The organism is Pseudomonas sp. JC1203 (assembly GCF_056175065.1).
In genome coordinates, this window is the sequence record NZ_JBWCAM010000001.1 from 477,956 (window position 1) to 589,180 (window position 111,225).

The 111,225-nt window shown below is 64.3% G+C and carries 103 protein-coding genes and 1 pseudogene (1 of these 104 running past the window's edge); 51 read left to right on the forward strand and 53 right to left on the reverse strand.

All coding sequences use genetic code 11. The features are described from left to right. The first annotated feature begins 153 nt into the window (after positions 1–153). From epd to AC0SZ7_RS02360, 6 genes are all read left to right on the forward strand, one after another. Positions 154–1,221, forward strand: a complete 1,068-nt coding sequence (gene epd, locus AC0SZ7_RS02335) for an erythrose-4-phosphate dehydrogenase (RefSeq protein ID WP_475502806.1) — start codon at positions 154–156, stop codon at positions 1,219–1,221. A 4-nt stretch (positions 1,222–1,225) separates the two neighbouring features. Beyond that, entirely contained in the window at positions 1,226–2,389 is a 1,164-nt protein-coding gene (locus AC0SZ7_RS02340) for a phosphoglycerate kinase (RefSeq protein WP_475502807.1), read from the forward strand. 33 nt (positions 2,390–2,422) lie between these two features. Next, positions 2,423–2,647: a hypothetical protein gene (locus tag AC0SZ7_RS02345; protein WP_475502808.1), complete on the forward strand. Its 225-nt coding sequence runs from the start codon at positions 2,423–2,425 to the stop codon at positions 2,645–2,647. A gap of 99 nt (positions 2,648–2,746) precedes the next feature. Beyond that, complete coding sequence (locus tag AC0SZ7_RS02350; protein WP_416427292.1) at positions 2,747–3,070, forward strand: MliC family protein; 324 nt, start codon at positions 2,747–2,749, stop codon at positions 3,068–3,070. Positions 3,071–3,173: 103 nt separating this feature from the next. Continuing rightward, positions 3,174–4,238 (forward strand): class II fructose-bisphosphate aldolase, encoded by a 1,065-nt coding sequence (gene fba / locus AC0SZ7_RS02355; protein ID WP_475502809.1) that lies wholly within the window; start codon positions 3,174–3,176, stop codon positions 4,236–4,238. 161 nt (positions 4,239–4,399) lie between these two features. Further along, on the forward strand, positions 4,400–5,389 hold the full coding sequence (locus AC0SZ7_RS02360; RefSeq protein ID WP_475502810.1) for a PI-PLC domain-containing protein: 990 nt from the start codon (positions 4,400–4,402) through the stop codon (positions 5,387–5,389). An 80-nt stretch (positions 5,390–5,469) separates the two neighbouring features. Here the strand turns inward: AC0SZ7_RS02360 and AC0SZ7_RS02365 are convergent, their stop codons facing one another. Further along, positions 5,470–6,141, reverse strand: coding sequence for a polysaccharide lyase family 7 protein (locus tag AC0SZ7_RS02365; RefSeq protein WP_475502811.1), 672 nt, complete (start codon positions 6,139–6,141; stop codon positions 5,470–5,472). 335 nt (positions 6,142–6,476) lie between these two features. On the opposite strand from AC0SZ7_RS02365, the gene AC0SZ7_RS02370 reads away from it, so the two are divergent. From AC0SZ7_RS02370 to AC0SZ7_RS02380, 3 genes are read left to right on the forward strand one after another with little or no spacing between them, the layout of a single operon-like run. After that, entirely contained in the window at positions 6,477–8,597 is a 2,121-nt protein-coding gene (locus AC0SZ7_RS02370) for a putative bifunctional diguanylate cyclase/phosphodiesterase (protein ID WP_475502812.1), read from the forward strand. Between the two features lie 48 nt (positions 8,598–8,645). Beyond that, entirely contained in the window at positions 8,646–9,143 is a 498-nt protein-coding gene (locus AC0SZ7_RS02375; RefSeq protein WP_475502813.1) for a YgjP-like metallopeptidase domain-containing protein, read from the forward strand. Between the two features lie 17 nt (positions 9,144–9,160). Next, positions 9,161–9,457, forward strand: a complete 297-nt coding sequence (locus tag AC0SZ7_RS02380; protein WP_475502814.1) for a winged helix-turn-helix domain-containing protein — start codon at positions 9,161–9,163, stop codon at positions 9,455–9,457. An 82-nt stretch (positions 9,458–9,539) separates the two neighbouring features. Here AC0SZ7_RS02380 and AC0SZ7_RS02385 read toward each other — a convergent pair whose 3' ends face one another. Beyond that, positions 9,540–9,995 (reverse strand): GNAT family N-acetyltransferase, encoded by a 456-nt coding sequence (locus AC0SZ7_RS02385; protein WP_475502815.1) that lies wholly within the window; start codon positions 9,993–9,995, stop codon positions 9,540–9,542. Between the two features lie 155 nt (positions 9,996–10,150). On the opposite strand from AC0SZ7_RS02385, the gene AC0SZ7_RS02390 reads away from it, so the two are divergent. After that, positions 10,151–10,891 carry a substrate-binding periplasmic protein gene (locus AC0SZ7_RS02390; protein ID WP_475502816.1) on the forward strand — a complete coding sequence of 247 codons (741 nt, stop codon included), beginning with the start codon at positions 10,151–10,153 and terminating at the stop codon, positions 10,889–10,891. On the opposite strand, the gene yccS is transcribed toward AC0SZ7_RS02390, so the two are convergent. The 7 genes from yccS to betI all read right to left on the reverse strand — a co-directional run bounded on the left by yccS (position 10,892) and on the right by betI (position 21,493). Then, positions 10,892–13,090: a YccS family putative transporter gene (gene yccS, locus AC0SZ7_RS02395; RefSeq protein WP_475502817.1), complete on the reverse strand. Its 2,199-nt coding sequence runs from the start codon at positions 13,088–13,090 to the stop codon at positions 10,892–10,894. It abuts the gene before it with no gap. A gap of 117 nt (positions 13,091–13,207) precedes the next feature. After that, complete coding sequence (locus AC0SZ7_RS02400) at positions 13,208–14,386, reverse strand: BaiN/RdsA family NAD(P)/FAD-dependent oxidoreductase (protein ID WP_475502818.1); 1,179 nt, start codon at positions 14,384–14,386, stop codon at positions 13,208–13,210. 115 nt (positions 14,387–14,501) lie between these two features. Continuing rightward, positions 14,502–15,839, reverse strand: a complete 1,338-nt coding sequence (dbpA, locus tag AC0SZ7_RS02405; RefSeq protein WP_475502979.1) for an ATP-dependent RNA helicase DbpA — start codon at positions 15,837–15,839, stop codon at positions 14,502–14,504. Between the two features lie 105 nt (positions 15,840–15,944). Continuing rightward, positions 15,945–17,366, reverse strand: coding sequence for a multidrug transporter subunit MdtD (gene mdtD, locus AC0SZ7_RS02410; RefSeq protein WP_475502819.1), 1,422 nt, complete (start codon positions 17,364–17,366; stop codon positions 15,945–15,947). Positions 17,367–17,523: 157 nt separating this feature from the next. Then, positions 17,524–19,218, reverse strand: a complete 1,695-nt coding sequence (gene betA, locus AC0SZ7_RS02415; protein ID WP_475502820.1) for a choline dehydrogenase — start codon at positions 19,216–19,218, stop codon at positions 17,524–17,526. A 154-nt stretch (positions 19,219–19,372) separates the two neighbouring features. Next, positions 19,373–20,845 carry a betaine-aldehyde dehydrogenase gene (gene betB, locus AC0SZ7_RS02420; protein WP_475502821.1) on the reverse strand — a complete coding sequence of 491 codons (1,473 nt, stop codon included), beginning with the start codon at positions 20,843–20,845 and terminating at the stop codon, positions 19,373–19,375. Positions 20,846–20,899: 54 nt separating this feature from the next. Then, positions 20,900–21,493: a transcriptional regulator BetI gene (gene betI, locus AC0SZ7_RS02425; protein WP_475502822.1), complete on the reverse strand. Its 594-nt coding sequence runs from the start codon at positions 21,491–21,493 to the stop codon at positions 20,900–20,902. 334 nt (positions 21,494–21,827) lie between these two features. On the opposite strand from betI, the gene AC0SZ7_RS02430 reads away from it, so the two are divergent. Beyond that, positions 21,828–23,387, forward strand: coding sequence for a BCCT family transporter (locus AC0SZ7_RS02430; protein ID WP_475502980.1), 1,560 nt, complete (start codon positions 21,828–21,830; stop codon positions 23,385–23,387). 76 nt (positions 23,388–23,463) lie between these two features. Here AC0SZ7_RS02430 and choV read toward each other — a convergent pair whose 3' ends face one another. From choV to AC0SZ7_RS02445, 3 genes are all read right to left on the reverse strand, one after another. Continuing rightward, positions 23,464–24,642, reverse strand: a complete 1,179-nt coding sequence (choV, locus tag AC0SZ7_RS02435) for a choline ABC transporter ATP-binding protein (RefSeq protein WP_475502823.1) — start codon at positions 24,640–24,642, stop codon at positions 23,464–23,466. Beyond that, complete coding sequence (choW, locus tag AC0SZ7_RS02440; RefSeq protein WP_475502824.1) at positions 24,639–25,484, reverse strand: choline ABC transporter permease subunit; 846 nt, start codon at positions 25,482–25,484, stop codon at positions 24,639–24,641. The genes choV and choW overlap by 4 nt, the downstream gene beginning before the upstream one ends. A 69-nt stretch (positions 25,485–25,553) precedes the next feature. Next, positions 25,554–26,501 (reverse strand): choline ABC transporter substrate-binding protein, encoded by a 948-nt coding sequence (locus tag AC0SZ7_RS02445; protein WP_475502825.1) that lies wholly within the window; start codon positions 26,499–26,501, stop codon positions 25,554–25,556. 446 nt (positions 26,502–26,947) lie between these two features. Between AC0SZ7_RS02445 and AC0SZ7_RS02450 the strand changes: the two genes are divergently transcribed. Next, positions 26,948–28,324, forward strand: a complete 1,377-nt coding sequence (locus AC0SZ7_RS02450) for an L-serine ammonia-lyase (protein ID WP_475502826.1) — start codon at positions 26,948–26,950, stop codon at positions 28,322–28,324. A 376-nt stretch (positions 28,325–28,700) separates the two neighbouring features. Beyond that, a complete protein-coding gene (gbdR, locus tag AC0SZ7_RS02455) occupies positions 28,701–29,804 on the forward strand; it encodes a choline metabolism transcriptional regulator GbdR (RefSeq protein WP_475502827.1) in 1,104 nt (367 codons plus the stop codon). Between the two features lie 64 nt (positions 29,805–29,868). Here the strand turns inward: gbdR and AC0SZ7_RS02460 are convergent, their stop codons facing one another. The 9 genes from AC0SZ7_RS02460 to AC0SZ7_RS02500 form a co-directional block, all read right to left on the reverse strand. Next, a complete protein-coding gene (locus AC0SZ7_RS02460; protein WP_475502828.1) occupies positions 29,869–30,699 on the reverse strand; it encodes an amidohydrolase family protein in 831 nt (276 codons plus the stop codon). Positions 30,700–30,706: 7 nt separating this feature from the next. Next, positions 30,707–32,074 (reverse strand): MFS transporter, encoded by a 1,368-nt coding sequence (locus AC0SZ7_RS02465; RefSeq protein WP_475502829.1) that lies wholly within the window; start codon positions 32,072–32,074, stop codon positions 30,707–30,709. A 166-nt stretch (positions 32,075–32,240) separates the two neighbouring features. After that, positions 32,241–32,501, reverse strand: coding sequence for a hypothetical protein (locus AC0SZ7_RS02470; RefSeq protein ID WP_475502830.1), 261 nt, complete (start codon positions 32,499–32,501; stop codon positions 32,241–32,243). A gap of 251 nt (positions 32,502–32,752) precedes the next feature. Further along, entirely contained in the window at positions 32,753–33,379 is a 627-nt protein-coding gene (locus AC0SZ7_RS02475; RefSeq protein WP_475502831.1) for a hypothetical protein, read from the reverse strand. A gap of 29 nt (positions 33,380–33,408) precedes the next feature. Then, positions 33,409–34,227, reverse strand: coding sequence for a hypothetical protein (locus AC0SZ7_RS02480; RefSeq protein WP_475502832.1), 819 nt, complete (start codon positions 34,225–34,227; stop codon positions 33,409–33,411). Positions 34,228–34,338: 111 nt separating this feature from the next. Then, positions 34,339–34,797, reverse strand: a complete 459-nt coding sequence (locus tag AC0SZ7_RS02485) for a thioesterase family protein (protein ID WP_475502833.1) — start codon at positions 34,795–34,797, stop codon at positions 34,339–34,341. Beyond that, positions 34,794–35,759 carry an L-carnitine dehydrogenase gene (locus AC0SZ7_RS02490; RefSeq protein WP_475502834.1) on the reverse strand — a complete coding sequence of 322 codons (966 nt, stop codon included), beginning with the start codon at positions 35,757–35,759 and terminating at the stop codon, positions 34,794–34,796. The genes AC0SZ7_RS02485 and AC0SZ7_RS02490 overlap by 4 nt, the downstream gene beginning before the upstream one ends. A 9-nt stretch (positions 35,760–35,768) precedes the next feature. Beyond that, positions 35,769–36,656, reverse strand: a complete 888-nt coding sequence (gene cdhC / locus AC0SZ7_RS02495) for a 3-dehydrocarnitine:acetyl-CoA trimethylamine transferase CdhC (protein WP_475502835.1) — start codon at positions 36,654–36,656, stop codon at positions 35,769–35,771. A gap of 133 nt (positions 36,657–36,789) precedes the next feature. Then, complete coding sequence (locus AC0SZ7_RS02500) at positions 36,790–37,734, reverse strand: choline ABC transporter substrate-binding protein (protein WP_475502836.1); 945 nt, start codon at positions 37,732–37,734, stop codon at positions 36,790–36,792. A 166-nt stretch (positions 37,735–37,900) separates the two neighbouring features. Here AC0SZ7_RS02500 and AC0SZ7_RS02505 point away from each other — a divergent pair, with 166 nt between their 5' ends. Then, positions 37,901–38,860: a GlxA family transcriptional regulator gene (locus AC0SZ7_RS02505; protein ID WP_475502837.1), complete on the forward strand. Its 960-nt coding sequence runs from the start codon at positions 37,901–37,903 to the stop codon at positions 38,858–38,860. A gap of 143 nt (positions 38,861–39,003) precedes the next feature. On the opposite strand, the gene AC0SZ7_RS02510 is transcribed toward AC0SZ7_RS02505, so the two are convergent. The 5 genes from AC0SZ7_RS02510 to AC0SZ7_RS02530 form a co-directional block, all read right to left on the reverse strand. Continuing rightward, a complete protein-coding gene (locus tag AC0SZ7_RS02510; RefSeq protein WP_475502838.1) occupies positions 39,004–39,270 on the reverse strand; it encodes a hypothetical protein in 267 nt (88 codons plus the stop codon). Positions 39,271–39,612: 342 nt separating this feature from the next. Then, a complete protein-coding gene (locus AC0SZ7_RS02515; protein ID WP_475502839.1) occupies positions 39,613–40,353 on the reverse strand; it encodes a hypothetical protein in 741 nt (246 codons plus the stop codon). A gap of 114 nt (positions 40,354–40,467) precedes the next feature. After that, positions 40,468–40,887: a DUF3010 family protein gene (locus tag AC0SZ7_RS02520; protein WP_475502840.1), complete on the reverse strand. Its 420-nt coding sequence runs from the start codon at positions 40,885–40,887 to the stop codon at positions 40,468–40,470. A 24-nt stretch (positions 40,888–40,911) separates the two neighbouring features. Beyond that, the gene (locus AC0SZ7_RS02525) at positions 40,912–41,337 is read right to left on the reverse strand and encodes a lysozyme inhibitor LprI family protein (protein WP_475502841.1); all 426 of its coding nucleotides are present in this window, start codon (positions 41,335–41,337) and stop codon (positions 40,912–40,914) included. Positions 41,338–41,438: 101 nt separating this feature from the next. Beyond that, on the reverse strand, positions 41,439–42,203 hold the full coding sequence (locus AC0SZ7_RS02530) for a hypothetical protein (protein ID WP_475502842.1): 765 nt from the start codon (positions 42,201–42,203) through the stop codon (positions 41,439–41,441). Between the two features lie 279 nt (positions 42,204–42,482). On the opposite strand from AC0SZ7_RS02530, the gene AC0SZ7_RS02535 reads away from it, so the two are divergent. The 6 genes from AC0SZ7_RS02535 (at position 42,483) to etfB (ending at position 50,222) form a co-directional block, all read left to right on the forward strand. Then, positions 42,483–43,460 carry a dipeptidase gene (locus AC0SZ7_RS02535; RefSeq protein WP_475502843.1) on the forward strand — a complete coding sequence of 326 codons (978 nt, stop codon included), beginning with the start codon at positions 42,483–42,485 and terminating at the stop codon, positions 43,458–43,460. Positions 43,461–43,511: 51 nt separating this feature from the next. After that, on the forward strand, positions 43,512–44,042 hold the full coding sequence (locus AC0SZ7_RS02540; protein ID WP_027980258.1) for a DUF5943 domain-containing protein: 531 nt from the start codon (positions 43,512–43,514) through the stop codon (positions 44,040–44,042). 15 nt (positions 44,043–44,057) lie between these two features. Beyond that, complete coding sequence (dgcA, locus tag AC0SZ7_RS02545) at positions 44,058–46,118, forward strand: dimethylglycine demethylation protein DgcA (RefSeq protein WP_457358362.1); 2,061 nt, start codon at positions 44,058–44,060, stop codon at positions 46,116–46,118. A gap of 159 nt (positions 46,119–46,277) precedes the next feature. Then, positions 46,278–48,224 (forward strand): dimethylglycine demethylation protein DgcB, encoded by a 1,947-nt coding sequence (dgcB, locus tag AC0SZ7_RS02550; protein WP_475502844.1) that lies wholly within the window; start codon positions 46,278–46,280, stop codon positions 48,222–48,224. Next, complete coding sequence (gene etfA, locus AC0SZ7_RS02555; protein ID WP_475502845.1) at positions 48,224–49,444, forward strand: electron transfer flavoprotein subunit alpha; 1,221 nt, start codon at positions 48,224–48,226, stop codon at positions 49,442–49,444. Before dgcB ends, etfA begins: the two co-directional genes overlap by 1 nt. A gap of 7 nt (positions 49,445–49,451) precedes the next feature. After that, positions 49,452–50,222 (forward strand): electron transfer flavoprotein subunit beta, encoded by a 771-nt coding sequence (gene etfB / locus AC0SZ7_RS02560; RefSeq protein WP_475502846.1) that lies wholly within the window; start codon positions 49,452–49,454, stop codon positions 50,220–50,222. A 103-nt stretch (positions 50,223–50,325) separates the two neighbouring features. On the opposite strand, the gene AC0SZ7_RS02565 is transcribed toward etfB, so the two are convergent. Together AC0SZ7_RS02565 and gbcA are read right to left on the reverse strand one after the other, a co-directional pair. Then, complete coding sequence (locus tag AC0SZ7_RS02565; protein WP_475502847.1) at positions 50,326–50,580, reverse strand: hypothetical protein; 255 nt, start codon at positions 50,578–50,580, stop codon at positions 50,326–50,328. 796 nt (positions 50,581–51,376) lie between these two features. Then, positions 51,377–52,672, reverse strand: a complete 1,296-nt coding sequence (gene gbcA, locus AC0SZ7_RS02570) for a glycine-betaine demethylase subunit GbcA (protein ID WP_475502848.1) — start codon at positions 52,670–52,672, stop codon at positions 51,377–51,379. Positions 52,673–52,955: 283 nt separating this feature from the next. Here gbcA and gbcB point away from each other — a divergent pair, with 283 nt between their 5' ends. Then, entirely contained in the window at positions 52,956–54,056 is a 1,101-nt protein-coding gene (gene gbcB, locus AC0SZ7_RS02575; protein WP_416427247.1) for a glycine-betaine demethylase subunit GbcB, read from the forward strand. A gap of 78 nt (positions 54,057–54,134) precedes the next feature. On the opposite strand, the gene AC0SZ7_RS02580 is transcribed toward gbcB, so the two are convergent. Beyond that, on the reverse strand, positions 54,135–55,760 hold the full coding sequence (locus AC0SZ7_RS02580) for a methyl-accepting chemotaxis protein (protein WP_475502849.1): 1,626 nt from the start codon (positions 55,758–55,760) through the stop codon (positions 54,135–54,137). 286 nt (positions 55,761–56,046) lie between these two features. Here AC0SZ7_RS02580 and AC0SZ7_RS02585 point away from each other — a divergent pair, with 286 nt between their 5' ends. The 4 genes and pseudogenes from AC0SZ7_RS02585 to AC0SZ7_RS02600 all read left to right on the forward strand — a co-directional run bounded on the left by AC0SZ7_RS02585 (position 56,047) and on the right by AC0SZ7_RS02600 (position 58,636). Further along, positions 56,047–56,277: a hypothetical protein gene (locus AC0SZ7_RS02585; RefSeq protein WP_475502850.1), complete on the forward strand. Its 231-nt coding sequence runs from the start codon at positions 56,047–56,049 to the stop codon at positions 56,275–56,277. Next, positions 56,274–56,576, forward strand: a complete 303-nt coding sequence (locus AC0SZ7_RS02590) for a cell division protein ZapA (protein ID WP_416427245.1) — start codon at positions 56,274–56,276, stop codon at positions 56,574–56,576. Before AC0SZ7_RS02585 ends, AC0SZ7_RS02590 begins: the two co-directional genes overlap by 4 nt. Positions 56,577–56,863: 287 nt before the next feature. Then, positions 56,864–57,772, forward strand: a pseudogene (locus AC0SZ7_RS02595) (HAMP domain-containing protein); the annotation flags it as partial. A 135-nt stretch (positions 57,773–57,907) separates the two neighbouring features. Beyond that, a complete protein-coding gene (locus AC0SZ7_RS02600) occupies positions 57,908–58,636 on the forward strand; it encodes a methyl-accepting chemotaxis protein (protein ID WP_475502981.1) in 729 nt (242 codons plus the stop codon). A gap of 3 nt (positions 58,637–58,639) precedes the next feature. Here AC0SZ7_RS02600 and AC0SZ7_RS02605 read toward each other — a convergent pair whose 3' ends face one another. Beyond that, on the reverse strand, positions 58,640–59,677 hold the full coding sequence (locus tag AC0SZ7_RS02605) for a threonine aldolase family protein (protein ID WP_475502851.1): 1,038 nt from the start codon (positions 59,675–59,677) through the stop codon (positions 58,640–58,642). A gap of 299 nt (positions 59,678–59,976) precedes the next feature. Between AC0SZ7_RS02605 and glyA the strand changes: the two genes are divergently transcribed. The 7 genes from glyA (at position 59,977) to fdhA (ending at position 68,760) form a co-directional block, all read left to right on the forward strand. Then, positions 59,977–61,230, forward strand: coding sequence for a serine hydroxymethyltransferase (gene glyA / locus AC0SZ7_RS02610; RefSeq protein ID WP_475502852.1), 1,254 nt, complete (start codon positions 59,977–59,979; stop codon positions 61,228–61,230). A gap of 16 nt (positions 61,231–61,246) precedes the next feature. Then, positions 61,247–62,497 (forward strand): sarcosine oxidase subunit beta family protein, encoded by a 1,251-nt coding sequence (locus AC0SZ7_RS02615; RefSeq protein ID WP_475502853.1) that lies wholly within the window; start codon positions 61,247–61,249, stop codon positions 62,495–62,497. 18 nt (positions 62,498–62,515) lie between these two features. Beyond that, positions 62,516–62,812: a sarcosine oxidase subunit delta gene (locus AC0SZ7_RS02620; protein ID WP_475502854.1), complete on the forward strand. Its 297-nt coding sequence runs from the start codon at positions 62,516–62,518 to the stop codon at positions 62,810–62,812. Then, on the forward strand, positions 62,809–65,826 hold the full coding sequence (locus AC0SZ7_RS02625; protein WP_475502855.1) for a sarcosine oxidase subunit alpha: 3,018 nt from the start codon (positions 62,809–62,811) through the stop codon (positions 65,824–65,826). The genes AC0SZ7_RS02620 and AC0SZ7_RS02625 overlap by 4 nt, the downstream gene beginning before the upstream one ends. Positions 65,827–65,891: 65 nt before the next feature. Continuing rightward, positions 65,892–66,524 (forward strand): sarcosine oxidase subunit gamma, encoded by a 633-nt coding sequence (locus tag AC0SZ7_RS02630; RefSeq protein WP_475502856.1) that lies wholly within the window; start codon positions 65,892–65,894, stop codon positions 66,522–66,524. A gap of 85 nt (positions 66,525–66,609) precedes the next feature. Continuing rightward, complete coding sequence (gene purU / locus AC0SZ7_RS02635; RefSeq protein ID WP_475502857.1) at positions 66,610–67,467, forward strand: formyltetrahydrofolate deformylase; 858 nt, start codon at positions 66,610–66,612, stop codon at positions 67,465–67,467. Positions 67,468–67,560: 93 nt separating this feature from the next. Beyond that, on the forward strand, positions 67,561–68,760 hold the full coding sequence (gene fdhA, locus AC0SZ7_RS02640) for a formaldehyde dehydrogenase, glutathione-independent (RefSeq protein ID WP_027980277.1): 1,200 nt from the start codon (positions 67,561–67,563) through the stop codon (positions 68,758–68,760). A gap of 90 nt (positions 68,761–68,850) precedes the next feature. Here fdhA and AC0SZ7_RS02645 read toward each other — a convergent pair whose 3' ends face one another. Both AC0SZ7_RS02645 and AC0SZ7_RS02650 read right to left on the reverse strand, forming a co-directional pair. After that, entirely contained in the window at positions 68,851–69,525 is a 675-nt protein-coding gene (locus AC0SZ7_RS02645) for an anti-sigma factor (protein WP_475502858.1), read from the reverse strand. After that, the gene (locus AC0SZ7_RS02650) at positions 69,522–70,121 is read right to left on the reverse strand and encodes a sigma-70 family RNA polymerase sigma factor (protein WP_475502982.1); all 600 of its coding nucleotides are present in this window, start codon (positions 70,119–70,121) and stop codon (positions 69,522–69,524) included. The genes AC0SZ7_RS02645 and AC0SZ7_RS02650 overlap by 4 nt, the downstream gene beginning before the upstream one ends. A 137-nt stretch (positions 70,122–70,258) precedes the next feature. Here AC0SZ7_RS02650 and AC0SZ7_RS02655 point away from each other — a divergent pair, with 137 nt between their 5' ends. Continuing rightward, complete coding sequence (locus AC0SZ7_RS02655; protein WP_475502859.1) at positions 70,259–70,801, forward strand: DUF2780 domain-containing protein; 543 nt, start codon at positions 70,259–70,261, stop codon at positions 70,799–70,801. Here the strand turns inward: AC0SZ7_RS02655 and AC0SZ7_RS02660 are convergent. Then, positions 70,798–71,685 carry an acyltransferase gene (locus AC0SZ7_RS02660; protein ID WP_475502860.1) on the reverse strand — a complete coding sequence of 296 codons (888 nt, stop codon included), beginning with the start codon at positions 71,683–71,685 and terminating at the stop codon, positions 70,798–70,800. The two genes, AC0SZ7_RS02655 and AC0SZ7_RS02660, sit on opposite strands and share 4 nt — an antisense overlap. A gap of 148 nt (positions 71,686–71,833) precedes the next feature. On the opposite strand from AC0SZ7_RS02660, the gene rloA2 reads away from it, so the two are divergent. The 4 genes from rloA2 (at position 71,834) to creD (ending at position 75,863) form a co-directional block, all read left to right on the forward strand. After that, on the forward strand, positions 71,834–72,337 hold the full coding sequence (gene rloA2, locus AC0SZ7_RS02665) for a retropepsin-like aspartic peptidase RloA2 (protein WP_475502861.1): 504 nt from the start codon (positions 71,834–71,836) through the stop codon (positions 72,335–72,337). Positions 72,338–72,341: 4 nt separating this feature from the next. After that, positions 72,342–73,010 carry a two-component system response regulator CreB gene (gene creB / locus AC0SZ7_RS02670; RefSeq protein WP_475502862.1) on the forward strand — a complete coding sequence of 223 codons (669 nt, stop codon included), beginning with the start codon at positions 72,342–72,344 and terminating at the stop codon, positions 73,008–73,010. Then, positions 73,010–74,434: a two-component system sensor histidine kinase CreC gene (gene creC, locus AC0SZ7_RS02675; protein ID WP_475502863.1), complete on the forward strand. Its 1,425-nt coding sequence runs from the start codon at positions 73,010–73,012 to the stop codon at positions 74,432–74,434. The genes creB and creC overlap by 1 nt, the downstream gene beginning before the upstream one ends. Before the next feature lie 73 nt (positions 74,435–74,507). Beyond that, a complete protein-coding gene (gene creD, locus AC0SZ7_RS02680) occupies positions 74,508–75,863 on the forward strand; it encodes a cell envelope integrity protein CreD (protein ID WP_475502864.1) in 1,356 nt (451 codons plus the stop codon). A 110-nt stretch (positions 75,864–75,973) separates the two neighbouring features. Here creD and AC0SZ7_RS02685 read toward each other — a convergent pair whose 3' ends face one another. The 7 genes from AC0SZ7_RS02685 to AC0SZ7_RS02715 all read right to left on the reverse strand — a co-directional run bounded on the left by AC0SZ7_RS02685 (position 75,974) and on the right by AC0SZ7_RS02715 (position 84,145). After that, positions 75,974–76,147, reverse strand: coding sequence for a hypothetical protein (locus AC0SZ7_RS02685; RefSeq protein ID WP_475502865.1), 174 nt, complete (start codon positions 76,145–76,147; stop codon positions 75,974–75,976). Continuing rightward, positions 76,144–77,244, reverse strand: coding sequence for a PepSY-associated TM helix domain-containing protein (locus AC0SZ7_RS02690; RefSeq protein WP_475502866.1), 1,101 nt, complete (start codon positions 77,242–77,244; stop codon positions 76,144–76,146). Before AC0SZ7_RS02690 ends, AC0SZ7_RS02685 begins: the two co-directional genes overlap by 4 nt. Positions 77,245–77,306: 62 nt before the next feature. After that, on the reverse strand, positions 77,307–79,745 hold the full coding sequence (locus tag AC0SZ7_RS02695) for a TonB-dependent siderophore receptor (protein WP_475502867.1): 2,439 nt from the start codon (positions 79,743–79,745) through the stop codon (positions 77,307–77,309). 89 nt (positions 79,746–79,834) lie between these two features. Then, positions 79,835–80,815, reverse strand: coding sequence for a FecR domain-containing protein (locus tag AC0SZ7_RS02700; protein WP_475502868.1), 981 nt, complete (start codon positions 80,813–80,815; stop codon positions 79,835–79,837). Continuing rightward, a complete protein-coding gene (locus tag AC0SZ7_RS02705; protein WP_475502869.1) occupies positions 80,812–81,330 on the reverse strand; it encodes an RNA polymerase sigma factor in 519 nt (172 codons plus the stop codon). The genes AC0SZ7_RS02700 and AC0SZ7_RS02705 overlap by 4 nt, the downstream gene beginning before the upstream one ends. A gap of 173 nt (positions 81,331–81,503) precedes the next feature. After that, on the reverse strand, positions 81,504–82,211 hold the full coding sequence (locus AC0SZ7_RS02710) for a 3'-5' exonuclease (protein ID WP_475502870.1): 708 nt from the start codon (positions 82,209–82,211) through the stop codon (positions 81,504–81,506). Further along, on the reverse strand, positions 82,208–84,145 hold the full coding sequence (locus tag AC0SZ7_RS02715) for a putative nucleotidyltransferase substrate binding domain-containing protein (RefSeq protein WP_475502983.1): 1,938 nt from the start codon (positions 84,143–84,145) through the stop codon (positions 82,208–82,210). Before AC0SZ7_RS02715 ends, AC0SZ7_RS02710 begins: the two co-directional genes overlap by 4 nt. A 217-nt stretch (positions 84,146–84,362) precedes the next feature. Between AC0SZ7_RS02715 and AC0SZ7_RS02720 the strand changes: the two genes are divergently transcribed. Next, positions 84,363–84,806 (forward strand): response regulator, encoded by a 444-nt coding sequence (locus AC0SZ7_RS02720; RefSeq protein WP_475502871.1) that lies wholly within the window; start codon positions 84,363–84,365, stop codon positions 84,804–84,806. Between the two features lie 61 nt (positions 84,807–84,867). Here the strand turns inward: AC0SZ7_RS02720 and AC0SZ7_RS02725 are convergent, their stop codons facing one another. Further along, positions 84,868–87,045 carry a malate synthase G gene (locus AC0SZ7_RS02725; RefSeq protein WP_475502872.1) on the reverse strand — a complete coding sequence of 726 codons (2,178 nt, stop codon included), beginning with the start codon at positions 87,043–87,045 and terminating at the stop codon, positions 84,868–84,870. Positions 87,046–87,453: 408 nt separating this feature from the next. Between AC0SZ7_RS02725 and AC0SZ7_RS02730 the strand changes: the two genes are divergently transcribed. Beyond that, positions 87,454–87,972 carry a glycine cleavage system transcriptional repressor gene (locus AC0SZ7_RS02730; protein ID WP_475502873.1) on the forward strand — a complete coding sequence of 173 codons (519 nt, stop codon included), beginning with the start codon at positions 87,454–87,456 and terminating at the stop codon, positions 87,970–87,972. 213 nt (positions 87,973–88,185) lie between these two features. Here the strand turns inward: AC0SZ7_RS02730 and rarD are convergent, their stop codons facing one another. From rarD to AC0SZ7_RS02755, 5 genes are all read right to left on the reverse strand, one after another. Continuing rightward, positions 88,186–89,073 (reverse strand): EamA family transporter RarD, encoded by an 888-nt coding sequence (rarD, locus tag AC0SZ7_RS02735; RefSeq protein WP_475502874.1) that lies wholly within the window; start codon positions 89,071–89,073, stop codon positions 88,186–88,188. 52 nt (positions 89,074–89,125) lie between these two features. After that, complete coding sequence (locus AC0SZ7_RS02740) at positions 89,126–90,100, reverse strand: serine/threonine protein kinase (protein ID WP_475502875.1); 975 nt, start codon at positions 90,098–90,100, stop codon at positions 89,126–89,128. Between the two features lie 64 nt (positions 90,101–90,164). Next, on the reverse strand, positions 90,165–92,033 hold the full coding sequence (locus AC0SZ7_RS02745) for a PhoX family protein (protein ID WP_475502876.1): 1,869 nt from the start codon (positions 92,031–92,033) through the stop codon (positions 90,165–90,167). Positions 92,034–92,180: 147 nt separating this feature from the next. Further along, a complete protein-coding gene (locus AC0SZ7_RS02750; protein ID WP_475502877.1) occupies positions 92,181–92,945 on the reverse strand; it encodes a TOBE domain-containing protein in 765 nt (254 codons plus the stop codon). Between the two features lie 63 nt (positions 92,946–93,008). After that, on the reverse strand, positions 93,009–93,746 hold the full coding sequence (locus AC0SZ7_RS02755; protein WP_475502878.1) for a double zinc ribbon domain-containing protein: 738 nt from the start codon (positions 93,744–93,746) through the stop codon (positions 93,009–93,011). Positions 93,747–93,838: 92 nt separating this feature from the next. On the opposite strand from AC0SZ7_RS02755, the gene bioB reads away from it, so the two are divergent. The 9 genes from bioB to AC0SZ7_RS02800 all read left to right on the forward strand — a co-directional run bounded on the left by bioB (position 93,839) and on the right by AC0SZ7_RS02800 (position 104,203). Continuing rightward, positions 93,839–94,897: a biotin synthase BioB gene (gene bioB / locus AC0SZ7_RS02760; RefSeq protein ID WP_475502879.1), complete on the forward strand. Its 1,059-nt coding sequence runs from the start codon at positions 93,839–93,841 to the stop codon at positions 94,895–94,897. Positions 94,898–94,903: 6 nt separating this feature from the next. After that, positions 94,904–96,076, forward strand: a complete 1,173-nt coding sequence (gene bioF / locus AC0SZ7_RS02765; RefSeq protein WP_475502880.1) for an 8-amino-7-oxononanoate synthase — start codon at positions 94,904–94,906, stop codon at positions 96,074–96,076. Then, on the forward strand, positions 96,069–96,803 hold the full coding sequence (locus tag AC0SZ7_RS02770) for an alpha/beta fold hydrolase (RefSeq protein WP_475502881.1): 735 nt from the start codon (positions 96,069–96,071) through the stop codon (positions 96,801–96,803). The genes bioF and AC0SZ7_RS02770 overlap by 8 nt, the downstream gene beginning before the upstream one ends. After that, positions 96,796–97,620, forward strand: coding sequence for a malonyl-ACP O-methyltransferase BioC (gene bioC, locus AC0SZ7_RS02775; RefSeq protein ID WP_475502882.1), 825 nt, complete (start codon positions 96,796–96,798; stop codon positions 97,618–97,620). Before AC0SZ7_RS02770 ends, bioC begins: the two co-directional genes overlap by 8 nt. A gap of 1 nt (position 97,621) precedes the next feature. Further along, complete coding sequence (bioD, locus tag AC0SZ7_RS02780; protein WP_475502883.1) at positions 97,622–98,302, forward strand: dethiobiotin synthase; 681 nt, start codon at positions 97,622–97,624, stop codon at positions 98,300–98,302. Positions 98,303–98,409: 107 nt separating this feature from the next. Further along, positions 98,410–98,706, forward strand: a complete 297-nt coding sequence (locus AC0SZ7_RS02785) for a pyrroloquinoline quinone biosynthesis protein PqqE (protein WP_475502884.1) — start codon at positions 98,410–98,412, stop codon at positions 98,704–98,706. Between the two features lie 318 nt (positions 98,707–99,024). Next, complete coding sequence (locus AC0SZ7_RS02790; protein ID WP_475502885.1) at positions 99,025–100,830, forward strand: phenylacyl-CoA dehydrogenase; 1,806 nt, start codon at positions 99,025–99,027, stop codon at positions 100,828–100,830. A gap of 173 nt (positions 100,831–101,003) precedes the next feature. Further along, a complete protein-coding gene (locus AC0SZ7_RS02795; RefSeq protein WP_475502886.1) occupies positions 101,004–102,275 on the forward strand; it encodes a GGDEF domain-containing protein in 1,272 nt (423 codons plus the stop codon). Positions 102,276–102,424: 149 nt separating this feature from the next. After that, positions 102,425–104,203 carry an acyl-CoA dehydrogenase C-terminal domain-containing protein gene (locus AC0SZ7_RS02800; protein WP_475502887.1) on the forward strand — a complete coding sequence of 593 codons (1,779 nt, stop codon included), beginning with the start codon at positions 102,425–102,427 and terminating at the stop codon, positions 104,201–104,203. Between the two features lie 226 nt (positions 104,204–104,429). Here the strand turns inward: AC0SZ7_RS02800 and AC0SZ7_RS02805 are convergent, their stop codons facing one another. Continuing rightward, entirely contained in the window at positions 104,430–105,323 is an 894-nt protein-coding gene (locus AC0SZ7_RS02805) for a LysR family transcriptional regulator (RefSeq protein WP_475502888.1), read from the reverse strand. Between the two features lie 102 nt (positions 105,324–105,425). On the opposite strand from AC0SZ7_RS02805, the gene AC0SZ7_RS02810 reads away from it, so the two are divergent. The 3 genes from AC0SZ7_RS02810 (at position 105,426) to AC0SZ7_RS02820 (ending at position 106,781) form a co-directional block, all read left to right on the forward strand. Further along, on the forward strand, positions 105,426–105,926 hold the full coding sequence (locus AC0SZ7_RS02810) for a hypothetical protein (protein ID WP_475502889.1): 501 nt from the start codon (positions 105,426–105,428) through the stop codon (positions 105,924–105,926). A gap of 210 nt (positions 105,927–106,136) precedes the next feature. Further along, positions 106,137–106,538 (forward strand): helix-turn-helix domain-containing protein, encoded by a 402-nt coding sequence (locus AC0SZ7_RS02815; RefSeq protein ID WP_475502890.1) that lies wholly within the window; start codon positions 106,137–106,139, stop codon positions 106,536–106,538. A gap of 84 nt (positions 106,539–106,622) precedes the next feature. Next, the gene (locus AC0SZ7_RS02820) at positions 106,623–106,781 is read left to right on the forward strand and encodes a YqaE/Pmp3 family membrane protein (protein WP_008365129.1); all 159 of its coding nucleotides are present in this window, start codon (positions 106,623–106,625) and stop codon (positions 106,779–106,781) included. A 50-nt stretch (positions 106,782–106,831) separates the two neighbouring features. Here AC0SZ7_RS02820 and AC0SZ7_RS02825 read toward each other — a convergent pair whose 3' ends face one another. From AC0SZ7_RS02825 to pqqB, 6 genes are all read right to left on the reverse strand, one after another. After that, positions 106,832–106,975 (reverse strand): hypothetical protein, encoded by a 144-nt coding sequence (locus AC0SZ7_RS02825; RefSeq protein ID WP_475502891.1) that lies wholly within the window; start codon positions 106,973–106,975, stop codon positions 106,832–106,834. 98 nt (positions 106,976–107,073) lie between these two features. Continuing rightward, a complete protein-coding gene (locus AC0SZ7_RS02830) occupies positions 107,074–108,909 on the reverse strand; it encodes a S9 family peptidase (RefSeq protein ID WP_475502892.1) in 1,836 nt (611 codons plus the stop codon). Then, positions 108,875–110,035, reverse strand: a complete 1,161-nt coding sequence (gene pqqE, locus AC0SZ7_RS02835) for a pyrroloquinoline quinone biosynthesis protein PqqE (protein WP_416427204.1) — start codon at positions 110,033–110,035, stop codon at positions 108,875–108,877. Before pqqE ends, AC0SZ7_RS02830 begins: the two co-directional genes overlap by 35 nt. Continuing rightward, positions 110,007–110,282 carry a pyrroloquinoline quinone biosynthesis peptide chaperone PqqD gene (gene pqqD / locus AC0SZ7_RS02840; RefSeq protein ID WP_475502893.1) on the reverse strand — a complete coding sequence of 92 codons (276 nt, stop codon included), beginning with the start codon at positions 110,280–110,282 and terminating at the stop codon, positions 110,007–110,009. Before pqqD ends, pqqE begins: the two co-directional genes overlap by 29 nt. Beyond that, positions 110,279–111,034, reverse strand: coding sequence for a pyrroloquinoline-quinone synthase PqqC (gene pqqC / locus AC0SZ7_RS02845; protein WP_475502894.1), 756 nt, complete (start codon positions 111,032–111,034; stop codon positions 110,279–110,281). Before pqqC ends, pqqD begins: the two co-directional genes overlap by 4 nt. A 10-nt stretch (positions 111,035–111,044) precedes the next feature. Continuing rightward, on the reverse strand, positions 111,045–111,225 hold the 3' portion of the coding sequence (pqqB, locus tag AC0SZ7_RS02850) for a pyrroloquinoline quinone biosynthesis protein PqqB (protein ID WP_416427201.1). The gene runs 731 nt beyond the window's last position; only the last 181 of its 912 coding nucleotides appear in the window; its start codon lies beyond the right edge, outside the window — the gene reads right to left on this strand; it ends in the stop codon at positions 111,045–111,047.

Here is a 111,225-nt window from a genome sequence, read left to right on the forward strand (position 1 = left end):
GGGGGCTGTTGCGGCTGGGTGGTTTTGGGGGGAGCGGGCTGGCCAGCGAGCTTTTAGGGCCCCTGAAAAGCTCGCTGGCAAGCCAGCTCCCACAAAAGCATTTGCACTGCAGCCTGCATAAAGGTTTGAACCATTGTTTTCAGTGAGCACCTCATGCCCCAGCCACGCCCCTATAAAGTTGCACTCAATGGCTACGGCCGTATCGGCCGTTGTGTCATGCGTGCGTTGTACGAGCGCGGCGCGGAGGCGGGCTTCGAGGTGGTTGCCATCAACGACCTGGCCGACATGGCCAGTCTTGAATACCTGACACGCTTCGACTCCACCCACGGCCGTTTTCCCGGCCAGGTGCGCAGCGAAGGCGATTGTCTGATGATTAACGGCGACTGCGTGAAAGTACTGCGCAGTGCCAGCCCCGAGGGCATCGACTGGGCGGCGCTTGACGTCGACCTGGTATTAGAGTGCTCCGGGGCGTGGCATACCCGTGCCGACGGCCAGCGTTTCATCGACGCCGGCGCCCCACGGGTGCTGTTCTCCCAGCCCATGGCCAGCGAGACCGATGTCGACGCCACTGTGGTGTTCGGCATCAACCAGCAGGTATTGACCGGTACCGAGACGCTGGTGTCCAACGCTTCCTGCACCACCAACTGCAGCGTGCCGTTGCTGCGGTTGCTGGATGAGGCCCTGGGCCTGGAGTACATCTCGATCACCACTATCCATTCGGCCATGAATGACCAGCCGGTGATCGATGCCTACCATGCCGAAGACCTGCGCCGTACCCGCTCGGCCTTCCAATCGATCATCCCGGTGTCCACCGGGCTGGCGCGCGGAATCGAGCGGTTGCTGCCGGAACTCGGTGGCCGTATCCAGGCCAAAGCAGTGCGCGTGCCGACAGTGAACGTGTCTTGCCTGGACATCACCCTGCAAGTGCGCCGTGACACCGACGCCGCGGAGGTCAACAGAATCCTCCACGACGCCGCCCTCACAGGCCCGCTGAAAGGGTTGGTGGCCTACACCGAACTGCCCCACGCCAGCTGCGATTTCAACCATGACCCGCATTCGGCCATCGTCGATGCCAGCCAGACCCGTGTATCAGGCCCGCGCCTGGTGAACATCCTGGCCTGGTTCGACAACGAATGGGGCTTTGCCAATCGGATGCTCGACGTCGCGGAGCACTTTCTGTACGTCGTCAACCAAACAAATAAAACAGGCTTGAAGGACTGAACACATGACAGTGTTGAAGATGACCGACCTCGATCTGCAAGGTAAGCGCGTGCTGATCCGCGAAGACCTCAACGTCCCCGTCAAGGATGGAGTGGTCACCAGCGACGCGCGTATCCTGGCCTCGCTGCCGACCATCAAGCTGGCGCTGGAGAAAGGCGCGGCGGTGATGGTCTGCTCGCACCTGGGCCGCCCTACCGAAGGCGAGTTCTCGGCCGAGAACAGCCTCAAGCCGGTTGCCGACTACCTGAGCAAGGCGCTGGGCCGCGACGTGCCGCTGGTGGCTGATTACCTGGGCGGCGTCGACGTCAAGGCGGGCGACCTGGTGCTGTTCGAGAACGTGCGCTTCAACAAGGGCGAGAAAAAGAACGCCGATGACCTGGCGCAGCAATACGCTGCCCTGTGCGATGTGTTCGTCATGGACGCCTTCGGCACCGCCCACCGCGCCGAGGGCTCGACCCACGGCGTGGCCAAGTTCGCCAAGGTCGCCGCTGCAGGCCCGCTGCTGGCCGCCGAGCTGGACGCGCTGGGCAAGGCCCTGGGCGCCCCGGCCAAGCCGATGGCCGCCATCGTTGCCGGTTCCAAGGTGTCGACCAAGCTGGACGTGCTCAACAGCCTGAGCCAGATCTGCGACCAGCTGATCGTCGGCGGCGGCATCGCCAACACCTTCCTGGCTGCAGCTGGCCACAAGGTGGGCAAGTCGCTGTACGAGCCGGACCTGCTGGACACCGCCCGCGCCATCGCCGCCAAGGTCAGTGTGCCGCTGCCGGTGGACGTGGTCGTGGCCAAGCAATTCGCCGAAACCGCCGAAGCCACCGTCAAGCTGATCGCCGACGTGGCCGATGACGACATGATCCTGGACATCGGCCCGCAAACTGCCGAGCAGTTCGCCCAACTGCTGAAGACTTCGAAGACCATCCTGTGGAACGGCCCGGTGGGCGTGTTCGAGTTCGACCAGTTCGGCAACGGCACCAAGGTGCTGGCCAAGGCCATCGCCGACAGCCCGGCGTTCTCCATCGCCGGCGGCGGCGATACCCTGGCAGCCATCGACAAGTACGGCGTGTCCAAGGACATCTCCTACATTTCCACCGGTGGTGGCGCCTTCCTCGAGTTCGTCGAGGGCAAGGTGCTGCCAGCCGTCGAGATGCTGGAGCAGCGGGCCAAGGCCTGATACGCCATGCGCGAATGGAAAGGGAGCGTCCAGATGACCAAGGCATTGCCGTTGTTGCCGTTGCTGCTGGCTGGCGTGCTTGCCGGGTGCGCCAGCAAGCCGGCGCCCGCCGCGCACGAGCAGGTGCCCGGCAAGGGCGGCTGCTACCAGGCTGACTGGCAGGCCGAGACCACGCCGGTCATCAGCAAGCGCCTGGGCCCGGATGGCCTGGAAAAGTACGACCCTGAACACCAGGCCCCGGGGCAAGGTTGCCCCTGAGCCGACCGCGGGTCGGAACAACTGGCGGGCTTTTCAGTCCGATGGAACTGAGCGGCAGGCCTGCGTGCCTGCCGCCATGCTGCAACCCGAGGAAGTACAATGAAAGGCTTCATGGCCCTTGTGGCGTTTGCAGTACTGGGTGGATGTGCAAGTTTCAACCAGGCCCCGGTGTCCGCTGACTGGACACACTGGACCTGCGACAGCCAGGCGACCGTCGATTGGCGCTTCCTGGATGCGGGCAAGAACAGCGTGGAAGTGAAGCTGGGTGGCAGCGACCAGGTCTACCGCCTGAAAGCCGAGCCCGGCGCGTCGGGCGAACTGTTCAGCGACGGCGTGCTGGCCTTCCACAGCAAAGGTAATGAAGGCCTGGTGTACTGGGTCGCGACCAACGACCTGATTGGCCGGGCCTGCAAGGCCCAGTGATGCAGCGGATCGGGCCGCGGCCCGATCTACACTACTTGAATGGCAGCCGCCGCTTCGGCAGGCTTGCACGATTAACGACCCTCGACCGGGAGATAAACACAAGATGGCACTCATTAGCATGCGCCAGATGCTGGACCACGCCGCAGAGTTCGGCTACGGCGTCCCAGCTTTCAACGTCAACAACCTTGAACAGATGCGCGCCATCATGGAAGCCGCTGACAAGACTGACTCCCCGGTAATCGTCCAGGCGTCCGCTGGCGCCCGTAAATACGCCGGTGCGCCGTTCCTGCGCCACCTGATCCTGGCCGCCATCGAAGAATTCCCGCACATTCCGGTGTGCATGCACCAGGACCACGGCACCAGCCCTGACGTCTGCCAGCGCTCGATCCAGCTGGGCTTCAGCTCGGTGATGATGGACGGCTCGCTGGGCGAAGACGGCAAGACCCCCACCGACTACGAGTACAACGTGCGCGTTACCCAGCAGACCGTGGCCATGGCCCACGCCTGCGGCGTTTCGGTAGAAGGTGAACTGGGCTGCCTGGGTTCGCTGGAAACCGGCATGGCCGGTGAAGAAGACGGCATCGGCGCCGAAGGCGTGCTGGACCACAGCCAGATGCTGACCGACCCGGAAGAAGCCGCCGACTTCGTCAAGAAGACCCAGGTCGACGCCCTGGCCATCGCCATCGGCACCAGCCACGGCGCCTACAAGTTCACCAAGCCGCCTACCGGCGACGTGCTGGCCATCGACCGCATCAAGGAAATCCACAAGCGCATCCCCAACACCCACCTGGTGATGCACGGTTCTTCCTCGGTACCGCAAGAGTGGCTGGCGATCATCAACCAGTACGGCGGCGACATCAAGGAAACCTACGGCGTACCGGTCGAGGAAATCGTCGAAGGCATCAAGCACGGCGTGCGCAAGGTCAACATCGACACCGACCTGCGCCTGGCGTCCACCGGTGCCATGCGCCGCCTGATGGCCACCAACCCGAGCGAGTTCGACCCACGCAAGTTCTTCGGTGAAACCGTGAAGGCCATGCGCGACGTGTGCATCGCCCGCTACGAAGCCTTTGGCACCGCTGGCAACGCTTCGAAGATCAAGGCCATCTCCCTGGAAGCGATGTTCCAGCGTTACGCCAAGGGCGAGCTGAACGCCAAGGTCAACTAAGCGCCTGGCAACACCCGAAAGCCCCGCCCCGAAAAGGCGGGGCTTTTTTGTGCCCGGCAGGTCTGGAACAACTGCCGGGCCTTGAAGACTTTCTGGATTAAATCGGCCTCGCACACTCCGTAAGTTCGCGTGCACTACTTACGTGTATGAAGGATTGCAGCATGAACGATTTCGTCAATTTCGAAGGCCTGGAGCCGTTGCCAGCGGCTGATTTCTGCACGCTGGGCGATGATGAGCAGGAAACCACCGCAGGTTGGTGCCCCAATGGTGGGTTGCAGGACGGCATTTGCCAGCTGTTCAACAACCAGCGTATTGACTGGATGGGGCGCTACAGTGGCGCACGTTCCTTGCGGATCCAGGATTGCATCTTGCCGGGCACGCACCACTCCGCCTTCGACAAGAAGGCCCCGCATACGCCCTCGAGCGAAACCTGCCAGGATGTGGGGCCGTTCAGCCAGTTGGTATGCGGCATCCGGGTGCTGGATCTCAGGGTGCAGTTCTTTTCCGGGTACCCTGCTGGTGACCCGCGCCGATTCTCCATTTTTCATAGCACCACGTCCGGGCGGACCGTGGCCGGTGATGTACTGCGCGATCTGCTGATGTTCCGCTTCCTTCAGGTTACGTCTCGGGAAATCGTCATTCTCGACTTCCATGAGTTCAAGAATTTCACTGATGCAGCTCATCTGGAGCTGGCCAGCTTGATCAAGCAAATGGTGGGTGAGCAGCATTTGGTGACCCCGGACATGGCCCGAATGACCATCAACCAGATCTGGAACGCCGGCCCGGCCAATACCGTCATCGCCTACAAGCGCGCGGTGCGCGACGCCAAATTCTGGGACGGCGTGAACCAGCGCTGGAGCGGCAGCCATACCCCCACCAACAACGAGCTGCGCGATTTCATCGCGCGGGTGGGCCGCGAGTCCAAGGGCGAGCTGGAACTCAAGTCAGTGCAGGCCTGTAAATACGCGCTGCCGTTCTTCGTGCCCAATGACCGTTCCGGCGACCTGATGACCTGGTTCGCCTCAGGCCCGGGCAAGCCGATACTCAACCACTACATCATCAACACCGACTGGTCGCTGCGCCAACGGCTGGTGGACAACTGCATCCACGGCAATGGCCTGCGCGCGCGGAGCATGCGTTATACCGAATGACCGCAGGACGCGGCCTGGCGGCCACTGCTACGTTGATTGTGCCCGTAGCAGCTGCCGCCAGGCGGTGTCCCGGCCAACGCTCAGCTGGAGGTATGGGCGATATTCAGCTTGTAGAACGTCACCGTCCCCCCTTCGCTGACATCTCCGGTGTTGTCCTGGGTATACACCCCCGCCTTGAAATACAGCTGCGAGGCTTTCCAGGTACCGCTGATCTGGTCCACCCAGGTGAAGCCTGCGGCATCCACGCTCAGGGCGCCGCCGGGGCTCAGGTGTATCAGGTAGTTGAACTGCTTGCCCAGCGGCACCCCGGTGGCCACCTGGATCACCGTGGGCTCCTCGTCGTCCAGGTGGTAGCGCACCTTGGCGACGATGTTGCCCGTCTGGGTCTTGGTCTTGTACTGGTATTCCACCTTCAGCAGCGGCTGGTTGCTGCCGTACACGTGGATCTGCCCGATAACCACCTTGCCCGATGAGGGCACCTGGTTGACCGCCAGCGTGGCGCGCAGGGTGTTGTCAGCGGCAGGGTAAAGCCAGTTGCGCACCGAGCCGTCGGCATTCGCCTCGCGCAGCTCGCAGCGCGGGTAGATGGCACTTTCGGTGACCGTGCCGGTCACCGGCGCCCAGAAGAACAGGGTGCCTGTATCGGAATGGAAATACTTGTCCTTGAAGCCTGATACCAGTGTGGGGGTGCTGATGGTCTGCGCCGGCGTTCCTTCGGGAACACTGAGCATCCAGGTCGAGAGATCTATCATGTTATTGCCTTCCATTTTACGCGGCGGTCGACTGCCGGAAAACCAACCCGGCCGCTTAGCTCGGGGGTTGAAGAGGGCGCTCTTTATAGAGACATGAAATTAAATTGTTAATGCTGGCACGTCGATTCCTTGGCGCCAACCTTTCGTCGATTTAAGTGCAGGCCTTTGATTTCGGGGGCTGTGGAAAATTACCGTTAGTCGGGTAAGCGATCTTTGGTAGGGTACTGGCTGTATACGGCTCCCCCTTCTTTGGATCCCGGTCTAGAGTAAGGAGCAATCTGTATCCGGTTTTTGCCAACAAGGGCCGGTGCCAAATGTCTTGACGAGAAGCATGCATGGAATGCGCGCAATCCCAGCCAAACGATGGCGGCTCAGTTCTACTGGTCGTTGATGACTACCCGGAAAACCTGATCAGCATGCGGGCCTTGCTCGAACGTCAGGACTGGCGGGTAGTAACGGCCGCTTCCGGTGTGGAAGCCCTGAGCATGCTGCTGGAACATGAGGTGGACCTGGTGCTGCTGGACGTGCAGATGCCAGGCATGGACGGCTTCGAGGTGGCACGGCTGATGCGTGGCAGCCAGCGCACCCGGCTGACCCCGATTATTTTCCTCACTGCCAACGAACAGAACCAGGCCTCGGTGCTGAAGGGCTACGCCAATGGCGCGGTGGATTACCTGTTCAAGCCGTTCGACCCGCAAATCCTGCGGCCCAAGGTGCAGGCGCTGCTGGAGCAACAACGCAACCGCCGCGACCTGCAGCGCCTGAGTCGCGACCTGGAAACGGCCCGCGCCTTCAACGCCTCGGTGCTGGAAAACGCCGCCGAAGGCATTCTGGTAATCGACGAAAAGGGCCGCATCAGTTTCGCCAACCCGGCCATCTCGCGCCTGCTCAACGCCTCGGTGGCCGAGCTGACCGGCGCCGAGTTGCTCAAGTTCGTGGTCAAGCCCACGGTTGGGCAGTGGGCGGAGTCCGAGTTCTACCGCGCCTACGCCAACCGCGAAACCTTCAGGGTGCACGATGCGGTGCTGTGCACCGTGTCGGGCCAGCAGCTGCCTGCCGCGCTGTCCTGCGCGCCACTGCCCGGCGAGCAACATGCCATGGTGGTGACCGTGCTGGACATGTCGGTGGTGCGCAACCTGCACCAGCAGCTGGAATACCAGGCGGTTACCGACCCGCTGACCGGCCTGCTGAACCGCCGTGGTTTCTACCAGACGGTGGAGAGCGCGCTGGTGCGCAACGAGCGCTCGGACAAGTCCCAGGCGCTGCTGTACCTGGACCTGGACGGCTTCAAGCGCATCAACGACAACCATGGCCATGACGCCGGCGACCGGGTGCTGCGCTGGGTGGCCGAGCAGCTCAAGGACTGCCTGCGCAGCTATGACATCGTCGCGCGCATGGGCGGTGACGAGTTCACCGCGCTGCTGGACACCCTGGAATACCCGGAGCAGGCGGCCAAGGTCGCGGAAAAGCTGATAGATCGGGTTTCGATGTGCCAGCAGATCGACGGCCTGGACGTGACCCTGGGTGTCAGCATCGGCATTGCCACCTACCCCGAGTGCGGTTCCAACCTGGACAGCCTGCTGCGCGCCGCCGACATCGCCATGTACGCGGCCAAGCAGGCCGGCCGCCAGCAGTACCGTTACTACGACCAGGACATGAACGGCCGCGCCCGTTCACGGCTGATGCTGGAAGACAGCGTCAGCAGCGCCATCGAGAAAAAGGATTTCACCCTGGTCTACCAGCCCCAGGTGGCCATCGCCGACGGCCGCCTGCGCGGCTTCGAGGCCTTGCTGCGCTGGCGCCACCCCAGCGTTGGCGACGTGCCGCCAGGCCTGTTCATTCCGTTGCTGGAGGAAGCGCGGCTGATCAGCCGCCTCACCAGCTGGATCTACCAGCAGGGCGCCGCCCAGCGCCATGCCTGGCGTGACAGCTTCGATGACCAGATGATTCTCAGCATCAGCCTGAGCAACGCGCAATTCGCCATGCCCAACCTGGTACCTGAGCTGCAGCGGGCCATCGCCATGAACGGCCTGCAGGCCCAACAGCTGGAAGTGGAGGTGGTGGAAACCTCGCTGATGCACAATCAGGAAGAGGCCATGCGCCAATTGCACGAGCTGCACAACCTGGGCGTGCGCGTGGCGCTGGATGATTTCGGCACTGGCCACTGCTCGCTGAAGCTGTTGCGCGACCTGCCCATCGACACCCTCAAGCTCGATCGGCACCTGGTGGCGCGCCTGCCCGAGTCCGAGCGCGACGCCGCGCTGGCGCGCAACGTGATCAGCGTGTGCCGCGACTTCGGCATCACCGTGATCGCCGAAGGCGTGGAGACGCGTGAGCAGTATCAGTGGCTGCGCACAAACGGTTGCGAGCTGGCCCAGGGCTTCATCGTTGCCAAGCCGCTGACCGCCGAGGACGCCACAGGCTTCCCCGGGCAGTTCGATTGGGGCACGGTGTAGCCGCGCAATTGGGTACACTGGCGGCTGACTTGATGATGTGTCGCCGCCATGCCCCCGCTCAAATACCTGCAAGCCTACCCCCAGCACCTGCAAGACCAGGTGCGTACCCTGCTGGCCGAAGGGCGCCTGGGCGACTACCTGCAGCAGCGCTACCCCGACCGCCACGCCGTGCAGAGTGACAAGGCGTTGTACAGCTACGCGCTGGACCTCAAGCAGGAACACCTGCGCAACGCGCCCAACCTGGACAAGGTGCTTTACGACAACCGCCTGGACCTGACCCACCGCGCGCTGGGGCTGCACACGGCGGTGTCACGGGTGCAGGGCGGCAAGCTCAAGGCCAAGAAAGAGATCCGCATTGCTTCGCTGTTCAAGGACGCCGCGCCGCAATTCCTGAAGATGATCGTGGTGCACGAACTGGCCCACCTGAAGGAGTCGGACCATAACAAGGCGTTCTACAAGCTCTGTGAACATATGCAGCCGGGTTACCATCAGCTGGAATTCGACCTGCGCATTTACCTGACCTGGCGCGACCTGCCGCCACAATGACCGACAAGGAACGTTCGATGGAAGTCAGCAAGACCAAGACCAGCTTCTACCGCCGCCTGTACGTGGCCTGGCTGATAGACAGCGGTACCGCCTGCAGCGTGCCGGCCATCACCGAGGCTACCGGCATGCCCCGGCGCACCGCGCAGGACACGTTGCTGGCATTGGCTGACCTGGACATCGTGTGCGAGTTCGAGCAGGCGGAAGGGGAGCGCAACCACATCGGCCAGTATGTGGTGCGCGACTGGGGCGCGATTGATAAAGCCTGGATTGGCCGTAACCTGGCCGCTATCAAGCAGACTCTGGGCTACCCCTGAGGGGCGCGTCACGGCCATCGCGACCAAGGTCGGCTCCTACCCCCGTAGGAGCCGACCTTGGTCGCGATGGCGACGACGCCGATCACACGGCCCGGCGCATGCCGATGTGCGGAATATCATCCTCCAGGTATTCCTCGCCCTCGGCGACGAAGCCGTACTTGCCGTAGTACCCCTGCAAGTGCGCCTGCGCCGACAGGTAGATCGGCGTCTGCGGCCACAGCTTGTCGGCGTGCCACAGCCCCTGCACCAGTAGCTCGTGGCCCAGCCCCTGGCCGCGGGCGGATGGCGCCGTTACCACGCGGCCGATGACCACGTCGCCGTCATGGGCGGCCGGGTCCAGCAGGCGCAGGTAGGCCACCAGCTGGTCGCCCTGCCAGCCCATCAGGTGGCAGGTGTCGCCATCCAGGTCCAGCCCGTCGACTTCCTGGTACGGGCATTGCTGTTCCACCACAAATACTTGGGTGCGCAGTTGCAGAATTCGGTACAGCTGGTCGATACCTAGATCGCCATGGTGTTTGCAGGCCCATTGGGTGGTCATGTGCACTCCGGAAAAAATAAAGACGCTCGCCAGCCGTCATCATAAATAGACGGGGGCATCAGGGCCATCCGCATCGATGTTGAGCTAGGCTCTGTACGGGATGCAGGCTGGACCACCACGCCGTCGGGCCAGGAGCCCGCTACAGGATCTTGAGCATGCTGCATTTGCTTCGAGCCTCGTATTTGCTTGGATTGCTGTTGTTGGCCCAGACGGCCGCAGCCGACCGGTTGCGGCTGGTGGCTGACGCCTGGCCGCCGTTTACCGACGCCACCATGGTCAATGGCGGCCTGGCCACGGAGCTGGTCACCACCGCGCTGGCCCGGGCCGGCTACGCCAGCCAGTTTGAACAGGTGCCGTGGGCGCGGGCCTTGCTGGGTATCGAGGAAGGCCACTACGACGTGCTGGTCAACGCCTGGTACAACGAGGAACGCACGCACATTGGCGCGTTTTCCGGCAGCTACCTGCAGAACCGCATTCTGTTTCTCAAGCGCAAAGGCTCGCCCATCGAGTTCCACGGCGACCTTGAGGCGCTGCACCCTTACCCCATGGCGGTGGTGCGCGGCTACGCGTACTCAGGCGCGTTCGACGGCGACGAGCTGCTGCAGAAGGTGCAGGTGCACAATTTCTCCATGGGCGTGCGCATGCTGGCGGCGCAACGGGTCGACCTGACGCTGGAGGATGAATACGTGGCGCGCTACTACCTCAGCCATGAAGTGACGCGGGTGCGCGATGCCGTCGAGTTCCTGCCGCAGCCGCTGAGCCTCAACCACCTGCACATACTGGTGAGCCTGAAGAACCCCGACCACGACAAGATCGTCGCGGCGTTCAACAAGGCCATCGGCCAGATGCAGGCCGATGGCACCTATGCGCGGCTGCTCAAGCAATACGGCATGTAGTCAGGCCGCCGCTGCTTCCTGTTGGGCCTTGTCCTTGATCAGGTGCGCCGCCAGGGTGCGCAGCGGCCCCAGCTGACGGCAGATCAACGCCAGTTGCGTCTGCACCAGCCGTTGGCCTTCGTCGATTTCCTCGGGCATCTGCTCCAGCGCGTTGGCCAGGGCTTCCTCGGCGTCGCTGTGCAGCGCCACCGGGGTCTTGTTGGCCAGGCTGGCGGCTATTTCGTCGATGCTGGCGGCCAGGGCCTGGCCGGTGCCTTCGATGAGCTCGGTGCGCACCGGCTCCGGCAGTTCGGTGGCGCGGTGCGCGCCCAGGCCCGACAGGTAGCTGAGCAGGGTGTGCGACAGCACCAGGAAGCGGAAGCCGACGTCGGCTTCCTTGCGGAAGTGCCCCGGCTCCATGAGCATGTTCGCCAGGGTGGTGGACAGCGCGGCGTCGGCGTTGTGGGCGTTGCGGCGCGCCAGGCGGTAGCTGAGGTCATCGCGCTTGCCACGCGCGTACTGCTCCAGAATCTGCCGCAGGTAGATACTGTTGCAGCTCAGGGTGTTGGCCAGCACCTTGTTCAGGCGGCGGCCCTGCCAGTCGGGCAGGAACAGGAACACCGCCATGATGGCGATCAGGCTGCCGATCAGGGTGTCCACCAGGCGTGGCAGGAACAGCCCGTAGCCGTCGCCCACCTGGTTGAAGCAGAACAGCACCATTAGGGTGATGCCCGCCGTGGACACGGTGTAGCGCGTGGTGCGGTTGACGAAGAACACCAGGCCGGCGGCGATGGCGAACATCGACTGGATCAACGGGCTGGGGAACAGGTCGAACAGCGCCCAGCCCAGCGTCAGGCCGATGGCCGTGCCGACGATACGCTGGCCCAGCTTGCGGCGGGTGGCGCCGTAGCTGGGCTGGCAGACGAACACCGTGGTCAGCATGATCCAGTAGCTTTGCGTGGTAGGCACCAGGTGCACGATGGCGTAGCACACCGACACCGCCAGCGGCAGGCGCAAGGCGTGGCGGAACAGCAGCGAGGTGGGCGTGAGGTTTTGCCGCACGCGCGCCCACATGTCCTTGAGCGTTCGTGGCGAGCGGTCAAGCAGGCTGCTGTCGCTTTCATCGGCCAGTTTGTCGGGGTTGCTGGCGTCGCTCAGCAGGCGGTCCAGGGTGCCCAGGTTCGCTGCCAGCGCCCGCAGCGAGCGCAGCAGGCTGCGCCAGGCCGGGTTGCTCTGGATGCGCAGGTGTTCCAGGGACGCGTGCAGGTCGCCCAGGGCTTCGGCGAAGCTGTCGTCGTAGACGAACGGCTGGCGCAGCTGGATCGACTCGGACAGGCGCCGGCACGCCGCCCCCTGCTGGCGCAGCAGGCGCTGGCAGCGGAACAGCACGTCGCTGTGGAAGAAGGCTTCGGCCAGGGCGTTGTAGGGGTAATGCGAGGAGCTGGCGCGCTCGTGGACGTCCTGCGCCAGGAAGTACAACTTCAGGTAGCGGCTGATCTTCGACCCGGGGCGGCCACCGCCCACCCGGTGCAGAATGATTTCCTTGGTGGAGTTGAGCGCCGCCACCACGCGGCCGTTCTGCTTGGCCAGCTCCAGGCGCCGGGCTTCGATGTCCAGGCCGCGGATAGGCTCGAACAGGCTGGCCTTGAGCTTGAGGTAGTAGCCCAGCTCACGGAACAGCTTGGCCAGCGCCTGTTGCACCGGCTGGTTGGCAAACAGCGCCTGCCACAGCACCGAGAGCAACCCGTACCAGGCGGCGCCGGTCACCAGCAGCAGCGGTTCTTCCCAGAAATTGCTGGTTTCGCCGCCGCGCTGGTCCACGCCGATCATGGTGTACACGGCCACGATCAGCGTGGCATAGGCCACCGCGTTGTAGCGTTCGCCCAGCGCGCCGAGCATGGTCAGGCCGAAGGCGGCCAGGGCCAGGGAACAGACGAAAAGGTAGGGGTAGGGGAACAGCAATTCCACCGACAGCGCCGAGCAACTGAAGCACACCAGCGTCACCGCCAGGGCCTTGACCCGCCCTTGCCAGTTGTCGTCGGTCTCGGCCAGGGCACAGGCAATAATCCCGAGGAAGATGGGGATCAGCGCATGCATTTCCTTCTGGTACCAACAGAACGCCATGGAGCCGGTCAGGGCGATGAACACCCGCACGCTGTAGCTGAACTTGTCTAGCGCCCACAAGCGGCGCATGGATTGGCGAAACGAGGTCGATGCCATAGAGGGGGGCGAACCTGTTGGGCAGATGAGCTAAATAGAGCCGTGGCGAGCGGCGATTCTCTGTCGCCGCTCCCTTATTACCAGCAAAATTTGTTCCGGGATACTGCCTGCAACGTTTTAGACGAACTGCGCCGCCGCGTAGCCCGAGGCCCACGCCCACTGGAAGTTGAAACCGCCCAGGTGGCCGCTGACGTCCAGCACTTCACCGACGAAATACAGGCCCGGGCTTTTCAGTGACTCCATGGTCTTGGACGACACTTCGCGGGTGTCGACGCCACCCAGGGTGACCTCGGCGGTGCGGTAGCCTTCGGTGCCGGCCGGTACTACCTGCCAGGCGCCGAGCTTCTGCGCCACGTCGCGCAGTTCGGCCGGGGTGTACTGCTTCATCGGCTTGGAAGCGAACCAGTGCTCGGCCAACAGGTTCGCCATTTTCTTGGTGAACAGCTCGCCCAGCAGGGTTTTCAGCTCGCTGTTGGGGCGCTCGGCCTGTTGCTGTTGCAGCCAGCCCAGCGCGTCGTGGTCGGGCAGCAGGTTGATCTCCACCACATCGCCAGGTTGCCAGAACGAGGAGATCTGCAGAATCGCCGGGCCGCTGAGGCCGCGGTGGGTGAACAGGATGTTCTCGCGGAACGCCTGGTCGTTGCAGCTCACCAGGCAGTCCACCGAGGTGCCCGACAGCTCGGTGCACAGCTCCTTGAGCTGGTCGGTGATGGTGAACGGCACCAGCCCTGCCCGGGTAGGCAGCACGTCGTGGCCGAACTGGCGGGCTACCTGGTAACCGAAGCCAGTGGCGCCCAGGGTGGGAATGGACAGGCCGCCGGTGGCGATCACCAGTGACTGGCAGCCAACCTGGCCCATGCTGGTGCTCAGCAGGTAGCCGTTGGCGGTTTTCTCGATGTGCTGCACCGAGGTGTCCAGACGCAGGTCGACGTTCACCTGGTTGCACTCTTCGAGCAGCATTTCCAGGATGTCGCTGGACTTGTTGTCGCAGAACAGCTGGCCCAGTTTCTTCTCGTGGTACGGCACGCCGTGCTTGGCCACCATGGCGATGAAGTCCCACTGGGTGTAGCGGGCCAGGGCCGACTTGCAGAAGTGTGGGTTCTGCGAGAGGAAGTTGGCAGGTTCGGCGTACATGTTGGTGAAGTTGCAGCGCCCACCGCCGGACATCAGGATCTTCTTGCCGGCCTTGTTGGCGTGATCGATGAGCAGCACCTGGCGGCCGCGGGCGGCGGCGCTGAAGGCGCACATCAGGCCGGCGGCCCCTGCGCCAATGATCACAACGTCGGTAGAGCGCACTTCGGTATTCCTCAAACAACCCGTGTAGCAGCTGCCGAAGGCTGCGTCCGGCCATGACTCGGTGGTGGGCCCCGACGCAGCCTTCGGCAGCTGCTACGGGGCCTTGGGCTGGGCTTTAGAGAATACGCACGCGCAGCGAGCGGCCCTTGATCTTGCCGTTGTTCAGGCGCTGCAGGGCCTGCTTGGCGATGTCGCGGTCCACGGCCACGTAGGCCTGGAAGTCGAAGATCGCGATCTTGCCCACCTGGGCGCCAGGGATGCCGGCATCACCGGTCAGCGCGCCGAGGATGTCGCCCGGGCGTACCTTGTCCTTGCGGCCGGCGCCGATGCACAGGGTAGCCATGGCCGGCAGCAGCGGGCCACCTTCCTTGGCGGTCAGGCCACTGAGCGGCTGCCAGTTCAGCGGGGCTTTCTGCAGCTGCTCGATGGCCTGGGCACGGTGCGCCTCGGCCGGCGCCACGAAGCTGATGGCCAGGCCGTTCTCGCCGGCACGGCCGGTACGGCCGACGCGGTGAATATGGATTTCCGAATCGCGCGCCAGCTCGACGTTGATCACCATGTCCAGCGCGTCGATGTCCAGGCCGCGGGCGGCGACGTCAGTGGCCACCAGCACCGAGGTGCTGCGGTTGGCGAACATCGCCAGTACCTGGTCGCGGTCGCGCTGTTCCAGGTCGCCGTGCAGGGCCACGGCGCTGATGCCCTTGGCCACCAGGTGGTCGACCACTTCCTGGCACTGCTGCTTGGTGAAGCAGAAGGCCACGCACGATTGCGGGCGGAAGTGCCCCAGGGCCTTGGTCAGGGCGCCCAGGCGCTCTTCCGGGCTGATTTCGTAGAAGCGCTGCTCGATCTGGCTGTCGGCGTGCAGCGACTCGGCCTTGACGGTCTGCGGGTCGCGCATGAACTTCGACGCCAGCTGCTTGATGCCCACCGGGTAGGTGGCCGAGAACAGCAGGGTCTGGCGGCGGTTCGGGGTCTGCTCGATGATGTCTTCGATCGAGTCGTAGAAGCCCATGTCGAGCATGCGGTCGGCTTCGTCGAGCACCAGGGTGTTCAGGCCGTCCAGTACCAGCGAGCCCTTGCGCAGGTGCTGCTGGATGCGCCCCGGGGTGCCGACGATGATGTGCGCGCCGTGTTCCAGCGAGGCGATCTGCGGGCCGAAGGACACGCCGCCGCACAGGGTCAGCACCTTGATGTTGTCTTCGGCGCGGGCCAGGCGGCGAATTTCCTTGGCGACCTGGTCGGCCAGCTCGCGGGTCGGGCACATGATCAGCGCCTGGCAACCGAAGTAGCGCGGGTTGATCGGGTTCAGCAGGCCAATGCCGAAGGCCGCGGTCTTGCCGCTGCCGGTCTTGGCCTGGGCGATCAGGTCCATGCCCTTGAGGATCACCGGCAAGCTTTGCGCCTGGATCGGCGTCATCTGGGCATACCCGAGGGATTCCAGGTTGGCCAGCATGGCGGCGGACAAAGGCAAAGTGTTAAAAGCGGTGGCAATGGTGGTCACGGGACTGGCCTGCAAAACAAAATGTCGCGCAGTGTACCAGCCCCATGGCCTTTGGCCCTAAGCCTCTATCTCCGGTTCCGGACGAACAGCGTTGCTGCTGTCCTTTTTGCCGTCCTGGTTCGACAGCTGCACGAATATCGCCGCGGCCAGCATGGCCATGATGCCAATGGTCAGGAAGGTCAGCTGGAACGCCTGCAGCACATTGGTGCCGGCCTCGGTGCTGAAGCCGCCCAGCAGCGCGCCGGCGCAGGCCACGCCCAGGCTCAACGACAGCTGCGCCACCACCGACAGCAGGCTGTTGCCGCTGCTGGCACTGGCGTCGTCGAGGTCGATCAGGGTCACGGTGTTCATGGCCGTGAACTGCAGCGAGTTCACCGCGCCCATGATGCCCAGCTGAACCAGCAGCACCACGTAGGGCGTATCCGGCGTCACCAGGCCCATGCTGGCCAGCATCAGGCCCAGGGCCAGGGTGTTGGCGGTGAGCACGATGCGGTAGCCGAAGCGCTCGATCAACGGCCGCGCCACCGACTTGGCCAGCATGGCCGATGCCGCCAGCGGCAGCATGCTCATGCCCGCCTGTGCGGGGGAATAACCCAGCGCCACCTGCAACAGCAACGGCACCAGGAAGGGCAGGGCGCCGCTGCCCAGGCGCGCGAACAGGTTGCCGAGAATGCCCACGGCGAACGTGCGCGTGCGGAACAGCGTGGGCGAGAACAGCGGCTCCGGGTCGTGGGCCGCGCGCACCCAGTAGGCGGCCAGGCAGGCCATGCCGGCGAACAGCAGCAGCATCACCCGCAGGTGCGGCAGGTGCAGTTCGCCCAGGCCTTCCATGGCGATGGTGATAAGCACCATGGCGGCGCCGAACATCAGGAAGCCCAGCGTATCGAAGTGCGTGCGGCTGCTGCCGCGCAGGTCGGGGACAATGCTCCACACCGCCCAGCAACCCAGCAGGCCCACGGGCAGGTTGATCAGGAAGATCCAGTGCCAGCTCAGGTATTCCACCATCCAGCCGCCCATGGTGGGGCCGATCAGCGGGCCCAGCAGGCCGGGAATGGTGACGAAACCGAGGATGCGCACCAGCTCGGAGCGCGGGTAGGCCCGCAGCACCACCAGCCTGCCCACCGGCAGCATCAGCGCGCCACCCAGGCCCTGCAGCACCCGCGAGATGATCAGCACCGTGAGGCTGCCCGACACCGCGCAAGCCAGCGAGCCCAGGCTGAACAGGGCAATGGCGGTGAAGAACACGCGCTTGGTGCCGAAGCGGTCGGCAATCCAGCCCGAGGCGGGTATCAGCAGGGCGACGGTAAGCATGTAGGCGATGACCACCGACTGCATGCGCAGGGGGTCTTCGGCCAGGTCACGGGCCATGGCGGGCAGGGCGGTGTTGAGAATGGTGCCGTCCAGGGACTGCATGAAGAAGGCGATGGCGACTACCCAGGGTAGGCGCTTGGCGGTGCGGGGGTCTAGAAGGGCCGGCATGACATCCCTTGCTTGTGTGGGGGAGTGCCTAGCTTAGGTGGGTGCGGTGATTTGTCGCAAGGGTTTGTCTGGCAACGTGGGAGCTGGCTTGCCAGCGAGCTTCTGAGGCCTCAAAAGCTCGCTGGGACGCCCCCACCCAAGCCAGCTCCCACAAGGGTTACAGGCTGACGGCGCGCAGTGGTGCCTTGCGCACTGGTGCATCACCGGCCACGTAGTAATCCGCCGTGCTGCGCGGCAGCGGCTGGCGGCCACGGATCTTGTCGGCGATTTTCTCGGCCATCATGATCGTCGGCGCGTTGAGGTTGCCGGTGGTGATGATCGGCATGATCGAGGCGTCCACCACGCGCAGGCTTTGCAGGCCATGCACGCGGCCCTGGCCATCGACCACGGCCATCTCGTCGGTGCCCATCTTGCACGAGCACGACGGGTGGAACGCGGTCTCGGCGTGCTCGCGCACGAACTTGTCCAGCTGCTCGTCGGTCTGCACCTCGATGCCCGGGCTGATCTCGCGGCCACGGAACTCGTCCAGGGCTGGCTGCTGCATGATTTCGCGGGTCAGGCGGATGCCGTCGCGGAATTCCTGCCAGTCCTGCTCGGTGGCCATGTAGTTGAAGAGGATGCTCGGGTATTCGCGCGGGTTCTTCGACTTCACCTGCACGCGGCCACGGCTAGGCGAACGCATGGAGCCCACGTGGGCCTGGAAGCCGTGCTCTTTCACACCGTTGCTGCCGTTGTAGTTAATGGCCACCGGCAGGAAGTGGTACTGGATGTTCGGCCATTCGAATTCCGGGCGCGAACGAATGAAACCGCCGGCCTCGAACTGGTTGCTGGCGCCGATGCCGGTGCCGTTGAACATCCATTCGGCGCCGATGGCCGGCTGGTTCCACCACAGCAGCGACGGGTACAGCGACACCGGCTTGGTGCAGGCGTACTGCAGGTACATTTCCAGGTGGTCCTGCAGGTTCTGGCCAACGCCTGGCAGGTCATGCACCACGGGGATGTCCAGGCTCTTGAGCAGGTCTTTCGGGCCCACGCCGGAACGCTGCAGAATCTGCGGCGAGGCGATGGCGCCACTGCACAGCAGCACTTCCTTGCGGGCACGGGCCTCGACCGGGGTGGTGCTTTCGCCCACCAGGTACGCCACGCCCACGGCACGCTTGCCGTCGAACAGAATGCGGTCGGTCAACGCGTGGGTGACGATGGTCAGGGTGTCGCGCTGCTTGGCGGTGTCCAGGTAGCCACGGGCGGTGCTGGCGCGACGGCCCTTGGGCGTCACGGTGCGGTCCATGGGGCCGAAGCCTTCCTGCTGGTAACCGTTGAGGTCGTCGGTGCGCGGGTAACCGGCCTGCACGCCGGCCTCGACCATGGCGTGGAACAGCGGGTTGTTGCCGGCCTTGGGCGTGGTGACGCTGACCGGGCCTTCGCCGCCATGGTAGTCGTTGGGGCCGATGTCACGGGTTTCGGCCTTGCGGAAGTACGGCAGGCAGTCCAGGTAGGTCCAGTCTTCCAGGCCCGGCAGCTTGGCCCAGCCGTCGTAGTCCATGGCGTTGCCGCGGATGTAGCACATGCCGTTGATCAGCGACGAGCCACCCAGGCCCTTGCCGCGGCCGCATTCCATGCGGCGGTTGTTCATGTGCGGCTCGGGGTCGGTCTCGTACGCCCAGTTGTAGCGGCGGCCCTGCAGCGGGAAGGCCAGTGCGGCGGGCATCTGGGTGCGGAAGTCGGCGCGGTAGTCGGGGCCGCCGGCTTCCAGCAGCAGGACGGTGACGCCTTTGTCTTCGGTCAGGCGGGTGGCCAGGGTGTTACCGGCCGAGCCGGCCCCGATGATGATGTAATCGAATTCTTTGGACATTTCTGCTCCCTGTCAAAGTCGTAGGGTGGGCAAATGCCTATGGGATGCTGATATCCGTGGGAGCGGGCTCTGCCCGCGAAAAGGTCGGCGGCGATCCATTCGCGGGCAGAGCCCGCTCCCACAAGATCCCAGTCCCATAGGGGAAGGGGCGGCTTTAGAAGACCGAGGCGTACTCGCCCAGCTCTACCTGGATCGATTTGATCCGGGTGTACTGGTTCAGCGAGCTGATGCCGTTCTCGCGGCCCACGCCCGATTGCTTGTAGCCGCCCACCGGCATCTTCGCGTCGGACTCGCCCCAGGCGTTGATCCAGCAGATACCGGCTTCCAGCTGGTGAATCACGCGGTGCGCGCGGGTCAGGTTCTGGGTGACGATACCGGCGGCCAGGCCGAAGTCGGTGTCGTTGGCGCGGCGGATCACTTCTTCTTCGGTGTCGTAGCCGAGGATGGCCATCACCGGGCCGAAGATTTCTTCACGGACGATGGTCATGTCGTCGCGGCAGTCGGTGAACACCGTCGGAGCCACGTAGGCGCCCTGGGCGAACTCGCCCTCGGTCAGGCGCTGGCCGCCGCACAGTACGCGGGCGCCTTCTTCCTTGCCCTTGGCGATGTAGCCCAGCACGCTTTCCATGTGGGCGAAGCTCACCAGCGGGCCGAAGTTGGTGTTTTCGTTCTGCGGGTTGCCGACGCGGATGCGCTGCACGCGCTCGACGATCTTGGCTTCGAAGGCGGCTTTCAGGGCGTTGGGCACGAACACGCGGGTGCCGTTGGTGCACACCTGGCCCGAGCTGTAGAAGTTGGCCATCATGGCGATGTCGGCGGCGCGGTCCAGGTCGGCGTCGTCGAAGATGATCAGCGGGCTCTTGCCGCCCAGTTCCATGGTCACTTCCTTCAGCGAGCTGCTGGAGGCGCTGGCCATGACCTTCTTGCCGGTGTCGGTGCCGCCGGTGAAGGAGATTTTCTCGATGCGCGGGTGCTCGGTCAGCCAGCTGCCCACTTCGCGGCCGCTGCCGGTCAGCACGTTGAACACGCCTGCTGGCAGGCCAGCCTCGGTGTAGATCTCGGCCAGCTTGAGGGTGGTCAGCGAAGTCACTTCGCTGGGCTTGAAGATCATCGCGTTGCCGGCGGCCAGGGCCGGTGCCGATTTCCACAGGGCGATCTGGATCGGGTAGTTCCAGGCGCCGATGCCCACGGTCACGCCCAGCGGCTCGCGGCGGGTGTAGACGAACGAGGTGTCGCGCAGCGGGATCTGCTCGCCTTCGATGGCCGGCACCAGGCCTGCGTAGTATTCCAGCACGTCGGCACCGGTGACGATGTCCACGTAGCGGGTTTCCGAATAGGCCTTGCCGGTGTCCAGGGTTTCCAGCGCGGCCAGCTCGTCGTTGCGCTCACGCAGGATGTCGACGGCGCGGCGCAGGATGCGCGAACGCTCCATGGCGGTCATGGCGGCCCAGACTTTCTGGCCCTTTTCGGCGCTGACCACGGCGCGCTCCACGTCGGCTTCGGTAGCCCGTTGCACTTGGGCAAGGACTTCGCCGTTGGCCGGGTTGATGGCGTCGAAGGTGGCGTCGCTGGAAGCGTCCACGTAACCGCCGTCAATGTAGAGTTTTTGCAGTTCGAAACGGGCCATAGTGTCCTCGCAAGTGCTTGTCTGGGTAGCTGGGCAGATGCGAGCGGCGTACCGCTAGTTCATCTGCTTCGCCAGTTGCTGATCCATGTATTCGTAGGCGATTTGCTGCGCCTGGTCAGTGTCAAAGGCGTCGCCCGAGAGCGCGCCGCGCAACCACAGGCCGTCGATCAGTGCAGCCAGCCCGCGGGCGGCGCTGCGTGCCTGTTCCTGCGGCAATGCGCGGCGGAACTGGCAGCACAGGTTGGAATACAGGCGGTGGTCGTTGATCCGCTGCAACCGGTGCAATGACGGCTGGTGCATGCTGGCGGCCCAGAAGGCCAGCCAGGTTTTCATTGCCGGGCCGTTGACCTGGCTGGCGTCGAAGTTGCCTTCGATGATCACCTGCAGGTGGGCGCGGGGGCTTTCGTCCCCCAGTGCCTGGCGCCGGGCCCGGACGTTTTCGATCAGGGCGTTCATCAGGTAGCGCATGGTCGCTGCGATCAGGCCGTTCTTGTCCTGAAAGTAGTGACTGATGATTCCGTTCGACACACCCGCCAGGCGGGCTATCAGCGCAATGCTGGCATCTGCCATGCCGACCTGGTCTACCGCAAGCAACGTGGCTTCGATCAACTGCTGGCGGCGTATGGGCTGCATACCGACCTTGGGCATTGAAAACTTCTCCTTTGGCCTTGCGACGGACAGCAAGCCGCCCGTCTCGGCGAAGACCAGTCTATTTTGTTTTGATTGAACGTTCAATCAACAAAGAATAAGCTCTGCGACAATTTGTGCCATTGACATGCTTTGCGGGCGTCCTGATGGCACAAATGGCACCCCTGAAAAAATCGAGGTGCTTTATATCACTCCTTGGCGTGTGGGCATTGCTCCATTCGCCTAAGGAATGAGTCCTTGTGTGTCCTTCTCTCGCACTGCCTGGAGCATCTGTGCCATGAGTTCTGCCTCCTTGATCAAGAACCCCACCGAAAGGGTTCGGCTCAACCCCGTCGTGTTCTATGCGTCGACGATTCTGATACTGCTGCTGACCGCGGTGCTCATCGCCGCACCCCAACAGGCCGGGCATTTGCTGGGCGTGGCCCAGGAATGGCTGTCGAAGAGTTTTGGCTGGTACTACATGCTGGTCATCGGCGCCTACCTGGTGTTCGTGGTGGCGCTGGCCTTCACCTCGTTCGGCAAACTCAAGCTGGGGACCAAGGACGACACCCCTGATTTCAGCTACGGCGCGTGGGCCGGCATGCTGTTCTCCTCGGGCATCGGTATTTCGCTGCTGTATTTCGGCGCTTCCGAGCCGCTGGACCACTTCTTCAACCCGCCCGAGGGCGTTTCGGCCAGCCATGAAGCCGCTCGTCAGTCCATTCAGCTGACGTTCCTGCACTGGGGCCTGCACGGCTGGGCGATCTACGCATTGGTGGGCCTGGCGGTGGCGTATTTCGCCTACCGCCACAACCAGCCGCTGGCGCTGCGTTCGGCGCTGTACCCGCTGGTCGGCCAACGCTGGGTCAAGGGCCTGGCGGGCGACGCGGTGGATGGTTTTGGCATGTTCGTGACCCTGCTGGGCCTGGTGACCAACCTGGGTATCGGCGCCATGCAGGTGTCCTCGGGGCTGGAGCACCTGTTCGGCATGCAGCACAGCAACACCAACCTGCTGATTGTGATTCTGGTGATGAGCACGGTGGCTACCATTGCCGCGGTGTCGGGCGTGGAGAACGGCATTCGCCGGTTGTCCAACCTCAACATTGTGTTGTTCAGCGGCCTGCTGATTTTCGTGCTGCTGGCGGGTAATACGCTGCACCTGCTCAACGGCTTTATCCAGAATATCGGCGACTACCTGAACGGCGTGGTGCTGAAGACCTTCGACCTGTACGTGTACACCGGCGACACTGCCAAGTCCGAACGCTGGCTGGGCCTGTGGACCCTGTTCTACTGGGCGTGGTGGATTTCCTGGGCACCGTTCGTGGGCATGTTCATTGCGCGCATTTCCCGTGGGCGCACGGTGCGGGAACTGATCTTCGGCGTGCTGCTGATTCCGCTGGGCTTCACCCTGGCCTGGCTGTCGGTGTTCGGCAACACCGCGCTGGACCTGGTGATGAACCAGAATGCGCTGGAGTTGGGCAAGACGGCGCTGGAACAGCCTTCGATGGCCATGTACCAGTTGCTGGACCATTACCCGGCGTCGAAGATTGTCATCGGCGTGGCTATTTTCGTCGGCTTTGTGCTGTTCCTGACGCCCGCCGATTCCGGCGCGGTAATGATGGCCAACCTGTCGTGCAAAGGCGGCGACGTGGATGAAGATGCCCCTCACTGGTTGCGTATCCTCTGGTCGGCGATCATCACGTTGGTGACCATCGGCCTGCTGTTCGCAGGCAACTTCGAAGCCATGCAGACCATGGTGGTGCTGGCGGGCCTGCCGTTCTCGGTGGTGCTGGTGCTGTTCATGTTCGGCCTGGTGAAGGCCATGAAGCAGGACGCGAAAGAGGAAGAAGACCGCCTGGAACAGATGCAGGCGGAGTTGCTGGCGCTGGGTGGGCGGGAGTTTATCCGCCGTTGATTGGGGGGCTGTGGACGCGGCCTGCGGCCGCTGCTACGGGGATATGTGTAGCAGCGGCCGCAAGGCCGCGTCAGGTTCACCCCCGGTTCTTTCCCAGCAACGCGTGGTACAGCTCGCTGTCACCCAGGATACCCACCACCCGGTTGCCATCCTGCAACACCAGCTTGTTGCCGGTGTGGTAACGGATCTGCAGCGCGTCGCGCATGCCGATATCAGCGCCCACCAGCGTTGGCTGGCGCCCCAGGCCTTCCACGGCCTGCCCCGGTACCCAATTCTGCAGGTCCAGCACCCCGGCGCCCTGGCGCGCACCCTTGATGGTGTTGCCCTCGGCCAGGTCTATCCATGAATCGCCACCCGGGTCCAGGCACACCGAACCGTTGATGCGCTTGCAGTTGTCCAGTGTGCGCATCAGGCTGCGGCCGCACAGCACGTTCAGCGGGTTGGTGTGGGCGACGAAGGTACGCACGTAGTCGTCGGCGGGGTTGAGCACGATTTCTTCGGGCTTGCTGTACTGGATGATCTTGCCGTCTTTCATGATGGCGATACGGGTGCCCAGTTTCAGCGCCTCGTCCAGGTCGTGGCTGACGAAGACGATGGTCTTGCTCAGCTTGTTCTGCAGGGCCAGCAGTTCATCCTGCAGGCCCTGGCGAATCAGCGGGTCGAGGGCCGAGAAGGGTTCGTCCATCAACAGAATGTCGGCGTCCATGGCCAGGGCGCGGGCCAGGCCGACCCGTTGCTGCATGCCGCCGGACAGCTCGTCGGGCTTCTTGTTGCGCCATTGGGTCAGGCCCACCAGTTCCAGCTTCTCATCCACCAGCTGGCGCCGTTCCTTCTCAGGGCGGCCCTGCATTTCCAGGCCGAAGCTGATGTTTTCACGCACCGTCAGCCAAGGCATCAGGGCGAACTTCTGGAACACCATGGCGATGCGCTTGGTGCGCATCAGCTTCAGTTCGGCAGGGGTGCAGTTGGCGATGTCGATCTGCGCGCCTTCGTGCTCGATGAACAGGTTGCCGCGGCTCACCGTGTTCAAGCCGTTGATGCAGCGCAGCAGGCTGGACTTGCCCGAGCCCGACAGGCCCATCAACACGCAGATCTCGCCCTTGTTGATGTCCAGGCTGGCTTTTTCCACGCCCACCACCTGGCCGGTTTTCTTCAGGATCTGGTCTCTCGACAGGCCCTGGTCCAGCAGGCTGAGGGCCTCGCGCGGTTTGTTGGAGAAGACGACGTCTACCTTGTCGAAGCGGATTATGCTCATGCGTCACCCCCTACTTTTGCATCGGGTTGTTTGCAGATACGGTCGAGCATGATCGCCAGCAGCACGATGGCCAGGCCCGCTTCGAAGCCCAGGGCGATATCGGCGGTGTTCAGTGCGTTGACCACGGGTTTGCCCAGGCCGTCGGCGCCCACCAGGGCGGCGATCACCACCATCGACAGCGACAGCATGATGCATTGGGTAATGCCGGCGGCGATGCTCGGCATGGCGTGCGGCAGTTCAATGCGCGACAGCAGCTGGCCACGGGAGCAACCGAAGGCCTTGCCGGCGTCCAGCAGTTCGTGGGGCACGTCGCGGATGCCCAGGTAAGTCAGGCGGATGGGCGCGGCAATGGCGAACACCACCGTGGAAATCAGCCCCGGCACCACGCCCAGGCCGAACAGAGTGAGGGTTGGGATCAGGTACACGAAGGTCGGTACGGTCTGCATCAGGTCGAGCACGGGCCGCATCATGGTGTAGAACATCGGCTTGTGCGCCGCGACGATACCCAGCGGCACGCCGATGGCCACGCACACCAGGGTGGCGAACAGCACCTGGGCCAGGGTTTCCATGGTTTCCTGCCAGTAGCCAAGGTTCAGGATCAGCAGGAAGGACAGCACCACGAAGGCGGTCAGCCCCCACTTTCGCTGGATGAAGTGTGCCAGCGCGGCTATCAGGAATATCAGGGCGAATGGGTTGAACCAGGTCAGGCAGAACGTCAGGCCATGGATCATTGCTTCGAGGGAGGAGGAAATAGCATCGAAGGTGCTGGCGCCGTGTCGCGTCAGCCAGTCGACGAAGCTGGCGATGTATTGGCCCAGCGGGATTTTATGATCAGTCAGCATGGTAGTGAACGTCCGCATGCGAGTTGAAAGAACGGCTTGCGGCGGGCGCACCCGCCGCAAGTTCTGCGGTTACTGCGTCAGCTTGGCTTTTGCGGCTTCCAGGCCTGGTTTGCCATCCACGGTGGTCACGCCCGCCAGCCAGGTGTCGAGCACCTGGGGGTTTTTCTTCAGCCACGCCTTGGCGGCGGCGTCAGGCTTCATTTTGTCGTCGAGGACGTTGCCCATCAGTGAGCTTTCCATCGGCAGGGTGAAGGCCAGGTTCTTCAGCAATTGGCCCACGTTGCTGCATTCCTGGGTGTAGCCCTTGCGCACGTTGGTGTAGATGGTGGCCTGGCCGAAGTTGGGGCCGAAGTAGTCGTCACCGCCGGTCAGGTACTTGATCTTGAAGCGGGTGTTCATCGGGTGCGGTTCCCAGCCCAGGAACACCACGTCGGTGCCGCGACGGTTGGCGCGGTCCACCTGGCTGAGCATGCCGGCTTCGCTGGACTCCACTACCTTGAAGCCTGCGTCTTTCAAGCCGAAGGCGTTCTTGTCGATCATGCTCTGGATCAGGCGGTTGCCGTCGTTGCCCGGTTCGATGCCGTAGATCTTGCCGTCCAGTTCCTTCTTGAATTTGACGATGTCGCCGAAGTCATGCAGCCCCTTGTCGTACAGCGCCTGGGGCACGGCCAGGGTGTACTTGGCGTTCTCAAGGTTGGCGCGCACGGTTTCCACGGTGCCGGCATCACGGTATGGCTTGATGTCGTTTTCCATGGTCGGCATCCAGTTGCCGAGGAATACGTCCATGTTCTTGCCGTCGGCCAGGGACTTGTAGGTCACCGGCACGGAAATCATGGTGGTGTTGGTCTTGTAGCCCAGCGACTGCAGCACGGCGCTGGTGACTGCCGTGGTGACGGTGATGTCGGTCCAGCCGACGTCGGAGAAATTGACGGTGTTGCATTGGGCCGGTTCTGCGGCGTGGGCCAGCATCGGCAGACTCAACATGGCGGCCAACAACAACGATGGTGAACCTTTCATGGGGTTGCGCTCCTGGATGTTTTTTCTCGGGCGGCCTGCTCAGGCTGACCCGCTTTCTGGTCGCGGTTGGGTGGCGGGCGGTGCGCTGCTCGGACAGCGCTAACCGGGTGCCTTGCAATCGAGTCGAGAATGATCATGGACCAGTGAAAATCCCGCGCCTACAGGGGGGGTCGTAACCAGTACATAGGGAGTCGCTTCCAGTGCCGGTGACGTCGCTTACAGATTTTCCGCACTCTGCAAGCGTGATTCTTGACCAGCGGCATGGCTGAAAACGCCTTCCTGGGGGCGCAGGCGTTGCTGGGCATGAGCAAGTCGGTTGCAGACGTCGAGCCCTGCGCCGCAAGGCCGATGATGAAGGCAATCCGGCGCACGCGGCTCAAGCGTAGCAGTTGCGCCAGCGGCCGCCCGTGGCGGCCCGGTCTGCCCAATTCAGGAGGTGCGCGGCAATGGCAATCAGTGTGTTTGACCTGTTCAAGATCGGCATCGGGCCGTCCAGCTCCCACACGGTGGGGCCCATGCGCGCCGCCGCGCTGTTCGTGCAGGGCTTGCGCGAACGCGACGAGCTGCAACAGGTGCAACGCGTGGAGGTGCGCCTGTACGGCTCGCTGTCGGCCACAGGCGTTGGCCATGGCAGCGACAACGCCGTGATCATGGGCCTGATGGGCGAATGGCCGGACGCGGTGGACCCCACCACCATCAGCCTGCACATCGCCACCCTGCGCGAAACCGACACCCTGCAACTGGGCAATGAGCGGCCGATTCCGTTCGTGTGGCAGCGCGACATGCTGCTGCTGGACGAAAACCTGCCGTACCACCCCAACGCCATGACCCTGATTGCCGAAGGCCCGCACGGCGAGCTGCACCGCGACACCTACTATTCGGTGGGCGGCGGCTTCGTGGTGGACTCGGCCCAGGCCGCCAGCGGCGTGCTGGACGCCGACAACACCGTGCTGCCCTACGACTTCGACACGGCGGTGGAATTGCTGGAGTTGTGCGAGCAAAACGACCTGCGCGTGTCGCAACTGATGATGGCCAACGAGAAGACCTGGCGCAGCGAGGAAGAAATTCGCGCCGGCCTGATGAAGCTCTGGCGGGCCATGCAGGACTGTGTGGAGCACGGTCTCAAGCACGAAGGCATTTTGCCCGGCGGCCTCAACGTGCGCCGCCGCGCCGCGCGCCTGCACCGAAGCCTGCAGGAACTGAACAAGCCCAATGTCATCGGCTCCACGCTCAGCGCCATGGAGTGGGTGAACCTGTTCGCCCTGGCGGTGAACGAGGAAAACGCCGCCGGCGGGCGCATGGTGACTGCGCCCACCAACGGTGCGGCGGGCATCATCCCGGCGGTGCTGCATTACTACATGAAGTTCAGCGACGAGGTCAGCGAGGCCAACGTTGTCGACTACCTGTTGGCGGCTGCGGCCATCGGCATCCTGTGCAAGAAAAACGCCTCCATCTCTGGCGCCGAGGTGGGTTGCCAGGGTGAAGTGGGCTCGGCCTGTGCCATGGCCGCCGCCGGCCTGGCGGAAATTCTGGGGGCCACCCCGGCGCAATTGGAAAACGCCGCCGAGATCGGTCTGGAACACAACCTGGGGCTGACCTGCGACCCGGTGGGCGGCCTGGTGCAGGTGCCGTGCATCGAGCGCAATGCCATTGCCGCGGTGAAGGCCATCAATGCCGCGCAAATGGCCCTGCGGGGCGACGGGCAGCACTTCATCTCGTTGGACCGGGTGATCCGCACCATGCGCGACACCGGCGCCGACATGCACGACAAGTACAAGGAAACTTCACGCGGCGGCCTGGCGGTGAGTGCCATCGAATGCTGAACCTGCGCCGTTTTTGTTCACCGGCCAGCGCGCCCGCAACCTTTTGGCGCGCGATGCTGAACTGACGGGCTCAACCGGCGGCCGGTCCTGGCCGCCGCACCCCCGTGCCAGGGGTGACATTCCCTGGGCGCTTCCCGCCCGTCGCTTCCCACAAAGTGCTACCGAATTGCTCACAGCCCTTGAGGGCTGCCATGGGTGTCATATTGCCATCTGCGGCAACTGGCCGCAGAGCGACGTCGTTTTCAGGATTTATTGAATAGCCATTCAACTTTAGGCATGGCATTTGCGTTGTCATTGCAAAGCCCTCCTGCGAGCAGGGCCATAAGAAGAGCCTCCGCCTGAGGCCATCACCCGCTTTGAGTGAGGAGATACCGCGATGACGTCGTTCAACTCCGGGGCCCAACCCCAGACCCGTACGCCTCAATCCATCGGCTTTCTGCTGCTGGATAATTTCACGCTGATTTCCCTGGCCTCTGCAGTAGAACCCCTACGCATGGCCAACCAATTGTCCGGCCGCGAGCTGTATCGCTGGACCACCCTGAGCGTGGACGGCGGGCAGGTCTGGGCCAGCGACGGCCTGCAGATCACCCCGGATGCGGCGATGCACAAGGCCCCCGCCCTGGACACCATCATTGTCTGTGGCGGCATTGGCATTCAACGTACCGTGACCCGCGAGCACGTGACCTGGCTGCAGAGCCAGGCGCGCCAGTCCAAGCGCCTGGGCGCGGTGTGCACCGGCAGCTGGGCGCTGGCCTGCGCCGGCCTGCTCGATGGCTTCGATTGCAGCGTGCACTGGGAGTGCCTGGCGTCCATGCAGGAAGCTTTCCCGCGGGTGGCCATGAGCACGCGCCTGTTCACCCTCGACCGCAACCGCTTCACCAGTTCCGGTGGCACCGCGCCGCTGGACATGATGCTGCACCTGATCAGCCGCGACCACGGCCGCGAGCTGTCGGCGGCCATCTCGGAAATGTTCGTCTACGAGCGTATCCGCAACGAGCAGGATCACCAGCGCGTACCGCTCAAGCACATGCTGGGCACCAATCAGCCGAAGCTGCAGGAAATAGTCGCGCTGATGGAGGCCAACCTGGAAGAGCCGATCGACCTGGATGAGCTGGCGGTCTATGTGTCGGTGTCGCGCCGGCAGCTGGAGCGGCTGTTCCAGAAATACCTGCACTGCTCGCCGTCGCGCTACTACCTCAAGCTGCGCCTGATTCGCGCCCGGCAGCTGTTGAAGCAGACGCCCATGTCGATCATCGAAGTGGCGTCGGTGTGCGGCTTCGTGTCCACGCCGCACTTCTCCAAGTGCTACCGCGAATACTTCGGCATTCCGCCACGCGACGAGCGCGTCGGGTCCAACACTGCCCAGCAGGTGGCGATGATGCCTATTCCGCAGGCCATGGTGCTGGCGCCGTTGTCAGGGCCGATGTCGGCGCTTAGCCAGGCGCGCAACGAATCGACGTTTGCCAGCGTGCGTATTTAGCCCTCGGACGCGGCCTGCGGCCGCTGCTACGGACCTGTAGCAGCGGCCAAAGGCCGCGTCACGATCACCCGGTAAACCCAAACACCCGCTTCGGCGTGCTCCACAGGAGCTGCTCGCGCACCTTCTCATCCGGGAACAACTGCTCCACCAGCAGCAACAGACTGCCGATGTCCATGCGCTCGTTGGCGCGCAGGAACGGCCAGTCCGACCCCCACATGCAGCGCTCGGCGCCAAACGCCTGCAGCAGCGCCAGCTGGTAGGGATGGCCGTCGGCCCACGGGTACGCCTGGCGGGAAAACTTCGACAGCCCCGAGAGCTTCACGAAGGCACGTTCCTTGTCTGCCAGCGACAGCAGCGCCTGGAACGCCGGCTGGGCCAGCCCCGCCGTCAGGTCCGGGCGGCCGCTGTGGTCGATCAGCAGCGGCGTGCGGTTGCGCGTCAGCAACGGCATCAGCGCGGGCAGTTGGTCGTCCATCACCTGCACCTGGGCAAACAGGTCCAGCTCGGCCAGCCGGCCCATCAGCCCATCCACGTCAAGGAACGGCGCGGTGCCGAGCATGGCCACGTTGAAGGCAATGCCCACCACGCCTTGTTCCTTGAGCGCGGCCAGCTCTTCACTGCCGATGGTCAGCGGCACCACGGCAATGCCCTTTGAGCGCCCGGGGTTTTCCGCCAGGGCTGCCAGCAGGCAGCGGTTGTCGGTGTTGTAGCCCGAGGTGGGGCCGACAATCAGCGAGTGGCGAATGTTGTAGGCCTGCATCACCGCGCCGTACTGCAGCGCGGTGCCCAGTTCATGCCCGGCGGGGCGGTACTGGGTGTCGGCGACGTAGGGGAACTGCACCGGGTCGAAGATGTGGTGGTGGCAGTCGATCTTGGGTTGGGTCAGTACACTCATGAATCACTCATTGGCTAGGCGCTTCTACCGCGCGTGGCGCGGCGCGGGTGGTCGCAGGTTCGGCTACGGCGTTGCGGTGGTTGACGATGGCCAGCGCGGCGAACAGGGCAGGGATCGACAACACGATGAAGATACTGGTGGTGCCCGGGAATGCGCCCAGCAGGAGGCCGCCCAGGGACGAGCTGATGATAGCGCCGCTGCGGCCGATGCCGTGCATCCAGCTGACACCGGTGGCGCGCATTTCCGTGGGGTAGAAGGTTGGGGAGAAGGCTTGCAGGCCGGTTTGCGCGCCGTTCACGCACATGCCGCTGACGAACACCAGCATGCCCAGCACGGCAGGGCCGAAGCCGAAAATACCCTCGGCCAGCAGGCAGCACATGCCCAGCAGGTAGAACAGGCCGATGACTTTCTTGCGCGACTTGAAGTGGTCCATCAGGCTGCCCACCAGCAGGCCACCCAGGGTGCCGCCCAGTTGGAACAGGCCGGCGGTGATGGCGGCTTTCTCCAGGCTCAGGCCACCGGCGCGCATGATGGTGGGCAGCCAGCCGTTGAGCAGGTAAATCACGAACAGGCCCATGAAGTAGGTCAGCCACAGCATTAGCGTGCCGTGGGCGTAGCCGTTGGAGAACAGCTTGAACACCTGGGCCTTCTTGTCCAGGGCCGGCGTCTTGAGGGTAAAGCGCGTGCCCTCGGCAAACGCGCCGCCCATGCGCCGCAGTATGTCGCCGATGCTGCCCTGGGCGTGGTTGCGCACCACCATGTACAGCGCCGATTCGGGCAGCAGCCACACCAGCAGCGGCAGCACCACCAGCGGGCAGATACCGCCCAGCAGCAGCACCGATTTCCAGCCGCCCACCGGCAGCAGGCCGGCAGCGACGAAGCCGCCGGCGCCAGAGCCGATGTTGAAGCCGCAGTACATCAGGGTAATCAACAGGCCGCGACGGCGTTCGGGCATGTATTCCGACACCAGGGTCACGCAGTTGGGCATCACCGCGCCCAGGCCCAGGCCGGTGAGGAAGCGCAGCAGGGCCATTTCATAGGGGTTGCGGGCGAAGGTGCACATCACGCTGAACAACGCGAAGCAGAAGATCGACACCAGCAGCACGCGCTTGCGGCCCAGGCGGTCGGAATAGGGGCCGGCCACCAGCGCGCCGATAGCCACGCCGAACATTGCCGCACCCAGTATCAGGCCCATCTGCGCGGGCGCCAGGCCCCAGTCCTGCACCAGGGCGGGGGCAATGAAGCCCATCACCGCGGCGTCGTAACCGTCGAACAGAATGATCAGCGAGCACAGTGCGAGCACCAGCCACTGGTAGGGGGAAATGGCGCGTGAGTCGATCCACGCCTTGACGTCTACAGCAGGGCGGTTGTTCATCGGCATACTCTCTTTCTTGTCATGGCGCCGGAGCGCTGTAGGAAAGAAGTTACGACTGGATCAACGGGCCGTCTGCCGCGAAACGGTTATGCGGGTATGTGTTTTGTTTATGTCGGAAGACAAGGAAGGCGTCTGGCCCGCGGGTCGCGGGCCAGCAGACAGGGTTTCAGGCGCGCGATTGCTGGAATTGGGCGAGGGCGGGCAGCAGTTGCTTGTCGATGGCCTGGCGCACGGCCGGCAGGATGGTGGCGCTGCCGGTCAGCAATTGCTCGACCATTTTGCGCAAGGCCTTGGCACGTGCCTCGCTGAGCCCGCGCACGGCACATTCGCAGGCTTGCTCGGCGCTGGCGCCGGCGGGCATCTCGAAGCCCAGGGCCTTGAGTTGGCCGAGCAGGTCATCCTGGTCAATCAGATCCACGTGCATCATGAGGCGAGTCCTTTGGTGAGGGGCTTTGCGCCGATTCTGTAAGCGCTCGAACGGCGCGGCAAGGGGCGATCGTCGCCATGGCCGCGGTGGGCATGAGCGTGTCGTTTTCGGCTAAATCCAGGGGGGCGGGGCAGGGCACACTGGCATCGGCTTCCAGCGTGCGGGTCTGGTCACCTTCGACGCGCTGTTCGCAGCACACTGCGCCCCGATCCGGATACGGCTGGATCGGGGCTTTTTTTCATGGTGCGGTGTCAATCCTTGGCGGGGGATGCCAGGTGGCGCAGGTTACGCGCCACGTAAGCCCCTACTGAGCTTTGCAGCTGCGCGCTCATGTCCCAGAAGTCTGCAGCGATGCGGTAGCGGGTGCAGCTGAGCTGTAACAAGCCTGGCGCTTCCTGCTCGCTTTCCGTGCCCAGGGCCACTACGGCAGCGCGATACACTGCAGTGATGACACTGGCCTGAAGCTCAGACTCCACCACCGCCAGTACCAGCGAACCTGCGGGTGTCGGGTTGAACAATACGGGTGGTGCGTCACGACTCATCAACTGGCCGATGAGCTCACTGATGGCCAGGGCTTGCTCGCCCGGCAAATGCAGGTTCGCAAAGCTTTGCAGCGTGGGCGCTGCCGCCCATGGAAGCTCATCGTCGATGGACTGTTCCAGCAACTGTTCCTTCACTTTTACCCACCCCAGGTTGCCCAGTACCCGCGACTGCGAGAGACCCCAACGGTTGGCGGGCTTCGCCACCTGTTGCTGGTCCGCCATTATCTGCGCGAACACCAATGCCTGTATCAACGTGTCACGTTGAGCTGGGGGCACAGTGCTTATAACGGCGGCAGTGCGCGAGCAAATGAATCCATCATGTTTCGAACCGTCCATGGTATCCCTCCGGTCATGTCAAGGCGCACTCAGGATTCTTTTTCGTCGCTGTCCGGAAGTTTGATCTGCGAAAATTGGTTCTTGGCGTTCTTTTTCAACCAGCGGCTCACTTCCTGGCGAAGCTCGTCGTCATAGTCTTCACGAATAAACAACAGGCGTTGTGCGCTGCCGTAGATTTCAATTTTGGATTTGTTCCAGGAGACGAACAGGACTTTGCCTTTGTTAATGGAACTTTTGAAGTAAGTGCATGCCAGCAGTACAACGCAACTACCATTTGTCCTTTCTGCCGCAGGCATCATCTGGAAATTGGCACCTACGGTATTGGAACTCTGTTTCTCAAAAATACCCAGAGGCTTTGGGTCGTCCTTCAGGCCCGCCACGGCATCTCTCATCGTTTGCAGCATTATCTGGCCGGCCTTGCCCGCCCCGAATGCTGCACCACCCAGCAGTTCAAGCGCCACTGCATCCACTTTGATCGAGGTATCGCTGGTACCAAGATCCTTGAAACCGAAGCTCTGGAGGCCAAGGCCCAGCGTGGTCATCATCTTCGAATAATGTATGTACCAGTTGCGGGTATCGGTTTCTTGGCCGGCCTTGCTGTCGGCATACGCGACGGCATAGCGGCCCATGTTGTTCAGGTCGCGTTCGTTGGCCAGCGACAGTTCACCCTCGTAGCTATTGATGTTGTTGCCCGCTACCACGGCGCGGCGTTCGTCTTCCACGGGAAGGTAGTCATCCTCGTCAAATTTGTTGAGGACACCGAAATCAGACGTCGGCAGGTCGGGAAGCGCCATGGTCTGGAAGTCGGCCAAACGTTCGGTGATGGAACTTTCGTTGGTAATCAGCATGGTGTAGCCCTCATGAATATAGTGGGTGCGAAAGTTTTCTTTCACGGGGGTCACATTAGGGTATGCATGAGGGCTGAACGAGATGGAAGTTTGATCATTATTGCCAGGGAACTACTGGCGCTTTTTTAAACTAATGGTTCTTGCACTGTATTCCGGTATTGGCAAATGGCTGCTCTGCTCCAACCACTGGCCGAGGCTGACCAGTGTCGACGCACTGAAAGGGGTGGCCTGTGGACCTTGCAGGTCAACGTGCAACAACATTTGCTCGTTCGCGGCCACGGCTGCCTCTTGCCCCGCTGCAAGCAGGCAGTGATACAGCTGCACGCGCTTGTTGTCGTGGGCAATCACCCGGGTGTGAACTTCCACAGCCGTGCCCACCTTCACCTCATGCAGATAATTGAGGTGGCACTCCAGGGTAAACAGCGAGCGCTGGTCGCGCTGTGGGTCGATGCCCACCGCAGCCATGAACGCATCAGTCGCATAACTGAAAATCAGCAGGTAGAAGGCATCGCGCAGATGCCCGTTGTAATCCACCCACTCTTCCAGCACCGGCGTGCGGTAGGTGATCATTCGGCGAACTCCATGCCGTGTTTCGCCTTGGTGGCGCGTACGGCTTCCAGCACGGCCAGCAGGCAATCGTCGCGGTAGCGTTCGAGGGCGGCGATGCTGTGGTTGCCCAACTGCTCGGTGGTGCCGTCTACCACGTCATCAATCAGCTTGTTGGTCAGCTCTGGCGCCGGCAGGTAGGTCCAGGGCAGCTTCAGGGCGGGGCCGAACTGGGTCATGAAGTGGCGCATGCCGGCATCGCCGCCTGCCAGGGTGTAGGTCAGGAAAGTACCCATGAACGACCAGCGCAGGCCGGCGCCGAAGCGGATGGCGTCATCGATTTCGCCGGTAGTGGCCACGCCGTCGTTGACCAGGTGCAGGGCCTCGCGCCATAGCGCTTCGAGCAAGCGGTCGGCAATGAAGCCGGGGACTTCCTTGCGCACATGCAGCGGGCGCATGCCCAGGGATTCATACACTTGCATGGCGGCCTGCACGGCTTCCGGCGCGGTCTGCCGGCCGCCCACCACTTCCACCAGTGGCAGCAGGTACACCGGGTTGAACGGGTGGCCCACCACGCAGCGTTCCGGGTGGCTCGCGCCTTCATAGAACTCGCTGGGCAACAGCCCCGAAGTGCTGGAGCCGATCAGCGCATCAGGCTTGGCGGCAGCGCTGATTTTCGCGTGCAACTCCAGTTTCAGCTCAAGGCGTTCGGGCGCGCTTTCCTGGATGAAATCGGCGTTGCGCACGCAGGCCTCGATGGTGTCCACAAACTGCAGGCGCTCCTGCGAGGCGCCGGGCGCCAGGCCGTTCTGCACCAGGGCTGGCCAGGCATTGGCAACTCGCTGGCGCAACGCGGCTTCGGCGCCCGGTGCCGGGTCCCAGGCCACCACGTCCAGGCCGTGGGCCAGGGCGCGGGCCACCCAGCCGCTGCCGATGACGCCGCTGCCCAGCGCGGCGAAGGTCTTGATCTCGGTAATGAAGGTCATGGCGGTTCCTTATGTGCGACGGGTCAGGTTCATCTTCGCGCGGCCCTCGGCCGGGGTAAGCACGCGGGCACCCAGGCGGGTGAGGATCTCGGTAGCGCGTTCCACCAGTTGGCCGTTGCTGGCAAGCACGCCTTTCTCCAGCCACAGGTTGTCTTCCAGGCCCACGCGCACGTTACCGCCCAGCAGCACCGCCTGCGCGGCCATGGGCATCTGCATGCGGCCGATGCCGAAGCCTGCCCACACAGCGTCTGCCGGCAGGTTGTCGACCATCGCCTTCATGGTGGTGGTGTCGGCCGGCGCGCCCCACGGAATGCCCAGGCACAGCTGAAACAACGGGTCGTGCAGCAGGCCTTCCTTGATCATCTGCTTGGCGAACCACAGGTGGCCGGTGTCGAAAATTTCCAGCTCGGCTTTCACGCCCAGCTCGGTGATGCGCTTGGCGCCGGCGCGCAGCTGCGCCGGCGTGGAGACGTAAATGCTGTCGCCGTCGCCAAAATTCAGGGTGCCGCAGTCCAGGGTGCAGATCTCCGGCAGCAGCGCTTCCACGTGCGCCAGGCGGGCCAGCGGGCCGACCAGGTCGGTATTGGGGCCGAATTCCATGGGTGTCTCGCCCGGGCCTATCTCCAGGTCGCCGCCCATGCCGGCGGTGAGATTGACGATGATGTCGATGTCCGCCTCGCGGATGCGCTCCATCACTTCGCGGTACAGCGCCACGTCGCGGCTGAACTTGCCGGTGTGCGGGTCACGCACGTGGCAGTGCACCACGGTGGCGCCGGCTTTGGCGGCTTCCACGGCGGCAGCGGCGATCTGTTGCGGGGTGATGGGTACCAGGTGGCTCTTGCCGGTGGTGTCACCGGCACCGGTGAGGGCGCAGGTGATGATCACGTCGTGGTTCATGTTGTCTCCTTGAATTACAGGCGCACGTCTCCCGTAGGAGCCGGCCTTGGCCGCGATGGCATCACCGCTGTGCCTGGTGGTGCGCGGTGGCTGCATCGCGACCAAGGTCGGCTCCTACAAGAAACGGGTTCAGTCAGCGGTTGGTAGTGAGTTGCAGGTTCTGTTCAGCCGGCTTGCCGTCGAAGGTAGTCACGCCCGCCAGCCAGCGCTTCTGGTCTTCGGGGTGTGCCTGGAGCCAGGCCTTGGCAGACGCCAGGGCGTCCTTGTGGTCCAGCAGCGGCTGCATCATGCGGCTCTCGTCTTCGGCGCTGAAGGTCAGGTTGGTCAGCAGCTTGTCCACGTTGGGGCAGCGGCTGGCGTAGTCCGGCGCGGTTACCGTCCACACCGTGGCCATGCCCTCATTGGGGCCCAGGGCGCCGTCGCTGCCACTGAGGTAGGTCATCTTCAGGTTGACGTTCATCGGGTGCGGCGCCCAGCCGAAGAACACGATGGCCTCGTTGCGCTGGGTGGCGCGGGTCACCGCCGAGAGCATGCCGGCCTCGCTGGACTCCACCAGCTGAAAGCCGCCCAGGCCGAACTGGTTCTTGGCGATCATGTCCTTGATCTGCTTGTTGGCGCCCGAACCGGGCTCGATGCCGTAGATCTTGCCGCCCAGCTCTTTCTTGAATTTGGCTATGTCGCTGAAGGTTTTCAGGCCCTTGTCGGCCAGGTAGCTGGGCACGGCCAGGGTCGCGCGGGCGTCCTTAAGACTCGGTTCGGCCAGCACCTTCACCTGCTGCTGTTCCACGAACGGCGTGATGGTCTGGGTCATCAGCGGGTTCCAGTAGCCCAGGAACAGGTCCAGGCGCTGGTCGCGGATGCCGGCGAAGATGATCTGCTGCGAGGCGCTGGTCTGTTTGGTCTGGTAGCCCAGGCCGTCGAGCAGCACCTGGGTCAGGGCGCTGGTGGCCATTACATCGGTCCAGTTGACCACGCCAAGGCGTACGTTCTTGCAGCTTTCGGGTTCGGCGGCCTGGGCGGCCGACAGCATCGCGGTACTGGTGAGCATCAGCAGACAGCAGCTGATCAGTCTTTTCATGATGGCTCCTCTCGCGGCAGTTTCTAGTTATTGGGGGGAGGGCGTCTGCGCACCCTGGACAACAAGGTAGCCTGCCGCACGCGGGGAAATTCGCACTGCGGCGACCCGCACTTGCACAGTGGCGACCTGCGGCGTATTAACGAGGCTTCCCTGCACGAGAGCGGCCATGGCCCAGGACTATTACTTCCTCTTGCTACCCGGTTTTTCCGCCATCGGCTTCATCTCCGCGGTAGAGCCCTTGCGCGTGGCCAATCGCTTTCGCGGCGAGCTGTACCGCTGGCATGTGCTGAGCCTGGACGGCGGGCCGGTGCTGGCCAGCAACGGCATGTCGGTGAACGCCGACGCCGCGCTGGAAGCTCTGGGCCCCGGCGCTACCTTGCTGGTGGTTGCCGGCTTCGAGCCGCTCAAGGCCTTCACCCCGGCCTTGCAGCAATGGCTGCGGCGCCTGGATCACGCCGGCGTGGCCCTGGGCGGTATCGACACCGGCGCCTTCGTGCTCGCCAAGGCCGGCCTGCTCGACGGCTACCGCGCCACCCTGCACTGGGAGGCGCTGGACGCCTTCAAGGAAACCTTCCCGCAGCTGGACGTTACCCAGGAACTGTTCGAGATTGACCGGCGGCGCATCACGTCCGCCGGCGGCACTGCATCCATCGACCTGATGCTTGACCTGATCGCCCAGGCCCATGGCAGCGCCCTGGCTATCGAGGTGTCGGAGCAGTTCGTGGTGGGGCGTATTCGCCCGCGCAAGGACCACCAGCGCATGCAGATCGCTTCGCGCTATGGCGTCGGCAACAAGAAGCTGGTGCAGGTGATTGGCGAGATGGAGCAGCACACCGAGCCGCCGCTCAGCACCCTGGCCCTGGCGGAAGGCATCAACGTCACCCGCCGGCAGTTGGAGCGGCTGTTCAAGCTGCACCTCAACGACACGCCCAGCGCCTTTTACCTGCGCCTGCGCCTGGAAAAAGCCCGGCAACTGCTGCGCCAGACAGGCATGAGCGTGCTGGAGGTGAGCCTTGCCTGCGGGTTCGAGTCGGCGTCGTATTTCACCCGCAGCTACCGCGCGCGGTTTGGGCGGTGCCCGCGGGAGGAGCGGCGCAAGGAGGGGGTGGTGAGAGGTGAATTATAGTCAATTATACTCCTGACTATAATTTATAGTTTGGCAGATAATTTTGTATAAAAACGCGCGCGTCCCCGTAGCAGCTGCCGCAGGCTGCGTCCCAGGCGCCGCGATCCTGCAGGCACGCCGCCGGACGCCGCCTTCGGCAGCTGCTACGCGGGTAGGGTTTGGCCGTTCAGCAGGGCCTGGACCAGGCCGCGGGCGGTGTCGATTTGCTGGGCGAGTGACAGCGCCAGGCCGTGGGCGGTGTCGCCGGGGCATTCGGTGAGTTCGAAGGCGCAGGCTTCGGCGCCCTTGAGCAAAACGCTCAGGTGCGCCAGGGCATCCTCGGCGTTGAAGCCTGGGGTGATGGTGAAGAGGGGGAGGTTGTTGGCGTCGAGATGGCCGAAGGTGGCGGTCCCGGTTTGGCAGTTGTTCATTTGCTATCTCTCTCGCAGAGGCTGGCACCTTCCTTCTCACGGGATAGGTGGCAGCTGTTCGCGGGGTGAGAAACCGGGAGATAGAACCGGCCAGGCATAAGCCCGCCCGCGAGCAGCTGCCATTACTGGCTGCCTTTCGCGATCTACCTCCGGGTTCTCACACCCGGCCGTCAGGATTGACGACGGACGGGAGAGTAGCATCGACCCCCGGGGGACTCGTGTCAGGCATTTCCGATCATACAGTAGTCCCGTTCCCAATCCCCCCCGTAGCAGCTGCCGCAGGCTGCGTCCGGGCGCCCGGGACTCTGCAGGTACGCCGCCGGACGCAGCCTGCGGCAGCTGCTACAGGCGTATCTGTTCCCACAGATAACGGGTCAGTTTTTCAAGTGCGGGCTCGACGACCTCGATCATGGTGTCGAATTGATCAAGGCTCAGCCGCGTCTCCACCCCTACGCCGAAGCTCGCCTCGAAGCTGTCCGCGCCACGCCACCATTTGCCGTCGGAACGCCCCGCCTCCGCGCTGCGCAGGAATACTGCCCCCAGTTTGATGTGGGGCGTCCCTTTCTGGGAGCGCACCGCGTTGTACTGGAAACCGTATTGCTTGGAGCTGTCACTGAGCATGGCCACGGCCCGTGGGGATTTCTTCAAGCCTTCCTGGACGCGGTCGACAAGTGGGGAAGCTTCTGCGCAGTCGATTTTGCTGAAAATGGTCTGGAGTACGGCTTCCAGGCTGGGGTTAGGCGGCATCTGCGATTGACGCAATTCGGTGCCCCAAACCGCGCGCCATCCCAGGCTCCGCAAGGTTGCCATGTACTCGTCTTCCCATTGCCGCGAGCCGATGGCGTGGCGATCGCTGGCTACCAACTGTGCGAGGTGGGTGCACAGCATCACCCCCCTGAGGTGCTCGTCGAGGAGGCCCTGATTGGCGGCCAGCACCCCGCTACCCATCACCAGACCCATGTCGCGGGCCTCGGCGCTGGGGAGCGCTTGTTGAATGCCGGCGGCCTGGGGAGCCATGGGAAGGTTGAGGGTGGCGACGAAGGTTTCTAGCTGATCACGGTACTGCTGCACTGACTGGTTCATGCTGGGTGCTCGCTACTTGCCGGTGGCAGTCCTCCATGGACGGCCGGTGGCTCAACCTAGGCCAGTGGCAGGCTGGGCGGCATCGGGTAAGCCTGCCTGCACGCAATGGTAGGGTTAGCGGGTTTTCAGCAGCAGGGCGCAGGCCGCCTTGTAGGCGTCGTGCTGGTACTTGTTCAGCGAGGCGGGCAGGGCGAGGTCGTGTTTCTTCGCCTGGGCGTTGATGGTCTGCGGCGACACCAGCTGCACGTCGCAGCCTTCCAGCAACTGCAGGATGCCTTCGATCTTGAAGGTGGTGGGGCCGCCGGCGAACTCGCCTTTCTTGCTGCGCTTCTTGATGGCCAGGTGGGTGATGCCGTTGGCGCTGACGAACTCGGCCAGCTGACGGGCGAAGGCTTTCACCTGCGCGGCATCCTCATCGTCGTCCAGGGCCAGTTTCTTGAGCGGCAAAGCCAGGTGCTCAAGGGTGCCGCTTGCGTGGCTGGCCAAGGCGAAGATGGCTTCGCTGGCCTTGATGTCGATACCGCAGATTTTCATAAAATGCCTTGGTGAAAGAGGGGCTTACTGCTCGGGCACGTCGCCTTCATCACCCGGGTTGGCCAGGGTCTGAAGGTACTCGGACCGTTCGTCGCTCTTCTGCGCGATGCAGTCGTCCTGGGCAGTAGTGAACTCCGGGGTGTTTGGCTTGGCTTCGAAGGTCTCGATGGCGCAGTCGGCGTCGCGGGTCTTTTCCCACTGGGCCTGGGCGGCGGTAATCAGGTCCTTCATTTTCGCCTGCTTGGCAGGTTCGCCGCTGAAGTTGGTCTTGGCGCGGTCGAGCAGGTCCTTGTAGGCGTCCTTCAGCTCGCTTTCGGCGGTTTTCTTGTTGTACGCCGAGCAGGCCAGGCTGGCCTTGCTGTCGTCAACGTTATCGCAGGGGGTAGGGCCGTCTTCAGCCGCGTGAGCGCCGAGGGAAGCCAGAGCCAGTACCAGTAACCAAGATTTCATGTGCGAGATCCCCGCCAAGATGTGCAGAACAATGGCGGGGATTTTGGCGCACGGCGGGCGTAAATAACAGGGGCCGAACCGTTAAATAGCCTGAATGCCGTTTAAAGGCGGATTGCCTCTATCAACCGCCGCCTAAGGTCCCTCAATGCAGGGCCGACTACTTCCATCAATGTGTCCAGCTTGTCCAGTTTCAGGGTTAATGCAAAACCTGTACCCACACGCCCCACCGCCTCGGGCTCATGGAAATTTTGCCGTATCATCTCCACGAGCGTCAGTTTTCCTGGAACAGTAACGAATACGCTACCTAGAACCAGTTTGTTGTCCTTGGCAAGGGTGGGGATCGGCAAAATATTCAAGAAAAACGCGGAATTCAGTTCAAGTAGTTTCAGCGCTTTCGGCGAACTTTCCAGCTTCGCAATACTCAGTCCTACCAACTCTTCCGCATCGTTGCACCGGATCTGTCTAGTTACCTGCTGCGCAATTCCGCCGACCGTAGCATTTTTTCCGACTGCGCCTCCGTAGACATTCGTACGCTCGGTTACCTCCCACCCCAGCTCCACCAAGGTGTTTTCATAGACCTTTCGCCAGCCCGACGTTTCAATTCGATACTTCTCACTGGCTAGCAGCGTTGCCAGATAAGTACACATCATCATCCCCTCCAGTATCTCGTCGGAGAGCCCCTTTCTGACGGCCATCAGCTCATTTTCCACCACCATTGCCATGTCGTTTTTGCGCGCGCTGGGGGTTGGGTTGCTGGCGAGTATCGTCTCGCCGTTACCCGTTGCAGCGTACAAGGGGTTGTCGGCAAGGGCGCTAATGAACCTTTCCAAAGCTTGGCGATAACGTTCTTTTTCTAAGGGTGTCATGTTCTGCCTCCTGGCATTGGGACGCCGACCGAACGATCGACTTACGCCCACGCTAGGCGGAATGAGGGCGCGCAGGAACGGGACAATGCGCCCCGTTCGGCAATTGTTCTGCGCCACAACGGCCCCCACCGCCGTATTTGAACAACTGCGCGTCGCCTTGACGCTTTCAACAAACCCCCTGTCGTTTTTGCATCCGGCTGCCGCGGCGCGCAGGCATATGCTGGCTCCAAAGCGCCGGCAGACGATTCGGCGCCTGTATTGCCTAAAGGGGACAGCCTGATGAGCCCAGCCGAATTGCACGCCGACAGCATCGTTATCGACGGGCTGATCATTGCCAAATGGAACCGTGAGCTGTTCGAAGACATGCGCAAGGGCGGCCTGACCATGGCCAACTGCACCGTTTCGGTGTGGGAAGGCTTCCAGGCCACCATCGACAGCATCTGCAAAAGCCAGAAGCTGATGCGTGAAAACAGCGACCTGGTAATGCCCGTACGCACCACCGCCGACATTCGCAAGGCAAAGGAACTGGGCAAGACCGGCATCCTGTTCGGCTTCCAGAACGCCCATGCCTACGAAGACCAGATCGGCTACGTGGAAGTGTTCAAGCAGCTGGGCGTGGGCATTGTGCAGATGTGCTACAACACCCAGAACCTGGTGGGCACCGGCTGCTACGAACGCGACGGCGGCCTGTCGGGCTTCGGCCGCGAGATCGTCGCCGAAATGAACCGCGTGGGCGTGATGTGCGACCTGTCCCACGTAGGCTCGAAGACTTCCGAGGAAGTGATTCTCGAATCGAAAAAGCCGGTGTGCTACTCCCACTGCCTGCCGTCGGGGCTCAAGGAGCACCCGCGCAACAAGTCCGATGCGGAACTGAAGTTCATCGCCGACCACGGCGGCTTCGTTGGCGTGACCATGTTCGCGCCGTTCCTGGCCAAGGGCATCGAGTCGACCATCGACGACTACGCCGAAGCCATCGAATACACCATGAACATCGTCGGTGAAGACTCCATCGGCATCGGCACCGACTTCACCCAGGGCCACGGCCAGGACTTCTTCGAATACCTGACCCACGACAAGGGCTATGCGCGGCGCCTGACCAACTTCGGCAAGATCATCAACCCGCTGGGCATCCGCACCGTGGGCGAATTCCCGAACCTGACCGAGACCCTGCTCAAGCGCGGCCACAGCGAACGCGTGGTGCGCAAGATCATGGGCGAAAACTGGGTCAACGTTTTGAAGGACGTGTGGGGCGAGTAACGCCTTAACCCGCCTCACCCCCTTATTTCAAATTTCTGGAGTTAAGTTTCCATGGCCAAGATCGCCCCGCAATTGCCAATCGAAGTCGACAGCGAGACCGGTGTCTGGACCTCAGACGCCCTGCCGATGCTGTATGTGCCGCGGCATTTCTTCGTCAACAACCACATGGGCATCGAGGAAGTGCTGGGTGCCGACGCCTATGCCGAAATTCTCTACAAGGCTGGCTACAAGTCCGCCTGGCACTGGTGCGAGAAGGAAGCCGAATGCCACGGCCTGGAAGGCGTGGCGGTGTTCGAGCACTACATGAAGCGCCTGTCCCAGCGCGGTTGGGGCCTGTTCAAGATCCAGGACATCGACCTGGAAAAAGGCACCGCCAGCGTCAAGCTTGAGCACTCGTGCTTCGTGTACGTGTACGGCAAGGTCGGCCGCAAGGTGGACTACATGTTCACCGGCTGGTTCGCCGGCGCCATGGACCAGATTCTGGCTGCCAAGGGCAGCGCCATCCGCACCGTCGCCGAGCAGGTGTACGGCGGTTCGGAAGAAGGCCACGAAGATGGCCTGTTCACCGTCAAGCCGTTGTAAGTCGAGGACACCGTCATGGCTTTCGAAGCGATGTTCCAGCCGATCCAGATCGGCAAGTTGACGATCCGCAACCGCGTGCTCAGCACCGCGCACGCCGAGGTCTATGCCACTGATGGCGGCATGACTACCGATCGTTACGTCAAATACTACGAAGAGAAAGCCAAGGGCGGCATCGGCCTGGCGATCTGCGGCGGCTCGTCCAGCGTGGCCATCGACAGCCCGCAGGGCTGGTGGAAATCGGTGAACTTGGCTACCGACAAGATCATCCCGCACTTCCAGAACCTGGCCGACGCCATGCACAAGCATGGCGCCAAGATCATGATCCAGATTACCCACATGGGCCGCCGCTCGCGCTGGGACGGCGAGCACTGGCCCACGCTGATGTCGCCGTCGGGCATCCGCGAGCCGGTGCACCGCGCCACCTGCAAGACCATCGAGCCCGAAGAGATCTGGCGCGTGATCGGCAACTACGCCAGCGCCGCCGCGCGGGCCAAGGCCGGCGGCCTGGACGGCGTGGAACTGTCGGCCGTGCACCAGCACATGATCGACCAGTTCTGGAGCCCGCGGGTCAACAAGCGCACCGACGAATGGGGCGGCAGCTTTGAAAACCGCATGCGCTTCGGCCTGGAAGTGATCAAGGCCGTGCGCAAGGAAGTGGGCCCCGATTTCTGCGTGGGCCTGCGCATCTGCGGCGACGAATTCCACCCCGACGGCCTCAGCCACGAGGACATGAAGCAGATCGCCAAGTACTACGACGACACCGGCATGATCGACTTCATCGGCGTGGTGGGCTCGGGATGCGATACCCACAACACCCTGGCCAACGTTATCCCCAACATGAGTTACCCACCGGAGCCGTTCCTGCACCTGGCCGCCGGTATCAAGGAAGTGGTGAAGGCGCCGGTGCTGCACGCGCAGAACATCAAGGACCCGAACCAGGCCACGCGCATTCTCGAAGGCGGCTACGTGGACATGGTCGGCATGACCCGCGCGCACATCGCCGACCCGCACCTGATCGCCAAGATCAAGATGGGCCAGGTGGACCAGATCAAGCAGTGCGTGGGCGCCAACTATTGCATCGACCGCCAGTACCAGGGCCTGGACGTGCTGTGCATCCAGAACGCCGCCACCTCGCGTGAATACATGGGCGTGCCGCACATCATCGAGAAATCCACCGGGCCCAAGCGCAAGGTAGTGGTCGTTGGTGCCGGGCCGGCGGGCATGGAAGCGGCGCGGGTGTCGGCCGAGCGTGGCCACGACGTGACGCTGTTCGAGAAGAAGGATTTCATCGGTGGGCAGATCACCACGGCGTCGAAGGCGCCGCAACGTGACCAGATCGCCGGCATTACCCGCTGGTTCCAGCTGGAACTGGCACGCCTGAAGGTCGACCTGCGCCTGGGCACCGCCGCCGATGCGGCAACCATTCGCGACCTGCGCCCCGACGTGGTGGTGCTGGCCGTGGGCGGCCATCCGTTCCTGGAGCAGAATGAGCACTGGGGTGCGGAAGAAGGCCTGGTGGTAAGCAGCTGGGACGTGCTGGACGGCAAGGTGGCACCGGGCAAGAACGTGCTGGTGTACGACACCATCTGCGAGTTCACCGGCATGTCGGTGGCCGACTACCTCGCCGACAAGGGCGCCCAGGTGGAGATCGTCACCGACGACATCAAGCCGGGCGTGGCCATTGGCGGCACGTCGTTCCCTACCTACTACCGCAGCATGTACCCGAAAGAAGTGATCATGACTGGCGACTTCATGCTGGAAAAGGTCTACCGCGAGGGCGACAAGCTGGTGGCGGTGCTGGAGAACGAATACACCGGGGCCAAGGAAGAGCGCGTGGTGGACCAGGTGGTGGTGGAAAACGGCGTGCGGCCGGACGAGAAGCTGTATTACGAGCTGAAGCAGGAGTCGCGCAACAAGGGCCAGATGGACATTGAGGCGCTGTTCGCCATCCAGCCGCAACCGGCGCTGAGCCAGGCTGGCGATGGCTACCTGCTGTACCGCATCGGCGACTGCGTGGCCCAGCGCAACACCCATGCGGCGATCTACGACGCCCTGCGCCTGTGCAAGGACTTCTAAGCTCGGCGTAACCGCGTAGCAGCTGCCGCCAGGCGGCGTCGGGCCGCACCGCGGCCCCTGCGATCCTGACCCGGACGAAAGTCCTTCGGCCTTTATCGCAGCCTGGCGGCAGCTCCTACAGGAGCGCATTTATTTCGCTGTACTGGTGGGAGCCCCCCCATGCTGAACACTATCCTCCCCATCCTGCTATTCGCCGCCCTGGCCCTCGGCGTGCTCGGCGCCGTGCGCCGCGTGCGCCTGTGGCGCCAGGGCCGGCCAGCTGCCGTCGACCTGCTGGGCGGCCTGCTGGCCATGCCGCGGCGCTATATGGTCGACCTGCACCACGTGGTGGCCCGCGACAAATACATCGCCAACACCCACGTGGCCACCGCCGGTGGCGCGGTGCTGTCCATCGTGCTGGCCATCCTGGTGCACGGCTTCGGCCTGCATAACCGCGTGCTTGGCTACGCGCTGCTGTTCGCCACCGTGGTGATGTTCGTCGGCGCCGTGTTCGTCTTCAAGCGCCGGCTGAACCCGCCTTCACGGCTGTCGAAAGGCCCATGGATGCGCCTGCCGAAAAGCCTGCTGGCCTTCTCTGCAAGCTTCTTCCTGCTGACCCTGCCCGTGGCCGGCATCCTGCCCGCCGATTTCGGTGGCTGGGTGTTGGCGGCGATTCTGGCTGTGGGCGTGCTGTGGGGTGTGTCCGAGCTGTTCTTCGGCATGACCTGGGGCGGGCCCATGAAGCACGCCTTCGCCGGTGCCCTGCACCTGGCCTGGCACCGCCGCGCCGAGCGCTTTGGCGGCGGCCGTTCCACCGGCCTCAAGCCGCTGAACCTGGCCGACCCGGCTGCGCCGCTGGGCGTGGAAAAACCCAAGGACTTCACCTGGAACCAGCTGCTGGGCTTCGACGCCTGCGTGCAGTGCGGCAAGTGCGAGGCGGCCTGCCCGGCGTTCGCCGCCGGCCAGCCGCTGAACCCCAAGAAACTGATCCAGGACATGGTCGTGGGCCTGGCCGGTGGCACCGACGCTCACTTCGCCGGCAGCCCGTACCCGGGCAAGCCGGTCGGCGAGCACGGCGGCAACCCGCACCAGCCCATCGTCAACGGCCTGGTGGACGCCGAAACCCTGTGGTCGTGCACCACCTGCCGCGCCTGCGTGGAAGAGTGCCCGATGATGATCGAGCACGTCGACGCCATCGTCGACATGCGCCGCCACCTCACCCTGGAAAAAGGCGCTACCCCGAACAAGGGCGCCGAGGTGCTCGACAACCTGATCGCCACCGACAACCCCGGCGGCTTCAACCCCGGCGGCCGGATGAACTGGGCGGCCGACCTGAACCTCAACGTGATGAGCGAGAAGAAGACCGCCGACGTGCTGTTCTGGGTCGGTGACGGTGCCTTCGACATGCGCAACCAGCGCACCCTGCGCGCCTTCGTCAAAGTGCTGAAGGCGGCCAAGGTCGACTTCGCCGTGCTGGGCCTGGAAGAGCGCGACAGCGGTGACGTAGCCCGCCGCCTGGGCGACGAGGCGACATTCCAGCACTTGGCCAAGCGCAACATCCAGACCCTGGCCAAGTACAGCTTCAGCCGCATCGTCACCTGCGACCCGCACAGCTTCCACGTGCTGAAGAACGAATACGGTGCCTTCAACGGCAAGTACGACGTGCAGCACCACAGCACCTTCATGGCCGAACTGGTTACCAGCGGCAAACTCACCCTGGGCCAGCACAAGGGCGGTAGCGTTACTTACCACGACCCGTGCTACCTGGGCCGCTACAACGGCGAGTACCAGGCCCCGCGCGACGTGCTCAAGGCCCTGGGCATCGAGGTGCGCGAAATGCAGCGTTCCGGTTTCCGTTCACGCTGCTGCGGCGGCGGTGGCGGCGCGCCGATCACCGACATCCCCGGCAAGCAGCGTATTCCCGACATGCGCATGGACGACATCCGCGAGACCCAGGCCGAGCTTGTGGCCGTGGGTTGCCCACAGTGCACGGCCATGCTGGAAGGCGTCGTCGAGCCCCGCCCTTTGATCAAGGACATCGCCGAACTGGTGGCTGATGCGCTGGTGGAAGAGGCAGCGACGGCAAAGCCAACGCCGGCTAAACGTATCCCTGCGGAGGTGCACTGATGAGCGACATTATCCGCCGTGACCCGCGGGCCGAGAGAATTGCCCGCAACCGCCTGCACCCGCTGCACGCGGCCATGCAGCCGGTGCAGGCGTCCTGGATGGGGCCTGCGGGCGTCATCCGCAAGAACCCCCATGCCGTGGGCTTCATCGGCCCCAACGGCATCAAGCGCATCGACCGCAGCGGCGCGCAACAGGGCGGCGCGAGCAAGCGTTCGGCGGCTGTCGAGGTGCTGTTGCCGTTGCACCGGGTCATCGAACCTGCGTTCTACATTGCCGTGGTGCCGGACATGGTCGGCGGCCGCCTGAGCAGTCACGACCGCGACCTGCTGGGCCTGGCCCATCAGCTCGCGGGCAGCGACGGGGCGGTGCTGGCGATTGTCTTTGGCGAGCACAAGGAAAGCGCCTTCTCCACCGCCGGGGTCGACCGCCTGCTTGAAATCAGCGGCGACGAATACGACGGCTATGCCCCCGAGCAACGCATCCAGGGCCTGCGTGCCGTGGATAACCAGTTCAACCCGCGCCACTGGCTGCTGCCCGACAGCCGCAGCGGTGGCGGCGAGCTGGGCCGGCGCCTGGGTGCCAGCCTGGGCGAACGCCCGGCGACACGCATCTGGCAGGTCAAGGATGGCCGCTGCGTGGGCCGCGCTGGCGCCGGCCAGCAGGACATCAGCCGCGCCTTGCCACGGCTGATCCTGGCTGCGGCCGAATGCGCCGAGCCGGTGGACGAAACCCGTCACGAGGCGCTGCCGGTGCAGTTATCCACAAGCGTGGCGCGCAGCCTGTCGCGCATCGAAGACCTGGGCGCGGTGGCCGTGGACCCGGCCGCCATTCCCATGGCCGAGGCCGAGTTCATCTTCTCCGGCGGCAACGGCGTGCGCGACTGGCAGCTGTTCCACAACACCGCCGCAGCCTTGGGCGCCACCGAAGGCGCCTCGCGGGTGGCCGTGGACGATGGCTTCATGACCCGCGACCGCCAGGTGGGCGCCAGCGGCACCTGGGTCACGGCGCGCGTGTACGTGGCCGTCGGTATCTCCGGCGCCATCCAGCACCTGCAGGGCATTGGCGCTTGCGACAAGGTCATCGCCATCAACCTCGACCCCGGTTGCGACATGATCAAGCGCGCCGACCTCTCGGTGATCGGCGACAGCGGCGAGCTGCTCAAGGCGCTGATCGCCGCCGTGGACGCCTACCGTAACCAAGCCAAGCGCGATGCCGCCTGAGGTGCACATGAACATGAAAGTCGTCAGCCTGGTCTCCGTCGGCGCTCACCCCACCTCCGGCCGCAGCCGCCGCGCCGAGCAGGATGCCCGCGCGGTGGAACTGGGCCTGCAGCTGGCGGGGGATAACTTGCAGGTGGTGCACGCCGGCGACGTCCGCGAGCCCGCCCTGCGCAGCTACCTGGGCATGGGCCTGGCGCACATGGACGTGCTCGAACAACCGCCTGGCAGCGACGTGCTGCCGGCCTTGGCCAACTACCTGCACGATGTCGGCGCGCAACTGGTGCTGGCCGGCAGCCAGGCGGAAACCGGCGAAGGCTCGGGCATGCTGCCGTTCCTGCTGGCGGAAAAGCTTGGCTGGCCGCTGGTTACCGGCCTTGCCGAAGTGGAGTCAGTGAGCAACGGCGTCGCCCAGGTACTGCAAGCCCTGCCACGCGGCCAGCGCCGGCGCCTCAAGGTGCGCCTGCCGCTGCTGGCCACCGTCGACAACGCCGCCCCCAAGGCCCGCCAAAGCGCCTATGGCCCGGCCCAGCGCGGCCAGTTCCTGGTGGACCGGGTTGAAATCGTCGAAGACCCGTTATCCACAGGTGCCGAACTGAGCCCCGCCAAACCGCGGCCCAAACGCCTGAAAGTGATCAAGGCCAAGAGCGGCGCCGACCGCATGAAAGCCGCCACGGCCAAGGCCAGCGGTGGCGGCGGGCAGGTGCTCAAGGGCGTAAGTGCGCAGGAAGGCGCGCAGGCGATATTGAAGTTGTTGGTGGAGGAGGGGGTGGTGCGCTGACCAACGCGCTCAGCCATTCCCCAACCCGTGACGCGGCCTGCGGCCGCTGCTACGGAATGTGCCCCGTAGCAGCTGCCGAAGGCGGCGTCACAGGATATGCGTGTCAGGCATCCCGCCGCCCCAACCCTTCCCACCGAATATTCACCCACACCATGAACAACCCCCGTGGTTGCACCGGCCTGGCACGCCGTGGCTGCTGGCGACGCAACCAGTAAACCACCGTTACCACGCCGGCCAGGCACAGCGGCAAGCCCACCTGCAACACATGCCGCCAGTCGGTGTGGGGCTCGGCGCTGGCGAGGCTGATGCCCAGCAGCAGGGCAATGGCGAGGGCGGCGATGAGGCTATCCGAGTGCATGGGTTATCCTTTTTTTATTGGTGCAAACAGATTGATCAAGGACCTTGTGCGCGACAACCCCGACAGGTGTAGGGGGTGTTGGCCCCAGTTGCCCACATTCCGTGTGGGTGAGCGTGTGGATAAGTTGTTCGTGCTTCGCCAGGATCCAGACAGATCAAGGCCTGCAGCGCCCTGATCATTAAATGACCAGGCTAAGTGGCTGTTTTTCCGTGGTTTTCACTGTGGGTAAAACGCCGTGGCCGGCCCATGTTGCCCACAATCCTTGTTGGTGCCTCTGTGGATAATCTGTTCGCGTAACGCTGGGAGCCTTGTGTGGCAAGGCGTGCGCAGGTTTGGTTGTTTTTTGATCAAAATGAGGGTTTTGACTTGGTGTAAGCGCTGTAATCCCTATAAACCGCCGGTTTCAGCGGTTTTCCACAGGGCTATGGGCAGAGCGTCAAACTTGCGCACAAAGTCTGTTGGCGTAACTGTGGATAAGGTGTTCGCCCATGGCTACAGGCCAATAACCACGTGCCCTACAGAGTTTTGGTCAATATTTGATCAACTCGCCCTGCGGAAGGTGATTCCGAATAAGTCACGGTTTTTCTTGGGTTTCTTGCACAGGCGGGCAGCACTTGCCCACATTTGCTGTGGGCCTGGCTGTGGATAAGATGTTGGTGCAAGGCTGCAGGCCTTGTAAATTGTGGCGTTGCCTACAGTTGATCATTAATCGATCAGAAGGTGGGAGCTGGCTTGCCAGCGAGCTGTTGGGGCCCGAAAGGCTCGCTGGCAAGCCAGCTCCCACATCGATCGCAGATTACTCGTGTACGGCTACGCCCTTGAGATAAGGCGCGGGCGCCGCCCCCAGGTTGCTGAGCATGCGCTCGCTGTACCAGTCGATGAAGTTCACCACGCCAAACTCATAGGTCTTGGAGTACGGACCTGGCTGGTAGGCGGTGGAGTTGATGCCTTTCTGGTTTTCCTCGGCCAGGCGGCGGTCCTGGTCGTTGGTGGCGTCCCACACCTGGCGCATGCGGTCCACGTCGTAGTCCACGCCTTCCACGGCGTCCTTGTGCACCAGCCATTTGGTGGTGACCACGGTTTCCTGGGCGCTGATGGGCCACACGGTGAAGACGATGATGTGGTCGCCCATGCAGTGGTTCCAGGAGTGCGGCAGGTGCAGGATGCGCATGGAGCCCAGGTCCGGGTTCTGGATGCGGCCCATCAGCTTCTTGCAGCCCACCTTGCCGTCCAGGGTCATGGACACAGTGCCCTTGAGCAGCGGCATGCGCACGATGCGGTTGCGCAGGCCGAAGCTGGCGTGGGCGTAGGGGATCTTCTCGGCTTCCCAGGCGGCGGCGCTGGCGGCCACGTGGTCCTTGAAGGCCTGGTCGGCGCGCGGGTCGGTGACGTCGTCCCACTCAAGCAGGGTTTTCAACAGCTCGGGGTGCGAGCCGCCGCAGTGGTAGCACTCGCGGTTGTTTTCCAGCACCAGCTTCCAGTTGGCCTTTTCCACCAGGGTGGTGGTGATCGCCACCTTGGTATTTTCCATGTCGTAGGGTTCCATGTAGTGCTCAAGCGTGCGCAGGAACTCGTCGATGGCCGGTGGGTTCTGGGCCAGGCTGATGAAGATGTAGCCGCCGGCGGTCTTCACGTTCACAGGTTTCAGGCCGTACTGCTTCATGTCGAAGTCGGCGCCCATCTCGGTGCCGGCGAACAGCAGGCGGCCGTCCAGTTCGTAGGTCCACTGGTGGTAATGGCACACCAGCTTGGCCACCTTGCCCTTTTCGCTGGTGCACAGGCGCGAGCCACGGTGGCGGCAGACGTTGTGGAAGGCATGCACCACGCCGTCGGCGCCGCGCACCACCAGGATCGGGTTCTTGCCAATCTGCAGGGTAATGAAATTGCCCTTGGTGGGGATCTCGCTGGTCATGCCGGCGATCAGCCATTCCTTCTGGAAGATCTCCTGCATGTCGATGTCGAACAGCCGCTCGTCGTTATAGAACGGCTGGGGCAGCGAAAACGTGCGCTCCCGGGTCTGGAGCATCTCAGCGGTGGCCTTGCGTGCGGGTTCCAGCGGGTCGCCCAGGCTCAGGGTAGCGGTAACGTCCATCGTGTGTGTCCTCATGGCCATCTGTGCGGCCGCGAAAAGTGGCTGATACGGTTTGCAACGCAAGGCTTGATAACAGCGGTTCATTTGCCGTGGAGTGTGCGTCCGCCGCAGCCGCGAACCTTATCCATGGGCGACATGGCCCAATCCATTCCCGACGCCCCAGCCCTTGCACCATGGGGCTGGTCGCCATAAGCATGTGAATGTCGCAGATAGGAAAGTGACAGCGACACGGCCCACGCAGAATCCTTCCCCATGAGGCCGACAGTCGGCCGTGGAGATGAGCATGTCGAACAGCTTCCTGAGCCCGGTAAACACCCAGACATGGGCCAATGGCCGCCATGTGGTCCGTTGCGTCAAGGTCATCCAGGAAACCTGGGACGTGCGCACCTTCTGCTTCATGGCTGACCAGCCCATTCTGTTCTTCTTCAAGCCGGGGCAGTTCGTGACCCTGGAGCTGGAAATAGAAGGGCAGCCGGTGATGCGTTCCTACACCATTTCCAGCTCGCCGTCGGTACCGTACAGCTTCTCCATTACCATCAAGCGCGTGCCCGGCGGGCGCGTGTCGAACTGGCTGCACGACACCTTGCACGAAGGCCAGGAACTGGCGGTGCACGGCCCGGTGGGCCTGTTCAACGCCATCGACTTCCCGGCGCCGAAGGTGCTGTACCTCAGCGGCGGCGTCGGCATTACCCCGGTAATGTCCATGGCGCGCTGGTTCTACGACACCAACGCCAACGTCGACATGGTGTTCGTGCACAGCGCCCGCTCGCCCAAGGACATCATTTACCACCGCGAGCTGGAACACATGGCGTCGCGAATCGACAACTTCAGCCTGCACATCATTTGCGAGAAACACGGCCTGGGCGAGCCATGGGCGGGCTACCGCGGCTACCTGAACCACAAGCTGCTGGAGCTGATTGCCGCCGACTTCATGGAACGCGAGATCTATTGCTGCGGCCCGACGCCGTACATGAACGCGGTCAAGCGCCTGCTGGAAGCGGCCGGTTACGACATGTCGCGCTACCACGAGGAGTCTTTCGGGGCCACGCCGCCGGAAGCGCGGGCGGACGCGGTGGAGAATGCCGAACAGGCCGCCGAGGCACCGGAGCCCGATGCCAGCGAACTGCACCAGGTGGAGTTCACTGCCGCCGGCAAGAGCATTCGCGTGGCCCCGGGGGAAACCGTGCACGCGGCTGCGGCCAAGCTCGGCCTGATGATTCCCAAGGCCTGCGGCATGGGTATCTGCGGCACCTGCAAGGTGATGAAGCTGGGTGGGGAAGTGGAGATGGAGCACAACGGCGGCATTACCGACGAGGACGTTGCCGATGGCTATATCCTGTCGTGCTGCAGCGTGCCGAAGGGGGATGTGCGGATCGAATATTGATGTTGTGGGAGCTGGCTTGCCAGCGAGCGTTTCAGGGCCTCAACAGCTCGCTTGCCACCCCCCACCCCCCCACGGATGTTACAGGCTGAAACGCGCCACCATGCTGTTCAAATCCACCGCCAACCGCGACAGCTCGGCGCTGGCCGCTGTGGTCTGGTTGGCGCCGGTGGCCGATTGCACCGACAAGTCACGAATGTTCACCAGGTTGCGGTCCACTTCACGGGCCACTTGAGCCTGCTCTTCGGCCGCGCTGGCGATCACCAGGTTGCGCTCGTTGATCTGCACGATGGCACCATTGATGGTGTCCAGGGCCATGCCCGCGCCCTTGGCGATATTGAGGGTCGACTCGGCGCGCTCGGTGCTGTTGCGCATCGAGTTCACGGCCTGTTCGGTGCCGCCCTGGATGCTGCCGATCATGCGCTCGATCTCGGCAGTGGACTGCTGGGTGCGGTGCGCCAGGGCGCGAACTTCGTCGGCTACCACGGCAAAACCACGGCCGGCCTCACCGGCACGGGCCGCTTCGATGGCGGCGTTCAACGCCAGCAGGTTGGTCTGGTCGGCCAGGCCGCGAATCACGTCCAGCACCTTGCCGATGTCACGGGATTCATTCGCCAGGTTGCCGATCAGGTCGGCGGTGCTTTGCACGTCGGCGCTCATGCGTTCGATGGCGCCCACGGTTTCCTGCACCAGGTCGCGGCCGTCGCTGGCCGAGCTGGTGGCGTCCTTGGAGGCTTCCGAGGTACTGACGGCGTTGCGCGCCACTTCTTCCACGGCGCTGGTCATCTCGTTGACAGCGGTGGCCGCCTGCTCGATCTCGTGGTTCTGCTGGGTCAGGCCACGGGCGCTTTCGTCGGTAACGCTGTTCAGCTCTTCGGCGGCCGAGGCGAGCTGGGTGGCCGAGCCGGAAATGCGCTGCAGGGTGTCGCGCAGCTTGTTCTGCATCTTTTCCATGGCGATCAGCAGGCGTGCGGCTTCGTCGCGGCCTTCCACATGGATAGGGCGGGTCAGGTTGCCTTCGGCGATCTGCTCGGCGGCGGCCAGCGCCTGGTCAATCGGCACGACAATACTGCGGGTCAGCAGCCAGGCGAACAGGAAGGTCAGCACCGCAGCGATGATCAGCAGGGTCACCACCAGGGTGAAGGCCGAGGAATACTGGGCGGCCGCGGCATTGTTCATGTCGGCGGTCTGCTGGGTGTTGATGGTGATCAGGCTGTCCAGGGCGCTGTTGATCTTTGCCGAGTTGTCCTGCAGGTCGCTGTTGACCACCTTGCGCAGCGCGTCCAGGTCGTTGCTGCCGTTGACGGCGCGCATGCGCGATTCCAGCTCGTGGTATTCGGTCAGGGCGTTCTTCAACTGGCCGTAGGCGGCGCGTTCGTCGGCGCCGGCGATCAGTGGCTCGTAGGCGGCCTGGGCCTTGGCGATCAGTTCGTTGCGCGAGTCCAGCAGCTTCAGGGTGTCGGCCTGGGTCTGGGCATCACGGTTGGCCAGCAGGCGGTAGGACAGCACGCGCATGCGCAGGGTCAGCTGGGTGATCTGGTCCAGGTTGGCGATGCTGGGCAGGGTATTGGTCTCGATGTTTTCACCGGCCTTGCGGATGCTGCCCATCTGCATGAGGGCGAACACGCCGAGGATGATCATCAAGGCGCCGATACAGGCGAAACCGGAAAGCGCACGGGGCGCGATATTCATATTGCGAAGGGACATGGCGGGTACCAGTTGGGAGGCGCGCGTTCCGTGCGTTCTGAAGAAACTTGCAGTGCCTATCGGTCATCCAGGGCAACTCTTTAGGGGCCATTTGTCGCAGGGGCGGGGCCGGGCCGGAACCGAATGGGCATATGCCGGTCCATCAGGGTCTGTTTCGGGTTCGGCCCGGAGCTGGACCATGGAAGGTCGCCGCAGCGTATTTCATGGTCCGGGGCCTTATAAACCCTGGCCTGCGCGGCGACTTTTCTTTATCGTTACCGCCCTTTGAACCTGCCGAGAAATCATCATGCTGGAAACAACTCTGAGCCAACTGGAACAACTGGTCAGCGAACTGGTTGAACAGAACCGCGTCCTCACCGAAAACAACGCTCAAATCAACGCTCAACTGGCCCAGGCCAAGGAAGAGAACGAGTCCCTGCAACTGACCCTGATGGAACAGGAAGAGAAGCAGACCTCCACCGTTTCGCGTATCCAGGCCCTGGTTCAGCGCGCTAGCGCTGGTGCCGTGAGCGCATGAGTACCGGCCAGGAGTCGATCAAGGTCGTGTCGATCCTGGGCAATGACTACTCGCTCAAGGCGCCGCCGGGTGAAGAGCAGAAACTGCTCGACGCCACTCGCCTGCTCAATGCGTCGTTGGCCGAGACCAAACGCAAGTACCCCTCCCTCATCGGCGACAAGTTGCTGGTGCTGGCGGCGCTGAACCTGTGCTCCAAGCAGCTGGAAATGCAGCAGCAGCACAGCGAAGCGCTCAACCGTTATCAAGAGCAAGTCAACGCCACGGTTGATGTGATCAAGAACACCATCAGCCACGGCTGAAGGTAAGTGCCCCGCCAGCGGCGGCGGGGCCTTTGCACTATTGTGTAACCGTTCGTCTGGGTAATGTATACAATCGGCACGGCTGTTGCAGTCTTGCCGATGTAGACATTCAGAGGGTTACACCCATGCAGTTGTGGCGCCGCAGTATTCAATGGCAATTGATCCTCAGCATGGGCACGGCCCTGCTGGTCAGCATCCTGATTGTGGTGGGTATCTACACGGTGGTGGTCAACCGCCTGGCCCAGACGTACCTGTTGGAAACAGCCTTGCCGGCCAGCATCGAGGCCATGCGCAATGACATCGAACGGATTCTGGTCAAGCCACTGACTGCGGCCGACGACATCGCCAGCAACACCCTGGTGCAGCAATGGCTGGCGGAGGGCGAAAATAGTGCCCAATTGCCATCATTCACTCAGTACCTCGAAGGTGTGCGTGGCCAGCACCAGGCGTTCACTGCGTTGATTGCCAGTGCCAGCAGCAACCATTACTACACCGAGAAAGGCCTGGACCGTACCCTCAGCCGCAACAACCCCCAGGACAGCTGGTTCTACCAGTTCCTCGACAGCGGCAAGCCGCGCACCCTCAATATCGATAACGACACCGCCACCGGCGCGCCGACGCTGTTCATCGACCTGCGCGTGCAGCAGGCCGGCAAGACCCTGGGCATCGCCGGCCTGGGCCTGAGCATGAGCGAATTGTCGGAGCTGATTCACAACTACAGTTTCGGCGAGCGCGGCAAGGTATTCCTGGTGCGCAACGACGGCCTCATCCAGGTACACCCGCAGGCCGACCTCAGCGGCAAGCGGCAACTGGCCGAACAGATCGGCCCCGATGCGGCCAAGGCTGTGCTCGGCCACAGCAGCTTGACCACTGGCCGCTTCCAGCGCGATGGCGAAGACTTCCTGGCCCTGGCCTTGCCCCTGCGCGACCTGAACTGGAGCCTGGTGGCCGAGGTGCCCGAGGCGCAGATCTACGCCCAGGCGCGCCAGGCCATGTGGCTGACCAGCCTGATTGGCCTGGCGGTGGCGCTGGTGTGCCTGTTGCTGGTGGTGCTGCTGGCGCGCGGGCTGGTACGGCCGATTCGCCAGGTAACCGCAGCGCTGGTTGCCATTGGCAGTGGTGGCGGCGACCTGACCCACCGCCTGGATGATTCGCGCGCAGACGAACTGGGCGACCTGGCGCGTGGCTTCAACCGCTTTCTGGGCAGCCAGCGCGACATGATCGCCGAGGTGCTGGCTACCAGCGAGCGCCTGCGCGGCACGGTCGGCCAAGTGGCAAAAGTGGTGGACAACACCGCCGATCGTGCCGGCCGGCAGCAGGAAATGACCGACATGGTGGCCACTGCCGTGCACGAAATGGGCCTGACCGTGCAGGAAATCGCCCGCAACGCCGGCAGCGCTGCCGAAGCCTCGCAAACCGCCCGGGACGAAGCCCTGCAGGCGCGCGATATCGTGGGCCGCTCCATTGCCCACATCGAAGGCATGTCGGTGGAAATCGGCAGCGCCGCCGGTGCAGTCAGCGAACTGGCCGAGCAGGTGGGTTCCATCGACCAGGTGCTGGCAGTGATCCGCGGCATTTCCGAGCAGACCAACCTGCTGGCGCTGAACGCAGCCATCGAAGCGGCGCGGGCAGGGGAGATGGGCCGTGGCTTTGCCGTGGTGGCCGACGAGGTGCGTACCCTGGCGCAGCGCACCCAGGCGTCCACCGACGAGATTCAGAAGATGATTGGCCGCCTGAAGCAGGGCGCCGAGCACGCCGTGGCGTCCATGCACAGCGGCCAGGCGGCCACCGGTACTGGCGTGGCGTCGAGCCAGCGCACCGGCGAATCGCTGACGGCCATTACCGGGCAGGTGGAGCGCATCAGCGACATGAACCACCAGGTGGCCACCGCCACCGAAGAGCAGACGGCGGTGACCGAGGAGATCAACCGCAACGTGCAGGGCATCTCCGACCTGGCGCGGGCCACGGCGGGCGAGGTGCGCAGCGGCCGTGAAGAATGCCAGGCCCTGAGCCGCCTGGCCGACGACCTGGCGCGGCAGATGGGCGGGTTCAAACTGTGACGATCAGCTCATCACCTGGCGAATATCCGCCGCCAGCTGCCGAACCCGCGCCTCTTCGGTGTCCCACGAACACATGAACCGTGCGCCACCGCTACCGATGAAGGTGTAGAAGCGCCAGCCCTTGCCGCGCAAGGCCTCAAGGGCTGGTTCCGACATTTGCAGGAACACCCCGTTGGCTTCCACCGGGAACATCAGCTCCACGCCGGGAATGTCCGCCACCAGCTGGCTCAGCAATTGCGCGCAGTGGTTGGCGTGGCGGGCGTGCTTGAGCCAGGCGTCGTTTTCCAGCAGGCCCACCCAGGGCGCCGACAGGAAGCGCATCTTCGAGGCCAGCTGGCCGGCCTGCTTGCAGCGGTAGTCGAAATCCACCGCCAGTTCATGCTTGAAGAACAGGATGGCCTCGCCCACGGCCATGCCGTTCTTGGTGCCGCCGAAGCACAGCACGTCCACGCCCGATTTCCACGTCAGCTCCGCCGGCGAGCAGCCCAAGGTGGCGCAGGCGTTGGCGAAGCGTGCGCCGTCCATGTGCAGGTTCAGCCCCAGTTCCTTGCAGGTGGCGCTGATGGCCTTGAGCTCTTCGGGGCGGTACACGCTGCCCACTTCGGTGGCCTGGGTGAGGGTGACCACCCGTGGCTTGGGGTAGTGGATGTCCTGGCGCTTGAGCGCCACCTCACGGATGGATTCCGGGGTCAGCTTGCCGTTCTCGCTGCGGGCGGTGAGCAGCTTGGAACCGTTGGAGAAGAACTCCGGCGCGCCGCATTCGTCGGTCTCGACATGGGCGGTCTCCGAGCAGATGACGCTGTGGTAGCTCTGGCACAGCGACGACAGCGCCAGGGAGTTGGCGGCGGTGCCGTTGAAGGCGAAGAACACCTCGCAGTCGGTTTCGAACAGGCGGCGGAAGTGGTCGGCGGCGCGCGCTGTCCACTGGTCGTCGCCGTAGGCGCGTTCGTGGCCGTGGTTGGCCTGCTCCATGGCCGCCCAGGCTTCGGGGCAGATGCCCGAGTAGTTGTCACTGGCAAACTGCTGGCTTTGCTCGTTCATGGCCGGTTCCTTGTGATCTTGTAGCCGGTCACTGTAAACCAGTGTGTCGCCGACGGGTATGGGGACCTGTAGCAGCGGCCGCAGGCCGCGTCCCCGGCTCGCACGGTGGTGCCTGGGACGCGGCCTGGCGGCCGCTGCTACAGGGGCTTTTGCACGCCATGTCGTTAACGCACCTTTGTGTGGCGCGCGCAGGCATCTGGCCTATAAGCGCCAGCCCTACCATCGCACTCAAAGGGGGCTGCCAGAAGGCCGCTCCCGACCAATACGACAGGCGCCGCGCCGCCGCTGGGAGAACCGCGATGTTCAGCAAGCAAGACCAGATCCAGGGTTATGACGATGCACTGCTGGCGGCAATGAATGCCGAAGAACAGCGGCAGGAAGATCACATCGAGCTGATCGCCTCGGAAAACTACACCAGCAAGCGCGTGATGCAGGCCCAGGGCAGCGGTTTGACCAACAAATACGCCGAAGGCTACCCGGGCAAGCGCTACTACGGTGGCTGCGAGCACGTGGACAAGGTCGAGCAACTGGCCATCGACCGCGCCAAGCAGCTGTTCGGCGCCGACTACGCCAACGTCCAGCCGCACTCGGGCAGCCAAGCCAACGCCGCGGTGTACCTGGCGCTGCTGTCGGCCGGCGACACCGTGCTGGGCATGAGCCTGGCCCACGGCGGCCACCTGACCCACGGTGCCAAGGTCAGCTTCAGCGGCAAGCTGTACAACGCCGTGCAGTACGGCATCGACACCGACACCGGCCTGATCGACTACGACGAAGTGGAACGCCTGGCCGTCGAACACAAACCGAAAATGATCATCGCCGGCTTCTCGGCCTACTCCAAGACCCTGGACTTCCCACGCTTCCGCGAGATCGCCGACAAGGTGGGCGCCTACCTGTTCGTCGACATGGCCCACGTGGCTGGCCTGGTCGCCGCCGGCCTGTACCCCAACCCGATTCCGTTCGCCGACGTGGTCACCACCACCACCCACAAGACCCTGCGCGGCCCCCGTGGCGGCCTGATTCTGGCGCGTGCCAACGAAGCGCTGGAGAAGAAACTCAACGCCGCAGTATTCCCCGGCGGCCAGGGCGGCCCGCTGATGCACGTCATCGCTGCCAAGGCCGTGTGCTTCAAGGAAGCATTGGAGCCAGGCTTCAAGGCCTACCAGCAGCAGGTCATCGACAACGCCCAGGCCATGGCCGCCGTGTTCGTCGACCGTGGCTACGACGTGGTCTCCGGCGGCACCGACAACCACCTGTTCCTGGTCAGCCTGATCCGCCAGGGCCTGACCGGCAAAGATGCCGACGCCGCCCTGGGCCGCGCCCACATCACCGTCAACAAGAACGCCGTGCCCAACGACCCACAGTCGCCCTTCGTGACCTCGGGCCTGCGCATCGGCACCCCGGCCGTCACCAGCCGTGGCTTCAAGGTAGCGCAGTGCACCGCCCTGGCCGGCTGGATCTGCGACATCCTCGACAACCTGGGCGATGCCGACGTGGAAGCCAATGTGGCCACGAACGTCGCCGCCCTGTGCGCTGACTTCCCGGTTTACCGCTGAGCTGGAGTAACCCCCTATGCAACGTTATTCGGGCTTCGGCCTTCTCAAACACTCCCTCAGCCACCACGAAAACTGGCAGCGCATGTGGCGCACGCCAACGCCCAAGAAGGTCTACGACGTGGTCATCGTCGGCGGCGGCGGGCACGGCCTGGCCACGGCCTACTACCTGGCCAAGGAACACGGCATCACCAACGTCGCGGTGGTGGAAAAGGGCTGGCTGGGCGGCGGCAACACCGCCCGCAACACCACCATCGTGCGCTCCAACTACCTGTGGGACGAATCGGCCCACCTGTACGAGCACGCCATGAAGCTGTGGGAAGGCCTGTCCCAGGACCTCAACTACAACGTCATGTTCAGCCAGCGCGGCGTGTACAACCTGTGCCACACCCTGCAGGACATGCGTGACTCGGAACGCCGCGTCAGCGCCAACCGCCTCAACGGCGTGGACGGCGAACTGCTGAACGGCAAGCAGGTGGCCGAAGAAATTCCGTACCTGGACTGCTCGAAGAACACCCGCTACCCGATCATCGGCGCCACCGTGCAACGCCGCGGCGGCGTGGCCCGTCACGACGCCGTGGCCTGGGGCTTCGCCCGTGCCGCCGACGCCCTGGGCGTGGACCTGATCCAGCAGACCGAAGTGATTGGCTTCCGCAAGGAAAACGGCGTGTGCATTGGCGTCGAGACCAATAAGGGCTTCATCGGCGCCAAGCGCGTCGGCGTGGTGACCGCCGGTAACTCCGGGCACATGGCCAAGCTGGCCGGGTTCCGCCTGCCAGTGGAATCCCACCCGTTGCAGGCGCTGGTGTCGGAGCCGATCAAGCCCATCATCGACAGCGTCATCATGTCCAACGCCGTGCACGGCTACATCAGCCAGTCCGACAAGGGCGACCTGGTGATCGGCGCCGGCATCGACGGCTGGGTCGGCTACGGCCAGCGCGGTTCGTACCCGGTGATCGAGCACACCATCCAGGCCATCGTCGAGATGTTCCCGGTGCTCTCGCGCGTACGCATGAACCGCCAGTGGGGCGGCATCGTCGACACCACCCCGGACGCCTGCCCGATCATCTCCAAGACCCCGGTACCGAACATGTTCTTCAACTGCGGTTGGGGCACCGGCGGCTTCAAGGCCACCCCGGGCTCGGGCAACGTCTTTGCCGCAAGCCTGGCCAAGGGTGAAATGCACCCGCTGGCCAAGCCGTTTTCTATCGAGCGTTTCCACAATGGCGCGCTGATCGACGAACACGGCGCTGCCGCGGTCGCCCACTAATTACAGGAGAACTCCTACATGTTGCATATCTTCTGTCCTCATTGCGGCGAACTGCGCTCCGAAGAAGAGTTCCACAGCTCAGGCCAGGCCCATATTCCGCGCCCGCTGGACCCCGGTGCCTGCACCGACGAGCAGTGGGGCGACTACATGTTCTTCCGCGACAACCCCCGTGGCCTGCACCACGAGCTGTGGATTCACGCTGCCGGTTGCCGCCAGTACTTCAACGCCACCCGTGACACGGTGACGTACGAGATTCTCGAAACCTATCCGATCGGCGCCAAGCCTCAATTCACGGCCGCGGGAGACAAAGCATGAGCCAGGTCAATCGCCTGTCCAGCGGCGGTCGCATCGATCGCAGCAAGAAAATCACCTTCACCTTCAACGGCCAGAGCTACACCGGCTATGAAGGCGACACCCTGGCCGCCGCCTTGCTGGCCAACGGCGTCGACATCGTTGGCCGCAGCTTCAAGTACTCGCGCCCACGCGGCATCATCGCCGCCGGCACCGAAGAGCCGAACGCCATCCTGCAGATCGGCGCCACTGAAGCCACCCAGATCCCCAACGTGCGCGCCACCCAACAGGCGCTGTACCAGGGCCTGGTGGCCACCAGCACCAACGGCTGGCCGAACGTAAATAACGACATGATGGGCATTCTCGGCAAGGTCGGCGGCAAGCTGATGCCGCCGGGCTTCTACTACAAGACCTTCATGTACCCACAGTCCTTCTGGATGACGTACGAGAAGTACATCCGCAAGGCTGCGGGCCTGGGCCGCTCGCCTACCGAGAACGACCCGGACACCTACGACAACTTCAACCAGCACTGCGACGTGCTGATCGTCGGCGCCGGCCCTGCTGGCCTGGCCGCAGCCCTGGCTGCCGCACGCAGCGGTGCCCGCGTCATCCTGGCCGATGAGCAGGAAGAGTTCGGCGGCAGCCTGCTCGACACCCGTGAAAGCCTGGACGGCAAGCCGGCCGCCGAGTGGGTGGTGCAGGTGATCAACGAGCTCAAGGGCCTGGCCAACGTGGTGCTGCTGCCGCGTGCCACCGTCAACGGCTACCACGACCACAACTTCCTGACCATTCACGAGCGCCTCACCGACCACCTGGGCGACCGCGCCCCGATTGGCCAGGTGCGCCAGCGCATCCACCGTGTGCGTGCCAAGCGCGTGGTGCTGGCTGCCGGTGCCCATGAGCGGCCACTGGTTTATGGCAACAACGACGTGCCGGGCAACATGCTCGCCGGTGCCATCTCTACCTACGTGCGCCGCTACGGCGTGGCACCGGGCAAGAAGCTGGTGCTGTCCACCAACAACGACTACGCCTACCGTGTGGCCCTGGACTGGTTCGACGCCGGCCTGCAGGTAGTGGCCGTGGCTGACGCCCGCCACAACCCGCGCGGCGCCCTGGTGGAAGAAGCGCGTGCCAAGGGCATTCGCATCCTGACTTCCAGCGCCGTGATCGAATCGCGTGGCAGCAAGCACGTGACCGCTGCCCGTGTCGCCGCCATCGACGTCAAGGGCCACAAAGTGACCAGCCCCGGCGAATGGCTGGACTGCGACCTGATCGGCAGCTCCGGTGGCTACAGCCCGGTGGTGCACTTGGCATCGCACCTGGGCGGCAAGCCGGTGTGGCGTGAAGACATCCTCGCCTTCGTACCCGGCGATGCCCCGCAGAAACGTGTGTGCGTGGGCGGCATCAATGGCGTGTTCAACCTGGCCGACGCGCTGTCGGACGGTTTCGAAGGTGGCGCACGCGCTGCTGCCGAGGCCGGCTTCAAGATTGTCGAGGGCACCGTGCCCAAGGCCTTGAACCGTCAGGAAGAGCCCACCGTGGCGCTGTTCCAGGTGCCCCACGACAAACCCACTGCGCGGGCGCCGAAGCAATTCGTCGACCAGCAGAACGACGTTACCGCCGCCGCCATCGAACTGGCGACCCGCGAGGGCTTCGAGTCGGTTGAACACGTGAAACGCTACACCGCGTTGGGCTTCGGCACCGACCAGGGCAAGCTGGGCAACATTAACGGCCTGGCCATCGCGGCGCGCAGCCGTGGCATCTCGATCACCGAGATGGGCACCACCATGTTCCGTCCCAACTACACGCCGATCACCTTCGGTGCCATTGCCGGGCGTCACTGCGGCCACCTGTTCGAACCGGTGCGCTTCACCGCCCTGCATGCCTGGCATGTGAAGAACGGCGCCGAGTTCGAAGACGTCGGCCAGTGGAAGCGCCCGTGGTACTTCCCCAAGCGTGGCGAGAACATGCACTCCGCCGTGGCCCGCGAATGCAAGGCCGTGCGTGACAGCGTGGGCCTGCTGGACGCCTCCACCCTGGGCAAGATCGACATCCAGGGCCCGGACGCCCGCGAATTCCTCAACCGCATCTACACCAACGCCTGGACCAAGCTGGACGTGGGCAAGGCCCGCTACGGCCTGATGTGCAAGGAAGACGGGATGGTCTTCGACGACGGCGTTACCGCCTGCCTCGCCGACAACCACTTCCTGATGACCACCACCACCGGCGGCGCTGCCCGCGTGCTGCAGTGGCTGGAAATCTACCAGCAGACCGAATGGCCAGACCTGAAGGTGTATTTCACCTCGGTCACCGACCACTGGGCCACCCTGACCCTGTCGGGCCCCAACAGCCGCAAGCTGCTGAGCCATGTCACCGACATCGACCTGGACAAGGACGCCTTCCCGTTCATGACCTGGAAGGAAGGCAAGGTGGGCGGCGTGCCGGCCCGTGTGTTCCGTATCTCGTTCACTGGCGAGCTGTCGTATGAGGTCAACATCCAGGCCGACTACGCCATGGGTGTGCTGGAGCAGATTGCCGAGGCGGGCAAGCAGTACAACCTGACCCCGTACGGCACCGAGACCATGCACGTGCTGCGCGCCGAGAAGGGCTTCATCATCGTCGGCCAGGACACCGACGGTTCCATGACCCCGGACGACCTGAACATGGGCTGGTGCGTAGGCCGCACCAAGCCGTTCTCGTGGCTGGGCTGGCGTGGCATGAACCGTGAAGACTGCGTGCGTGAGCAGCGCAAGCAACTGGTGGGCCTGCGCCCCGTGGACCCGAACAAGGTACTGCCCGAGGGCGCGCAGCTGGTGTTCGATACCCAGCAGGCGATTCCCATGAGCATGGTCGGTCACGTGACCTCCAGCTACATGAGCTCGACCATGGGCCACTCGTTTGCCCTGGCCGTGGTCAAGGGCGGGTTGCAGCGCATGGGCGAGAAGGTCTACGCACCGCTGGTGGACGGCAGCTTCATCGAAGCCGAAATCTGCAGCTCGGTGTTCTTCGACCCCAAAGGCGAACAACAGAACGTTTGACGTTGATGCGGGGCTGGCAGGCCAGCCCCCCAGTGTCTTTTGCTGAATTTTTGACAGGTGTCCCCATGACCACAGTCAACGTATACGAACAACGCCCGGCCTCGGGTGCCAAGGCCGAGGCGCCGCTGCACCACGCAGGCCTCGACAAGCTGGTGGGCAAGGGCCGCAAGAACGCCGGCGTGAAGCTGCGCGACAAGAAACTGCTGGGCCATTTGACCCTGCGTGGCAACGGCCATGACCAGGCGTTCGCCGGTGGCGTGTTCAAGGCCCTGGGCCTGGAGCTGCCGGGTGCCCTGGCCATGGTTGCCAACGGCGATACCTCGCTGCAATGGCTGGGCCCGGATGAGTGGCTGCTGGTGGTGCCAGCCGGTGAGGAAGTGGCCACCGAGAACCGCCTGCGCGAAGCACTGGCCGGCCAGCATATCGCCGTGGTCAACGTCAGCGGCGGGCAAAGCCTGCTGGAGCTCAGTGGCGCCAACGTGCGTGAAGTGCTGATGAAGTCGACCAGCTACGACGTGCACCCCGACAACTTCCCGGTGGGCAAGGCGGTGGGCACTGTGTTCGCCAAGTCGCAGCTGGTAATCCGCCGCCCCAGCGAAGACGTCTGGGAGCTGGTGGTACGCCGCAGCTTCTCCGATTACTGGTGGCTGTGGCTGCAGGACGCGTCGGCCGAGTATGGCCTTGAGATTGTTGGCTGAGCCCTGACGCGGCCTGCGGCCGCTGCTACACCCGTAGCAGTGGCCGCAGGCCGCGTCCGCAGTCCCCCCGATTTGGAGCCCTACCATGAGCCGCGCCCCCGACACCTGGATTCTCACCGCCGACTGCCCCAGCGTGCTCGGCACGGTGGACGCGGTGACCCGCTACCTGTTCGAACAGGGCTGCTACGTCACCGAACACCATTCGTTCGACGATCGCCTGTCTGCACGCTTCTTCATCCGCGTCGAGTTCCGCCAGCCTGATGGCTTCGACGAAGCATCTTTCCGTGCCGGGCTGGCCGAGCGTGGTGCTTCGTTCGGCATGGCGTTCGAGCTGACCGCCCCGCAATACCGGCCCAAGGTAGTGATCATGGTCTCCAAGGCCGACCACTGCCTGAATGACCTGCTGTACCGCCAGCGCATTGGCCAGCTGTCCATGGACGTGGTGGCGGTGGTGTCCAACCATCCGGATCTGGAGCCTTTGGCGCGCTGGCACGAAATTCCCTACTACCATTTCCCCCTGGACCCGAACGACAAGCCCGCGCAGGAGCGAAAGGTGCTCAAGGTCATCGAACAGAAAGGCGCGGAACTGGTGATTCTTGCCCGCTACATGCAGGTGCTGTCGCCCGAGCTGTGCCGCCGCCTGGATGGCTGGGCCATCAATATCCATCATTCGCTGCTGCCCGGTTTCAAAGGCGCCAAGCCGTACCACCAGGCCTACAACAAGGGCGTGAAGCTGGTAGGCGCCACGGCGCACTACATCAACAATGACCTCGACGAGGGGCCGATCATTGCCCAGGGCGTCGAGGTGGTGGACCACAGCCATTATGCCGAGGACCTGATTGCCAAGGGTCGCGACATCGAGTGCCAGACCCTGGCCCGGGCAGTGGGTTTCCATATCGAGCGGCGGGTGTTCCTGAACGCCAACCGCACAGTCGTCTTGTAAGGAGTAATACCGGCGCGAATCGGGTGAGGGCGGGCAAAGCCCGCTCCCACCCGATTCGCGCAATCTCAATAAATACAACAATGAGGTGAAAGCATGTCTGGTAATCGCGGTGTGGTGTATCTCGGTGGCGGCAAGGTCGAGGTACAAACAATTCCCTTTCCTAAAATGCAGGATCCACGCGGAAAACGCATTGAACATGGCGTTATTCTGCGCGTTGTCTCCACCAACATTTGCGGCTCCGACCAACACATGGTGCGCGGCCGCACCACGGCCCAGGTTGGCCTGGTACTGGGCCACGAAATCACCGGCGAAGTGCTGGAAGTGGGCAAGGACGTCGAGAACCTCAAGGTCGGCGACCTGGTGTCCGTGCCGTTCAACGTTGCCTGCGGCCGCTGCCGCTCGTGCAAGGAACAACACACCGGCGTGTGCCTGACCGTCAACCCGGCCCGTGCCGGTGGCGCCTACGGCTACGTCGACATGGGTGACTGGGTGGGCGGCCAGGCCGAGTACGTGCTGGTGCCCTATGCCGATTTCAACCTGCTGAAACTGGGCGACCGTGACCGGGCCATGGAGAAGATCCGTGACCTGACCTGCCTCTCCGACATTCTGCCTACCGGCTACCACGGCGCCGTGACCGCAGGCGTTGGCCCGGGCAGCACCGTGTACGTCGCGGGTGCTGGCCCTGTTGGGCTGGCCGCCGCTGCCTCGGCCCGCTTGCTGGGCGCGGCAGTCGTCATCGTCGGCGACGTCAACCCGGTGCGCCTGGCCCACGCCAAGGCCCAGGGTTTCGAGATTGCCGACCTGTCCAAGGACACCCCGCTGCACGAACAGATCGCCGACCTGCTGGGCGAGCCGGAAGTGGATTGCGCGGTGGACGCGGTGGGCTTCGAGGCCCGTGGCCACGGCCATGCCGGCGCCCAGCATGAGGCGCCTGCTACCGTGCTCAACTCGCTGATGGGCGTGGTGCGCGTGGCCGGCAAGATCGGCATCCCCGGCCTGTACGTCACCGAAGACCCGGGCGCCGTGGACGCTGCGGCGAAGATGGGCAGCCTGAGCATTCGCTTCGGCCTGGGCTGGGCCAAGTCCCACAGCTTCCACACCGGCCAGACCCCGGTGATGAAGTACAACCGCCAGCTGATGCAGGCGATCATGTGGGACCGCATCAACATCGCCGAAGTAGTGGGCGTGCAGGTCATCACCCTGGACCAGGCGCCTGAAGGCTACGGCGAGTTCGATGCCGGCGTGCCGAAGAAATTCGTCATCGACCCGCACAAACTGTTCAGCGCCGCCTGACGTAAGCCCCGTAGCAGCGGGGGGGCGGGCCGCGCCCCCGGCCCCCCGGGGGGGGGGGGGGGGGGGGGCCCGGCGGCGGGGCGCCCGCTGCTACAAGGTGACCACTTGACCGTGGTAAAGCACCGGGCCGGTCGGTTGCCCGGTGGGCGAACCGCCTTCCGGCTCCAGGCTGATCGCCAGCGCGATGGGCTCGCCCAGCAGTTTGCGCTGGCTTTCATCCAGCATGATCCGCCCCTCGCCACCCACCGGCATCAACCCCAGCGACACCGGCTTGCCGTTGGCGGGGATGGCCCACAGCTGCATGCTGCGGTGCGCCGGCGCACTGGCCAGTTTCAGCGGCTGCACCTGCAGGTACTGCGCATGCGCCTGGATTTTCACCGCCGGTTGGTTGTCGGTGCTCACCAGGGTGGCGCTGTAGTGGGCTTTGTCGGCGGTGTAGAGCATGCCGATGCCGATGGCCAGTACCACTGCCGCCGCAAGCGCCACCGCGCGCAGCCAGCCACGCACCCGCAACGGCGGCGGCACATGCAGTTGCTGCGGCTCGATGCGTGCCACGATTCGCTCCCACACCCGCGCAGGCACCGGCTCTTCGGCAACCGGCTCGGTCAAGGTCACCAGGGTTTCCTGCCAGCCTGCCAATTCGGCCTGCAAGTCGCGGTCTTCCGCCAGCAGTTGCTCGAAGCGCCGCCTTGCGGCAGGCGCCATCAGGCCTATCGCGTAGTCGGCAGCCAGCGCGCGGCGCAGGGCAGGGTTCTGGTAATTCATGCTTCAAGGCACCTGCGCAGGCGTTCCATGCCGCGGCGTATCCAGGACTTCACCGAGCCCAGTGGCGCCGACAGCTGCACGGCCAGGTCGGCGTTGGACAGCCCGTGGAAATAGGCGGTGAGGATGGACTGCCGCTGCATGCCCTCAAGGTCATCCAGGCAGCGGTTCAGGGCCGCCGCCTCGCGCGCCTGGTTCAATTGGTCGTGGGCCGACGGGGCGTCATCGCTCAAGGCTTCCAGCTGCGATTCGGCCAGCGGCACCTCGTGGCGCCGGCGCAGCAGGTCGATGGCCAGGTGGCGGGTGATGTTCACCATCCAGGTCATGGGGGCTGCCAGCCGGGCGTCGTAGCGCGAGGCGTTGTTCCAGATGCGCACGAAGCTCTCCTGCACCACTTCCTCGGCCAGTTCGCGGCGGCCCACGCAGCGCAGCGCCACGCCATGGAGGCGGGCACTGCTGGTGCGGTACAGGGTTTCGAAAGCGCGGCGGTTGCCCTTGGCGCAATCGGCCAGCAGCTGGCTGAGCGGATCGGTATCGATGATGCGGTCTCCGGTGGGTGGCCGACTGAGCCTAGCCCACTGTGCGCCGCGTTGCCTGATATACGCGGGGGAAGCGTGACCGGATGCAATTTGTACGAAATTATTTCTCTTTTGGAACACAGCGGCGCAAACCGAGTCAAAATCAGGCTTTCGCGGGCGCCCAGGCGTGCCGTGACCATTGTTTCAAGGGGAATTACATGAACACCATGCGCGCCATTACCCTGGCCACGCTGACTGCCCTGGCGGCCAGCCCGGCCTTCGCCTTCAACCTCAACGATGCGGTGAACGCGGCGTCCAGCATCCAGAACGGCAAGCAGGGCAGCACCGCGCCCCAGGCCGCCGGTTTGCTGAACAGCGTCGGTACCCAGTTGAACGTCACCCCCGAACAGGCCGTGGGCGGCACCGGCGCCATGCTGGGCCTGGCCAAGAACAAGCTCAGCAGCGCCGATTACTCGGAACTGGCCAAGCAGGTGCCGGGTATCGATAAAGTGGCTGGCGCCAATGCGGTAAGCGGCCTGGGCGGCCTGCTGGGCCAGTCGGGCACTGACAAGGGCGCCTTGGACAGCGCCCTGGGCAACGTGAAGAACACCAGTGACCTGAACAACGCGTTCGGCAAGCTGGGCATGGACAGCAGCATGGTCGGGCAGTTTGCCCCGGTGATCCTGCAGTACCTGGGCCAGCAGGGCGTGGGCGGCACGTTGCTCAAGAGCCTGGGCGGCATCTGGGGTGTGGGCGGTTAATCGAGCTCCAGCCGCAGCGCTTCGATTCGCGCATCCTTGTCCGCCCACAACCGGTTCACCCAGGCCTGCACGGTCTGGCGGAAGGCCGGGTCGTTCTCGTAGTCGCCGGCCAGCAGCGCCGGGTCGATCTGGCGGGCACGGATGTCGACGATCACCTGCTTGACGTCACCGCACAGCAGGTTCCAGAACCCTGGAATGCTGCCTTGCGGGTACACCACGGTCACGTCCAGCATGCGCTCGAGCTGCGCGCCCATGGCGGCCAGCACGAAGGCCACGCCGCCGGCCTTGGGCTTGAGCAGGTTGCGGTACGGCGAGGCCTGTTCACGGCGCTTGGCTTCGGTGAAGCGGGTGCCTTCCAGGTAATTCACCACCGTCACCGGCTGGTGCTTGAACAGCTCGCAGGCGGCCTTGGTTATTTCCAGGTCCTTGCCCTTCAGGTGCGGGTGCCTGTCGAGGAACGCCTTGGTGTAGCGCTTCATGAAGGGGTAGTCCAGCGCCCACCAGGCCAGGCCCAGGAACGGCACCCAGATCAGCTCCTTCTTGAGAAAGAACTTGAAGAACGGCGTGCGCCGGTTCAGCGCCTGGATCAGCGCGGGTATGTCGACCCACGACTGATGGTTGCTGACCACCAGGTACGAGGTGTCGCCGCGCAGGCTCTCGGCACCGCGAATGTCCCAGCGGGTGGAGATGCACAGGCGGAAGATCAGCTTGATGATTTCGGCCCAGGTCTCGGCGAACCACATCACGGCCCTGGAGGCCAGGACACGGGAGCGGCCGGGGGCGATCAGCTTGAACATGGCGCAAATCATCAGCGGGACGATCAGCACCAGGGTATTGAGCAGACACAGCAGTGTAGTGACACTGCCGACGAGCAGGCGACGCATAAAACGACTCTTGGAGTAATTGTGGCCGGCAATGATAAAGACGCCGGGGCATAACACCAAATCAACCTTGCCGAATGGTTATGGACATTTGTTTCACGATTTTTTGGGTATGCTGCGCGCAGCCCATCTGCCCTTGAGGAAAACGCCGGTGAAATCCGTTATCGCACTGTTGTCGCTGCTGGCCCTGCCGGTCATGGCCGCCGAGCCGACCCTGTACGGGCGCTATGAAAACATCAAGCTGCCGGAAATGGGCGGGGCCACGTTCAAGGCCAAGATGGACACCGGCGCGCTTACCGCATCGCTGTCGGCCCGCGATATACAGCTGTTCCAGCGCGACGGCGAGGACTGGGTGCGGTTCCGCCTGGCCACCCGCGATGCCGACGGCAAAGTGTTCGAGCACAAAGTGGCGCGCATCAGCCGCATCAAGAGCCGTGCCGACGAGGAAGAGGATGGCGAGACCAGCGAGGTGGCGAAGCGCCCGGTGGTCGACCTGGAAATGTGCCTGGGCGATGTGAAGCGCACCATCGAGGTCAACCTCACCGACCGCAGCAGCTTCAACTACCCGTTGCTGATCGGCGCCAAGGCCCTGCGCGAGTTCGGCGCGGCGGTGAACCCCGCGCGCCGCTACACCGCTGGCGACCCCGAGTGCTGAGGCCATGCCGCACATCCTGATCGTCGAGGACGAAGCCGCCATCGCCGACACCCTGATCTACGCCTTGCAGGGTGAAGGCTTCGACACCACCTGGGTCAGCCTCGGCCAGGCGGCGCTGGACCAGCAGCGCCGGCAACCGGCCGACCTGCTGATACTGGACGTGGGCCTGCCGGACATCAACGGCTTCGAGACCTGCAAGCAGCTGCGGCGCTTCAGCGAGGTGCCGGTGATTTTCCTCACCGCCCGCGATGGCGAGATCGACCGCGTGGTGGGCCTGGAGATCGGCGCCGACGATTACGTGGTGAAGCCGTTCAGCCCCCGCGAGGTATGCGCGCGGGTGCGGGCCATCCTCAAGCGGGTGGTGCCAAGGGCGGAAGCGGCGCTGTTCCAGGTTGACCTGGAACGTGTGCTGATCACCTACCGCGGCCAGGCCCTGGGCCTGACCCGCCACGAATTCCGCCTGCTGCAGGCCTTGCTGGAACAGCCCGAGCGAGTGTTCAGCCGCGAGCAACTGCTGGACGCCGTGGGCGTGCCCAGCGACGCCGGCTACGAGCGCAGCATCGACGGCCACATCAAGAGCCTGCGCGCAAAACTGCGGCAGGTAGCGGCCGACGCCGAACCCCTCCAGACCCACCGCGGTGTCGGCTACAGCTACAGCCCGGCGCACAGCTGATGCGCCTGGGTATCCGCATTTTCCTGGTGTATTTCTTCTTTGTCGGCCTGGCCGGTTACTTCCTGCTGTACACCGTGCGCGAAGAGATCCGCCCCGGGGTACGCCAGTCCACCGAAGAAACCCTGGTGGACACCGCCAACCTGCTGGCCGAGATCCTGGCCGCCGACGTCAAGGCCGGCACCCTGGGCCAGAGCCGGCTCAACGAGGTGCTGCAGGCCTATGGCCAACGCGAGCCCAAGGCCGAGATCTGGGGCCTGGCGAAGAACCAGGTCAACCACCGCATCTACGTCACCGACGCCCGCGGCATTGTGCTGCTCGACTCCGCCGGGCAGGCCGTGGGCCAGGACTATTCGCGCTGGAACGATGTGTACCTGACGTTGCGCGGCCAGTACGGCGCACGTTCCACCCGCAGCGACCCGGCCGACCCCGATTCATCGGTGATGCACGTTGGCGCGCCGATCCTCGATGGCGAGCGCATCATTGGCGAGGTCACCGTGGCCAAGCCCAACCGTTCGTTGCAGCCCTACATCGACCGGTCGGAAAAACGCCTGCTGGTGTTCGGCCTCGGCCTGATCGTGCTCGGGCTGTTGGTGGGGGCGGCCTTGTCGTGGTGGCTGACGCGTTCGTTGCGCAAGCTCACCCATTACGCCCAGGCGGTCAGCGAAGGCGCCCGCGCAGCGCTGCCGGCCTACAGCGGCGGCGAGCTGGCGCAGCTGGCCGGCGCGGTGGCGCGCATGCGCAGCCAGCTCGAAGGCAAGGATTACGTGGAGCGCTACGTGCATACCCTGACCCACGAGCTGAAAAGCCCGCTGGCGGCCATTCGCGGCGCCGCCGAGCTGTTGCAGGGGCCGATGCCCACCGAGCAACAGCAGCGCTTCGTGGCCAATATCGACCGCGAAAGCACGCGCCTGCAGCAGTTGATCGAGCGCCTGCTGAACCTGGCCATGGTGGAACAACGCCAGGGCCTGGAAAGCGAGAGCGAGGTAGCCGTGGCCGCGCTGTTCGACAGCGTGGTGCACGGCCAGGCCGCACGCATCGAGCAAGCGGGCCTGCAGGTGAGCAACCAGGTACCGGCGCAGCTATGCGTGCTGGGTGAGCCATTCCTGCTGCGCCAGGCGCTGAGCAACCTGCTGGACAACGCCCTGGACTTCACCCCCGCTGGCGGGCAGTTGTGCTTCAGTAGCGATGGCCAGCAACTGCTGTTGTTCAACCACGCCGAGGCCATTCCCGAGTACGCCCTGGCACGCCTGAGCGAGCGCTTCTATTCGTTGCCGCGGCCCGCCACCGGGCGCAAGAGCACCGGCCTTGGGCTGAACTTCGTTGAGGAAGTGCTGCAGCTGCATGGCGGCCGCCTGCACATCGGCAACGTTCCGGGCGGCGTGCAGGTGCGGCTATGGTTGCCGTGGACGCGCATCTCCACATAAACCCCACACAAGCTCCATAAAATGCCCATCCAGGCGCCGCAGACTCGCTTCCATTGCCAAGGAGCGAGCCACAATGAACCGAAACCTGAGTATCAAGCTCGGCATGATCGCCGCGTTGATCGTGCTGTTGATGATCCCCCTGTACATGATCGGCAACCTGATCAGCGACCGCCAGGCGCGGCGTGACGGGGTGATCGACGACATTGCCCACAGCGCCAGTTTCAACCAGCAGGTCAGCGGGCCGATACTGGTGGTGCCGTACCGCAAGACCCTGCACACCTGGAAGACCGATGAAAAGACCGGCGAGCGCTACCAGGAAGACTCACACACCACCGGCCGCCTGTATTTCCTGCCGCAGCGCTTCGACCTCGCCGCCGACCTGCGCACCGAGCTACGCGCGCGGGGCATTTATGAGGCCCGGCTGTACCACGCCAACAACCGCGTGGAGGCCGACTTCCAGCTGCCGGCGCAGTTGGGCCTGGTGGACGACGTGGGTGACTACCAGTTCGAGCAACCGTGGCTGGCGGTGGGTATCAGCGATATTCGCGGCATCGAGGCCGGGCTGAAGCTGCAGGTGGCCGGCCAGCAACTGGACTTCCAGCCAGGCACGCAGATCGCCTGGCTGGGCACCGGGGTGCACGTGCAACTGCCGCTGCTGGACACTGCCCGGCCACAGCAGTTGAACGTCACCTTCGACCTGGGCCTGCAGGGTACCGGCCGCTTCGATGTGTTGCCGGTGGGGCGCGAGAGCAAGGTAGTGCTGAAGGCCGACTGGCCGCACCCAAGCTTTGTCGGCGACTACCTGCCGGTGCAGCGCAGCGTCGATGACAGCGGCTTCAGCGCGCAGTGGCAGACCTCGTTCTTCTCCACCAATTTGCAGGAGCGCCTGGATGCCTGCCTGCAGGGCAGCGGCCATTGCGAGACATTCACTGCCACCCGCCTGGGCGTGAGCCTGGTGGACCCGGTGGACCAATACCTGAAGGCCGACCGCGCCATCAAGTACGCGCTGCTGTTCGTGGCGCTGACCTTTGCCGGTTTCTTCCTGTTCGAAGTGCTCCGGCGCCTGGCCATTCACCCGGTGCAGTACGCGCTGGTGGGCTTTGCCCTGGCGCTGTTCTACCTGTTGCTGCTGTCGCTGGCCGAGCACCTGGGGTTCGCCGTGGCGTACGGGTTGTCGGCGACGGCGTGCGTGGGGCTGATTGGCTTCTACGTCAGCCACGTGCTGCGCAGTTGGCGCAGTGGCCTGGGCTTCGGCGCTGGGCTGGCGGGGCTGTATGGGTTGTTGTTCGGGCTGTTGAGCGCCGAGGACTATGCTTTGTTGATGGGTTCGCTGCTGTTGTTCGCGATGCTCGGGCTGTTCATGGTGTTGACCCGCCGGCTGGACTGGTACGGCGTGGGCAAGGTGCGGGAGGTGGGTGATGTTGCGTGAAGAGCGGCGGTGGGCTGAGGCGTTGTTGCATTATTTGAGACCGCTGACGCAGCCTTCGGCAGCTGCCACGGGGGAGTTCCGCAGCAGCAGCCGGCAGGCCGCGTCAGGTGCTACTTGCGCAAGGCATACGCGCTGATCGCCGCCGGGACACCCAGGCCGATCCACGACAGCAGGTCCCAGGCACCGTCGCCCAGCAGGGCGGCGAACAGCCCGGCGCCGCCCAACAGGGCAATCAGCAGCGGCATGCCCCACACGGGCCAGAAACGCGAAGGGCGGCGGCTCATGCTTTCACCTTGCGGCGTACCCACCACAGGTACAGGCCGCTGCCCAATACCACGATGGTCAGCACGTCCAGCACCGCCCACAGGATCTGCATCGGCCGGCCGCCATAGTCGCCGTAGTGCAGCGGCTGCGACAGGCCCAGGGCGTTCATGTACCAGGGCCGCTCGCCCACGGCAGTGACGGCCAGGGTACTGGCGTCGATCAACACCGGGGTGAGCAGGTGCGAGGTCAGGTGCGTGGCGCCTTTCATGAACACCGCGTAGTGATGCGCGCTGGAAAACAGCGTGCCGGGGAAGGCGATGAAGTCGGCCTGCATGCCCGGCGCGGCAGCTTCGGCAATGGCCAGCAGGCGCGAGGCGGGGGCCAGTTGCGTCAGCGGCGGGGCATCGTGGTACGGCGCCACCATGGCGTTCAGGGTGTCGCTGCGCCAGGCGGCGATCAGCAGGTCGGCGCAGGCGTTGACCACCCCGGTCACGCCCACCACCAGCGCCCAGGTCAGGGTGACAACGCCGATCAGGTTGTGCAGGTCCAGCCAGCGCACCCGGCGTGAACGTTCGCGGCGCACGCTGGCGAACTTCAGGCGGCCCATGAACGGCGCGTACAGCACCACGCCGGAAATGATGGCCACCACGAACAGCAGGCCCATGAACGCCAGCAGCAGCTTGCCCGGCAGCCCGGCGTACATGTCCACGTGCAGGCGCAGCATGACCATCATGAAGCCGCCGTTGGCCGCCGGGGTTTCCACTACCTCGCCGGTGCGCGTGTCGAGGCTGAAGGTGTGCGATGAATTGGGCTCGGTGCCGGGCGTGGCCGCAGTGATGGCGAACATGCCCTCGGGGTGGTCTTCATCCCAGCCGAAGTACTGCACCACCTCGCCCGGGCGGTGCGCCAGGGCGGCCTGCACCAGTTGCTGCAGGTCGAGCTTGGGCGTGTCCGCCGGCAGTTCGCGGTAATGCGGGGCGTCGCCGAGCAGGGCTTCCATCTCGTGATGGAACACCAGCGGCAGGCCGGTGATGGCCAGCAGCAACAGAAACAGGGTGCAAACCAGGCTGGACCAGGTGTGCACGAAGGACCAGCGACGAATAGTGTTACTTTTCATTTCACAGGAGTCCGAAAAGACAAAGCCGCCCCGAAGGGCGGCTTGTGTATTGCATCAGGCCATTACCACTTGTAAGTGGCGCTGGCGACCACGCTGCGCTGGTCGCCGTAGTAGCAATAGTAACCGTCGCAGGTGCTGATGTAGTCCTTGTTGAACACGTTCTTCGCGGTCAGCCCCAGGGACGCGCCTTTCAGCGAGCCCGACAGCACGCCCAGGTCGTAGTGGGCCGAGGCGTCGAACACGGTGTAGGCGTCGGCCTTGCCCAGCCAGGTGTTGGCCTGGTCGCCGTAGGTGTTGCCGGTGTAGCGCGCGCCGCCACCAATGCCGAAGCCTTCCAGCATGCCCTGATGCCAGGTGTAGTCAGCCCACAGCGAAGCGGTCTGGTTAGGCATCAGCTGCAGGCGGTTGCCCTTGTAGTCGCCTTTCTGCACTTCGGACTTGGCCAGGGTGTAGGCGGCGATCAGCTTGAGGTTGTCGGTCAGGTCGGAGACCGCTTCCAGTTCCAGGCCTTTGACCTTCACCTCGCCGGTCTGGCTGGTGATGGCAGTACCGGTGGCGCTGTCGGTGACCGAGACGTTTTTCTGCGTCAGGTCATACACGGCGGCGGTCAGCAGGGTCTTGCTGCCCGGCGGCTGGTACTTGATGCCCAGCTCCCATTGCTTGCCCTGGGTTGGCTTGAACGAGCTGGTGCTGGTCATGTCCGCGCCCATGCTCGGCTGGAACGACTCGGCGTAGGACAGGTAAGGCACCACGCCAGAGTCGAACACGTAGCTGACGGCCGAGTTCAGGCTGAAGTTGCTGTCACGCGCGGTGTTGGTGGCATCGCCTGCGTTGTGGAACTTGGTGCCGGTGTGCACCCAGTCTTCACGGCCGCCCAGGGTGAAGCGCCACTTGTCCAAAGCCATCTGGTCCTGCACGTACAGGCCGGTCTGGGTGGTCTTCTGGTTGTAGTCGTAATAGGCAGTGGAGCGGGCAGGGCGGGTGATCGCCGCGCCGACTTCCGGGGTATTCACGTTAATCGACGTTGCCTGGCCGAAGATGGACAGGTAGTTGGTGTTGATGCGCTGCAGGTCGGTACCGATCAGCACGGTGTGGTTGATGTCGCCGGTGGCGAAGTCAGCCTGGAAGTTGCTGTCCATGGCGAACTGGCTGATGTCTTCGTCGACGTTGGTGGTGCCGCGGCCAATGTTGCCGTCGGCGTCCACGGTATAGCCGGGAAGGCCTGGAATGTAGGAGTTGACCGTGACGGTCTGGAACGCCAGGTCCGACTTGGTGTAGCGCAAGTTCTGGTGGAACTGCCACACGTCGTTGAAACGGTGCTCGAAGGCATAGCCGAGCGCGTAGTAGGTGCGGTCGTAGTAGTCGTAGTCCGGGTCGCCCAGGTTCTTGTGGTGGGAAATGTCACCGAATTGGGTCTTGATCTTGGTGCCCTGGATCGGCAGGAACTGGCTGGTGGTGCCGGTATCGTCACGGGTGAACTGGCTGAGGAAGGTCAGCTTGGTGTCCGGGTCGATGTTCCAGGTCAGGCTGGGGGCGATGTTGTAGCGCTTGTTGTCGACGTGGTCGATCTGCGTGCCGCTGTCGCGGATCACGCCGCTGACGCCGTAGAGGAACTTGCCTTCGTCATCGATCTTGCCAGTGCTGGCGAAGTCGATCTGGCGCCAGTTGTCACTGCCGTATTGCAGCGAGATCTCGTGGCTGGCCTCCTCGCTGGGGCGGCGGCTGACCATGTCCAGCAGGCCACCGGGTGGCGTCTGGCCGTACAGGGACGAAGCCGGGCCGCGCAGCAGCGACAAGCGGTCGAGGTCCCAGGTTTCCATTTTCGGGTTGGCGTAGGTGCCCTTGGGCAGTGGCAGGCCATCGAGGAATTGAGTGGGCTCGAAGCCGCGCACGCGCAGCCAGTCGTAGCGGGTGTCGCTGCCGTAGCTGGCGGAGACGATGCCGGGCATGTATTTCACCGCGTCTTCCAGGGTTTGCACGCCGCGGTCGTCCATTTGCTGGCGGGTGGCCACGGAAATGGAGCGCGGTGCTTCCACCAGCGCGGTGTCGGTCTTGGTCCCTGCCGCCGTGCGGGTGGCCAGGTAGCCGGTGGCCGGGCCCCAGGCGCTTTCGGAGTCGCTGGCCGCGTTCACGTTGGTGTCAGGCAGCGCCAGTGTCCCTTCTGGCGCTGCGATCAACGTAAAAGTGCCGGCGCTGGTCTGCACCAGTTGCAGGCCGGTCCCGGCCAGTGCCTGGCGCAGTGCGCCGGCCGCATCGAATTGTCCGTTCACTGGCGCGCTGGTCTTGCCCGCCACCAGGCCCGGCTCGATGGCCAGCACCAGGCCGGCACCGCTGGCGATCTGGTTCAGCGCGCTGGCCAGCGGCGCGGCTGGCAGGTTGTAGCTGCGCAGTTGGCTGGCTTGCTCGGCGGCCTGCAGCGCAGTGCTGCTCAGCGGCACGGCGAGGGCGATGGCGACAGCCATGAGGCTGGGTCGCAGCAGGGAGGGGAACGGGCGGGACATGCGGCACTCCTGACAGGGAATATTTCTCAATTGCCTGTGTGCCGGACGAGATTGGAAAAGTGATAGGGCTGATCGAAAATAATTTAGATTTAGATCTTGGGCGGCGTTTCCGGCCGTTCTTCAACGCTGACCCACCAGCGCGTGTGTTGCTGGATCTGGATTGGCAGGGTCGGCAGCAGGGCGCGCAAAGCCAGGTCAGTGTCGTGCAACGGGAAGCTGCCGGTGATGCGCAGGTCGGCCACTTTCGGGCTGACTTCCAGGAAACCGGGCCGGTAGCGCGACAGCTCGTGGGCCAGGTCGCCCAGGCGCGCGTTGTCCACCACCAGCATGCCGCGGGTCCAGGCGTCGGCGCCGGGGCGCAGGGCCACGGCCTCACCCAGCGCGTCGCGTTGCACGAGAATCTGTTGGCCCTCGTGCAGCACCATCTCGCCCGGCAACTCCTGGGCATGCACGGCCACGGCGGACTTCAGCACACCCAGGCGCGTGCCCTGGTCTTCGCGGCGCACCAGGAAGCGCGTGCCCAGGGCGCGCAGGCGGCCGTCACGGGTCTCGACGATGAAGGGGCGCTGCTCGCCGGCAAGGTGGCCGGTCTGCACCATGATCTCGCCTTCGCGCAGCACAATCAGCCGCTGCTGCTGGTCGAAACGCACGTCAATTGCGCTGTGGGTGTTGAGCTCTACCTGGGTGCCGTCGGGCAGTGTCAGGGTGCGCTGCTCGCCGGTGGCGGTGCGCGCGTCGGCCAGCCAATAGCCTAGCGGCAGCCATTGCTTGAGGCCGAAGGTGCCCAGGCCCAGCACCAGTACCACGCTGGCCAGGCCGCTGCCCAGCTTGCGCACGCGCCGGCGGGCGCTCTCGGCGCTACCCAGCAGGGCCTTGCGGCCGGCAGCCGGGGCCACGCGCAGGCGCTGGTCGAGCATGCCCAGTTGTTGCCAGGCGCGGGCGTGTTCTTCGTCGGCTGCGTGCCAGCGGGCAAATTCGGCCTGCTGCGCCGGGTTGCCGGCATCCAGCGACAATTGCCACTGGATGGCGGCGTCCAGCACGCGCGCCGAGACCGGGCCGTTGGCACTCATGTCGGCTCCCCGTACAGGGCGATGTAGCACTGGCGAATGCCCTGGGCCAGGTACTGGCGCACCCGTGGCACCGACACCCCCAGGCGCTCGGCGATCTCGGCGTGGCCCAGGCCTTCCAGGCGGTTGAGCAGGAAGGCATTGCGCGCCTTGCTCGACAGCCTGGCAAGCATCTGGTCGATGGCCTGCAGGTCTTCGAGGATCAACTGCTGTTGTTCGGGGGACGGTTGTTCGGCTTCGGGCATCAGCGCCAGTTCGGCCAGGTATGCCTGTTCCAGGGCCGCGCGGCGGAAGTGGTCGAACAGCAGGCCCTTGGCGATGGCGGCCAGGAACGCCCGCGGCTCGCGCGGGGCACTGAGCTGTTCGCGGCCCAGCAGGCGCACGAAGGTGTCCTGGCTGAGGTCTTCGGCGCGCTGGCTGCAGGCGATGTTGCGCCGCAGCCAACCCAATAGCCAACCACGGTGGTCGCGGTAAAGCGCACCGACCAGCTCACCATGAGGGCTATGGGCTGACGACAAGACGTTCCCCGAATGCAAGTGTTCAAACTAACGAGAATTATTCGCGATTGTGTCAGGGATGATGTCGTTGTGCAATTGGCGTTCGTCGGTAGGCATGTGTGGGAGCTGGCTTGCCAGCGAGCTCTTGGGGGGCCGCTGAAAAGCTCGCTGGCAAGCCAGCTCCCACAGGTGTCCTACAAGCCAGGCATGGCCTGGCGTCGGCGCCACTGGGCCAGGCGCCCCATCAGCAGCGCCGGGCTGTCCAGCCCCAAGCGCCGGGCCTGGCTGAGCAGTATCAGCACCAGCTGCGCAGTGACGAAGGCGTCGGCGCTGGCGTTGTGGCGCTCGTCCACCTGCAGCCCGAACTGGGCTATCCAGTCGTCCAGCGACGCTTGGCGCAGCACGGTCTGGGGGTTGAGCAGCGGCGCCAGCTCGGCCACATCGATGAAGCTGTGCTGCAGGCGGTAGCCCAGGGTGTCCTTGAGCGCGCGGCCGAGCATGCGCTGGTCGAACGGGGCGTGGAAGGCCAGCACCGGGCTATCGCCGACGAAGTCCATGAAGTCCAGCAGGCCATCGGCAGGGGCGCAGCCGGCGGCGATGGCATCGGGGCCCAGGCCATGCAGCAGCACGCTGGGGCCGGGCTTGTGGCCGGGGCGCTGCAAGGTGCATTCAAACTGCTGGGACAGGTCGATGGCGCCGTCCTCGATCACCACCGCGCCAATGGACAGCAGCAGGTCGCGGTTGACGTTGAGGCCGGTGGTCTCGAGGTCCAGCACCACCCAGCGTTGCTGGCGCAGGCTGCAGTCGCCCAGGGTGGCCGGGGCGCTGAGGCGCTGCAAGGCCAGTTGTTGCGCAGTGTTGAGGCTGGGTGCTGCTGGACGCAGCCAGGCGAACAGGCTCACAGTTGGTACCTCAGCGTCAGGCTGGCCTGCAGGCGTTGGGCCTGGCGTAGGGACTCACGCAGGATGCGCCGGTCGAGGTCGTTGAGGCTGTCGGGGTCGATGCGGTTCGACCAGGCCTGGTTGTCGCGAGTCTGGCGCTGGTGCTGCTGCATGCGCGTCTGCTGGATGAAGTGGTAGGCCTCTTCATAGGCCGCGCCGTCGAGCTTGTCGATGACTTCCCTGGCCACCAGCTGGCGCAGGCGCTGCAGGGTATTGGTGGCTTCGATGTTGTTGGCCAGGGCCAGCAACCGCGCACCGTCGACGAAAGGGTTCAGGCCCTGGCCCTTGAGGTCCAGGGTGCCGGCTTTGTCACTGCCTCTGCGGCTGAGCACGAACTCGCGGAAACGTCCCACTGGCGGGCGCTGGCGCAGCGCGTTTTCGGCCAGCATGCGCTGGAACAGGCGGTTGTCGCCCACCTGGTCGAGGATCTGCCGGCGCAGTTGTGCACAGCCCTGCTCATCGCCCCACACCACGCGCAGGTCGAAATAGATGCTGGAGCCCAGCAGGTTCTCCGACGTGGCCTCGCGCACGAAGGCGGCGAAGCGCCGCGCCCATTCGCTGCGCGACAGGCACAGCTCGGGGTTGCCGGCCATGATGTTGCCCTGGCACAGGGCAAAGCCGCACTGCGCCAGGTTGAGGTTGATCTGGTGGGCGATGGGCAGCAGCTTGCCGCGGATCTCGGCGGCATGCGCCGCGTCGCGGGCCTCGAACAGAATGCCGTTGTCCTGGTCGGTGAACAGCGTCTGTTCCTGGCGGCCCTCGCTGCCGAAGCACAGCCAGCTGAACGGCACGCCGGGGTCGCCCTTGTCCTGCAGCACCAGCTCGATCACCCGGCACACGGTATGGTCGTTGAGCAGGGTGATGATCTGGGTGATCTGCGTGGACGAGGCGCCATGGGCGAGCATGCGTTCCACCAGCTGGCTGATGTCGCCGCGCAGGGTGACCAGTTGCTCCAGCCGCGCGGCGTTGCGGATGGTGCGGGCCAGGTGCACCAGGTCCACCCGTTGCAGGGAGAACAGGTCGCGCTCGCTGACCACGCCGCACAGGCGGCCGTCCTTCACCAGGCAGACGTGGGCGATGTGCCGCTCGGTCATGGCGATGGCGGCATCGAAGGCGCTGGCATCGGGGCTCAAGTAGAAGGGCGCGGCAATCATGTGCCGGGCGATGGGCTGGTTGAAGTCGGCATCGACGTTGGCCACCACCTGGCGCAGGTCGCGCAGGGTGAAAATGCCCTGTGGATAACGGCGCTCGTCGACGATGACGATGCTGCCCACCTGCTGTTCGTGCATCAGCGCCACGGCCTGGCGCAGCGGGGTCTGGGCGTCGCAGGTCACCGGGTGACGCATGGCCAACTCACCCAGGCGGGTGTTCAGCGAGTACTGCGTGCCCAGGGTTTCCACGGCGCGGCGCTGCACTTGCAGGTTTACCTGGTCGAGCAGGCTGCTGACCCCGCGCAGGGCGAAGTCGCGGAAGGGTGCCGACAGGGCGAACAGCTTGATGAACGCAGCCTTGGGCAGTTGCAGGCAGAAGGTGTCCTGGGCCGCCAGGTGTTCGGTGCGCGTGGCCCGCTCGCCGAGCAGGGCGGCCAGCGGGAAACATTCGCCGGTGGCAATTTCAAAGGTGGTCTCGGTGCCGCGTTTCGAGGTGTGCGGGCGTTCGCCCACCACTTGCCCCTGCTTGACGATGTAGAAGTGTTCCACGGGCCCGTCGGCCGGCTTGATGATGCTTTCGCCAGCGGCGTAGAAACGCAGCTGGCATTGCTCTACCAGGTAGGCCAGGTGCGCCTGGTCCAGCTGGTTGAAAGGCGCATAGCGCTGCAGGAATTGCAGGGTTCCCTGGATGTTCTGCTGCACTGCTGTCTTGCCCGCCTGGGCATAGGCGTCCGGTTTACTCATGTCCATGACCGCATTGTTCTTATCGTTCAACATGGTCGGCTTGATGGCCGGGTGATCACATTGGACGTAAGTCTAAAAAAAATGCTTCAACTGCGCGGGTTTCCTCGACATCATGCTGATCTTCACGTGACGACCCGACGAAGTGCACAGGTAAAGCCACTCGTCTGCGGTCTCAACTGGATGTGGAACATCCGGTTTTCCCTATGATGAGAGGCGTATGTCCGATCACGATATTTTGAGCGATGCCGAGCGCGAGGCGCTTAGTGCTGTCATGCAAGTGCCGGATCTGCCGCCACAGCAGGCTTTGATCGTCGACGACGACCAGGTGTCGCGCGAACTGCTGGCCGAAATTCTCGGCCTGCAGGGTATCTCCTGCCTGACCGCCGGCAGCGCCGCCGAAGCGCTGCAGGTGCTGGCTTCGAACAAGGCCGTGGGCCTGCTGGTGACTGACCTGCGCATGTCCCCGCATACCGGGCTGGACCTGATTCGCAAAGTGCGCGAATCCGATCGCGCGGCGATGCCGATCATCATCATGTCGGGGGATGCGGGGGTGAAGGACGCTATCGCTGCCATGCACTTGAGCGTGGTGGATTTCCTGCTCAAGCCTATCGATACCAGGCACCTGGTGGTGCTGGCGAAAAAGGAACTGGGGCTGGAATAGACGCGGCCTGGCGGCCGCTGCTACAGGGCTTGTAGCAGTGGCCGCCAGGCCGCGTCAGGGCTTACAGGCCGGGGCCGGGCGTGAAACCGCGGCGTTTGCGGTGCAGCACCGGCTCGGTGTAGCCGTTCGGTTGCTTGGCACCTTCAATCACCAGCTCCACTGCCGCCTGGAAGGCGATGTTGCTGTCGAAATCCGGGGCCAGCGGGCGGTACAGCGGGTCGTTGGCGTTCTGGCGGTCAACCACCGGGGCCATGCGCTTCAGGCTTTCCAGGATTTGCGCTTCGCTGGCAATGCCGTGGCGCAGCCAGTTGGCCAGCAGTTGGCTGGAGATGCGCAGGGTGGCGCGGTCTTCCATCAGGCCTACGTCATGGATGTCCGGCACCTTCGAGCAACCTACGCCCTGGTCGATCCAGCGCACCACGTAACCCAGGATGCCCTGGCTGTTGTTGTCCAGCTCGTTCTGGATTTCCTCGGCCGACCAGTTGGTGTCCTGCGCCAACGGAATGGTGAGGATATCGTCCACCGATGCCGGGGTACGCTTGGCCAGTTCGGCCTGGCGCGCGAATACGTCAACCTTGTGGTAGTGCAGCGCGTGCAGCGCGGCGGCGGTCGGCGACGGCACCCAGGCGGTGTTGGCACCGGCCAGCGGGTGGGCGATCTTCTGTTCCAGCATGGCCGCCATCAGGTCGGGCATGGCCCACATGCCCTTGCCGATCTGCGCGCGGCCCTGCAGGCCGGTTTTCAGGCCGATGTCGACGTTGGAGTTCTCGTAGGCACCGATCCATTTTTCCGCCTTCATGGCGGCCTTGCGCACCACGGCGCCGGTTTCCATCGAGGTGTGGATCTCGTCGCCCGTGCGGTCCAGGAAACCGGTGTTGATGAACACCACGCGCTCGCTGGCGGCCTTGATACAGGCCTTGAGGTTCACCGTGGTACGGCGTTCCTCGTCCATGATGCCGACCTTGAGGGTATTGTGCGCAAGGCCCAGCACCTCTTCGATGCGGCCGAACAGTTCGTTGGTGAACGCGGCTTCTTCAGGGCCGTGCATCTTCGGTTTGACGATGTACACCGAACCGGTGCGGCTGTTCTTGCGGGTGCTGCCGCCGTTGAGGCTGTGGATCGCCCCCAGGCTGGTGACCAGGCCATCGAGAATGCCTTCCGGCACTTCGTTGCCCTGGGCGTCGAGGATGGCGTCGATGGTCATCAGGTGACCGACGTTGCGCACGAACAGCAGCGAGCGACCGTGCAGCTTCACTTCGCCGCCATTGGGAGCGGTGTAGTGGCGGTCCGGGTTCATGGTGCGGGTGAAGGTGCTGCCGCCCTTGGACACTTGCTCGGCCAGGTCGCCTTTCATCAGGCCCAGCCAGTTGCGGTAGATCACCACCTTGTCATCGGCGTCCACGGCGGCGACGGAGTCTTCGCAGTCCATGATGGTGGTCAGGGCCGCTTCCATCAGCAGGTCCTTGACGCCAGCGGCGTCGGTCTGGCCGACAGGGCTTTGGGCGTCGACCTGGATCTCGAAGTGCAGGCCGTTGTTCTTCAGCAGCACAGCGGTCGGGGCGTTGGCATCGCCCTGGTAACCGACCAGCTGGGCGTCGTCGCGCAGGCCGCTGTTGCTGCCGCCCTTGAGGCTGACCACCAGCTTGCCGTCCACGACCTTGTAGCCGGTGGCGTCCACGTGCGAGCCGGCGGCCAGGGGCGTGGCTTCATCGAGGAAGGCGCGGGCGAAGGCGATGACCTTGTCGCCACGCACCTTGTTGTAACCCTTGCCTTTCTCGGCGCCGCCTTCCTCGCTGATGGCGTCGGTGCCATACAGCGCGTCGTACAGCGAACCCCAGCGGGCGTTGGAGGCGTTGAGGGCAAAGCGGGCGTTCATCACCGGCACCACCAGTTGCGGGCCGGCCATGTGGGCAATTTCTTCGTCGACGTTTTGCGTCGAGGCCTGGAAGTCAGCCGCTTCTGGCAGCAGATAACCGATTTCCTGCAGGAAGGCCTTGTAAGCCGCAGCGTCATGAGCCTGGCCCTGGCGTGCCTGGTGCCAGCCGTCGATGCGGGCTTGCAGGTCGTCACGTTTGGCCAGTAGCGCTTTGTTCTTCGGAGCGAGGTCGTTGATGATCTTTTCCGCCCCGGCCCAGAATTGCTCGGCCGCAAGGCCGGTTCCGGGAATGGCTTCGTTGTTCACGAAGTCGAACAGGACTTTGGCGACCTGAAGGCCACCGACTTGAACGTGTTCAGTCATTGCTTGCCTCACTCTGCTCAGCTATTCAGCTCTTGTATTAAAGCCTGTAGCGCTTCTCTAAATACGCTGCCAGAACATGCCCTGACGGGCGGCTGGGCAGACCCTCAAGCGCGTGCCAGAGGCTTCACGTATTTTCACAGGCGCCTTCGGCAGACATCGATTGTCATTATGTAGTCCGCGCTGCGGCATACTACATGATGATTTGCGGTTGTGAAAATCAGACTAAATACGTCGATCTGCGACCGTTTTTGGACTACCGGTCACACTGCGAATCGTATGTTCTCAAAACTTTGGCCAATTGTTCCAGATAAATCTAAAAACAGTACACAGCTTTTCATCCGAGCTGCTACCCGGGCGGCGCTCGGGCCCTTGCCTATACTCAACCGACTACAACGAGAGGGTGCCAGCGTGGAGCACTTAGTATTGACGGTTTTTGCCCCGGACAAGCCCGGGCAGGTCGAACGGATAGCCCAATGCGTGGCCGACCACAATGGCAATTGGCTGGAAAGCCGCATGTCGCGCCTGGCCGGGCAGTTCGCCGGCATTCTGCGGGTGGCGGTGCCGGCGGAAAGCCATGAAGAACTGCTGGCGGCCCTGCAGGCACTGTCGGCCAAGGGCATACGCGTGCTGATCGCCGAGACCGGCATTGAACAGAGCTGCACCTGGAAGCCCATTGCCATGGAGTTGGTGGGCAACGACCGGCCCGGCATTGTTCGCGACATCACCCATTTGCTCGCCGAGCAAGGCGTGAACGTCGAGCGCCTGGTGACCGACGTGCGCCCCGCGCCCATGAGCAGCGAGCCGCTGTTTCACGCCGAAGCGGTGCTGGGCCTGCCGCTGACCTTGGCGGTGGAGCAATTGCAGCAGCGCCTTGAGGCCCTGGCCGATGATTTGATGGTGGAACTGGTGCTGCGCACCGAGCCGTGAAAGTTGTTCATGTTTATCTTGCACCTGCCTGTGGATAAGCTGGGGGAACACCGCGCAGACGCAAGCGGGCCGGGCTTCCTGGCGTTATGAGCAAAAAATGAGCAATTTCAGGGGCTTGTGCACAAACGGCGGGGATCGTGCTGTGGATAACCTTGGGGTAAGGCGTTGCAGGCCACGAGAACCGTGGCCTGCAGAGTTTTGAGCGTTTTTTGATCAGGCTTTGCGACGCAGATTCACCACGGCATCGATGCTGTAGATGATCAGGCCGGCCCAGATGAAACCGAAGGCGACCAAGGCATTGGCACCCAGCGGCTCGTGGTATTTGAACACCGCCAGCAACAGCACCAGGGTGGGCGCCAGGTACTGCAGGAAGCCCAGGGTTGTGTAGGGCAGGTGGCGGGCGGCGGCGTTGAAGCTGACCAGTGGCACCAGCGTGATGGGGCCGGCAGCCAGCAGCCACAAGCCATCAGTGGTCAGCCAGAAATCCGGCTGCGCGCTGGGCACGCCCGGGTGGAAGGCCAGCCAGCCCAGCGCCAGGGGTACCAGCAGCCAGGTTTCCACCACCAGGCCCGGCAGCGCGGCCACCGGCGCCTGTTTGCGAATCAGGCCGTAGAAGCCAAACGTCAGCGCCAGCGCCAGCGACACCCAGGGCAGGCTGCCCACCAGCCAGACCTGCTGCGCCACACCCACGGCAGCCAGGCCCACTGCCAGCCATTGCAGGCGCCGCAGCCGTTCGCCCAGCAGCAGCATGCCCAGCACCACGTTCACCAGCGGGTTGATGTAGTAGCCCAGGCTGGCCTCCACCATGCGCCCGTTGTTCACCGCCCACACGTAGATCAGCCAGTTGGCGGCGATCAGTGCGCCACTGCCGGCCAGGATGGCCAGCCGGCGTGGGTTGTCACGCAGCTCGCGCCACCAGCCGGGGTGTTTCCAGGCGGCCAGCAGCAACGAGCCGAACAGCGCCGACCAGAGCACGCGGCTGACAATGATTTCCAGGGCAGGGACGTTCTCGATGGCCTTGAAGTAAAGCGGGAACAGTCCCCAGCAGGTGTAGGCCGTCAGGCCCAGCAGGTACCCGCGGCGCGGGTTGGCGGCTTGCATGTAGCGTCCTTGTTGTTCCAGGCAGTGGTCACGGTGTTGCTGATTGTTATGGTCAGAACAGTTTCAGCGGCTCTTCGTTGAGCGCCGCCAGTTGCTCGCGCAGGGCCAGCACCTGGTCGCCCCAATAGCGTTCGGTGCCGAACCAGGGGAAGCTGCGCGGGAACGCCGGGTCATCCCAACGGCGTGCCAGCCAGGCACTGTAATGCATCAGGCGCAGGGCGCGCAGCGGCTCGATCAGCGCCAGTTCACGCGGGTCGAAGTCGTGGAACTCGCTGTAGCCGTCCATCAGTTCCGACAGTTGGCCCAGGCATTCCTGGCGGTCGCCGGCCAGCATCATCCACAGGTCCTGCACGGCAGGGCCCATGCGGCAGTCGTCGAGGTCGACGATGTGGAACATCTCGTCGCGGCACATCATGTTGCCGGGGTGGCAGTCGCCGTGCATGCGGATGTTCTGGTGCGGGGTGTCGCGGTAGATCTGCTCGACACGCTTGAGCAGGTCGCGGGCCACCGACTCGTATGCCGGCAGCAGGCTGCGCGGCACGAAGTTGCCTTCCAGCAGGGTCTCCAGCGAATCCTGGCCGAAGTTCTTCACCCCCAGCGCCTCACGGTGCTCGAACGGCCGGGTGGCGCCCACGGCATGCAGGCGGCCCAGCAGCTGGCCCAGGCGGTATAGCTGGTCGAGGTTGCCCGGCTCCGGCGCGCGGCCGCCACGGCGGGGGAACAGGGTGAAGCGGAAGCCCTGGTGTTCGAACAGGGTCTTGCCTTCGTGAATCATCGGCGCCACCACCGGCACTTCGCAGTCGGCCAGTTCAGCGGTGAAGCTGTGTTCTTCGAGGATGGCGGCGTCGGTCCAGCGGTCCGGGCGGTAGAACTTGGCGATCAGCGGCTGGCCGTCCTCGATGCCCACCTGGTACACGCGGTTCTCGTAGCTGTTGAGCGCCAGTACGCGGGCGTCGCTGAGGAAGCCGATGCTTTCGACGGCATCCAGCACCAGGTCGGGGGTGAGGGTTTCAAACGGGTGGGACATGCTGACTCCTGCGTGCGGCAGGTGGCCGCGTCCGGCAGGCTATCGTACCAGACGCGGCCTGGGGTCAGGCGCCGATCACACCGCCGTCGGTGCGGGTGATGACCATCACCGACGAGCGCGGCTTGCCGCCAGGCAGGTGCTCGGGGAAGGTCGAACCGCCGTTCTCGCCAGGGTGCTGGATGCCCACGAACAGGCTGCGCTGGTCGGGGGCGAAGCTGATGCCGGTGACCTCGCAGCCCACCGGGCCAACCATGAAGCGACGAATTTCGCCGCTGTGCGGGTCGGCGCAGAGCATCTGGTTGTTGCCCATGCCGGCGAAGTCGCCGCTGTTGCTGGCGTCGCCGTCGGTGAGTATCCACAGCCGGCCGGCGTCGTCGAAGCCCAGGCCATCGGGGCTGTTGAACATGTTCCGGGCAGTGATGTTGGCGGAGCCGCCCTCGGGTTTGCCAGGGTGGACCGTGGGGTTGCCGGCCACGGCGAACAGGTCCCATTCGAAGGCCATGGCGCCGTGGTCGTCGCCTTGTTCGCGCCAACGCAGGATCTGCCCGTAGATGTTTTTCGCCCGCGGGTTGGGGCCGCCCACCGGCTGGCCGTCTTCGCCGCGTTTGCTGTTGTTGGTGAGGGTGCAGTAGACCTGGCCGTCGCGCGGGCTCACCACTATCCATTCGGGGCGGTCCATGCGTGTGGCCTGGCGGTGGCTGGCGGCCAGGCGCGCGTGGATCAGCACGTCGGCCTGGCTGGCGAAGCCGTTGCCGGCGTCCAGGCCGTGCTGGCCGTGGGTCAGCTCCAGCCACTGGCCCTGGCCCTTATGCTGGCTGCCGGCGTCGAAGCGCGCCACGTACAGGGTGCCGTGGTCGAGCAGGTCGCGCTGGCCGCTGCCCACGCGGTCGCGGCTGACGAACTTGTAGATGAACTCGCCGCGTTCGTCGTCGCCCATGTACACCACGGCGCGGCCATCACGGGTTTGCGCCAGCGCGGCGTTCTCGTGCTTGAAACGGCCCAGTGCGGTGCGCTTGATGGGGGTGGAGGCGGGGTCGAACGGGTCGATCTCGACGATCCAGCCGTGGCGGTTGAATTCGTTGGGCGTGTGCGCCACGTCGAAGCGTGGGTCGTGGGGGTGCCAGTCGACTTCCTTGCTGGCGGCGCTCAGGCCATAGCGTTTCTGCGCGGCGTCGAAGCTGGGGGCGGCGGCGCTGCTGCCGAAGCAGTCGCTGAAGTTTTCCTCGCAGGTGAGGTAGGTGCCCCAGGGCGTCTTGCCGTTGGCGCAGTTCTGGAAGGTGCCCAGCACGTTCAGGCCCTGCGGGTCGGCTGCGGTCTTGAGCAGCGCGTGGCCGGCGGCCGGGCCGCTGAAAGCGATGGGCGAATTGCCGTGGATGCGCCGGTTGTAGGGCGAGCCCTGGACGAACCGCCACTGGCCGCCCTGGCGTTGCACCTCGATGACCGACACACCCTCGCAGGCCAGGGCCTTGCGCACTTCTTCTGCCGATTGCGGGCGGCCGCCGTGGGCATAGAGGTAGCGGTAGTTGGTGTACTCGTTATTGATGGCAAGCAGGGCGCGGTCGGGCTGGTCCTTGAACGGGAACAGGCTCATGCCGTCGTTGTTGTCGCCGAACTGCAATTCCTGATGCGCAGCGCTGCCGTTGCCGCTGGGGTCAAAGGCCGGGCTGTCGGCATGCAGCGGCTGGCCCCAGCTGATCAACACCTGGGCCTGGTAGCCAGGGGGCAGGCTGATGCTGTCGGCGGTGGCGGCGGCGATGCCGTCGAAACCCAGCAAGGTGCCGGTGCCTGTAGCGGCATTGACGCTGCGCGCCAGCAGGCTGCCGCCCAGGAACAGCGCCGCGCCGCCCAGCGCGCCGGCGCCGAGGAAGTGGCGGCGGGTGAGGCCGGTCAGGCGTTCAAGGTCGGTGGGTTCTTGGTCTTGTAAGAGGTGCATGATCAGGCTCCCTGCGGTTAGGGGGATCACGCTAGGCAGGGGGTGTGACAAGGATGTTTCAGTACACACCTGGCAACACAAAGTGCTGCCTGGGACGCAGAGAACGGTGTAGCAGCGGCCGCAGGCCGCGTCCGGCCGTTGCTCGATCTAGAGCGGTGTCCCCAGCAGCACAAACGTCGGCGCAAACGCCACCAGCACCTCCTTGCCCTCCACCAACCCCAACTCCTCGACCTGCGCGGCGCTCTCCAGCGCACACAACGTCTGCCCGTTGGCCAACCCCACACGCACCTCGGTCGGCCCCTCGGGGTCGTCGATGATCTGCTCTACCCGGCCCACCAGGCCGTTGTCGCCCACAGGCACCGGCCCGCTGGCGTCGTGCAGGCGCAGCCAACCGGCCTTGATCAGCGCCAGCACCTGCACGCCGTCAGCCAGTTCCAGGGTCTCGGTGCTTTCGTGGGTGATCTGCGCGCTCAGCTTCAGGCCAGCGCCCAGGTCCAGTTCCACCAAGTCATTGCGGCCCTGAGGGGTGACGGCGCACACCCGGCCCTGCAGCTGGTTGCGGGCGCTGGTGCGCAGCATCAGGCGGCTGAGCAGGTCGAGGTCGCTGACGTCCTCGGCCACTTCCAGCACCTGGGTCTGCAGCGCCTGCAGGCGCTGGTAAAGGCGCAGCACCCGCTCGCCTTCCTTGGACAACCGCGCGCCACCGCCACCCTTGCCACCCACGGCGCGCTCCACCAGCGGCGTGTGGGCCAGGTTGTTGAGCTCGTCGATGGCGTCCCAGGCGCCCTTGTAGCTGAGCCCCGCAGCCTTGGCGGCGCGGGTGATCGAGCCCTGTTCGGCAATGTGCTGCAGCAGGGCGATGCGCTGCGGGCGGCGGGCGATGTGTTGGGTGAGCAGGCTGGGCAAAGGCATGGCGGTAGTGGCGCTGTGTCTGTTTTATCGAGCCCACGACGTTGAACCCCGGGGCCTGGCAAGTCAAGCCGCGCCCGGTTTCGGCGTGCGCGCCAGGCAATACACGTCCACCCGCGCAGCGCCCGCACGCAGCAGCAACTGCGCCAGGGCGCGGGCGGTGGCACCGGTGGTCAGCACATCATCGACCAGCGCCACGTGGCGGCCGCTCACCGGCGCACGCGGTACCAGGGCGAAGGCCTGCAGCAGGTTGCGCTGGCGTTGGCGGGCGTCCAGGTCCTGCTGGGCGCGGGTTTCATGGGGGCGCAGCAGCACGTGTTCGTCCACCGTCACGCCCAGCTGCGGGCCCAGCCAGCGCGCCAGCATCGCCGCCTGGTTGAAGCCACGCTGGCGCAGGCGCTTGCGGCCCATGGGCACTGGCAGCAGCACATCCGGGCGTGGCAGGCCGTCGTCGAAGCGGGCCAGCAGCCACTGGCCCAACAGGTGCCCGAGCAGGCGCCCCAGCGGCCAGCGCGCCTGGTGCTTGAAGCGGCTGATCAGGCTGTCCACCGGAAACCCGTAATGGAAGGGCACCTCCACCTGGTTGAACGGCGGCGCCCGGCGCGCACACTGGCCGCACAGCATGCCGTTGATGGGCAGCGGCAGGGCGCAGCACAGGCAGCGCTCGTTCAGCCACGGCAGCTCGGTTTCGCAGGCGCTGCACAGGGGGTAGGGTTGATCGGCGTGCTCGTCGCACAATAAGCATTGCTGGTTATTATTTAACCACTTGTAAACCAGCCTTCCGTGACCCGGTTGACAGTCCATGCGTCTTCCTTAAATATGCCCATTATCCGTGTGGCGCCTGTGGACATTTCCCTTGTCCTGGCGCCAGCCCAAGCATAACCAAGGAATCGCCCATGAGCGCCAGCACAACTGCAACGCTTCGTCACGACTGGTCCCTGGCCGAGGTCAAGGCCTTGTTCACCCAGCCTTTCAACGACCTGCTGTTCCAGGCCCAGACCGTGCACCGGGCGCATTTCGACGCCAACCGCGTGCAGGTCTCGACCCTGCTGTCGATCAAGACCGGCGCCTGCCCGGAAGACTGCAAGTACTGCCCACAGTCCGGCCACTACAACACCGGCCTGGAAAAAGAAAAGCTGATGGAAGTGCAGAAGGTGCTGGAGGAGGCCGCGCGGGCCAAGGCCATCGGTTCCACCCGTTTCTGCATGGGCGCGGCGTGGAAACACCCGTCGGCCAAGGACATGCCCTACGTGCTGAAGATGGTCGCGGGCGTGAAGGCCATGGGCCTGGAAACCTGCATGACCCTGGGCAAGCTGGATAAAGAACAGACCGCAGCCCTGGCCGAGGCAGGCCTGGACTACTACAACCACAACCTCGACACCTCGCCCGAGTTCTACGGCAGCATCATCACCACCCGTACCTACAGCGAGCGCCTGCAGACGTTGGCCTACGTGCGTGACGCCGGCATGAAGATCTGCTCGGGCGGTATCCTGGGCATGGGCGAGTCGCTGGACGACCGCGCCGGCCTGCTGATCCAGCTGGCCAACCTGCCGGAGCACCCGGAGTCGGTGCCCATCAACATGCTGGTGAAAGTGGCCGGCACGCCGCTGGAAAACGCCGAAGACGTCGACCCGTTCGACTTCATCCGCATGCTGGCCGTGGCGCGCATCCTCATGCCGCAATCCCATGTGCGCCTGTCCGCCGGCCGTGAAGCCATGAACGAACAGATGCAGGCCCTGGCGTTCTTCGCCGGCGCCAACTCGATCTTCTACGGCGACAAGCTGCTGACCACCGCCAACCCGCAGGCCGACAAGGACATGCAACTGTTCGCGCGCCTGGGTATCCAGCCTGAAGCCCGCGAAGAGCACGCCGACGAAGTTCACCAGGCCGCCATCGAGCAGGCCCTGGTAGAGCAGAAGAGCGGCGAGATGTTCTACAACGCCGCGTCGGCGTAAGCGCCGGTGGCCTTCGACCTCAGCGCGCGTCTGGCCGAGCGCCGCGCCGCCGACCTGTACCGCCAGCGGCCACTGCTTGAGAGCCCCCAGGGCCCGCAAGTGGTGGTGGACGGCCAGCCGCTGCTGGCCTTCTGCAACAACGATTACCTGGGCCTGACCAACCACCCCGAGGTGATTGCCGCCTGGCGCGCCGGCGCCGAGCGCTGGGGCGTGGGCGGTGGCGCTTCGCACCTGGTGATCGGCCATAGCGGCCCGCACCACGAGCTGGAAATGGCCCTGGCCGAGCTTACCGGCCGGCCGCGGGCGCTGCTGTTTTCCACCGGCTACATGGCCAACCTGGGCGCGGTGACCGCGCTGGTGGGGCAGGGCGACACGGTGCTGCAGGACCGCCTCAACCATGCCTCGCTGCTGGACGCCGGCCTGCTCAGCGGCGCGCGCTTCAGCCGTTACCTGCACAACGATCCGGCCAGCCTGGCCAGCCGCCTGGAAAAAGCCACCGGCAATACCCTGGTGGTCACCGATGGCGTGTTCAGCATGGACGGCGACATCGCCGACCTGCCGGCCCTGGCCAGCACTGCGCGGGCCAAGGGTGCCTGGTTGATGGTGGACGACGCCCACGGCTTCGGCCCGCTGGGTGCCCATGGCGCAGGTATCGTCGAGCATTACGGTCTGAGCCTTGCAGATGTGCCGGTGCTGGTTGGCACCCTGGGCAAGGCGTTCGGTACCGCCGGGGCCTTCGTGGCCGGCAGTGATGACCTGATCGAGGCGCTGGTGCAGTTCGCCCGGCCCTATATCTACACCACCAGCCAGCCGCCAGCGCTGGCCTGCGCCACGCTCAAGAGCCTGGAGCTGCTGCGCACCGAGCACTGGCGCCGCGAGCACCTGGCCAGCCTGATTCGCCAGTTCCGCCACGGCGCCGAGCAGATCGGCCTGCAATTGATGGACAGCTTCACGCCCATCCAGCCGATCCTGATCGGCGACGCCGGCCGTGCTGTGCGCCTGTCGCAGCTACTGCGCGAGCGCGGCATCATGGTCAGCGCCATCCGCCCCCCCACCGTGCCGGCGGGCAGTGCACGCCTGCGCGTGACGCTGTCGGCGGCCCACAGCGAAGCCCAAGTGCAGCTATTGTTGAGTGCATTGGCAGATTGTTATCCGTTGCTGGAGCCGTGCAATGCGTGATCGCCTGATTCTGTTGCCGGGCTGGGGCATGGGCCCTGCGCCCCTGCAACCGTTGGTGGCTGCGTTGCAGGGGTTGGATGAGCACTTGCACGTGCACATCGAACCCCTGCCCGAGCCAGGCAGCAGCGACCTTGCGGCCTGGCTCGATGACCTGGACGCCAGCGTGCCGCAGGACTGCTGGCTGGGTGGCTGGTCGCTGGGTGGCATGCTGGCCGCCGAACTGGCCGCGCGCCGCGGCGACCGCTGCTGCGGCTTGGTGACCCTGGCCAGCAACCCCTGCTTCGTGGCCCGCGCCGAATGGCCCAACGCCATGCCGGCGCAGACCTTCGACGCGTTCCTGGCCAGTTGCAGTGGCAACCCGCAAAGCACCTTGAAGCGCTTCAGCCTGCTGTGCGCCCAAGGCGCTGCGCAAGACCCGCGCAGCGTGTCGAAGCTGTTGGCCGCCGGTGCGCCGGCTACCCAGCCACAACACCTGTTGCACGGCCTGGAGCTGCTGGCCCAGCTGGACATTCGCGCAGCCCTTCTGGCCTATGCCGGGCCGCAACTGCACCTGTACGGTGGTCACGACGCGCTGGTGCCGGCCGAAGTGGCCGGCGACGTGCTGGCGCTGCTGCCGGATATTGAAGTTGGCCTCATTGAAGCGGCCAGCCACGCTTTCCCCCTGGAAGACCCCCACGAACTGGCGGCTGCCATCCAGGCCTTTCTGCATGAGTCCCCCGATGACTGATCTCTCCACGCCACCGCTGCCCGGCGCCCTGCCGGACAAGCGCCAGGTGGCGGCGTCCTTTTCCCGCGCCGCGGCCAGTTATGACAGCGTTGCCGAACTGCAGCGCAACGTCGGCACCGCGCTGGTCGAACGGCTGCCCGAAGGGCTGCAACCGCGGCGCTGGGTAGACCTGGGCAGCGGCACCGGCTATTTCAGCCGCGCCCTGGCCGGCACCTTTGAAGATGCCTATGGCGTGGCGGTGGACATTGCCGAGGGCATGCTGCAACACGCACGCCCGCTCGGCGGTGCCCAGGGCTATGTCGTGGGGGACGCCGAACGCCTGCCACTGGCGACTGCCAGCATCGACCTGCTGTTCTCCAGCCTGGCCGTGCAATGGTGCAGCGATTTTGCCGCCGTGCTCGGTGAAGCCCGGCGCAGCCTGCGGCCCGGCGGCGTGATGGCGTTCGCCAGCCTGTGCGTGGGCACGTTGCGCGAGCTGCGCGAAAGCTGGCAGGCAGTGGATGGCATGGTCCACGTCAACCGCTTCCGCCGTTTCGAGGATTACCAGCAATTGTGCGGCGCCAGTGGCCTGCAGGTTATAAGTCTGGAACAGGTTCCCCACGTGTTGTACTACCCTGATGTGCGTGGGCTGACCCATGAGCTCAAGGCTCTGGGCGCACACAACCTCAACCCGGGCCGCCCCGGTGGCCTGACCGGCCGGGCGCGCATGACCGGGTTGTTGCAGGCATACGAGCAATTCCGCCAGCCGCAAGGCTTGCCGGCTACTTACCAGGTGGTCTACGCGGTGTTGCGCAAGCCGTTGGACGGGGGAAACTGAAATGGGCCCAGCCTACTTTATCGCCGGCACTGACACTGACGTCGGCAAGACCACCATCGCCGCCGGCTTGCTGCACGCCGCGCGGCTCAATGGCCTGAGCACGCTGGGGGCGAAGCCGGTGGCTTCGGGTTGCGACGTGACGCCCAAGGGGCTGCGCAACGCCGACGCCCTGGCGTTGATAGCCGAAAGCTCGATCCAGCTACCCTACGACCAGGTCAACCCGATTGCCTTTGAACCGGCCATTGCCCCGCACCTGGCGGCCCGCGAGGCCGGGGTGAGCCTGAGCGTGCAGGGCCTGCTGGAACCCATGCGTGCCATTCTCGCCCAGCAGGCCGACTTCACCCTGATCGAAGGAGCCGGTGGCTGGCGGGTGCCACTGTCGGGGCAGGCGAATTTATCCGACCTCGCCATCGCCCTGAAGCTGCCGGTGATTCTGGTGGTAGGCGTGCGCCTGGGTTGTATCAATCACGCCTTGCTGACCGCCGAGGCCATCGCCCGCGACGGCTTGCAGCTGGCCGGCTGGGTAGCGAACGTCATCGATGGGCGCACGTCGCGCCTCGAAGAAAACCTCGCCACCCTGGCCGAATGTTTGCCAGCACCCTGCCTGGGGCGGGTGCCGCGGTTGAAGATCAATTCAGCGGCCATGGTTGCCGAACACCTGCAGCTGGATTTGCTGGATTAGATTTTGTCTATGGAGAGGCAATGTGCCATTAGTGTTTTTGACGTGTGTTTTTTGACGGCGTCTGCTTCAATAATGGCCATCAGCTCAATGTTTCCGGGGTTTTACCAATGCAAATCTCCAGCGGCAGCGCCTATTACGCGGGCCTGAGCGCGGTCCAGAGCGGCCTGACACGCGTCGACCAGGCCGCCGGTCAGATCGCCGGCAGTGCCGTGGACAACTCCTCGGCCAGCAACCAGTCCACCGACCTGCAGGCCAAGCGCCTGTTGTCCGTCGACATCAGCCAGCAAGACCTGGCCAACAGCGCCGTGCAGATGAATCAGGGCCGCATCGAGGTCGAAGCCGGGCTGAAAGTGGAAAAAGCCGCCAGCGAAACCCTCGGCACCCTGATCGACACCTACGCCTGACCCCTGCCTGATCTGTGGGAGCTGGCTTGCCCGCGGGCGGTTTGGGGGCCCCCCCAACCAGCGGGGCCGCCCCCGCCCCCCAATTTCTGCATTCCTTACCTCGCTGATCTTCCATCATTCACCGCACCATTCATGGCCTGCGGCGTACTCCCCTGCGCGCGCAATTCCTGCTGACCGGGTGTAGTCTGGTTGAACGATGCTTGACAACTTTTGGGCGTAAACGTATGTTTCAAACAACTGTTTGACAGAGAGCCATCCACCGCTGGTTGGTCTGTTGCGGTCACCACATTCCAGTTTCATCAGCAGAGGTTTATCGCTATGCCTGACTACAAGGCCCCCTTGCGTGATATTCGCTTCGTACGTGACGAACTGCTTGGCTATGAAGCGCACTATCAAAGCCTGCCGGCTTGCCAGGACGCTACCCCGGACATGGTTGACGCTATCCTTGAGGAAGGCGCCAAGTTTTGTGAGCAGGTACTGGCTCCGCTGAACCGGGTGGGTGACACCGAAGGCTGTACCTGGAGCGAGTCGGGCGTGAAGACGCCTACCGGCTTCAAGGAAGCCTACAAGCAGTTCGTCGAAGGCGGCTGGCCAAGCCTGGCCCATGACGTGGCGCACGGCGGCCAAGGCCTGCCGGAGTCGCTGGGCCTGGCGGTGAGCGAGATGGTGGGCGAGTCGAACTGGTCGTGGGGCATGTACCCAGGCCTGTCCCACGGTGCCATGAATACCATTTCCGAGCACGGCACCCCCGAGCAGCAGGACGCCTACCTGACCAAGCTGGTGTCGGGCGAATGGACCGGCACCATGTGCCTGACCGAGCCGCACTGCGGCACCGACCTGGGCATGCTGCGCACCAAGGCCGAACCACAGGCCGACGGTTCCTACAAAGTCACCGGCACCAAGATCTTCATCTCGGCCGGTGAACACGACATGGCCGACAACATCATCCACATCGTGCTGGCCCGCCTGCCCGATGCACCGGCCGGCACCAAGGGCATCTCGCTGTTCATCGTGCCCAAGTTCCTGACCAACGCCGATGGCAGCGTAGGCGCGCGCAACGCCGTGACCTGCGGTTCCATCGAACACAAGATGGGCATTCACGGCAACGCCACCTGCGTGATGAACTTCGACGCGGCCACCGGTTTCCTGATCGGCCCGGCGAACAAAGGCCTGAACTGCATGTTCACCTTCATGAACACTGCTCGCCTGGGTACTGCGCTGCAAGGCCTGGCCCACGCTGAGGTGGCGTTCCAGGGTGGCCTGAAATACGCCCGTGACCGCCTGCAGATGCGCTCGCTCACCGGCCCGAAAGCACCGGACAAGGCGGCTGACCCGATCATCGTGCACCCTGACGTGCGCCGCATGCTGCTGACCATGAAGGCCTTCGCCGAAGGCAACCGCGCCATGGTGTACTTCACTGCCAAGCAGGTCGACATCGTCAAGTACGGTACCGATGAAGACGAGAAGAAGAAGGCCGATGCACTACTGGCCTTCATGACCCCGATCGCCAAGGCCTTCATGACCGAGGTGGGCTTCGAGTCGGCCAACCATGGCGTGCAGATCTACGGTGGCCACGGCTTCATCGCCGAGTGGGGCATGGAGCAGAACGTGCGCGACAGCCGCATTTCCATGCTGTACGAAGGCACCACCGGCATCCAGGCCCTCGACCTGCTGGGCCGCAAGGTGCTGATGACCCAGGGCGAGGCGCTGAAAAGCTTCACCAAGATCGTGCACAAGTTCTGCCAGAACAACGAAGGCAACGAAGCTGTCACCGAGTTCGTCACCCCGTTGGCACAGCTGAACAAGGAGTGGGGCGAGCTGACCATGAAGATCGGCATGGCCGCCATGAAGGACCGCGAGGAAGTGGGCGCCGCGTCGGTGGACTACCTGATGTACTCCGGTTACGCCTGCCTGGCCTACTTCTGGGCCGACATGGCGCGCCTGGCTGCCGAAAAACTGGCTGCCGGCACTACCGAGGAGGCGTTCTACACCGCCAAGCTGCAGACCGCGCGCTTCTACTTCCAGCGCATCCTGCCGCGTACCCGTACCCACGTGGCCGCGATTCTGTCGGGTGCCAACAACCTGATGGACATGAACGAAGAGCACTTCGGCCTTAGCTACTAAGCGCCCCGGTGGTTGCATGAAAACCGTTGCCTTCGGGCAGCGGTTTTTTTTTGGCGCCAATCTTCAAAATATTGTTTTGGACGTTAAACAATCTGCATCACGGCCGATACAGGTGAAGGCACAATGCCACAACTTCGCCCTGGTATCGGATTTCCGTTTTGTCACGTTCACCCATGTTCCATTTCAATCATTTCCTGCCGTCACTGCTGCTGTTGCTGGCAGGGCTTGCGGCTGCGTATGTAAGGGACCTCAACGTATTCTTCACCTCGCTGTTCAACGTGCTGCCCACCCTGGTGCTGTTGCTGGGCGGCGCCTACTGCGCGGTGTACCGCCGCCAGCGCGAGCTGTTCCTGATGGTCACGGTGTACATCGCCTACTTTCTGCTCGACACCCAGACCGACTATTACCGTGACCACGGGCGGGTGCGCGACGACGCCGCGGTGACCTTCCACCTGTGCTGCCTGCTGCTGCCGGCGCTGTTCGGCCTGTTCGGCGCCTGGCAGGAGCGCACGCACCTGTTCCAGGATATGGTGGCGCGCTTCGCCGTATTGCTGGCCGTGGGTAGCACTGCGCTGGGCCTGGAGCAGAGCTTCCCGGTGCCGCTGTTGAATTGGCTGGCCGAGATTCGCTGGCCGTCGTGGCATGGGCAGTGGATGAGCCTGATCCAGATGGCCTACCCGGTGTTCTTCCTGGCGGCGGTGCTGCTGGTGGTGCAATACGTGCGCGAACCGCGGCCGCTGCATGCGGCGCAGTTGGTGGGGCTGCTGGGTTTGTTCTGGATGCTGCCCAAGACCTTCATCCTGCCGTTCACCCTGAACATCATGTGCAGCCAGGTGATGCTGATGATTGCCGCGGCAGTGGCCCACGAGGCCTACCAGATGGCCTTCCGCGACGAGTTGACCGGGCTGCCGGGCAGGCGCGCGCTCAACGAGCGCATGCAGCGCCTGGGGCGCAACTATGTGCTGGCGATGACCGACGTCGACCACTTCAAGAAATTCAACGACACCCACGGCCACGACGTCGGCGACCAGGTGTTGCGCCTGGTGGCCAGCAAGCTGTCCAAGGTCACCGGCGGCGGGCGTGCCTACCGCTACGGCGGCGAAGAGTTCGCGCTGGTGTTCGCGGCCAAGACCATGGAAGAGTGCATGCCGCACCTGGAAGCCATCCGCGAGGCGATTGCCAGCTACAACATCCAGTTGCGCAACGCCGACCGTCCGCAGGACGACAAGCAGGGCCGCCAGCGCCGCCACGGCTCCGGTGCCTCCAGCGTGTCGGTGACCATCAGCATCGGCGTGGCCGAACGGTTGGTGGACCACCGCACGCCGGAGGAAGTACTCAAGTCTGCCGACGAAGCGCTTTACAGCGCCAAAGGCGCGGGCCGCAACTGCGTGGTGGGTTATGGCCAGACTCGCCGTGGCGCGGTGCGTACCCAGGCTTCGGCTTAGACCTTGGACGCGGCCTTTGGCCGCTGCTACGGGGGTAAAAACCATGACTGTTGGTGACTGTTCGGTCACATGACGACCCTATGTGTCGCAAAAGTTGTTGGGGTACACTGGATTTATCCACTGTCCCAGTCCCCCTTTGCGAGGTTGCCATGGCTGACTACAAAGCGCCCCTGCGCGATATGCGCTTCGTCCTCAATGAAGTTTTCGATGTGGCCAGCTTGTGGGCCCAGCTACCGGCACTGGCTGAAGTGGTGGACGCGGAGACCGTCGAAGCTATCCTGGAAGAAGCCGGCAAGGTCGCCAGCCGCACCATCGCGCCGCTGAACCGCAACAGCGACGAGCAGGGCTGCCGCTGGAACGATACCGTGGTCAGCACCCCGGACGGCTTCCCCCAGGCCTACCAGACCTACGCCGAAGGCGGTTGGGTGGGCGTGGGCGGCGACCCTGCCTACGGCGGCATGGGCATGCCCAAGGCGGTGTCGGCGCAGGTCGAGGAGATGATCAACTCCTCAAGCCTGGCGTTCGGCCTGTACCCGATGCTCACCTCCGGCGCCTGCCTGTCGCTGCACGCCCACGCCAGTGAGGAACTGAAGCAGACCTACCTGCCGAACATGTACGCCGGTGTCTGGGCGGGTTCCATGTGCCTGACCGAGGCCCATGCCGGTACCGACCTGGGCATTATCCGCACCAAGGCCGAGCCCCAGGCCGATGGCAGCTACAAGGTCAGCGGCACGAAAATCTTCATCACCGGTGGCGAGCACGACCTCACCGAGAACATCATCCACCTGGTGCTGGCCAAGCTGCCCGATGCGCCGGCGGGGCCCAAGGGCATCTCGCTGTTCCTGGTGCCCAAGTTCATGGTCAATGCCGACGGCAGCCTGGGCGCGCGCAACACCGTGAGCTGTGGTTCCATCGAGCACAAGATGGGCCTGCAGGGCTCGGCGACCTGTGTGATGAACTTCGACGAAGCCGTGGGTTACATCGTCGGCGAGCCGAACAAAGGCCTGGCCGCCATGTTCACCATGATGAACTACGAGCGCCTGGGCGTCGGCATTCAGGGCCTGGCTTCGGCCGAGCGCTCCTACCAGAGCGCCGTCGACTATGCCCGCGACCGCCTGCAAAGCCGTTCACCCACGGGTGCCAAGGCCAAGGACAAGGTGGCCGACCCGATCATCGTGCACCCTGACGTGCGGCGCATGCTGCTGACCATGAAGGCCAGCAACGAAGGCGGCCGGGCGTTCTCCACCTACGTGGCCATGCAACTGGACACCGCCAAGTTCAGCGAAGACCCGGCAGTGCGCAAGCGCGCCGAGGACCTGGTGGCGTTGCTGACCCCGGTGGCGAAGGCGTTTCTTTCCGACCTGGGCCTGGAAACCACCGTACTCGGCCAGCAGGTATTCGGCGGCCACGGCTACATTCGCGAGTGGGGCCAGGAGCAGTTGGTGCGTGACGTGCGCATCACCCAGATCTACGAAGGCACCAACGGTATCCAGGCGCTGGACTTGGTGGGCCGCAAGGTGATCGGCAGTGGCGGTGCGTTCTACCAGCTGTTCGCCGACGAAATTCGCCACTTCATCGACACTGCGGCACCGGCATTGGCCGAGTTCACCAAGCCGCTGGCAGCGGCCGTGGCGAACCTGGATGACCTGACCGCCTGGCTGCTGGACCGCGCCAAGAATGACCCGAATGAAATTGGCGCGGCGTCGGTGGAGTACCTGCACGTGTTCGGTTACACCGCCTACGCCTACATGTGGGCCCTGATGGCCAAGGCCGCGCTGGGCAAGGAAGGGCAGGAAGACTTCTACGTCAGCAAGCTGGGCACCGCACGCTTCTACTTTGCCCGCCTGTTGCCGCGCATCCACTCGCTGACGGCCTCGGTGAAGGGCGGCAGTGAGTCGCTTTTCCTGCTCGACGCAGAGCAGTTCTAAAAGTCCGACAGGCATGTAGGTTTTTTCCTACATGCCGTGACGGCTTTAGGCCCTTCCAGCGCCATGGATCCAGAGGGTAATCTTTGCTCATGGACGTCGCGCAGGAAGCGCCGAACAGAACACGGACACGCAAGGAACCCGCCACTGGACGGTGGGCTGAAACGGATGTCAGGGATACAGTCTGCGAAACCCCGCCTCGGCGGGGTTTTTTATTGCCCGTAGTTCTTCACCCCAGTGCCGGGGTTATGACGTCTTCCAGCAGCTGGCGCAGCAGCGTCACCGACGCCTGCTGGCGCTGGGCATCGCGGTACACCAGGCCTACCTGCAAGGGCACGCGCGGTTCGCTGAGGGGTTTCCACAACAGCTCCGGGTCTTCGCCGATCTGCTGCGCACGGCCGGGCAACACCGTGGCCAGGCGCATATAGGGCAGGCTGTCGAGGATGCCCGCCATGTTGTTCAGCTCGGCCTGCACCTGCGCGCGGCGGCCCAGCGCGGCCAGCTGCGCCTGCCAGATCTGCCGTACCTGGAATTCCTCGCCCAGCAGCAGCATCGGCAGCTCGGCGGCCTGGCGCACCGACACCTTCTTGAACTCGCGCAACGGGTGATCTGCCGGTATCACCAGCTGCAGTTCGTCCTCGTACAGCAGCACCCCGTGCATGCCGGGCTGGCGCGGCGGCAGGTAGCTGATGCCGATGTCCAGCGAGCCATTGAGCAGGCGCTTCTCGATCTCCATGCCGGACAGCTCGTAGATCTGGATCACCAGGTGCGGCTGCGCCTTGCGCACCCGCTCCAGCAGTTGCGGCACCATTCCCGGGTGCACGGTCTGCAGCACGCCGATGGCCAGGGTACGCAGCGCCTGGCCACGAAAACCCAGCAGCGCCTCGCGGGCTTTCTGCATGCCGTCGAGCAGTGGCAGCGCGTGGTTATAGAGGGTGTGGGCCGCCAGGGTGGGGAGCAGGCGCTTGTTGCCGCGTTCGAACAGGCTCACGTCGAGGCTGTGTTCCAGCTGGCGAATCTGCTGCGAAAGGGCAGGTTGCGACAACGACAGGCGCTCGGCGGCGCGGCCCACGTGGCCTTCTTCATAGACCGCGACGAAATAGCGCAGTTGGCGAAAATCCATAAGTTTCACTTATCGAAAATGCTCGAAAATCGAAATGGCCCGTCGGCCGGCAAACGCCTAGTCTACGCGCCATTGACAGGGGTTGCAGGCAGGTTGATGGCAATGGGTAGTCACAGACAACTGGGCGTTTACATAGGAAAGACCACGCAGCCGGCCGACGTGCTGAGCCTGGCGCCCAGCCTCGACCAACTGTGCCACGCCACAGCCTGCGAGCAGGCCCTGTTGCTGGGCACCGGTGCGAGCGCCCGTGAGGCCGCCATGGCCCTGGCCCTCGACTGGGGGGCGATGCGCCGCCGCTGCGCCGGCCAGATCATCCGGGTGTGCGACGACGCGCTGGGTGATGCGCTGGCGTTCGGCGACTTGCCGGCGCTGCACGCCGCGGTTGATTCACAAACCGTCGCCATCATGCTTCAGCCCACGGCTGGCCCTGCCGCCGATGCCTACCTCAAGGGCGTCGAACAGCTGTGCCGCGCGCTGGACATCCTGTTGATCATCGATGACTTGAGCATTCCTGTCGCGCAGCCCGACGAGGTTGCCGCACCCCCACTGTTCCAGCGCCTGAGCCTGGCGTTCGCCCGGGCGCGCAGCCACCGCCTGCACTGATTTCCCTGTACCGTCTGCGTGTTTACGCAACGCCCCGGCCTGGATTCCCCCTTGGGTCGGGGCGTTTTTTTTTGCTTGAACCAAAGGCGTTGAACGTAAAATTACGCGTACCAGGGATGCATCCTACGTGTTTGTCGGATTTATCGCATTTTGCGATGTTCGTGGTTGTGCGAGAGTTATCGGCATAGGCAAATGGAAGGAGGAGACCTCTTGAACCCTTCGATCAAATTCGCTGCCGAGCATTGGCATCTGCTCTCACCCTTGATGGCGAAGCCCAGGACAGAGCCTGACTACGATGCGCTGGTCGCTTCGCTGGATGAGCTTCTTTCCCTCATCGGAAGCGATGAGGAGCATCCGCTATCCGACCTGATTGACCACCTGGCCGATCTCATTACCGCCTATGACCTTGAGCGCAGGCCCATGCCAAAGGCTTCAGGCTCCGAGGTATTGAAGTTTCTCATGGACCAGCATCGGCTCAAGCAGGCTGACCTGGACGAGGTCGGTCCGCAGTCGGTGATTTCGGAGATCCTCGCCGGCAAGCGCCAGCTCAACCTTCGGCAAATCCGGGCGCTGGCCCGACGCTTCAAGGTGTCTGCCGACGTGTTCCTTTGACACCAGCAGCGTGTACCTGGCACGGAGTTGAACCCCCACGCCCACGGTGATGTCAGTTGGTTATCAACCTCCAGGAGCCGTACCATGGACTTTATCCGCATTATCGTCGCCATTCTGCTGCCGCCGCTGGGTGTCTTCCTGCAAGTGGGTTTCGGCGGTGCCTTCTGGCTGAATATCCTGCTGACGCTGTGCGGCTACATCCCCGGGATCGTGCATGCGGTGTACATCATCGCGAAACGTTGAAATCGTTCATTTGAGAAATGCCTGACGAGTTAACTCGAATCGGCTGACATTCATTTTCGATCGCCGCGATTAGGCTCCACCTCTTCGACAGAGGTGAAGCCTTTTGAGGCGGGCAAGAAGTGAAAATAGATAATGTAATCAGTCATGTCACGGAAGCCGACGGCAATGTCTTCGTCGATCTTGGGTTTTCCCATGATGAGGCGGTCCGGCTGAAGGCCCTCTCGGAAAAAGCGAGATGCTCAGCCGAATTGGCAAGCCTGTCACCCTCACGGTTGGCTGACACAAGCCTGCCTCACCCCTCCATCACCCGCCGATAAAACCGCCACTCCTGTTCCAGCGCATGCGCCAGGTTCGCCGCCTTGCGGAAGCCGTGGCGTTCGTCCGGGTAGAAGTGCGCCTCGGCCGGCAGGCCGTTGTCCCTCAGGGCCTTGAGCATGTCACGGGTCTGCTGGGGCACGACCACGGCGTCCAGTTCACCCTGGAAGAAAATCACCGGCGCCTTGATGTTGCCCGCGTGGAATAGCGGGGTGCGCTCGCGGTAACGGGCGGCGTCGCGCTGCGGGTCGCCGATCAGCCAGTCCAGGTAGTCACCCTCGAACTTGTGCGTGGCCTTGCCCAGGGCAATCGGGTCGCTGACGCCGTACAGGCTGGCGCCGGCGCGGAAAACGTTGTGGAAGGCCAGGGCGCACAGGGTGGTGTAGCCGCCGGCACTGCCGCCGCGGATGAACGCCTGGTCGGGGTTGATCAGGCCGCGGTCGGCCAGGTGGCTGACTACTGCGCAGGCGTCCTGCACGTCGGCCTCGCCCCAGCGCAGGTGCAGGGCCTGGCGGTAGGCGCGGCCGTAGCTGCTGCTGCCGCGGTAGTTGAGGTCGGCCACGGCGAAGCCGCGCTGGGTCCAGTACTGGATGCGCGAGTCGAATACCGGGAAGCAGGCGGAGGTGGGGCCGCCGTGGATGAACACCACCAGCGGCGGCTGGCTGTCGCCGTTCATGGCCTGGTAGAAGAAGCCGTGGGCCTGGCCGTCGCCACTGGCATAGCGCAGCGGTTGCGGGCGGCTGACCTGGTCGGCGGGCAGCGGCAGCACACCGCCGGCCAGCACCCGCGCCTGGCGGTTGGCGCGGTCGATGGCAATGACCGCTGGCGGGCAGGTGGCAGAGGCAGCGATGGCGTAGATGAATTGCGCGTCGATGGCCAGGCACCGGAAGCGGCTGAAGTCGCCGCTGTAGTCGTGGATCACGCCGTCGTGCTGGCAGATGCCCAGGCGGGCGAAGCCGTCCTCGAACCAGGTGGCGAGGAAGTGCTCACCGGCCAGCGGCAGCCAGGTACTGGCGCCCAACTGCCAGGGAGCCCCGGCGTGGTCGGCCCGGCGGGAGGGCAACAGGGCCCAGCCGTTTGCCGTCTCGCCCCAGGGCTGCCAGAAGCCGTCGACGTCGGACAGGCAGCACAGGCGGCCATCGGCATCGAAGCGCGGCTGCTGCAGCGATTGTTCGTGATCGCCACCCACTTGCTCAGGCTTCCCCCAGGCGCCCGAGGGCAGCCGTCGGCAGGTCATCAGGCGGGTTATGGTCCAGGGTTGGTGGGGCCGGTTCCACTCCACCCAGGCCAGGCGTTGGCCATCGTCGCTGACGCTGGGCGTGGCGTAGAAGTCAGCGCCTGCGGCCAGCACCTGGCGTGTGCCATCGGCCAGGGCAAGGCTCACCAGGCGGTGTTCGACCTGCGCGCCGTGGTGGCTTTCCTCCACGGCGAATACCCACTCGGCGTTGGCCTGCAGGCCACCGTAGCGGCAGTCGTTGTGGCTTAGGCGGCGGGGAGCGGTGCCTGCCAGGTCCTGGAAGTAGAGCTGCTGGTCGGCTTCGTTGACGAACACCAGGCCGTCGCCAGCCAGGCAGAACGAACCGCCGCCATATTCGTACACGCGGCTGCGCACGCTGAAGCCATCAGGGGTCAGGCAGCGCGCCTGTTCGCCCTGCCACTGCCAGATCCGGCAGGCGGCGTCCTGGGGGCGGAATTCGTTCCAGAACAGCCCCGCCGGGCCGACCGCCAGTTCGGCAAAATCGGTGCCGGCGGCAACGGCCTGGGCGGCGCTGAACAGGTCAGGCCTTGGCGATGATTCTCGAGTTTCGTTCATTTCGGAAGGCCAGTTGTTCGATCGTCTGCGTGGCAGTCTCTGACTCTTCACGGGCCTTGAGGATGATCCCGTGGTCCGCGGATTTACTGCACACGGGGTCGGCATTGCTGGCATCGCCGGTCAGCATGAAAGCCTGGCAACGACAGCCACCGAAGTCCTTTTCTTTCTCGTCGCAGGAGCGGCACGGCTCGGGCATCCAATCATAGCCACGGAAGCGATTGAAACCGAACGACTCGTACCAGATGTGCTGCATGCTGTGCTCGCGCACGTTGGGGAACTGGATCGGCATTTGCCGCGCGCCGTGGCAGGGCAGGGCGGTGCCGTCCGGGGTCACGGTGAGGAAGATGCTGCCCCAGCCGTTCATGCACGCCTTGGGGCGTTCCTCGTAGTAATCCGGGGTGACGAAGATCAGCTTGCAGGGGTTGCCCTCGGCCGCCAGCTTTTCGCGGTACTCGTTGGTGATGCGCTCGGCGCGCACCAGCTGCTCCTTGGTGGGCAGCAGCCCCAGGCGGTTGAGCTCGGCCCAGCCATAGAACTGGCAGGTGGCAAGCTCGACGAAGTCGGCTTCAAGCGCGATGCACAGCTCGATGATACGGTCGATCTTGTCGATGTTGTGCCGGTGGGTGACGAAGTTCAGCACCATGGGGTAGCCATGGGCTTTCACCGCACGGGCCATTTCCAGCTTCTGCTTGAACGCCTTCTTCGAGCCGGCCAGCAGGTTGTTGACCTGCTCGTCGCTGGCCTGGAAGCTGATCTGGATATGGTCGAGGCCGGCGGTCTTGAAGTCGGCGATCTTCTGCTCGGTGAGGCCGATGCCAGAGGTGATCAGGTTGGTGTAGAACCCCAGCTGCCGCGCCTCGCGGATCAGCTCGGCGAGGTCCTGGCGCACCAGCGGCTCGCCACCGGAGAAACCGATCTGTGCAGCGCCCATTTCCCGGGCTTCACGAAATACCTTGAACCATTGCTCGGTCGTCAGCTCCTTGCCCTGGGCAGCGAAGTCCAGGGGGTTGGAGCAGTACGGGCACTGCAACGGGCAGCGGTAGGTCAGCTCGGCCAGCAGCCACAGGGGCAGGCCGACCGCAGGCTTGGCCGGCAGCTCAGGCAAGTTCGATCCAGTGCTCTGCACGAGCGACCTCCATGAATTGCTCGATGTCGTCACCAAGCTCGGGTACGCCGGGGAATTGCTTGTCCAGTTCGGCGATGATGGCGGTGACGTTGCGCTGGCCATCGATCAGCCCGCCGATGGCGCTGGCGCTGTCGTTGAGCTTGATCATCCCTTCAGGATAGAGCAGCACGTGGCCTTTCTGCGCTGGCTCGTACTGGAAGCGGTAGCCGGGCCGCCATTTTGGGGTCAGGTTGCGATCGAAACTCATAAGGCTATCCCCTTGTGCCAGACGCGCTGGCCAGTGACGCTGTGGTAGGGCGGGCGGTTCAGCTCGTAGGCCATGGTCATGGCGTCGAGCATGCTCCACAGGATATCGAGCTTGAACTGCAGGATTTCCAGCATGCGCTGCTGGCCTTCCGCGGTGGTGTAGTGCTGCAGGGTAATGGCCAGGCCATGTTCCACGTCACGCCGGGCCTGGCCCAGGCGGGTGCGGAAGTATTCGTAGCCGGCCGGGTCGATCCACGGGTAGTGCTGTGGCCAGCTGTCCAGGCGCGACTGGTGGATTTGCGGGGCGAACAGCTCGGTCAGCGAGCTGCTGGCGGCTTCCTGCCAGCTGGCGCGGCGAGCGAAGTTGACGTAGGCGTCCACGGCGAAGCGCACGCCGGGCAGTACCAATTCCTGGGAGCGCAGTTGGTCTGGGTCCAGGCCCACCGATTGGCCCAAACGCAGCCAGGCCTCGATGCCGCCGTCCTCGCCAGGCGCGCCATCGTGGTCCAGCAGGCGCTGAATCCACTCGCGGCGCACTTCACGGTCCGGGCAGTTGGCCAGGATCGCGGCGTCCTTCATGGGGATGTTGACCTGGTAGTAGAACCGGTTGGCCACCCAGCCCTGGATCTGCTCGCGGGTGGCGCGGCCTTCATACATCGCCACGTGGTACGGGTGGTAGATGTGGTAATACGCACCCTTGGCGCGCAGGGCCTGCTCGAATTCGGCCGGGGACATTGCCTTGGCGTCGGTCATGCTCACACTCCTACAGTTCGATGCTCATGCCATCGAAGGCGACTTCCACGCCGCGGCGGGTCACTTCGGCGCGTTCGGGCGAGTCTTCATCGAGTATCGGGTTGGTGTTGTTGATGTGGATCAGCACCTTGCGCGGCTTGCTCAGGCCGTCCAGCACTTCCAGCATGCCGCCAGGGCCGTTCTGGCACAGG

What these genes read in the sequence shown, in the direction of transcription:
- epd (WP_475502806.1), top strand. Translation starts at nt 154, where the DNA reads ATGCCCCAGCCACGCCCCTATAAAGTTGCACTCAATGGCTACGGCCGT.
- AC0SZ7_RS02340 (WP_475502807.1), top strand. Translation starts at nt 1,226, where the DNA reads ATGACAGTGTTGAAGATGACCGACCTCGATCTGCAAGGTAAGCGCGTG.
- AC0SZ7_RS02345 (WP_475502808.1), top strand. Translation starts at nt 2,423, where the DNA reads ATGACCAAGGCATTGCCGTTGTTGCCGTTGCTGCTGGCTGGCGTGCTT.
- AC0SZ7_RS02350 (WP_416427292.1), top strand. Translation starts at nt 2,747, where the DNA reads ATGAAAGGCTTCATGGCCCTTGTGGCGTTTGCAGTACTGGGTGGATGT.
- fba (WP_475502809.1), top strand. Translation starts at nt 3,174, where the DNA reads ATGGCACTCATTAGCATGCGCCAGATGCTGGACCACGCCGCAGAGTTC.
- AC0SZ7_RS02360 (WP_475502810.1), top strand. Translation starts at nt 4,400, where the DNA reads ATGAACGATTTCGTCAATTTCGAAGGCCTGGAGCCGTTGCCAGCGGCT.
- AC0SZ7_RS02365 (WP_475502811.1), bottom strand. Translation starts at nt 6,141, where the DNA reads ATGATAGATCTCTCGACCTGGATGCTCAGTGTTCCCGAAGGAACGCCG.
- AC0SZ7_RS02370 (WP_475502812.1), top strand. Translation starts at nt 6,477, where the DNA reads ATGGAATGCGCGCAATCCCAGCCAAACGATGGCGGCTCAGTTCTACTG.
- AC0SZ7_RS02375 (WP_475502813.1), top strand. Translation starts at nt 8,646, where the DNA reads ATGCCCCCGCTCAAATACCTGCAAGCCTACCCCCAGCACCTGCAAGAC.
- AC0SZ7_RS02380 (WP_475502814.1), top strand. Translation starts at nt 9,161, where the DNA reads ATGGAAGTCAGCAAGACCAAGACCAGCTTCTACCGCCGCCTGTACGTG.
- AC0SZ7_RS02385 (WP_475502815.1), bottom strand. Translation starts at nt 9,995, where the DNA reads ATGACCACCCAATGGGCCTGCAAACACCATGGCGATCTAGGTATCGAC.
- AC0SZ7_RS02390 (WP_475502816.1), top strand. Translation starts at nt 10,151, where the DNA reads ATGCTGCATTTGCTTCGAGCCTCGTATTTGCTTGGATTGCTGTTGTTG.
- yccS (WP_475502817.1), bottom strand. Translation starts at nt 13,090, where the DNA reads ATGGCATCGACCTCGTTTCGCCAATCCATGCGCCGCTTGTGGGCGCTA.
- dbpA (WP_475502979.1), bottom strand. Translation starts at nt 15,839, where the DNA reads ATGCTGGCCAACCTGGAATCCCTCGGGTATGCCCAGATGACGCCGATC.
- mdtD (WP_475502819.1), bottom strand. Translation starts at nt 17,366, where the DNA reads ATGCCGGCCCTTCTAGACCCCCGCACCGCCAAGCGCCTACCCTGGGTA.
- betA (WP_475502820.1), bottom strand. Translation starts at nt 19,218, where the DNA reads ATGTCCAAAGAATTCGATTACATCATCATCGGGGCCGGCTCGGCCGGT.
- betB (WP_475502821.1), bottom strand. Translation starts at nt 20,845, where the DNA reads ATGGCCCGTTTCGAACTGCAAAAACTCTACATTGACGGCGGTTACGTG.
- betI (WP_475502822.1), bottom strand. Translation starts at nt 21,493, where the DNA reads ATGCCCAAGGTCGGTATGCAGCCCATACGCCGCCAGCAGTTGATCGAA.
- choV (WP_475502823.1), bottom strand. Translation starts at nt 24,642, where the DNA reads ATGAGCATAATCCGCTTCGACAAGGTAGACGTCGTCTTCTCCAACAAA.
- choW (WP_475502824.1), bottom strand. Translation starts at nt 25,484, where the DNA reads ATGCTGACTGATCATAAAATCCCGCTGGGCCAATACATCGCCAGCTTC.
- AC0SZ7_RS02445 (WP_475502825.1), bottom strand. Translation starts at nt 26,501, where the DNA reads ATGAAAGGTTCACCATCGTTGTTGTTGGCCGCCATGTTGAGTCTGCCG.
- AC0SZ7_RS02450 (WP_475502826.1), top strand. Translation starts at nt 26,948, where the DNA reads ATGGCAATCAGTGTGTTTGACCTGTTCAAGATCGGCATCGGGCCGTCC.
- gbdR (WP_475502827.1), top strand. Translation starts at nt 28,701, where the DNA reads ATGACGTCGTTCAACTCCGGGGCCCAACCCCAGACCCGTACGCCTCAA.
- AC0SZ7_RS02460 (WP_475502828.1), bottom strand. Translation starts at nt 30,699, where the DNA reads ATGAGTGTACTGACCCAACCCAAGATCGACTGCCACCACCACATCTTC.
- AC0SZ7_RS02465 (WP_475502829.1), bottom strand. Translation starts at nt 32,074, where the DNA reads ATGAACAACCGCCCTGCTGTAGACGTCAAGGCGTGGATCGACTCACGC.
- AC0SZ7_RS02470 (WP_475502830.1), bottom strand. Translation starts at nt 32,501, where the DNA reads ATGATGCACGTGGATCTGATTGACCAGGATGACCTGCTCGGCCAACTC.
- AC0SZ7_RS02475 (WP_475502831.1), bottom strand. Translation starts at nt 33,379, where the DNA reads ATGGACGGTTCGAAACATGATGGATTCATTTGCTCGCGCACTGCCGCC.
- AC0SZ7_RS02480 (WP_475502832.1), bottom strand. Translation starts at nt 34,227, where the DNA reads ATGCTGATTACCAACGAAAGTTCCATCACCGAACGTTTGGCCGACTTC.
- AC0SZ7_RS02485 (WP_475502833.1), bottom strand. Translation starts at nt 34,797, where the DNA reads ATGATCACCTACCGCACGCCGGTGCTGGAAGAGTGGGTGGATTACAAC.
- AC0SZ7_RS02490 (WP_475502834.1), bottom strand. Translation starts at nt 35,759, where the DNA reads ATGACCTTCATTACCGAGATCAAGACCTTCGCCGCGCTGGGCAGCGGC.
- cdhC (WP_475502835.1), bottom strand. Translation starts at nt 36,656, where the DNA reads ATGAACCACGACGTGATCATCACCTGCGCCCTCACCGGTGCCGGTGAC.
- AC0SZ7_RS02500 (WP_475502836.1), bottom strand. Translation starts at nt 37,734, where the DNA reads ATGAAAAGACTGATCAGCTGCTGTCTGCTGATGCTCACCAGTACCGCG.
- AC0SZ7_RS02505 (WP_475502837.1), top strand. Translation starts at nt 37,901, where the DNA reads ATGGCCCAGGACTATTACTTCCTCTTGCTACCCGGTTTTTCCGCCATC.
- AC0SZ7_RS02510 (WP_475502838.1), bottom strand. Translation starts at nt 39,270, where the DNA reads ATGAACAACTGCCAAACCGGGACCGCCACCTTCGGCCATCTCGACGCC.
- AC0SZ7_RS02515 (WP_475502839.1), bottom strand. Translation starts at nt 40,353, where the DNA reads ATGAACCAGTCAGTGCAGCAGTACCGTGATCAGCTAGAAACCTTCGTC.
- AC0SZ7_RS02520 (WP_475502840.1), bottom strand. Translation starts at nt 40,887, where the DNA reads ATGAAAATCTGCGGTATCGACATCAAGGCCAGCGAAGCCATCTTCGCC.
- AC0SZ7_RS02525 (WP_475502841.1), bottom strand. Translation starts at nt 41,337, where the DNA reads ATGAAATCTTGGTTACTGGTACTGGCTCTGGCTTCCCTCGGCGCTCAC.
- AC0SZ7_RS02530 (WP_475502842.1), bottom strand. Translation starts at nt 42,203, where the DNA reads ATGACACCCTTAGAAAAAGAACGTTATCGCCAAGCTTTGGAAAGGTTC.
- AC0SZ7_RS02535 (WP_475502843.1), top strand. Translation starts at nt 42,483, where the DNA reads ATGAGCCCAGCCGAATTGCACGCCGACAGCATCGTTATCGACGGGCTG.
- AC0SZ7_RS02540 (WP_027980258.1), top strand. Translation starts at nt 43,512, where the DNA reads ATGGCCAAGATCGCCCCGCAATTGCCAATCGAAGTCGACAGCGAGACC.
- dgcA (WP_457358362.1), top strand. Translation starts at nt 44,058, where the DNA reads ATGGCTTTCGAAGCGATGTTCCAGCCGATCCAGATCGGCAAGTTGACG.
- dgcB (WP_475502844.1), top strand. Translation starts at nt 46,278, where the DNA reads ATGCTGAACACTATCCTCCCCATCCTGCTATTCGCCGCCCTGGCCCTC.
- etfA (WP_475502845.1), top strand. Translation starts at nt 48,224, where the DNA reads ATGAGCGACATTATCCGCCGTGACCCGCGGGCCGAGAGAATTGCCCGC.
- etfB (WP_475502846.1), top strand. Translation starts at nt 49,452, where the DNA reads ATGAACATGAAAGTCGTCAGCCTGGTCTCCGTCGGCGCTCACCCCACC.
- AC0SZ7_RS02565 (WP_475502847.1), bottom strand. Translation starts at nt 50,580, where the DNA reads ATGCACTCGGATAGCCTCATCGCCGCCCTCGCCATTGCCCTGCTGCTG.
- gbcA (WP_475502848.1), bottom strand. Translation starts at nt 52,672, where the DNA reads ATGGACGTTACCGCTACCCTGAGCCTGGGCGACCCGCTGGAACCCGCA.
- gbcB (WP_416427247.1), top strand. Translation starts at nt 52,956, where the DNA reads ATGTCGAACAGCTTCCTGAGCCCGGTAAACACCCAGACATGGGCCAAT.
- AC0SZ7_RS02580 (WP_475502849.1), bottom strand. Translation starts at nt 55,760, where the DNA reads ATGTCCCTTCGCAATATGAATATCGCGCCCCGTGCGCTTTCCGGTTTC.
- AC0SZ7_RS02585 (WP_475502850.1), top strand. Translation starts at nt 56,047, where the DNA reads ATGCTGGAAACAACTCTGAGCCAACTGGAACAACTGGTCAGCGAACTG.
- AC0SZ7_RS02590 (WP_416427245.1), top strand. Translation starts at nt 56,274, where the DNA reads ATGAGTACCGGCCAGGAGTCGATCAAGGTCGTGTCGATCCTGGGCAAT.
- AC0SZ7_RS02600 (WP_475502981.1), top strand. Translation starts at nt 57,908, where the DNA reads ATGGTGGCCACTGCCGTGCACGAAATGGGCCTGACCGTGCAGGAAATC.
- AC0SZ7_RS02605 (WP_475502851.1), bottom strand. Translation starts at nt 59,677, where the DNA reads ATGAACGAGCAAAGCCAGCAGTTTGCCAGTGACAACTACTCGGGCATC.
- glyA (WP_475502852.1), top strand. Translation starts at nt 59,977, where the DNA reads ATGTTCAGCAAGCAAGACCAGATCCAGGGTTATGACGATGCACTGCTG.
- AC0SZ7_RS02615 (WP_475502853.1), top strand. Translation starts at nt 61,247, where the DNA reads ATGCAACGTTATTCGGGCTTCGGCCTTCTCAAACACTCCCTCAGCCAC.
- AC0SZ7_RS02620 (WP_475502854.1), top strand. Translation starts at nt 62,516, where the DNA reads ATGTTGCATATCTTCTGTCCTCATTGCGGCGAACTGCGCTCCGAAGAA.
- AC0SZ7_RS02625 (WP_475502855.1), top strand. Translation starts at nt 62,809, where the DNA reads ATGAGCCAGGTCAATCGCCTGTCCAGCGGCGGTCGCATCGATCGCAGC.
- AC0SZ7_RS02630 (WP_475502856.1), top strand. Translation starts at nt 65,892, where the DNA reads ATGACCACAGTCAACGTATACGAACAACGCCCGGCCTCGGGTGCCAAG.
- purU (WP_475502857.1), top strand. Translation starts at nt 66,610, where the DNA reads ATGAGCCGCGCCCCCGACACCTGGATTCTCACCGCCGACTGCCCCAGC.
- fdhA (WP_027980277.1), top strand. Translation starts at nt 67,561, where the DNA reads ATGTCTGGTAATCGCGGTGTGGTGTATCTCGGTGGCGGCAAGGTCGAG.
- AC0SZ7_RS02645 (WP_475502858.1), bottom strand. Translation starts at nt 69,525, where the DNA reads ATGAATTACCAGAACCCTGCCCTGCGCCGCGCGCTGGCTGCCGACTAC.
- AC0SZ7_RS02655 (WP_475502859.1), top strand. Translation starts at nt 70,259, where the DNA reads ATGAACACCATGCGCGCCATTACCCTGGCCACGCTGACTGCCCTGGCG.
- AC0SZ7_RS02660 (WP_475502860.1), bottom strand. Translation starts at nt 71,685, where the DNA reads ATGCGTCGCCTGCTCGTCGGCAGTGTCACTACACTGCTGTGTCTGCTC.
- creB (WP_475502862.1), top strand. Translation starts at nt 72,342, where the DNA reads ATGCCGCACATCCTGATCGTCGAGGACGAAGCCGCCATCGCCGACACC.
- creC (WP_475502863.1), top strand. Translation starts at nt 73,010, where the DNA reads ATGCGCCTGGGTATCCGCATTTTCCTGGTGTATTTCTTCTTTGTCGGC.
- creD (WP_475502864.1), top strand. Translation starts at nt 74,508, where the DNA reads ATGAACCGAAACCTGAGTATCAAGCTCGGCATGATCGCCGCGTTGATC.
- AC0SZ7_RS02685 (WP_475502865.1), bottom strand. Translation starts at nt 76,147, where the DNA reads ATGAGCCGCCGCCCTTCGCGTTTCTGGCCCGTGTGGGGCATGCCGCTG.
- AC0SZ7_RS02690 (WP_475502866.1), bottom strand. Translation starts at nt 77,244, where the DNA reads ATGAAAAGTAACACTATTCGTCGCTGGTCCTTCGTGCACACCTGGTCC.
- AC0SZ7_RS02695 (WP_475502867.1), bottom strand. Translation starts at nt 79,745, where the DNA reads ATGTCCCGCCCGTTCCCCTCCCTGCTGCGACCCAGCCTCATGGCTGTC.
- AC0SZ7_RS02700 (WP_475502868.1), bottom strand. Translation starts at nt 80,815, where the DNA reads ATGAGTGCCAACGGCCCGGTCTCGGCGCGCGTGCTGGACGCCGCCATC.
- AC0SZ7_RS02715 (WP_475502983.1), bottom strand. Translation starts at nt 84,145, where the DNA reads ATGAGTAAACCGGACGCCTATGCCCAGGCGGGCAAGACAGCAGTGCAG.
- AC0SZ7_RS02720 (WP_475502871.1), top strand. Translation starts at nt 84,363, where the DNA reads ATGTCCGATCACGATATTTTGAGCGATGCCGAGCGCGAGGCGCTTAGT.
- AC0SZ7_RS02725 (WP_475502872.1), bottom strand. Translation starts at nt 87,045, where the DNA reads ATGACTGAACACGTTCAAGTCGGTGGCCTTCAGGTCGCCAAAGTCCTG.
- rarD (WP_475502874.1), bottom strand. Translation starts at nt 89,073, where the DNA reads ATGCAAGCCGCCAACCCGCGCCGCGGGTACCTGCTGGGCCTGACGGCC.
- AC0SZ7_RS02740 (WP_475502875.1), bottom strand. Translation starts at nt 90,100, where the DNA reads ATGTCCCACCCGTTTGAAACCCTCACCCCCGACCTGGTGCTGGATGCC.
- AC0SZ7_RS02745 (WP_475502876.1), bottom strand. Translation starts at nt 92,033, where the DNA reads ATGCACCTCTTACAAGACCAAGAACCCACCGACCTTGAACGCCTGACC.
- AC0SZ7_RS02750 (WP_475502877.1), bottom strand. Translation starts at nt 92,945, where the DNA reads ATGCCTTTGCCCAGCCTGCTCACCCAACACATCGCCCGCCGCCCGCAG.
- AC0SZ7_RS02755 (WP_475502878.1), bottom strand. Translation starts at nt 93,746, where the DNA reads ATGGACTGTCAACCGGGTCACGGAAGGCTGGTTTACAAGTGGTTAAAT.
- bioB (WP_475502879.1), top strand. Translation starts at nt 93,839, where the DNA reads ATGAGCGCCAGCACAACTGCAACGCTTCGTCACGACTGGTCCCTGGCC.
- AC0SZ7_RS02770 (WP_475502881.1), top strand. Translation starts at nt 96,069, where the DNA reads ATGCGTGATCGCCTGATTCTGTTGCCGGGCTGGGGCATGGGCCCTGCG.
- bioC (WP_475502882.1), top strand. Translation starts at nt 96,796, where the DNA reads ATGACTGATCTCTCCACGCCACCGCTGCCCGGCGCCCTGCCGGACAAG.
- bioD (WP_475502883.1), top strand. Translation starts at nt 97,622, where the DNA reads ATGGGCCCAGCCTACTTTATCGCCGGCACTGACACTGACGTCGGCAAG.
- AC0SZ7_RS02785 (WP_475502884.1), top strand. Translation starts at nt 98,410, where the DNA reads ATGCAAATCTCCAGCGGCAGCGCCTATTACGCGGGCCTGAGCGCGGTC.
- AC0SZ7_RS02790 (WP_475502885.1), top strand. Translation starts at nt 99,025, where the DNA reads ATGCCTGACTACAAGGCCCCCTTGCGTGATATTCGCTTCGTACGTGAC.
- AC0SZ7_RS02795 (WP_475502886.1), top strand. Translation starts at nt 101,004, where the DNA reads ATGTTCCATTTCAATCATTTCCTGCCGTCACTGCTGCTGTTGCTGGCA.
- AC0SZ7_RS02800 (WP_475502887.1), top strand. Translation starts at nt 102,425, where the DNA reads ATGGCTGACTACAAAGCGCCCCTGCGCGATATGCGCTTCGTCCTCAAT.
- AC0SZ7_RS02805 (WP_475502888.1), bottom strand. Translation starts at nt 105,323, where the DNA reads ATGGATTTTCGCCAACTGCGCTATTTCGTCGCGGTCTATGAAGAAGGC.
- AC0SZ7_RS02810 (WP_475502889.1), top strand. Translation starts at nt 105,426, where the DNA reads ATGGGTAGTCACAGACAACTGGGCGTTTACATAGGAAAGACCACGCAG.
- AC0SZ7_RS02820 (WP_008365129.1), top strand. Translation starts at nt 106,623, where the DNA reads ATGGACTTTATCCGCATTATCGTCGCCATTCTGCTGCCGCCGCTGGGT.
- AC0SZ7_RS02825 (WP_475502891.1), bottom strand. Translation starts at nt 106,975, where the DNA reads ATGGGAAAACCCAAGATCGACGAAGACATTGCCGTCGGCTTCCGTGAC.
- AC0SZ7_RS02830 (WP_475502892.1), bottom strand. Translation starts at nt 108,909, where the DNA reads ATGAACGAAACTCGAGAATCATCGCCAAGGCCTGACCTGTTCAGCGCC.
- pqqD (WP_475502893.1), bottom strand. Translation starts at nt 110,282, where the DNA reads ATGAGTTTCGATCGCAACCTGACCCCAAAATGGCGGCCCGGCTACCGC.
- pqqC (WP_475502894.1), bottom strand. Translation starts at nt 111,034, where the DNA reads ATGACCGACGCCAAGGCAATGTCCCCGGCCGAATTCGAGCAGGCCCTG.